Genomic DNA, 113,743 nt, shown 5'->3' with positions numbered 1-113,743 from the left:
TCGTGAAGCCGTGGATGCCGGCCTTCGCGGTCGAATAGTTGGTCTGGCCGAACTGGCCCTTCTGGCCGTTCACCGACGAGATGTTGATGATCCGGCCCCAGCCGCGCTCGACCATCCCGTCGATCACCTGTTTCGTCACGTTGAACAGGCTCGTCAGGTTGGTGTCGATGACGGCCGTCCAGTCCTCGTGCGTCATCTTGCGGAACACGACGTCGCGCGTGATGCCCGCGTTGTTGACCAGCACGTCGATCTCGCCGACCTCGGCCTTGACCTTGTCGAACGCTTCCTTGGTCGAGTCCCAGTCGCCGACGTTGCCTTCCGATGCGATGAAGTCGAACCCGAGCGCCTTCTGGTCCTCGAGCCACTTCACGCGGCGCGGCGAGTTCGGGCCGCAGCCCGCGACCACCGTGAAGCCGTCCTTCACCAGGCGCTGGCAAATGCTGGTGCCGATGCCGCCCATACCGCCCGTTACGTAAGCAATTCGCTGAGACATAAATCTCACTCCATTTTCTTGGTTTCGAGAGTTGCCGAGCGGCGCCCTCTGACTACACGCGGCGCCTGCGCGGCATACTGCCCGGCAGGCGCCGAGAGACGATTACGGACGCTCGACCGCGAGCGCGACGCCCATCCCGCCGCCGATGCACAGCGACGCCAGCCCGCGCTTCGCATCGCGCTTGACCATCTCGTGCAGCAGCGTCACCAGGATCCGGCAGCCCGACGCCCCGATCGGATGACCGATCGCGATCGCTCCGCCGTTCACGTTCACCTTCGACGTGTCCCAGCCCATCTGCTTGTGCACCGCCAGCGCCTGCGCCGCGAACGCCTCGTTGATCTCCATCAGGTCCAGGTCGCCCGGCGTCCAGCCCGCGCGCTCCAGGCACCGCCGCGACGCCGGCACCGGGCCCATCCCCATCACGCTCGGATCCACGCCCGCGTTCGCGTACGCCTTGATCCGCGCGAGCGGCTTCAGGCCCAGCGCTTCCGCCTTCTTCGCCGACATCACCAGCACCGCCGCCGCGCCGTCGTTGATCCCCGACGCGTTCGCCGCCGTCACCGTGCCGTCCTTCGCGAACGCCGGCTTCAGCCCCGCCAGCGACTCCGCCGTCACGCCGTGGCGCACGAACTCGTCCGTCGCGAACTGCAGCGGCTCGCCCTTGCGCTGCGGAATCGCCACCGGCACGATCTCGTCGTCGAAGCGCCCGGCCTTCTGCGCCGCTTCCGCCTTGTTCTGCGACAGCGCCGCGAACGCATCCTGCTCTTCGCGCGTGATCCCGTATTCCTTCGCGACGTTCTCCGCCGTGATGCCCATGTGGTACTGGTTGTATACGTCCCACAGGCCGTCGACGATCATCGTGTCGACCAGCTTCGCATCGCCCATCCGGAACCCGTCGCGCGAGCCCGGCAGCACGTGCGGCGCCGCGCTCATGTTCTCCTGGCCGCCCGCGATCACGATGTCCGCGTCGCCGGCAATGATCGCGTTCGCCGCCAGCATCACCGCCTTCAGGCCCGAGCCGCACACCTTGTTGATCGTCATCCCCGGCACCGCGCTCGGCAGCCCCGCCTTGATCAGCGACTGGCGCGCCGGGTTCTGGCCCGAGCCCGCCGCCAGCACCTGGCCCAGGATCACTTCGCTGATCTGCTCCGGCTTCACGCCGCCGCGCTCCAGCACCGCGCGGATCACCGTTGCGCCCAGCTCCGGCGCCGCGATCTTCGCGAGAGCGCCGCCGAATTTGCCGACCGCGGTCCGCGCGGCCGATACGATCACTACGTCCGTCATTTCCCTTTCCTCCGGGCCGGCGCGACACGGCGCATCGCTCCCCGCCCTGTTAAAAATACTGCGGCGCTCCAGACAGCGTGCGCCGCTGTCAGTCTTTCGTCAATCGCGCTGCAACACGTACCGGCCGGGCGCCGGCTCGATCACCGGGAATTGCGCGGAGCCGGCCTGCGCGGGCGGCGCCACCTTGCGGCCGCCGTACTGGTCGAGCCACTCGGTCCAGGTCGGCCACCAGCTGCCGGGCTGCTCGGTCGCACCGGCGAGCCAGTCGTCGGCGGCTCCGGGCAGGTCGTTGTCGTTGACCCAGAAGCTGCGCTTCTTCTTCGCCGGCGGATTGATCACGCCCGCGATGTGGCCCGACGCGCCGAGCACGAACTTCAGCGGGCCCGTCAGGATCGACGTCGACGCGTAGGCCGTCTGCCACGGCACGATGTGATCCTCGCGCGAGCCGTAGATGAAGGTCGGCACGTCGATCCGCGACAGGTCGACCGCCTCGCCGCACACGGTGAGCGCGCCCGGCTCGCGCAGCCGGTTCTCGAGATAGGTATTGCGCAGGTACCACGCGTACATCGGGCCCGGCAGGTTGGTCGAATCGCTGTTCCAGTACAGCAGGTCGAACGGCGCCGGCGTGCGGCCCTTCAGGTAGTTGTCGACAACGTAGTTCCAGACGAGATCGTTCGGACGCAGAAACGAGAACGTGTTCGCGAACTCGACGCCGCGCATCAGCCCCGGCGGCGTGCCGCTCTTTCCGCCGATCGTCTGCTCGCGCATCTGCACGTGCGCCTCGTCGACGAACACGTCGACGACGCCCGTGTCGGAGAAATCGAGCATCGCGGTGAGCAGCGTCATCGACGCGGCCGGGTGCTCGCCGCGCGCAGCCAGCACCGCGAGCGCCGTGGACAGCATCGTGCCGCCGACGCAGAAGCCCAGCGTGTTGATCTGCTCGCGGCCGCTCACCTGCTGCACCGCATCGATCGCGGCGAGCAGGCCTTCGTTCATGTAGTCGTCCCAGGTCTTGTGGGCGACCGATGCATCCGCGTTTCGCCACGACACGAGAAACACCTGGTGGCCGCACGACAGCGCATGCGCGACGAGCGAATTCTCGGGCTGCAGGTCGAGGATGTAGAACTTGTTGATGCACGGCGGCACGATCAGCAGCGGCCGTTCGAACACCGTCTCCGTCGTCGGCTTGTACTGGATCAGCTGGATCAGGTCGTTCTCGTAGACGACCGCGCCCTCGGTGCAGCCGAGGTTCTTGCCGATCACGAACTGCGATTCGTCGGTCTGCGAGATCTTGCCGCGCTGCAGGTCGCCCAGCAGGTTCATCATCCCCTGCCGCAGGCTTTCGCCCTGGGTCTCGAGGATCGACTTCTGCGCATCCGGGTTGAACGCGAGAAAGTTGCTCGGCGCGGCGGCGGCCGTCCATTGCTGCACCGCGAAACGGATCCGCTCGCGTGTCTTGGGATCGGTCTCGAGCGCGTCGGCGAGCTCCTGCAGGTAGCGCGCGTTGAGCAGGTACCACGCGGCCGTGAACGCGTGCGCGGGCGAAGCCTTCCACGCGTCGCCGCTGAAGCGGCGGTCCTTCAGCTCAGGCACCTCGAGCTTCGCGGCGCTCGCCTGCTGCATCAGCGTCACGCAATCGCGCGCATAGTCGGCCTGCAGCTTCTGCAAGCGCTCGGGCGGGATCGCGGCGGCCGGCAGCTTCAGGCCGGCGAACGGCGATGCCGCGCCGCCGAAATCGGTCATCGACGGCATCTGGAACGGAAACGACTTGGGGAACTGAAACGTCGCGAACGGATTCGTCGCGGCCGACGCGGTCGCGGCGCGCGCCGGATCCGCGAAGCCCCGCCACGCGCTCAACCACGCCTCGAACATCTGCTGCATCGGCTGCGCTGCTTGCTGGGCTGCCTGGGCGAATGCCTGCTGGCCCGCGAAAGTGTCCGCCTGTGCGGACGTCGACGAGTTTTTCGATGCTGTCATTACCTGCCTTACCGGTGATTCCTGAGCGTCAATCGTGGAAATCCTGCTCGCGGGCGCGGCGTGCCGGCCGTGCAAGCAGGGCCGTCATGCTCTGGAGAGGCGTCTCCAGATTCTGCCGCAGTGCGGTATTTTTATCATTATCGTTTTCCCCATGTGAAGCGTTGCGTCAAACCAGGATCACGACCATCCATCAAGACGGAGATAATCCGCGCGCGACAGGCGGGACAAGGCTCCCGGCGAACACATCGACATTTTGATTCGCTTGACTTCACATTTTTTCATTCGGTCGCGCATACATCGGCATTCTGCCGTGCGAATAGCGAGATAACCCGATACTGCACAGCAGCATGCGATGCACGCGCGACCTCAGTCGGCCAGCCAGATCGCCGCCGCCATGCGGCCGGTTACGCGGTCGCGCCGGTACGAATAGAAGCGCGACGGCTCGGTGACCGTGCATGCGCCGCCACCGCTCACGCGCGACACGCCCGCGCGCGCGAGACGCAGCCGTGCAAGCGCGTGGAGATCGGCCAGAAACTTGCCCGGCGCGCCTTCGATCGCGGCGAACGCGCGCCGTGTTTCATCATGCTCCGACTGCGGGGCCGTGTCGAGAAATGCGTCGCGCACGTCCGCGCCCACCTCGAACGCATCCGGACCGATCGCCGGCCCGAGGAACGCGTGCAGGCTGTCGGCCGCGCCGCCGGCGAGCGCCGCGACCTGCGCCGCGGTGTCCTCGACGATGCCGGCCGCGAGCCCGCGCCAGCCCGCATGCGCGGCGCCGACCGCGCGCCCCTGCGCATCGCACAGCAGCACCGGCAGGCAATCCGCGACCATCACGACGCACACCGCATTCGCGCGATCGGTCACGCTCGCGTCGGCCCGCACCGGCGCCGCGGCGTCCGGATCGGCCGCGATCACTTCGTCGGCGCGCACGATCCGCGCGCCGTGCACCTGCTCGAGCCACGCGGCGCGCGGCTGGCCCGCGAGCGCCAGCAGCCGCGCACGGTTCTCGGCGACGTGCGCCGGATCGTCTCCGGTGTGCAGCCCGAGGTTCATCCCGCCCGGCTGCGCGCCGCCGTCGTGCCAGCGCCCGTACGGGCCCTCGCTGACACCGCCGGCGCGCGTCGTGACCAGCGCGCGCACGCGCGGCGACACCTGCCAGTCGGGCTGCACGCAGTCCTGCCACGTCAACGGCGCCAGGTTCGTCATCGCCACTCACTCCTCCTCGTCCGGGTACGCCGCATCGTCTTCATACTCGCCGCCGAAATCATCGTCGTAATCGCCGTCCTCGTCGAATTCCGCATCGTCCTGCCCGAAGCCGAGCGCGCCGACGAGCGCGGTCATGTCGTCCGGCAGCGGGCAGCGCCACTGCATCGTCTTGCCGGTCACCGGATGCACGAGGCCGAGCCGCCACGCGTGCAGCGCCTGGCGCGCGAACCCGTCCGGCAGCGGCGTCACCGAGCGCTTGCCGCGCGCGCGCCCGTACACGGGATCGCCGAGCAGCGGATGGCCGACATGCGAGCAATGCACGCGGATCTGGTGGGTGCGGCCGGTTTCGAGATCGCATTGGATCGCTGATACCGGCTGACGTTGCCACACACATGTGTCAACCGTGCGGAAATGCGTGCGCGCCGGCTTGCCGGACGCACCGGTCACGACCGCCATGCGCGTGCGCTCGCGCGGATCGCGGCCGATCGGCGCGTCGATCGTGCCGTCCTCGGGCATGGTGCCCCAGACCAGCGCGAAATAGCGGCGCTTCACGGTGCGGGCCTGCAGCTGGCGGACCAGGTCGGTCTGCGCGGCGAGCGTGCGCGCGACCACCATCAGGCCCGAGGTTTCCTTGTCGAGCCGGTGGACGATCCCCGCGCGCGGCAGGCCCGCCGCCGCATCGCCGTAGCGGTGCAGCAGGCCATTGAGGATCGTGCCGCTCCAGTTGCCGGCGGCCGGATGCACGACGAGGCCCGCCGGCTTGTTGATGACGACGAGCGCGTCGTCCTCGTAGACGATGTCGAGCGGCACCGGCTCCGGCGTGAACGCGAGCTGCTCCGGCAGCAGGTCGGGCACGAGCTCGATCGTCGCGCCGAGCGGCACCGGCTGGCGGATCTTCGCGGGCGCGCCGTCGATGCGCACCCGCTGGGCGTCGATCCAGCTCTGCAGCCGGCTGCGCGAGAATTCGGGAAACAGCTGCGCGAGCGCCTTGTCGAGGCGCTCGCCGGCAAGCGATGCGGGAACTTCGACGACACGCGGCGCATCGTCGCCCGCACCGGACGGCGCGACGGGCGACTGCAGCGCGTCGCCGGTGAGGTCGTCGTCGAGCGAATCGCCGGAAGCAGCGTCGGCGGGCCGATCGCTTGGGCTATAATCTTCGCGATTTGCCTTGCCCTGCCGGGCATTCTGCGAATTTGAACGGGTCATTTAGACTGGGTCACCAAGACTTGAAGCTAGGACATGCGAGCATGATGAATTCGACCAAACGCGCGGCACGAACCGTCGCCGCCCGGGCAACGGCGGTTGCAGCCGCGGCCCTCATCGCGGGTTGCCACGGCTTGCCGCAGAAGCAGGACGAGACCGCGACCTGGTCGAACAACAAATTATACTCAGAGGCTCAGGACGCCCTGTCCGGCGGCGACTGGGGCAAATGCGCGAAATACTTCGAGGCGCTGCAGGGTCGCGACCCGTTCGGTCATTTCGCGCAGCAGGCACAGATCAACGTCGCGTACTGCAACTGGAAGGACAACGAAGCGGCTGCCGCCGATCAAGCCGTCGACCGCTTCATCCAGCTGCACCCCGATCATCCCGATATCGCGTACGCGTACTACCTGAAGGGCATGATCCACTTCAACGACGATCTCGGGCTGTTCGGCCGCTTCTCGGGCCAGGACATGAGCGAGCGCGATCCGCAGGCGCTGCGCGAATCGTACGACGCGTTCAAGGTCGTCGTCGACCGCTATCCGAAGAGCAAGTACGCGCCGGACGCAGCGGCCCGGATGCGCTACATCGTCAATGCGCTCGCGTCGCACGAAGTGCACGCGGCCGACTATTACTACCGTCGCGGCGCGTACGTTGCCGCGATCAACCGCGCGCAGCTCGCGATCAGGGATTACAAGGGTGCGCCGGCCATCGAGGACGCGCTGCACATCATGGTCCTGTCGTACGGCAAGCTGAACCAGCCGCAGCTCGCCGAGGACACGAAGCGCGTGCTCGCGGGCACGTTCCCGGACAGCCCGTACGTCACGGGCCACGCCCGCCCCGGTGCGAAGAAGTCGTGGTGGCAGTTCTGATTCGCTGCGCCGCGTAACGCGCGCGCAGCCACAAAAAAACCCGGCCTTGCAGCCGGGTTTTTTATTGCGTGGCGGATTCGCGCAAGCGGCAGCGCGAAACGGCTATATCCGCTTCGCGGCGCGATGCTCGGCGAAGAACTCCTCGACGACCTCGATCTCGCGCGTGCGCTTGAACGGCGGCAGGCTCTGCCAGATCCGTCGCCCGTAGGGTTTGTCGACGAGGCGCGTGTCGCAGATCATCAGCACGCCGCGATCGGTTTCCGCGCGGATCAGCCGGCCCGCGCCCTGCTTCAGCGTGATCACCGCCTGCGGCAGCTGGTGCACGGCGAACGGGCTCAAGCCCTTCTTCGTCAGCGCATCGAGGCGCGCGGCCAGCACCGGATCGTCGGGCGGCGCGAACGGCAGCTTGTCGATCACGACGAGCGACAGTGCGTCGCCGCGCACGTCGACGCCTTCCCAGAAGCTCTGGCTGCCGACCAGGATCGCATTGCCGTAGGCGCGGAAACGATCGAGCAATTCCGTGCGGCTCGCATCGCCCTGCACGAGCAGCGGCGTATTCCAGCCACGCGATTCGATCACGTCGCGCAGCTTCGACGCGATCCGGTCGACCGCGCGCAGCGTCGTGCACAGCATGAACACCCCGCCGCCCGCCGCCGCAATGGCCGGCAGCGCGGCATCGAACACCGCGTCGGTGAACGCGGGCGACGACGGCTGCGGCAGGTTGCGCGGCACGTACAGCAGCCCTTGCGTCTGGTAGTCAAACGGGCTCGCGAGCGTCATCGAGCGCCGCGAGCTGAGCCCCATCTGTGCTGCGTAATGCGTGAAATCTCCGCGCACCGACAGCGTCGCCGACGTGAAGACCCACGCGCGCGGCACGCCCGCGCGCTGCTTCGCGAAGATCGGCGCGACCGACAGCGGCGTTTCGTGCAGCTGGACGGTATGCGAGAACACTTCGACCCAGCGCACCTTCTCGTTCGGATCGCCGTCGCCGGCCGCGGCCTCGGCCGCATCGGCCTTCGCGGCCTCCTGCGCCGCGCCGGGCGCGACCCAGCCGGCGAGCAGGTCCTGCAGCTCGCGCGCGCGGCGCAGGCACGCGCCGAGCGACTCCGCCCGTTCGGCCTGGCCGGCCAGCGCCGACGCGAGCGCATCGAGCGCGGCTTCCAGCGCGTCGAGCGCGCCGTACAACGGATGGTCGTCGCCGAGCTGCGCGAGCGACATCCGCACGATCGTATCGTCCGCGAACGCGAGCCGCAGGTCCCGCGCCGCGCGCTCCAGCGCGCCGCCGAGCTTGACCCACTCGACCGCGTCGCGCGCGTGGCTCAAGCCTTCCGCGACCGTATCGCGCGCGAGCTCGAGAATCTGCGTCGTCGACAGCGTTTCGCCGAAGAACAGCGTCGCCGTCTCCGGCAGCTGGTGCGCTTCGTCGAAGATGATCGTGTTCGCGTTCGGCAGCAGCTCGGCCATGCCGGTGTCGCGCAGCATGATGTCCGCGAAGAACAGGTGATGATTGACCACGACGACGTCGGCCTGCTGGGCCTCGCGCCGCGCCTGCATCACGAAGCATTCCTTGTAGTGCGGACATTCCTGGCCAAGGCAGTTGTCGCGGGTCGACGTGACCATCGACCACACCGGCGCGGTTTCCGGCACGCTGGCCAGCTCGGCCTTGTCGCCGCTGCGCGTGACCTTCGCGAAGCGGACGATCTCCTGCAGGTACGCGGTGTCCTGCCGCGACGGCAGCCGCCCGTTGTCGGCGGTGCGCTGCAGGTAGTAGTGGCACAGATAGTTCGCGCGCCCCTTCAGCATCGCGACCGTCACCGGCACCGCGAGCGCGTCGCGCACGGTCGGGATGTCGCGCTGGAACAGCTGGTCCTGCAGGTGCTTGGTGCCGGTCGACACGATGACCTTGCCGCCCCACAGCATCGCGGGCACGAGATACGCGTAGGTCTTGCCCGTGCCGGTGCCGGCCTCGACGATCAGCGTGTTGTCGCCCGCATCGCTGTCGGCCTCCGCAGCCGCGGCGGCGTCCGTGCCCGGCTCGGCCGTCTTGTCGGCATCGTTCTGCAGGCGGCGCGCGGGGCGTTTGCGGGTCTCGAAGATCTCGGGCTCGGGCATCCGGCGCGCGGACGCCTCCATCGCGGCCGCGACGGCGCGCGCCATCTCGATCTGCGACGCACGCGGCCGGTAGCCGTCGAGCGCGCGCGCGAACAGCCCGCCGTCGCCGAAGATCGTGTCGAGCTCGTCGACACGCTTGCGGCTCAGCTCGAAGGCGGCTTCGGGCGCACGGGCGCGCCCGGCGGACGACACGTCTCGCCGGGCATCGGGGGTGGCTTCAAGCGGTGAATTCAAGGCAAGCGTTCCTGTGTCCAGCGCCCGGGACGGCGCCGGCGCTTGCCAGGCCGCGCTCAGGCGCGCTTATCGGGTTCCAGCTGCGATTGCAGCATGATGATTTTGTCTTTGGCCGCCAGCTTTTCCTTCTTCAGCTTGTGCAGCGTAATGTCGTCAATGTCGGACCGCCCTTCCTTCTGCTCGATCTCTCGAGCGAGCCGCGAGTGCAGCTCCTCCAATGAAGCCAAACGGTTGTGCAATTCCTGCTGCTGTTCCGCGTGACGGCTCTGCATGTTCGCCTCCTCATCGAAGCAGCGCGCCGGCCAGCCTGCCGGTGCGCTCGAGACTGCTTTCCGGATCAACCCAACACGTTACTGCCCCAGCTGTTGCTGCTTGGCCTTCTCGGCCGCGTCCTTCTGTCGCTGCTCCACGTCGGCCTTGTGCTGCGCCGCCTCGTTCTGCTTGCGCTCGTAGCGCTCGGCATTGCTTGCCCGCTCCTGCGCCTTCTGGGCCGCCTGCCGGTGCGCGTCGTCCAGCTTGCGCTGGAAATCGGCCTGCTTCTGGTCGTAGGCCTGCCGGTTGGCCGCGCGCTGCGGGCCTTCCGCACCGCGCTCCGCCCGCTTCAGCGCATTTTGCTGCTGCTTGTCGCGGAAGGCGGCCGCGTTGGCCGCCTCGTTCTCCGCGCGCTGCGGCGCCTGCGCCGCATTCTGCGCGTTCTTCAACGCGATTTGCTGGTCGCGCTGCTCCGCCCGCACCGCACGCTGCTCGTCATCGAGCGCGAGCTGCTCCTGCCGGATGCTCGCCCGCTCCTCGCGCATCTGGTCGCGCGCCTTGCCGAGGCAGTGATTGACGAAGAACGTGCTGTAGCAGTCGTGCTCGGCCACCGCATAACGATAATCGTTTTTGGCCGTGCGTTGATTGAGCACTTTTTGACGGGCGTCGAAATCCGGAGCGGCCTGGGCCGCGACGGGCTCGGAAGCGGCGACGGCCGACGCCTGCGCATGTGCGCCGGCTGCCCCGAGGGACAAAGCCGCGGCGAGCGCTGCGCCGAGCGCGACGAGAGGAAAACGGGAGGTTGGCAACGTCGTAGGAAAGCTGCGGGACATGTGTCAAATTCTATCACCGCATGGCTGGACGCTCCGCCATTTATGGCAAAATGCCCCGCTTCATTCACCCGCGGCGTCTGGTCCGGCGGGCTCGCCGCGAGCGGCCCGCCACGCGGGCCCCGCCGGCCCCGCGTCGCGATTTCAGCAGGCAGATCATCCACGACATGACGGAAACCGTAGCACTCAAGATCGTACAGCGCATCGCCACCGAACTGACCGTCCAGCCGCGCCAGGTCGCGGCGGCAGTGCAACTCCTCGACGAAGGCGCCACCGTTCCGTTCATTGCCCGGTACCGCAAGGAAGTGACCGGCAACCTGGACGATACGCAGCTGCGCCAGCTCGAAGAGCGCCTGCTGTACCTGCGCGAGCTCGAGGAGCGCCGCGCCGCGATCCTGTCGAGCATCGACGAGCAAGGCAAGCTGACCGACGAGCTGCGCGCCGCGATCGACGCGGCCGACAGCAAGCAGGTGCTCGAGGACCTTTATCTGCCGTACAAGCCGAAGCGCCGCACGCGCGCGCAGATCGCCCGCGAAGCCGGCCTCGAGCCGCTCGCGCAGGCGCTGCTCGGCAACCCGCTGCTCGACCCGCAGGCCGAAGCGGCCGCCTATGTCGACGCCGACAAGGGCGTCGCCGACGTGAAAGCCGCGCTCGACGGCGCCCGCGACATCTTGTCCGAACAGTTCGGCGAAACGGCCGAGCTGCTCGGCAAGCTGCGCGACTACCTGCACAACCAGGGCGTCGTGTCGTCGGCGGTCGTCGAAGGCAAGGAAAACGAGGAAGGCGAGAAATTCCGCGATTATTACGATTACGCGGAAACGATCAAGACCGTGCCGTCGCACCGCGCGCTCGCGCTGTTCCGCGGCCGCAACGCGGGCGTCCTGACCGTCAAGCTCGGCCTCGGCGAGGAACTCGACGCGCAGGTGCCGCACCCCGGCGAAGCGATGATCGCGCGCCATTTCGGCATCGCGAACCAGAACCGGCCGGCCGACAAGTGGCTGTCCGACGTGTGCCGCTGGTGCTGGCGCGTGAAGGTGCAACCGCACATCGAGAACGAATTGCTGACGCAGCTGCGCGAGACCGCCGAACATGAGGCGATCCGCGTGTTCGCGCGCAACCTGAAGGACCTGCTGCTCGCGGCGCCGGCCGGCCCGAAGGCCGTGATCGGTCTCGACCCCGGCCTGCGCACGGGCGTGAAGGTCGCGGTCGTCGACCGCACCGGCAAGCTGCTCGCAACCGACACGATCTACCCGCACGAGCCGCGCCGCGACTGGGACGGCTCGCTCGCGAAGCTCGCGCGCATCGCCGCGCAGACGCAGGCCGAGCTGGTCAGCATCGGCAACGGCACGGCATCGCGCGAAACCGACAAGCTCGCGAGCGAGCTGATCGCGAAACATCCGGAGCTGCGCCTGCAGAAGATCGTCGTGTCCGAAGCCGGCGCATCCGTCTACTCGGCGTCCGAACTCGCGGCCAAGGAATTCCCGGAGCTCGACGTGTCGCTGCGCGGCGCCGTGTCGATCGCGCGCCGCCTGCAGGATCCGCTCGCCGAGCTCGTGAAGATCGAGCCGAAGGCGATCGGCGTCGGCCAGTACCAGCACGACGTGAACCAGCGCGAACTCGCGCGCTCGCTCGACGCGGTCGTCGAGGATTGCGTGAACGCGGTCGGCGTCGACGCGAATACCGCCTCGGCTGCGCTGCTCGCGCGCGTGTCGGGCCTGAACGCGACGCTCGCGCGCAACATCGTCGACTATCGCGACGCGAACGGCCCGTTCCCGTCGCGCGAGCAACTGCGCAAGGTGCCGCGCCTCGGCGACAAGACCTTCGAGCAGGCCGCCGGCTTCCTGCGCATCAACGGCGGCGAGAACCCGCTCGACCGCTCGTCGGTGCACCCTGAAGCATATCCGGTCGTCGAGCGGATCCTCGCGAAGATCAGCAAGCGCATCGACGACGTGCTCGGCAACCGCGACGCGCTCTCCGGCCTGTCGCCCGCCGAGTTCGTCGACGAACGTTTCGGCCTGCCGACCGTGCGCGACATCCTGTCCGAACTGGAAAAGCCGGGCCGCGACCCGCGTCCGGAATTCAAGACCGCGACGTTCCGCGAAGGCGTCGAGAAGGTGTCGGATCTGGTCCCGGGCATGGTCCTCGAGGGCGTCGTGACCAACGTCGCCGCGTTCGGCGCGTTCGTCGACGTCGGCGTGCACCAGGATGGCCTCGTCCATGTGTCCGCGATGTCGACGAAGTTCATCAAGGATCCGCACGAAGTCGTGAAGGCCGGCCAGGTGGTCAAGGTCAAGGTGCTCGACGTCGACGTGAAGCGCCAGCGCATTTCGCTGACGATGCGCCTCGACGACGATGCGACCCCGGGCGCGCCGGCACGCGGCGGTCAGCAGGATCGCGGCAGTGCGGGCCGCGGCGGCCAGGCGCGGGCGCCCCGCTCGCGCGAGCCGGAACCGGCCGGCGCGATGGCCGCGGCGTTCGCGAAACTCAAGCGCTGAGCATCGCGCACGCCAAATGAAAAGCCCGCCTGACGGCGGGCTTTTTTTTCGTCCTGGCAGCGGGCGGCGCTCAGCCGCCCCGCCGGGCCGTCAGATCTCGATCTTCGTACCGAGCTCGACCACCCGGTTCGCCGGGATCGAGAAGAAGTCGGTCGGCTTCGCGGCGTTCTGGTGCATCCACGCGAACACGCGCTCGCGCCAGATCGACATGCCGGGCAACTGGGTCGGCACGACCGTCTCGCGCGCGAGGAAGAACGACGTATCCATCAGCTCGAACGTCATGTCGTGGGTCCGGCCGAACTCCTCGAGCACCGCCTTCACGTCCGGCGTTTCGTTGAAGCCGTATTCCGCCTTCACGATATACAGGCCGCCGCCCGCATCGCGCGCGCTCAGGCGCTTGTCGTCGCGCACGTACGGGATGTCACGCGTGACGAACGTGAGGAACAGCGTCCGCTCGTGCAGCACCTTGTTGTGCTTCAGGTTGTGCAGCAGGCTGACGGGCACGAGCTTGTCGTTGCCGGTCAGGTAGATCGCGGTGCCCGACACGCGGTGCGGCGGGTGCGCGAGCAGCCCTTGCAGGAACGGCTCGAGCGGGATGCCGTCGGCAGCCGTGCGCTCCTTGACGATGTGCCGGCCCTTGAACCACGTCATCAGCAGGAAGAACAGCAGCGCGCCGATGCCGAGCGGCAGCCAGCCGCCCTGCGCGACCTTCAGCAGGTTCGCGCCGAAGAAGCCGAGATCGATCGCCATGAACACGGCGATGATTGCACCGACCAGCAGCCTGTTCCAGTTCCACACCTTGACCATCACGACGCACGCGAGGATGGTCGTGATCACCATCGTTGCCGTCACCGCGATGCCGTACGCCGCGGCGAGGTTGTCCGAGCTCTTGAAGCCGACCACGATGCACAGGATCACGAACAGCAGCAGCCAGTTCACGACCGGCACGTAGATCTGGCCGATCGCCAGTTCGGACGTGTGCAGCACCTTCATGCGCGGCACGTAGCCGAGCTGGATCGCCTGCGCGGTCAGCGAATACGCGCCGGAAATCACCGCCTGCGACGCAATCACGGTCGCCACCGTCGACAGCACGACGAGCGGCAGCAGCCCCCAGTCCGGCGCCAGCAGGAAGAACGGGTTCTCGATCGCCTTCGGGTTCTGGATCAGCAGCGCGCCCTGCCCGAAATAGTTGAGCACGAGCGACGGCATCACGAGCCCATACGCGGCGAGGCGGATCGGACGCGCGCCGAAGTGCCCCATGTCGGCATAGAGCGCCTCCGCGCCGGTCAGCACCAGCACGACCGAGCCGAGCACCACGTAGGCCTGCAGCACGTGATCGGACATGAAGCTCACCGCGTAGTACGGATTGATCGCCGCGATGATGCCGGGCGCGCGCACGATGTGGTACACGCCGAGCGCCGCGATGACGACGAACCACACCACCATGATCGGGCCGAACAGCTTGCCGACCGTCGCGGTGCCGTGACGCTGGATCCAGAACAGCGCGATCAGGATCACGATCGTGATCGGCAGCACGAGATGGGACAGATGCGGGGTCGCGATCTCGAGGCCTTCGACCGCCGACATCACCGAGATCGCCGGTGTGATCACTGCGTCGCCGTAGAACATGCACGCGCCGAAGATCCCGAGCGCCATCAGCGCGCCCGTGACGCGGGTCTTCGGATCGAGCGGCCGCAGCGACAGCGCCATCAGCGCCAGCACGCCGCCCTCGCCGTTGTTGTCGGCGCGCATCACGAACAGCAGGTACTTGACGCCGACCACGAGCATGATTGCCCAGAACAGCAGCGAGATCACGCCGAGGATCGAGCCTTCGGTGAGCGGAATGCCGTGCGCGGGGCTGAACGCCTCCTTGAGCGAATACAGCGGACTCGTGCCGATGTCGCCGAACACCACGCCGATGGCGGCAATTGCAAGCGCCTGGAGCGAATGTTGCTGCGTCGGCGAGTGTGGCGCGTGGATCGCGTCGGTCGCGTGGGTCGTGTCGTTCATATGAAGCGTAATAATCGGGTCCAGAGTCGGACAAAACGAGCGCTATTCTACCCGCGCGTGCACCGGATGCCGCCTTGTCCTGTTGCCGCGAAGCCACGTCCTCCGCGCCGCCCGTGCAGCGCCGCGCGAGCTGTGGCAGGGCTGCCATCATAGCCGCGGCAGCCACGCCTGCCTACCCGGATCGCGCCGCACCAATCGGGATAGGGGCGGTCAGGCAGCAGCCTGACCGATCCCCTCCCACACCACCCGGCATGCGGGTCCGCACCGGGCGGTTCGAGCAGTTGAGGTTATGAGAGCCGGGGCACCCCGAGCCGGTCGAAGTAGGCCACGGGCATCGCTCGGTTCAGCATCTGATAGCTGTTGCGCCACCAGCAGCGGCTGTTCGCCGCCACCCTGCGCGCATCTTCGGCCGAGGCTCCCATGGCCAGCAACTCCCGATACATCGTCGTGCCACGGCGCCAGTGCTTGAGCTGCATCGCACGCAACCGGTGCCTGATCCACTCGTCGAGTTGACGGAACACCTTGGGCGTTTGTGCCAAGTGGAAGTACGCCTTCCAGCCCGGCACGTAAGCCCTCAATCGCTCCGCTACCTCTGGCAAGTTTCTCCCGCCCCAGCGGCGGGTCAGTTCCCGGATGCGTTGCTTGAAGGTCTTCAGGGTCTTTCGGGCCACCGCACATTTGATCCGGCCGCCCGTACCGCGCCACAGTTCGTAGCCCAGGAACTTGCGACCGGTCGCCTGTGCAACCGCCGTCTTCGCCTCGTTGACCCTCAGGTGAAGTCGGTCGTAGAGCTTGCGCAAACCATTCAGCACCCGTTCGCCCGCGCTGTGACTGCGCACGTACACATTGCAGTCGTCGGCGTAACGCACGAAGTGGTGGCCTCGCTTCTCCAGTTCCCGGTCCACCTCGTCCAGCAGCACATTGGCCAGCAGCGGCGACAGCGGCCCGCCTTGCGGCGTGCCTTCGTGTCGCTCCATGACCACTCCGCCATCCATGATCCCGGCCACGAGGTAGCGCCGAACCAGCCGCAGCACGGCCTTGTCCTCAATGCGCCTCGATAGTCGCTCCATCAGGATGTCGTGATTGACCCGATCGAAGAACTTCTCCAGGTCCACATCGACCACCACCCGGTAGCCGTCCTGTACGTGCCGTTGCGCCATCAGCACCGCGTCACGCGCTCGACGCCCCGGCCGGAAGCCGTAGCTGTGTTCGGAGAAGGTCGGATCAATGATGGGTTGCAAGACTTGCAGCAGGGCTTGCTGGATCAGCCGATCCGTCACCGTCGGAATCCCCAGTTCACGCATCCCGCCACCAGGCTTCGGAATCTGGACTCGCCGCACCGGCGCGGGCCGGTAGCTTCCCTCCAGTAACGCTTCCCGAATCCGGGGCCAGTGCGTCTTCAGGTGTGCCGCCGTCTCGGCAATCGACTTCCCATCCACCCCGGCACTGCCACGATTGGCTTTGACGCGTTTCCACGCCATCACCAGATTCGCTCTCGCGAGCGCCTGCGACAGCAGACTGTCCCGCCCCAAGCCTCCGGTTTCGTGTCGCGCCGTCCGTGCTTCATCACGCCTCGCTTCCGGCTCGGCTTCACCTCGCCATCCCGCGTTGCGCGCTACCTGCGTAGCCTTCTGATGCCCTGCACGTCCGAACGACACGGCCTTCGGCCCTCCTGCTCGTTCAGCCCTTCGCCCTCAACCAGCGGCTACTACGGCCTCTGCTGACTTCTCGCTCCGGCTCGACACCGTCGCCCTTTCAGGCATAAGGCGAGTTCTCCCCAGGTAAGAACGCACTCCTTCATCGCACAACCGCCGCATTTACGCCGCCTCGCCTTGATCACGAGAGCTTCGCGGCTTCATGCCCGCTCGCCCTGCTCAGCAACGCCTTCTATGCGGTTCTTGTCCATCGGCTCGCGATTTACGCTCCACGCTTCCTCCCCACACTCGGTCGCCCTCATGCAGTTGCGCTTCGCTTCATTTGCCGTGACCAGCTTATGGCGGGACTTCCACCCGCAGGAGTGCGCCCATGCTGGGCGCACATGAAAACGGCGCCGCAAGCGGCGCCGTTCGCGAGACCTGGCGAGACGGGCAAGCGCTTACGCGCCCGCGCCGTTACGCTGCGCGTCGCCGCGCTTGATCCACGCCTCGAGATTGTGCGGACGAACCGTGTCCCACTCCTCGAACGGCTGATGGATCCAGGGGTTCATCGGCAGGAACTGCACGTGGTAATCGGGCTTCACCTTCGAGCAGCCCTTGTACCAGAGCACGGCCGAGCGCACCGCCGTGACCGACGGATAGCGCTCCTTCAGGTGCTCCTGCACGCGCGCGAGCGTGACGCCCGAATCGACCAGGTCGTCGACCAGCAGCACGTTGCCCTCGAGATTGCCGCGCGTCATCGTGATGTACTGCGCGATGTCGAGATCGCCCTGCTCGCGGCCGGCCGCTTCCCGATACGAGCTGGTCGCGAGGATCGCGAGCGGCACGTCGTAGATGCGCGACAGTTGATCGCCGACACGCAGGCCGCCGCGCGCGAGGCACAGGATCTGGTCGAACTTCCAGCCGGATGCATGCACCTGCAGCGCGAGCAACTCGATCAGGCGGTGATACTCGTCCCAACCCACCCAGAGGTTCTTGTCGTCGTTGCGCGGATCGGACATCACGAGCGACGTCGTATTCAGCTTCGTCATCGAGTGTTACACCTTGAACGGATGGCGGAGCAGAATCGTCTCGTCGCGGTCCGGGCCGGTCGACACCATGTCGATCGGCACGCCGGCCACTTCCTGGACACGGGTCAGGTACGCACGGGCGTTCGCCGGCAGCGCATCCCACGAATTGATGCCGACGGTGCTTTCCTTCCAGCCGACGAACGTCTCGTACACGGGCTCGCAGCGCGCCACGTCGGCCGCGCCGCGCGGCAGGATGTCCGCATCCTTGCCGTCGATCTTGTAGCCGACGCACAGCTTGACCTCGTCGAGGCCGTCGAGCACGTCGAGCTTGGTCATGCACAGGCCCGACACGCCGTTGATCTGGATCGAGCGGCGCAGCGCGGCCGCGTCGAGCCAGCCGGTGCGGCGCGGACGGCCCGTGACCGAACCGAATTCCTTGCCGACGTTCGCGAGCTCGATGCCGACCTGCTCCTGGCGCTTCGGATTGTCGGCGTCGTACAGCTCGCTCGGGAACGGGCCCGAACCGACGCGCGTGCAATAGGCCTTCGTGATGCCGAGGATGTAGTTCAGCTTCTGCGGACCGACACCCGCGCCTGCCGCCGCCGCGCCGGCGACGCAGTTGCTCGACGTGACGAACGGGTAGGTGCCGTGATCGATGTCGAGCAGCGTGCCTTGCGCGCCTTCGAACAGCAGGTTCTGGCCGGCGTTGTTCGCGTCGTACAGGCGGCGCGACACGTCGGCCACCATCGGCTTCAGGCGATCCGCATAGCCGAGCATCGTGTCGAGCGTGGCCTGGAAGTCGACTGCCGCGCCGCCCAGGTACTGGGTCAGCACGAAGTTGTGGAAATCGAGATTCTCGCGCAGGCGATCGGCGAAGGTTTTCGCGTCGAACAGATCCTGCACGCGCAGCGCGCGGCGGCCAACCTTGTCTTCGTACGCCGGGCCGATGCCGCGGCCGGTCGTGCCGATCTTGCCCGCGCCCTTGCGCGCTTCGCGCGCCTGGTCGATCGCGATGTGATACGGCAGGATCAGCGTGGTCGCTTCGGAAATGAACAGTCGGTCGCGGACGTTCAGGCCAGCCTCTTCGAGCTCGCCGATTTCCTTGAACAGTGCCTCGGGGGACAGGACGACGCCGTTGCCGATGTAGCAGGCGACGCCTTCACGCATGATGCCCGACGGGATGAGGCGCAAGATGGTTTTCTTGCCGCCGATGATGAGGGTGTGGCCGGCGTTGTGGCCGCCCTGGAAACGCACGACGCCCTGAGCGTGGTCCGTCAGCCAGTCGACGATCTTGCCTTTGCCTTCATCACCCCATTGAGTCCCCACGACGACGACGTTGCGCCCGGGAGTCACATTCACTGCGCTGGCAGACATGTTGATTCGTTAGCTGGTTAAAAACGTATTCTACCTATGTTCGCGGGCGATTCCGAATTTTTCCGTTTCGCTTCAACGATATGGCACGCCAGAACGCGGCCCGCGAACGCCTTTTTAACGGGGTTCGACCACCCACGCGCCGTTGCGCTCGACGAGCGAACGGTCGCACGCGAATTCGTCGAGCACGTGGTCGTGCCCCGGCAACGCCTGGATCACGACCTCGCCCGCATCGCGCAGCGCCGCCACGGCCGCGCGCAGCGCGTCGTCCTGCGCCCACGGCGCGAGGATCGCGGCGCCGCGCGCCTCGACCGGCGAAATGCGCGCGATTTCGCGCAGGTCGAGCGAGAAGCCGGTCGCCGGACGCGCGCGGCCGTAGGCCTGGCCGACATGGTCGTACCGGCCGCCGCGGGCGACCGCGTTCGGCACGCCGTCGACGTACGCCGAGAACATCGCGCCGCTGTGATACGCATAGCCGCGCAGGTCGGCGAGGTCGATCGCCACCTCGGCATCCCGCACCTGCGCCGCGAGTTGCGCGAGATCGTCGAGCGCCCGCGTGATTTCCGGCAGCGCCGGCAGCTTTGCGCGCGCTTCGTCGAGCACGCTCGCGTCGCCGTACAAGTGCGGCAGCGCACGCAGCGCAGCGCGCGTATCGGCGCCCAGGTCGTCGGTCAGCTCGTTCAGCAGCGGCACGTCCTTGCCCGCCAGCGCGTCGTACAGCGCTTCGCCGCGCTCGGCCGCCTGCGCGTCGCGCGCGAACAGCGCCCCAAGCACGCCGGCGTGACACAGGTCGAGACGGATGCGCGACAGGCCCGTCAGGCGCAATGCGTCGAGCATCAGCTGCTGGACCTCGAGGTCGGCCTCGAGCCCCGCATGGCCGTAGATTTCGGCGCCGATCTGGATCTGCTCGCGCGTCGCGTGCAGGCCGCGCGGACGCGTATGCAGCACGTTGCCCGCATAGCACAGGCGGGTCACGCCCTGGCGGTTCAGCAGGTGCGCGTCGATGCGCGCGACCTGCGGCGTGATGTCCGCGCGCAGGCCGAGCGTGCGCCCCGACAGCTGGTCGACCAGCTTGAAGGTGCGCAGGCGCAGGTCGTTGCCGCCGCTCGTCAGCAGCGACTCGAGATATTCGAGCAGCGGCGGCATCACCATCTCGTAGCCGTACGAACGGAAGCGGTCGAGCAGCCTGCGGCGCAGCTCCTCGATCTTGCGCGCTTCCGACGGCAATACGTCGGCGATATTCTCGGGAAGTAACCAGGTCGACATCGGTACGGTCCTACGACAGGAAACTGGGCGCGCAACTCTGCGCACCGCGTTGTGAATCGAAATCGGATCGGGGACGGACGGGCCGGTGCGCCGTCCGGATCAGGTGGCGAGCAGCAGCAGCGTGAGCCCGAGCGCCATGACGATCAGCCCGCCGATCCGGATATGATGCGGCGGCCGCTCCGCTATTCTACGAAACGTGTCGCGCCATGCGGACGGAAACACGAAGGGGAACGCGCCCTCGATAATCAGCATCAGCGCAACTGCAAGCAACAACGAGCCAGCCAGGTCCATGCGATCGACGGCGCCGCGCGTCGCGGCGCCCCAAGGTCAGTGTTTGCGGGGGGCAGGCGCCGCCGGTGCGGCGGCACCGCCCGTCGGGCTGCGCATGAAGCGGAAGAACTCGCTGTCGGGGTCGACGACGATGATGTCGTTGCGCTTGAACGTGTTGCGATAGGCCTGCAGGCTCGCGTAGAACTGGTAGAACTGCGGATCGCGGCCGAACGCGTCGGCGGCGATCGTCGCGGCTTTCGCGTCGCCCTCGCCCTTGATCGTCTGCGCCGACTTGTACGCATTCGCGAGCACGGCCTGCTGCTCGCGCTCGGCGTCGGCCTTGATCTGCTCGACGTCCGCCGCGCCTTCGGCACGCACCCGGGCGGCCTGGTCGCGCAGCGCCGTGATCATCCGCTGGTAGGCCGCATCGGCCTGCGCAGCCGGCAGGTCGACCCGCGTGAGCTGGACGTCGACCACGTCGACGCCGAAGCCGGACGCAGCCGTCTGCAGCACACCGCGGACAGCATCTGCGATCGCGCGCTGCCCGCCGATCGCGTCGTCGAGCGCGCGCTTGCCGATTGCGTCGCCGAGCGCGCCCTTCAGCGCGGCGCCGAGGCGATCGGCAGCCGCGGCCGCCTCGCCGCCGGTCACGGCGAAATACTTCATCGGATCGGCGATGCGGTACTTCACCGCATAGCTGACGAGCAGGTCGTGCTTGTCCGCGGTGGCAAGCTGCAGCGGATCCGCCGACTCGAGCGACTGCAGGCGAGTGTCGATCAGCGTCGCCGTCTGCAGCGGCGGCGGCAGCTTGAAATGGACGCCGGGGCCGGCCAGCGTCGGCTCCGCGCCCGAGCGGCCCGACAACACGGCCGCATAGCGCGGGCCGACGGTCAGGACGGTGGACGATGCCGCAAAGGCGGCGATCACGATTGCGACGACGAGCGCAATGATTCGGTTCATGACTCGCGCTCCCCTTACTTCAGATCGTCTTCACGCGACCGGCTGCGGAACCCTTCGCGCGATCGCAGCGTGTCGCCGCCGGCTGCCGACGCGGCAGCGGCCGCACTGGCCGGTGGCATGGCGGCGGCGGCCGGCGCGGATGCGGACGTGCCATCGGCCGCCGAAGCGCCGGCCGGCGCCGCTGCACTCGCCGCACCGTGCCGGCCCTGCTCGACCAGCTTGTCGAGCGGCAGGTACAGCACATTGTTGCCGCCCTTGTTGCCGACGAAGATCTTCGTCGAGTTCGAATAGATTTCCTGCATGGTCTCCAGGTACATGCGTTCTCGGATCACGGCAGGCGCCTTCGAATATTGCGCATAGACCTGCTTGAAACGCTCGGCGTCGCCTTCGGCCTGCGTGACGACGCGCTCCGAATATGCCTTCGCCTCGTCGATCAGCTTCGCGGCATCGCCCTGCGCCTTCGGCAGCAGGTCGTTCGCATAGACTTGCGCGGTGCGCTTCGCCGCCTCGCGCTCGTCGCGTGCCTTCGCCACTTCGCCGTAGGCGGCTTGCGTCTGCTCGGGCGCCGCGACGCTCTGCATCGTCACGGACGTGACTTCGAGGCCGGTCTGATAGCGGTCGAGATCGCGCCGGATCGCTTCGGTCAATTGCTGGCGCAGCGCATCGCGGTCCTGACTGAGCACGTCCGCCGCACTGCGGGTGCCGACGATCGCCCGCACTGCGGCCTGCGCGGCCTGCGTCACGCTGCGATCGGGGTCGGCGCTGCGAAACAGGTAGTCGGTCGCCGAACGGACCCGGTATTGCACGCTGAAACGCACATCGACGATGTCCGCGTCGCGCGTCAGCATCGACGCTTCCTTCACGCTCGCGAGACGCACGACATTGCTGCGGCCGATCTCGATCGAGCGGCTCTGCGACGTATCGACGATCTCGTGCGACGCGAACGGATACGGCGCGCGCCAGTGCACGCCCTGGCCGACCGTGCCGGCCAGCCGGCCCATCTGCAGCACGACGCCCGTCTGGCCTTCCGGCACGACAAAGAGGCCGCTGCCGGCGTAGACCGCGACGAGCACGCCGATCACGATGCCGACGCCGACTCGCGCGGCGCGGCCGTTGTCCGGACGGAAACCGTTGCCGCCCTTGCCGCCGAACAGGCCGCCCAGGCGCCGGTTGAAGTTGCGCCACATCTCGTCGAGATCCGGCGGGCCTTCGCCGTCGCCGCCCGGCGGGCGCTTCGATTCGTTCGCGCGGGGCTTCGTCTCGCCATTGCCTTCGCTACGTCCCCAGCGAGGATCGTTGATCGACAGCAAGGCGCGCATCCGCCGCCAGGTACTCCGCTCGTTGTATTCGTTCACCAGAGTTTGTTCACCAGATTAGACGCCGGCAAACCGGCCGGGACCGGCTAGCGCCCGTGTTCGGAAAGCGTGTGGTCTTCGTGTGATTCTGCGGGCGCGCCGTCGAACGGCATCGCGCCGGCAAGATGTTCCGCGGAGGCGATTTCGGCGATGGCGGCGCGCAGCGCGTCCAGACCCTGACCGGTGCGCGCGCTCAAAAAGACGCGCGAAATATTACCATACTCGTCCCGCTCGACCGCGTCGCCCCGGGCCGCCAGTTCGGGCACGGCGTCGATCTTGTTGAACACCAGCACCTGCCGGATCGTGTCGGCGCCGATCTCGTGCAGCACGCCGTTGACCTGCTCGATCTGCTCGAGCCGCACCGCGCTCGATGCGTCGACCACATGCAGCAGCAAGTCAGCGTGGATCGTTTCCTCGAGCGTCGCGCGGAACGCCGCGACCAGCTGGTGCGGCAGTTCGCGAATGAAGCCGACGGTGTCCGACACCACGATCTGGCCCACGTCGTCGCCGAGATACACGCGCCTCGACGTCGTGTCGAGCGTCGCGAACAGCTGGTCGGCCGCGTATGCCTGCGCTTTCGTCAGCGCATTGAACAGCGTCGACTTGCCCGCGTTCGTATAGCCGACGAGCGACACCGACATCGTGCCGCTGCGGGCCCGCTGGCGGCGCTGCGTGCTGTGCTGCCGGCGCAGCCGATCGAGGCGGGACTTCAGCATCTTGATGCGCTCGCCGATCAGCCGGCGGTCGGTTTCGAGCTGGGTTTCGCCGGGGCCGCGCAGGCCGATACCGCCCTTTTGCCGCTCGAGGTGGGTCCACGCGCGGATCAGCCGGGTCGACAGGTATTGCAGTTGCGCGAGTTCGACCTGCAGCTTGCCTTCGTGACTGCGTGCGCGCTGCGCGAAGATGTCGAGGATGAGGCTGGTGCGGTCGACGACGCGCCTGTTAAGCGCACGTTCCAGATTACGTTGCTGGGCCGGTGCGAGCGCGTGATTGAAGATGACGATTTCGACGTCGTTGGCTTCGCAGGCCAGCCGCAATTCTTCGGCTTTTCCGCTGCCGACGAACATCGCGGCATCGGGGCTGGACCGGCGGCCGGTCAGCGTGACGGCGGGATGTGCACCCGCGCTGGATGCGAGAAGACTGAGTTCTTCGAGACTGGCTTCGAAATCGGTCTTGCCGAAATCGATGCCGACGAGCGCTGCGTTGATCAAATTGTCAGGTGTCAAGATTTGGCGGCTGGCATCGGTCGCACGCGGCGACCGGATGCCGGCCGCGGCGATAGGTTAGGACGAGGCTTCCGCGTCCGGGTGGAAATTCACCGGGCGCGCCGGCACGACCGTCGAGATGGCGTGCTTGTAGACCATCTGGGTCACCGTATTACGGAGCAACACGACGTACTGGTCGAACGATTCGATGTTCCCTTGGAGCTTGATGCCGTTCACGAGATAAATCGAAACCGGAACGTGCTCCTTGCGCAGTGCGTTCAAAAACGGGTCTTGTAACAATTGCCCTTTGTTGCTCATGGCGTACTCCATCTTTTTTTGCAGGTTGATCTGGATTGGCGACGAAGAAAAAGAGATCCGGCGCCAATCGCTACACTATAGCCGATTTTGCCTGCCCCGCCCGGGCCCGGGCCATACAGCCTATCCCTTGCGGGACGCGTGAAAACGGGCGTGCGGGGCGTGCATCAGCTCTTGTCCGCGTACGGATTGTTCGACGAACGGAACTCTATGCGCAATGGAGTCCCGGTCAGGGAGAAAGTTTCGCGGAAACGATTCTCGAGGTAGCGCTTGTAGGTTTCGGTCACCGCGTCGAGCGCGTTGCCGTGGATCACGATGATCGGCGGATTCTGGCCGCCCTGGTGCGCATAGCGCAGCTTCGGACGCACCGGGCCGCGACGGCGCGGCTGCTGGAACTCGACCGCGTCGATCAGCGCGCGTGTGAGCTTCGGCGTCGGCAGCTTCGCCATCGCCGCCGCGTATGCATCGTCGACCGAGCGCATCAGCGTGCCGATGCCGGTCTTCTTCGCTGCGGAAATGAAGTGGGATTTCGCGAAATCGAGGAATTTCAGCTTGCGGGTCAAATCCGCTTTCGCGCGATCGCGCGCGTGCTCGTCGAGGCCGTCCCACTTGTTGACGCCGATCACGAGCGCACGCCCCTGCTCGACGACGAAACCCGCGATGTGCGCGTCCTGGTCGGAAATGTCCTGCTGCGCATCCAGCAGAAGAATGACGACATTCGCGTCGGAAATCGACTGCAGCGTCTTCACGACCGAGAACTTCTCGATCGCCTCGAACACCTTGCCGCGGCGGCGCAGGCCGGCCGTGTCGATCAGCGTGTACTTCTTGCCGTTGCGCTCGAAGTCGACGTAGATCGAATCGCGCGTGGTGCCCGGCATGTCGAACGCGATCACGCGATCCTCGCCGATCAGCGCGTTGACGAGCGTCGACTTGCCGACGTTCGGCCGGCCGACGATCGCGATCTTGATGCCGCGCGACGGATCGTTCTCGTCCTCCTCTTCCGGGTGGTCCTTGTATGCGACCTCCAGCGCCTCGTTGATCATGTCGGTCACGCCGTCGCCGTGCGCGGCCGAGATCGCGCGCGGGTCGCCGAGCCCGAGCTCGTAGAAGTCGGTCGCGACCGCCGTGTACTTCATCCCCTCGGCCTTGTTGACGACGAGGAAGATCGGCCGGCCGGTCTTGCGCAGGTAGTCGGCGATCGACTTGTCCTGCGGCGCGAGCCCGTTGCGGCCGTCGACGATGAACACGACGACGTCGGCCTCTTCGACCGCCTGCCGCGTCTGGCGCGCCATTTCGTGCAGGATGCCGTCCTTCGCGACCGGCTCGAAGCCGCCCGTGTCGACGACGAGATACGGCCGCGCGCCGACCCGCCCCTCGCCGTAATGGCGATCGCGCGTCAGGCCCGGCAAGTCGGCGACGAGCGCATCGCGCGAGCGCGTGAGCCGGTTGAACAGCGTGGATTTCCCCACATTGGGGCGCCCAACGAGGGCAATGACCGGTTTCATCTGTGTTGTCTACGGTGATGCGCAGCAGCGGGAGGCCCGCTGCTGCGGGCGGCTGCGCTGAATGAAAATATCACGAATTCGCGCTGCGCCGGATGCGCGCGCCCGGCGCACGATGCGCGCCGTCGATCTTTCGTCTCGAACTGCCTTTCAAATACCGAGCGGCCGGGAGCGCCGGCCGCCTTTGTTTCATGCGCGGTGCGGCGAGCGGGACACCCCGCGCGCCGCGCCCGCGCGTCGCCGCGTCAGCGCGGACGGAAGCCGTACAGGCCGCCGTCCTGCGTCTGCACGACCAGCGTGCTGCCCGCGAGGACCGGCGCCGCCGTGATCGGGCTGCCGTCGGTCTTCATCCGCGCGATGAACGTGCCGTCCTCGCGCGACAGGAAATGCACGAAGCCCTTGTAGTCGCCCAGCACGACCGCATGGCCAAGCAGGTACGGCACGCCGACGTCGCGGCTCTTCAGCTTGTTGTTGCGCCACAGCTCGTTGCCCGTCGCCGCGTCGTAGGCGGTGACGACCGACCAGTCGTCGCCGCCGGCGACGACCGAGTCGTCCTGCGCGACGCCGCTGCGGCTCGAGAACGCCTTCTCCCACAGCGGGCGGCCCGAGTTCGCATCGAAGCAGCCGAGCTGCCCCTGGAACGTCGCTGCGCAGGTTTGCGCGCCGACGAGCGTCGGCGGACCGCTGACGTCGTTGATCCGCTCGACTTCCGTCACGCCCTTCGGGAACGACACCGGCGTCTGCCAGAACGGCTCGCCCGTCTGCAGGTTGATCGCGACGAGGCCGCCGCCCGGGAAGCCCGCCAGCACCGCGGCATCGCCCGCGAACGTCATGCCTGCCGACACGCGCAGGTTCAGCGGCACCGCGCGGTTGCGGTAGTTCCACTTCTGTTCGCCGGTTTGCGCGGAGAACGCGATCACCTGGCCGTCGATCGTGCGGACGATCACGAGCCCGTTGCCGACGAGCGGCGGCGAAAAGATCTCGCCCTGCACGCTCGTGTTCCACAGCAGCTTGCCGTCCGGGCCGAGCACGAACACGCCGCCCTTCAGCGCGCCGACCGCGGTCAGGTTGCCGTCGCTGCCGACGCCTGCCGACAGGTCCGAGTCGAGCTTGGTGCGCCAGATCCGCTGACCGGTCTTTGCATCGATCTTCTCGACCGAGCCGTTTTCGCCGGCCGCGAAGATCGCATCGCCCACCGCCACCGGCGAGAACAGGAAGCGGCCGCCCTTGCCGACGCTCGACGACCAGACCTGTTGCACGTCGAGGACGGGTTTGAACTCGGTCAGCGGCGTCGGCACCCGGCGCGCGTCCTTCGATGACGAGCAGGCCGCCAATGCCAGGACGGCCGCCGCGCAGGCAACGGGCACAGCGTAACGTTTCAGCAAATTCATCGGTTAGCGAAGCAAAGTTAAGAGGTTGATGGGGCCGCGGCTCAGCCGCCCAGCGCGTCGAGCTTGAACTGCACGAGCTGACGGGCCGACATGTCTTCCTTCGGCAGGCTGTCGAGCGCGAGCTTGTACGCGGCGCGCGCGTCGTCCGCCTTGCCCTGCGCCGCGAGCAGATCGCCGCGGCGATCGGCCACGAGGCCCTTGAACGCATCGGCCGGCGTGCCCGACAGCAGCGCGAGCCCCGCGTCGTACGCCTTCTCGTCGAGCAGCAGCGACGCGAGGCGCAGCTTCGCAATCTGCTTGTACTCGTCGTCCTTCGCGTGATCGACCGCCCATTGCAGTTGCGCCTTCGCAGCCGCGGTATCGCCGGCCGCGTACAGCACCTTCGCGGCCGAGAGCGCCGTCATCTGCGCATAGGCCGTGCTGCCGTACTTGTCTTCCATGTCGGCGGCGGCGCGGGCGATCGTCGCCTTGTCGTTCGACGCGGCGGCCTTCTGCACCTGCTCGTACAGCCCGGACGCCTGCGCGGCCTGACGGCGCTGCCAGTAATTCCAGCCGTTGAAGCCGGCCGCGACGACCAGCGCCGCAAGCACGATCCACGTGGTGAGATTGCCCCAGCGGGCCCACCACGCCTTGACACTTTCAATCGATTCTTGTTCGTCGTGGTAACTCATCGGCGAGCGATTCCTTCCTGTTCAGGCTGTTCTTGTCGAGCGAATGCCAGCGCGATCAGTCGTCGCCGTCTTCGGCGGATGCAACCATCGCATTGATTAGGAATTCGGTCAAGCTTTCGACCGGTACGGTCTGCTGAACGTTCTTTTCCCCTTCCGCACCCGTGCCGCGCAGCGCTTTCACGCCCACCGTGCCGTTCGCGATCTCCTCGTCGCCGAAGATCACCGCGAATGCGGCGCCGCTCGCATCGGCGCGCTTCATCTGCGACTTGAAGCTGGCCGTCGCGCCGTCGGCGCTGCAGTGGAAGATCACGTCGAGGCCCGTGTCGCGCAGGCGCTCGGCGGCGATGAACGCCTGCTCGCGCGCCGCATCGCCCTGGTGCACGACGTAGACGTCGACGCCGTCCTGCTCGGGCACGAGGTCCTCTTCCTTCAGCAGCTCGAGAATGCGCTCGATGCCCATCGCCCAGCCGCACGCGGCGGTCGGCTTGCCGCCGAGCTGCTCGATCAGCGGATCGTAGCGGCCGCCGGCCGCGACCGTACCCTGCGCGCCGAGCTTGTCGGTGACCCACTCGAACACGGTCAGGTTGTAGTAGTCGAGGCCGCGCACGAGACGCGGGTTGATCTTGAACGGGATGTTGTTCGCCTTCAGCAGGCGCTGCAGCCCTTCGAAGTGCGCGCGCGACTCGTCGCCGAGGAAATCGATCAGCTTCGGCGCGTTCTGCACGATGTCCTGCAGCGCCGGGTTCTTCGTGTCGAGCACGCGCAGCGGGTTCGTATACAGGCGACGCTGCGCGTCGGCGTCCAGCGCGTCGACGTGCTGCTCGAGATACTTGATCAGCTCGACGCGGTGCGCCGCGCGCTCTTCCGCGAGGCCCAGCGAGTTGATCTCGAGCTTGATGCCGGTCAGGCCGAGGTCGTCCCACAGGCGCTGGCACATCATGATGATTTCCGCGTCCGCATCCGGGCCCGCGAAGCCGAGGGCCTCGACGCCGACCTGGTGGAACTGGCGATAGCGGCCGCGCTGCGGACGCTCGTGACGGAACATCGGGCCGATGTACCACAGGCGCTTCGGGCCGTCGTACAGCATGTTGTGCTCGATCGACGCGCGCACGACGGCGGCCGTGTTCTCGGGCCGCATCGTCAGGTTTTCGCCGTTCAGCGCATCGGTGAAGCTGTACATCTCCTTCTCGACGATGTCCGTGACTTCACCGATGCCGCGCGTGAAGAGCTGCGTGTGCTCGACGATCGGCGTGCGGATGTTCTGGTAGCCGTACGCGCGCAACAGCGATTTCACGGTGGCTTCGAAGAATTCCCACAGCGCGGCATCCTGCGGGAGGATGTCGTTCATGCCCTTGACGCCGGTGAGCTTCTCGATCTTGCGTTTTTGTTCAGTCATCGTGTGTGTGACGGATTAGTTCGCGGCCGTCGCGCGGCCGTAGTTGCGTTCGACGTAGTCGCTGACGATCTGCTGGAATTCCTCGGCGATGCGTTCGCCGCGCAGCGTCTTGACCTTCTCGCCGTCGATGAAGACCGGTGCGGCCGGGTTCTCGCCGGAGCCCGGCAGGCTGATGCCGATGTTCGCGTGCTTCGATTCGCCCGGGCCGTTGACGATGCAGCCCATCACCGCGACGTTCATCGTTTCGACGCCCGGATATTCCTTGCGCCACACCGGCATCTGCTCGCGCAGGTAGGTCTGGATCTGCATCGCGAGCTCCTGGAACAGCGTGCTCGTCGTCCGGCCGCAGCCCGGGCACGCGATCACCATCGGTGCGAACGAGCGCAGGCCCATCGTCTGCAGGATTTCCTGGCCGACGACCACTTCGCCGGTGCGCGACGCGCCCGGCTCCGGCGTCAGCGAAATGCGGATCGTGTCGCCGATGCCTTCCTGCAGCAGCACGCCGAGCGCCGCCGTTGACGCGACGATGCCCTTCGAACCCATGCCGGCCTCGGTCAGCCCGAGGTGCAGCGCGAAGCCGCAGCGGCGCGCGAGCTCGCGGTACACCGCGATCAGGTCCTGCACGCCGCTGACCTTGCACGACAGCACGATGCGGTCACGGCCGAGGCCCAGCTCGACCGCGCGTTCGGCCGAGCCGATCGCCGACTGGATCAGCGCTTCGTACATCACGCTCTGCGCGTCCCACGGCTGCGCGCGCGCGCCGTTCTCGTCCATCATGCGCGCGAGCAGGTCCTGGTCGAGACTGCCCCAGTTCACGCCGATGCGCACCGGCTTGTCGTACTTGATCGCCGCTTCGATCATCTGCGCGAACTGCGTGTCGCGCTTCGCGCCCTGGCCGACGTTGCCGGGGTTGATCCGGTACTTCGACAGCGCCTCCGCGCAGCCCGGATGGTCGCGCAACAGCAGGTGGCCGTTGTAATGGAAGTCGCCGACGAGCGGCACCGTCACGCCCATCCGGTCGAGCTGCTCGCGGATCGCCGGCACGGCGGCCGCGGCCTCGGGCGTGTTGACGGTGATGCGCACCAGCTCGGAGCCCGCGTTCGCGAGTTCCTTGATCTGGATCGCCGTACCGATCGCGTCCGCGGTGTCGGTATTCGTCATCGACTGCACGCGCACCGGCGAATCGCCGCCGATCGTCACGAGCTGCCCGCCCCAGCGGACATTCACCGCATGCGATACACGACGCGCCGCATGCCCGCCGAACACCGGCTCGGTTGAACAAATCTGACTGCTGCGTGGGGATTGAGCTTCGGATTGCATCGATAGATCCATTTACGCCGAATGCGCCGCGACGCGGCGCATGAATTGAAAAAGCGCCGTGTCCTCGAGGCCTGTCGACACCCACGACAGACCTTCGCCACGGCGCTTACCGTCAGGGCAACGTGAACCGCGCCACGTTCCCCCGCGCTGCCGAATATTTTGCCGGATCGACGGGCTTGCCGTCGAACGCGATCGCGTCGAGGCCCGCCTTGTTGCCGATCGTGACCTTGAGCGGCCCGTCGCCCGCGACCTGCTTCGTCTCGCCGGCGCGCACCAGCGCGGAGAACAGCTCCTTGCCGTTCTTGTCGCGTACGCTGAACCAGCAGTCCTGCTTGACCTTCAGTTCGACCATCGACTGGCCTGCCGCGACCACCACACTCGCCGGCTGGGCCGCTGCCGCCACGGGCGCGCTCGCCGCCGGCACGACAGCCGCGGGCTGCGACGCCGGTGCGGCCTCGACCGGAGCTGCCGGGGCCGTCGACGCAGCCGGAGCAGCCGACGCCACCACTTGCGGTGCTGCCGCAACCGCAGCCGACGCAGGCGCCGACGCTTCAGTGACGGCGACCGCGGATGCACCGGCCGCGCTCGCCTCGCCGACAGCGGAAGCCGCGACAGGCGCCTGCACGGCGGATGCGCCTTGCGCGCCGCCGGCCTTGAAGCGCGCCAGCCAGTTCGACGATTCGCCGCCAGTGTGCCACATCGCCGCCGCGATCATCGCGACGACCGCCGCCGCCGCGCCCCACAACCACGGGCGATGGCGCGACGAGCCGCCGAGCGGAATCGACACGCGGCCGCGCGGCAGATCCGTCCCCGACGACGCCGGCATCGACAGGTCCACTTCCGGCACACCTCGCTCACGGCGCAATGCCTGTGCAAACGGTTCCGGATCGACGCCGAGCATCTTCGCATAGCTGCGCACGACGCCGAGCGCGAACGTCACGCCCGGCAGGTGGCTGATATCGCCCGCCTCGAGCGCCCGCAGCTTCTGCGGTGCGACCTTGAGCCGCGCCGACACGTCGTCGACCGACCAGCCTTTCGCTTCCCGAAGCTGCGCGAGCCGCCCCCCGACGGCCGTCAATGATTCCAGTCCAGCCGTTGCCGGCTTCGCGGCATTCGTCTCTGCGCCGTTTGACGGCTGCGGCTCACTCATCCTTGTCCTCGCGTCGATTCTTCTTCACTGGCGGGTGCTGCCGGCCCATGCCGGCGCGGCGCCCGCGCGTCGTCCATACCATGCGCGGCGCCCGAGGCGCCGCGTCCGATCGCTATTCGCGTGTTGTACTGCAAAAAAGGCCCGGGCGACCCCGTCTAGGCGACCCCGTTAAACCGCCCGAACCTCGATGATTTTTCCTGCTGCCCCCATACGCTCCGCGAGGCGCGTGCGATCCTTCACGGCACCGGCCAGCTGGCCGCATGCGGCGTCGATGTCGTCGCCGCGCGTCTTGCGCACGGTCGTGACGACGCCGGCGTCGATGAGCACCTGCGCAAAGCGCTTGATCTGCTCCGGCTTCGAACGAATGAGCCCCGACTCCGGAAACGGATTGAACGGGATCAGGTTGAACTTGCACGGGACGTCGCGCGTCACCGCGAGCAGCTCGCGCGCATGCGCCTCGGTGTCGTTGACGCCGTCGAGCATGCAGTATTCGAACGTGATGAAATCGCGCGGCGCGACCTTCAGGTAGCGCTGGCAAGCCGCCATCAGCTCGCGCAGCGGATGCTTCTTGTTGAGCGGCACGAGCTCGTCGCGCAGCGCATCGTTCGGCGCGTGCAGCGAAACGGCCAGCGCAACCGGCAGCTCGGCGCCGAGGCGGTCCATCATCGGCACCACGCCGGACGTCGACAGCGTGACCCGCCGGCGCGACAGCCCGTAGGCGTTGTCGTCGAGCATCAGCCGCATCGCCGGCACGACTGCGCTGTAGTTCAGCAGCGGCTCGCCCATGCCCATCATCACCACGTTGGTGATCACCCGTTCGGCCTTGCCGTTCGGACCGGGCGCGCGGCCCAGCGAGGCGCGCAACGCAAATTCGGCCATGCGCAGCTGGCCGATGATTTCGCCCGTTGACAGATTGCGGGAGAACCCCTGCTTGCCCGTCGAGCAGAAGCGGCAGTTCACCGCGCACCCGGCCTGCGACGACACGCACAGCGTGCCCCGCGTCTCTTCCGGGATGAACACGGTTTCGACCGCATTGCCGTTCCCGACGTCGATCAGCCACTTGCGCGTGCCGTCGGCGGAAACGTGATCGCTGGCGATGTCCGGCATCGTGATCGTCGCGCGGCCCTTGAGCTTTTCCCTCAGGGACTTCGCGAGATCGGTCATGCCGTCGAAATCGCCGGCGTTGTACTGGTGGATCCAGCGCTGCAGCTGCTTGGCGCGGAACGGCTTCTCGCCCAGGCTGCCGCAATATGCGACGAGCCCCTCGGCGTCGAAGTCGAGAAGATTGACGGAAGTTTCGATCGTCATGGTGTCCTGCCTTGCCGCGTGCGCTGAATCCTGCCTGCCTGAATGTCAGTCAGTGCTTAACGCGAGTAGACGTTCATTTCCGGGAAGAAGAACGCAACTTCGACGGCTGCCGTTTCCGGCGCGTCCGAGCCGTGCACTGCGTTCGCATCGATGCTGTCCGCGAAGTCTGCGCGGATCGTGCCCTTTTCCGCCTTCTTCGGATCCGTCGCGCCCATCAGGTCGCGGTTCTTCAGGATCGCGCCTTCACCTTCCAGAACCTGGATCATCACCGGGCCCGAAATCATGAAATCGACGAGGTCCTTGAAGAACGGGCGCGCTGCGTGAACAGCGTAGAACTTCTCTGCGTCCGCACGCGACAGGTGCGCCATGCGCGATGCGACGATCTTCAGGCCGGCGCCTTCGAAGCGGCTGTAGATCTGGCCGATCACGTTCTTTGCCACCGCATCCGGCTTGATGATCGACAGGGTGCGTTCGATTGCCATAAAAACTCCAAAAAATTAAGAAGTTACACTTCCAAATGAATCCGCTATTGTAGCACGAACCCGTGTATCATTGCGATTGAACCCTTACATGCATGAAAGGTTCCAAATCCATATGTTTTGCGCCGTCCTGCCATTGAAACCTCCCGGCGCGGAACGTATCTTAGCCATAGCTGCACCGGCATGCTGCGCCGCACACCGCGCGCGCCAGGCCGGCCCCGGGCGCCCACGCGTCCAATGTTAGGAGAAACCATGAACGACTATCCGTACAATTTCGGCCGCGGCGGTTCCGTCAGCACCGCCGAGGTGCGCAATCGCGTACTGCGGAACACCTACTGGCTGCTCGCGCTCTCGATGGTGCCGACAGTACTGGGCGCATGGGTCGGCGTTGCGACGGGCTTCTCGCTGTTCGCGGCCACCAGCCCGATGATGAGCCTCCTCGCGTTCTTCGCGATCGCGTTCGGCTTCATGTTCGCGATCGAGCGCACCAAGAACAGCGCCGCCGGCGTGTTCGTGCTGCTCGGCTTCACGTTCTTCATGGGCCTGATGCTGTCGCGCCTGCTCAGCTTCATCCTCGGTTTCTCGAACGGCCCGTCGCTGATCATGCTCGCGTTCGGCGGCACCGGCATCATCTTCGCGGCGATGGCGACGATCGCCACCGTCAGCAAGCGCGATTTCTCGGGCCTCGGCAAGTGGCTGTTCATGGGCGTGATCGTGATCCTGCTGGCATCGGTCGCGAACATCTTCCTGCAGCTGCCGGCGCTGATGCTGACCGTGTCGGTGCTCGCGATCGCGATCTTCTCGGCATACATGCTGTTCGACGTGCAGCGCGTCGTGAACGGCGGCGAGACGAACTACATCTCGGCCACGCTCGCGATCTACCTCGACCTGTACAACGTGTTCACGAACCTGCTGGCCCTGCTTGGCATCTTCGGCGGCAACCGCAACTGACGTTCCCGCCCGCAGCAAGCAAAAAAACCGGCCCTCGGGCCGGTTTTTTCATGCGCGCCGGCTTTGCGCGATCAGTCGCGCTCGAACAGCGCGATCGATTCGACGTGCGACGTATGCGGGAACATGTTGACGACGCCCGCGCCCTTCAGCCGGTAGCCGGCCTCGTGCACGAGCAGGCCCGCATCGCGCGCGAGCGTCGACGGGTTGCACGACACGTAGACGATCCGGCGCGGCAGCGGGCCCTCGCCGCTCTGCGCGATGTCCGCCAGCGCCTTCGAAACCGCGAGCGCGCCTTCGCGCGGCGGGTCGATCAGGAACTTGTCGAACGCGCCCAGCGCGCGGATGTCGTCGGCCGTCACCTCGAACAGGTTGCGGCACGCGAACGTCGTGTGGCCGTCGACGCCGTTCTCGCGCGCATTCGCGAGCGCGCGCGTAGTCAGCGTTTCGCTGCCCTCGATGCCCACCACCTCTCGCGCGATGCGCGCGAGCGGCAGCGTGAAGTTGCCGATCCCGCAGAACAGGTCGAGCACGCGGTCGTCGCGCGACGGCGCGAGCAGGCGCAGCGCGCGGCCGACCAGCACACGGTTGATCTGGTGGTTGACCTGCGTGAAGTCCGTCGGCTTGAACGGCATGCGAATGCCGAACTCGGGCAGCGTGTAGTCGAGCGGGACGTCGAGCGGATAGAACGGCGTCACCGTGTCCGGGCCCTTCGGCTGCAGCCAGAATTGCACCTTGTGCTCGTCGGCGAATGCGCGCAGCAGCGCTTCGTCGGCCGCGTTGATCGGCTCCAGCACGCGCAGCACCAGCGCCGTGACCTGCGAGCCGACCGCCAGCTCGATCTGCGGCATGCGATCGCGAATCGACAGCCCCTCGACCAATCGGCGCAGCGGCACGAGCATCGCCGACACGTGCGGCGGCAGCACCTCGCAGCTCGTCATGTCGGCGACGTAGCTGCTCTTCTTCTCGTGGAAGCCGACCAGCACGCCGCCCTTCTTCACGACGTTGCGCACGGTCAGGCGTGCGCGGTAGCGGTAGCCCCACGACGGGCCGTGGATCGGCGAGAACACCGTCTCCGCGCGCAGCTTCGCGAGATGCAACAGGTTGTCCTCGAGCACGCGCTGCTTGATCGCGACCTGCGCGCGCATGTCGAGATGCTGCATCGAGCAGCCGCCGCAGGTGCCGAAAAACGCGCATTTCGGCTGCGTACGCATCACGCTCGGGCGCAGAATATCGACAACCGTCGCCTGCTCGTAACTCGGCTTGCGCCGGTAGCTCGAATAGGTCACACGCTCGCCGGGCAGCGCGCCCTCGACGAAGATGACCTTGCCTGGCTCGCCGTCCTCGGTCGTCACGCGGCCGACACCGCGCGCTTCCATGTCGAGCGATTCGATCTCGAGAACCGGGGCGCTTGCGGGCGCGGCGGGCACGCTTTTCAATTTGCGCGCAGAAGTGGGGACGGCTTCAGACACCAGCTTTTCCTGACAAACGTTGAAAGGCGAGATTGTAGACGAAGGACCGCTTCCTCACGGAGATTCGAACATGCGACTGATCGACTGGAACATCCAATGGGGTCGGGACGCGGACGGCGTCGTCGACCTCCCCCGCACGATCGCCGCCGCACGCCGGCTCGGCGACTTCGACGTGCTGTGCCTGCAGGAAGTCACGCGCGGGTTCGGCGCGCTGGCCGGCGGGCCCGGCCCTGACCAGTTCGCGGAACTGGCCGCGCTGCTGCCCGGCTACACGATCGTCGAGGCGATCGGCGCCGACCTGCCGCGCACCGCGCCCGGCACATCCGGCGCGCCGCGCCGCCAGTTCGGCAACGCGATCGCCACCCGCCTGCCGGTCGGGCGCGTGATGCGCCTGCTGCTGCCATGGCCGGCGGACGACGCCGCGCCGTCGATGCCACGCGTCGCGCTCGAAGTCGAGCTGACGAGCGCGTCGGGCCCGCTGCGCGTGACCACCACCCACCTTGAATATTATTCCGAGCGACAACGGCGCGCGCAGGTCGATGCGCTGCGCGACCGGCATCGCGAAGCCTGCTCGCACGCCGACCGCCCCGCGCAGGCCGAGAATGCGGACGGCCCGTTCAGCTCGACCGCGCAGCCGCGCGACGCGATCATCTGCGGCGACTTCAACAGCCCGTACGACAGCGACGCTTATCGGCGCCTTCTCGAACCCGTCGACGGCGCGCCGCCGTTCGTCGACGCGTGGGCCGCGCGGCACCCGGGCGTCGCGCCGCCGCCGACGGCCGGCGTCTACGATACGGCGCAATGGTCCGACGGGCCGCTCACATGCGACTTCGTGTTCGTCACCGACACGCTGCTGCCGCGCGTCCGGCGCTGCGAGATCGACGGCGACGTACGCGCATCCGATCACCAGCCGATCGTGCTCGAACTGGATTAAGACGCATTACGCGTCGCCGAACGCGGCGAGATACTCGACCCAGTGCGGCCCCAGCTCCTGCGCCAGCGCATTCTTGACGATCAGGATCTCGTCCGCGTATTCGCTCGGCGTGAGGCCGCCGCGCATCAGCAGGAAGCGGCAATAAAGCAGATACGTGTTGACGACGTCGGTTTCGCAGTAGCTGCGGATCTCCTCGATCCGCCCTTCCCGGAACGCGGTCCAGACCTGGCTGCCGTCCATCCCGAGCTTGCCGGGAAAGCCGCACAGCTTCGCGAGCGCATCGAGCGGCGCGTTCGCGCGCGCCTGATACATGGCGAGCACGTCCATCAGGTCGGTATGCCGCGAGTGGTAGCGCGAGATGTAATTGTTCCACTTGAAGTCGCGGTCGTCCTCGCCGAGATCCCAGTAGCGGGTCGCGGTGATCCCGTGCACGAGCGCGCGGTAATGCAGCACCGGCAAGTCGAAGCCGCCGCCGTTCCATGACACGAGCTGCGGCGTGTACTTCTCGATCACGCGGTAGAACGACTGGATCAGCGTCGCTTCGTTGTCCTGCGGCGTGCCGAGCGAGCGCACGCGAAAGCCGGTGTTGTCGCGGAACACGCACGAGATCGCCGCGATGCGCTGCAGGTGGTGCGGCAGGAAATCGCTGCCGGTCTTCTCGCGGCGCGCGGCGAACGCATGTTCGGCCACCGCGGCATCGTCGAGCGTCGCGGGCAGATCGTCGAGACGGCGAATGCCGTCGACATCGGGGATCGTCTCGATGTCAAAAACCAGAATCGGAGTCATCAGTTTTACAGGACGGCGTCCTTGCGAACGCCGTTGGAGGCAAAGAACCGCTTGAGACGCACCAGCGCTTCCTGCTGGATCTGCCGCACCCGCTCACGCGTGAGTCCCATTTCGTCGGCGAGCTCCTCGAGCGTCGCCGGCTCGATGTGATTCAGGCCGAAGCGGCGCTCGATCACGTGCCGGTGCTTGTCGGACAGCCGCGACAGCCAGGCGCGCGTGAGCGTCTCGAGCTCGCGGTGCTGCACCTCGGCGTCCGGCGACTGGCTCTGGTCGTCCGGCAGCAGGTCGAGCAGGCTGCTCGCCGGATCGAGATCCAGCGGCGCGTCGAGCGACGCGGTGTGCTCGTTGAGCGCGAGGATGTCGGTCACTTCCTCGGCGGTCTTGCCGGTCAGGTAGGCGATGTCGTCGATGCTGGCTTCGCGGCGTTCGGCCGCCTCGCCCGTCGACATCGAGTTCTTTTCGAGGTGGCGCTTCGCGCGCAGCACCTGGTTGAGTTCGCGGATCACGTGCACCGGCAGGCGCACGGTGCGGGCCTGGTTCATGATCGCCCGCTCGATGCTCTGCCGGATCCACCACGTCGCATAGGTCGAGAAGCGGAAGCCGCGCGTCGGATCGAACTTCTCGATCGCGTGCATCAGGCCGAGGTTGCCTTCCTCGATCAGGTCGAGCAGCGGCACGCCGCGATTCAGATAACCCTTCGCGATACTGACGACGAGGCGCAGGTTGCGCTCGATCATCACCTGCCGCGCCTCGAATTCGCCGGCCTTCGCGAGGCGCGAATAGCGCTGCTCTTCCTCGACGGTCAGCAGCGGCTTGACGCTGATGCGATTCAGGTAATGCTGGATCGTGTCGGCGGTCAGCTCCGCCTGCAGCAGTGCGCGGAAATCGTCCAGATCGGGCGACGCCTCCGCCCGGCCTTCACGCTCGTCGCCGCCGTCCGCATCGGCGTCGGCATCGCGCGCCTCGAACTCGCGCTCGCTGTCCGCGGCGTCGTCCTCATCTTCCGTCGAAGCGCCAGTTCGCTCCACCGATCCCTGCGTGGCGCGACTGATCTTTTCAGACTCGGCTTGCGGCTCGTGGCGCTTCGATTTCGGCATGGTCGTCTCGGTTATTGAGGCGGCAAATACTTCAGCGGATCGACAGGTTTACCCTGACGGCGAACCTCGAAATGCAGCATCACGCGGTCGGCATCGCTATTACCCATCTCCGCGATCTTTTGCCCCTTCGTCACCGCGTCCCCCTCTTTTACCATCAAAGCGCGATTGTGTGCATATGCCGTGAGGTAAGTTGCATCGTGTTTGATGATAATGAGGTTGCCGTAGCCGCGCAGCCCATTTCCGGCGTAGACGACGCGGCCGTCCGCCGCCGCCTTCACGGTCTCGCCGGTGGTGCCGCCGATATTGACGCCCTTGTTCTTCGCGTCGTCGAAATTGTTCAGCACCGGGCCGCGTGCGGGCCACGAGAACGTCACGGGGCCGCTCGATGCAGCCGGCGTGTCGCTCGATGCCGCCGCGGCGGCTGGCGGTGCGGCGGTCGCCGCCGATGCACCGCGCGGCGGCGTGGCCGGGCCGCTGCTCAGCGGCGCGGTGGCGACAGCGCCGCCCGCGATCGGCGCGGCGCCCGGCGCAACGCCGGCAGCCGTTGCGCCGGCCTGCGGCGCGACGCGCAGCAACTGGTCGACCTCGATCTGATTCGGGTTTGCCAGGTTGTTCCACGCGGCGATGTCGCGGTAGTTCTGCCCGTTCTCCAGTGCGATCCGGTACAGCGTATCGCCCGGCTTCACACGGTAGTAGCCCGGAGGCGGCGGGCCGAGCGGCACCGCAGGCTGGGCGGCCGGCGTCGTGCCGAGCGAGCCGGAGCGGTCGACGACAGGCGCGTTGTCGAGCCGCGTCGCACAGGCGGCCAGGAGCGTAGTGAACGCAGCCACACAGATCGCGCGCTGGGCGAGCGTGAGCGGTTCGTTCGAACGGTTGTTTTGCATCGCGCGCAACATACTCATCGGTTTCAAATTACTCCGGATTTTAAAGGGACAAAGAAAACGCGATCAAGCCGCGACTCCCGCCACTGCGCGTGCGCAACGCGCTCGACGAGCGTGAGCACCTGCGGCTGCCCGCTCTGCGCGCCGACCGGCGCGACGAGCCGTCCGCCGATCGCGAGCTGCTCGAGCAGCGCCTGCGGCACATCGAGCCCGGCCGCTGCGATCACGATCGCATCGAACGGCGCCGCGGACGGCAGGCCCACCCGCCCGTCGCCGTAATGGAGACGGATATTCGGCACGCGCAGCGGCCTCAGGTTCAGCTTCGCGCGCTCATAGAGCGGCTTGATGCGTTCAATCGAATACACGTCGCGCGCCACGTGGCTCAGCACCGCGGCCTGATAGCCGCAGCCGGTGCCGATTTCCAGCACGCGCTCAAGGGTTCGGCCGGCCATCGCGAGTTCGATCATTCGCGCGACGACCGACGGCTTCGAAATCGTCTGCTGGTGGCCGATCGGCAGCGCGGAATCCTCGTAGGCCTGCGTCGCGAGCCCGGGATCCACGAACATGTGGCGCGGCACCGCGGCCATCGCCTCCAGCACGCGCGCGTCGGTCACCCCGTTCGCGCGCAAGCGTTCGACCATCCGTTCACGCACGCGTTCCGACGTCAGCGCCAGCGTTCCCGCGAGCGCAAGGTTCGACGCGGCCGGCTTGGGCGGCGCAAGATTGAGCGCCGTCGGTTTCGGCGTGGCGGGTTTGCCGGATACGAGCGCCTTCGGTGTAACAGGCGCCGGCGCGGCCGGCCTGGGCCCACCCGCCTTGTCCGCCGACTTCGCCAGCGCGTTCGCGCCGCCGCGCGACGGGCGACCGTCCTGCGCGCGCTCGCCCGCCCGGCCTTCGGCCTTGCGCGGCGCTCGCTTGAGATCTTCGAGCGCGAGCGGGAACCGCTTCGCGCGCTCGCCGCTCATGAAGCGCGCCCCCCGGCGCGCACCCAGTCGTGCGTCGCAGGCAGCATTTGCGTATGCGTGAGATCGAGCTGCAGCGGCGTGATCGACACGAAACCGTTTGCGACCGCGTGGAAATCGGTGCCTTCGCTCGCATCGAGCGCCGCACCCGCCGGCCCGATCCAGTAGATGGGCTCGCCGCGCGGGTTGGCCTGGCGGATCACCGGCTGCGACGGATGACGCTTGCCGAGGCGCGTGACCTTCCAGCCCTTCAGCTCACCATATGGCAGGTTCGGGATGTTGACGTTCAGCAACGGCTGGCCCGGCAGCGGATGCGCGAGATAGTGCTGCACGATCTCGGCGGCCACGCGTGCGGCGTCGGCGAGATGCGCCCAATCCTTGTCGACCAGCGAGAACGCGATCGCGGGCACGCCGAACATGATGCCTTCGGTCGCCGCTGCAACTGTCCCCGAATAGAGCGTGTCCTCGCCCATGTTCTGGCCGTTGTTGATGCCCGAGACAACGAGATCCGGCTTCGTGTCGAGCATGCCCGTCAGCGCAATGTGCACCGAGTCGGTCGGCGTGCCGTTCACGTAGAAGAAACCCGTACTCGCGGAACGCTGGATCGACAGCGGCCGCGACAGCGTCAGGGAATTCGATGCGCCGCTGCAGTTCTGCTCGGGCGCCGTCACCGTGAGGTCGGCCAGCGGCCGCAGCGCGTCGTGGAGCGCCGCGAGACCGGGGGCGAGATAGCCGTCGTCGTTGCTGAGTAGGATTCGCATGCGGCGATTGTAACCGAGGAAAGATGGCGCGAGAGCGACAGTCGGGCCGCCGCAAACGCACGCCCGCACGCGGTGCGCCGCCGCAAGCGGGCACGCGTTTGCGGCGGCCTTCCCGGCTCAGATCGCCCCGGCTTCGCGCAGCGCGGCGATCGCCTGCGCGTCGTAGCCGAGGCCGCGCAGCACCTCGTCGGTATGCTCGCCGAGCGCCGGCCCGAGCCAGCGCGTTTCGCCCGGCGTGCCGGACAGTTTCGGCGTGATGTTCGGCAGCGGAATGTCGGTGCCGTCGGCAAGCTTGAAGCGCTGGATCATTTGCCGCGCGACGAATTGCGGATCGGTGAACATGTCCGCGACGCTATAGATTCGCCCGGCCGGCACGTCCGCCGCATTGAGCACCTCGAGCGCGGCATCGATCGTGCGCGGCGCGAGCCATGCGGCGATCGCGTCATCGATTTCCCGGGTGCGCGGCACGCGTCCGTCGTTGTGCGCGAGCGCCGGATCGCTGGCGAGGTCGTCGCGCTCGATCGCCTTCATCAGCCGCTTGAAGATCGGGTCGCTGTTGCCGCCGATCACGATGCTGCCGTCGCGGCACGCGTAGGTGTTCGACGGCACGATGCCCGGCAGCGACGCGCCGGTGCGCTCGCGCACCATCCCGTACACGCCGTACTCCGGCACGACGCTCTCCATCATGTTGAACACGGCTTCGTACAGCGCGACGTCGACCACCTGCCCCGCGCCGCCGTTCACGTTGCGATGATGCAGCGCCATCATCGCGCCGATCACGCCGTGCAGCGCGGCGATCGAATCGCCGATCGAAATGCCGATGCGCGGCGGCGGCAGTTCCGGGTAACCGGTGATGTGACGCAGCCCGCCCATCGATTCGGCGATCGCGCCGAAGCCGGGCCGGTCGCGATACGGGCCGGTCTGCCCGTAGCCGGACAGGCGCACCATCACGAGGCCCGGATTGTCGGCCGACAGCACGTCGTAGCCGAGCCCGAGCTTCTCGAGCAGCCCCGGGCGGAAATTCTCGATCACGATGTCCGCCTCGCGCGCGAGCTGGCGCGCGATCGCCTTTCCGGCGTCCGACTTCAGATTGAGCGTGACCGATTTCTTGTTGCGCGCCTGCACCGACCACCACAGCGACGTGCCACCGGCCTCCGGATGGAGCTTGCGCCACTTGCGCAGCGGGTCGCCGCCTTTCGGATCCTCGATCTTGATGACTTCCGCACCGAATTCGGCGAACAGCCGCGACGCGAAGGGCCCCGCGATCAGCGTACCGAACTCGAGCACTTTGACGCCCGCGAGCGGGCCCTGGCTGGTGCTCATGTGTCTCCCTGGGATGAGGAACGGCGCCGCCAGAACGGCGGCCACCGAAGCGTTACATCGTGCGGCGATCGAGCATCGCGCGCGCGATCGTGCCCGCGTCGACGTATTCCAGCTCCCCGCCGACGGGCACGCCACGCGCCAGACGCGTCACCGCGAGCCCGCGCGCCTTCAGCGTCTGGCCGAGATAATGCGCGGTGGCCTCGCCTTCGTTGGTGAAGTTGGTCGCGAGCACGACTTCCTTGACGATGCCGTCGGACGCGCGCCGCACCAGCCGGTCGAAATGGATTTCCTTCGGGCCGATGCCGTCGAGCGGGCTCAGCCGCCCCATCAGCACGAAGTACAGCCCGCGATAGGTCATCGTCTGCTCGAGCATGATCTGGTCGGCCGGCGTCTCGACGACGCACAGGAGCGTCGGGTCGCGCTCCGTGTCGCTGCAGACTTCGCAAATCTGCGCTTCCGTGAACGTGTTGCACTTCTCGCAGTGCTGCAGATGCTCGGTCGCAAACAGCAGCGAGCGGCCGAGCCGCTCCGCCCCCTCCCGATCGTGCTGCATCAGGTGGTACGCCATGCGCTGCGCGGATTTCGGCCCGACTCCGGGCAGCGCGCGCAGCGCTTCGACGAGGGCGGACAAGGCAGACGGCTGTTTCATGCGTCGGCGGGCAAGGACACGGACGCGCCGCTCAGAACGGCAGCTTGAAGCCCGGCGGCAGCGGCAGGCCGGCCGTCATGCCGCTCATCTTTTCCTGCGAGGTCGCTTCGGCCTTGCGCACGGCGTCGTTGACCGCGGCCGCGACGAGATCCTCGAGCATGTCCTTGTCGTCCGCGAGCAGGCTCGGGTCGATCGACACGCGGCGCACTTCGTTGCGGCACGTCATCGTCACCTTGACGAGGCCCGCGCCCGACTGGCCCTCGACCTCGATCTGCGCAAGCTGCTCCTGCATCTTCTTCATGTTTTCCTGCATTTGCTGCGCTTGCTTCATCAGTCCGGCGATGTTGCCTTTCAACATGGGAATACTCCTTCTTGATCGTGTGAAAACCGGCACGCGGCGCGTGCCGGCCAATGTGTACGGGCGTGATTGTGCCTGCCGCCGCGCGGTTCGTTCAATGCAGCGTCGGCGGCACGCCGCCCGTCGGCACGGCGGCATCCGCGAGCGGCCGCACCGAGCCGTCGACGATGCGGGCGCCGAATTCGCACACGAGTTGCTGGACGAACGGATCCGCGTGAATCTCCTGCTCCGCCTCGCGCTGGCGCGCCGCACGTGCGGCCGCGTCGAGCGCTGCCGCGGTGCGCCGCGCCGGCCCGACCTCGACGGCGACGTCGACCGGCTTGCCGAGCGCATCCGCGAGCGCGGCCTTCAGTTTCGCGACCTGGGCCGCGTCCGCGTACTGCGGCACGGGCACGGAAAGCTTGAGCGTCGTCGCATCGACGGCCGTCAGCTCGCTGTTGAACGCGAGCTGGAACGCGACGCCCTTCAACGGGAGCTGTGCGGCCAACGCGGGCCACTCGCCGTCGAAGCCGATCGGGTCGAGCGCGATGGCGGGCGGCAGCGGACGCGTGTCGAGCGGCGCGGACGGCCGGGCTTCCGCCGGCTTCGGCGCGCCATTCGGCGCAATACGCACGTCGTCCGGCCCGCTGTCGAAGACCGGCACGAAACCGTCGTCGGGCGGGCCGCCGAACATCTCGTCCGCGCTGAGTGGCACGTACTCGTCCGGCGGAATGTCTTCCCACGGCGGCGGCGCCTGACGCGTGTCGGGCTGCGGCGCGCGGGCGGCGGCACGCGGCGTGGGCACCTGCACCGCGGGACGCGGCGCGGCCGGTTTCGCGGCGGCCGGCGCGGGAGCCGGCTGCGCCGCTGCGGCCGGGCGCGAGCGATCGGTCGATACGCGCATGCCGGCGTTGCGCAGCACGTCGAGCGCCGCGGCGGCGCCGCCGCTGCGCGATGCCGGACGCGCGGCGGGTTCCGCCGGCGCGGCGCGCGGCGCGGATTCGGCCGGTGCGGCGACTGCCGCTTCGGCGCGGGATTCGGGTTCGGCCGGCGATGCGTGCGGCTCACTCTTCGCAACGGCGGCGCCGGACGCAGCCACGGGCGCGTCGACTGCCGCGACCGGCTGAGCCGGCACAGTTGCCGCGGGAACGGCCGTTGCCACGGCAGCGGCAGGCGGCTCGCCAGCGGCACGATCGTCGGGCTGCGCAGGCGCGTCGGCAGCCGGTCGCGCGACCGGCGCGGCAACAGCAGCCGCAGCCGGCTGGCGCATCGCATCGGCAGGCGCTGCCGCCGCCGGCTTCGCGGCAGCCGCCGGCACGGCCGCACGCGGCCCCGGCACGGCGCGCGGCGCGGACGGCTGGCCGACCGGCGCACTGCCGGCGCTCGCGGCGGGCTCGAACGCGAGCATCCGCAGCAGCGTCATCGTGAATCCGGCGTACTCGTCGGGCGCGAGGCCCAGTTCGGCACGCCCGACCGTCGCGATCTGATAGAACAGCTGCACCTGCTCGGGGCTCAGCGTCTCGGCGAAGCGGCGCAGGTCGGCCGCCTCCGGCCATTCGTCTAGCACCGACCCCGGCGCGAACTGCGCCCAGGCGATCCGGTGCAGCAGGCTCGCGAGATCCTGCAGCGCGGTCGAGAACGACAGGCTGCGCAGCGACATCTCGTCGGCGATCGCCAGGATTTCCGGGCCGCCGCCGGCCGCGAGCGCGTCGAGCAGACGCACCATGTAGGTCTGGTCCAGCGCGCCGAGCATGCCCGACACGGCCGTCTCCGTCACTTCGTTGGCCGAATAAGCGATTGCCTGATCGGTCAGCGACAGCGCATCGCGCATGCTGCCCTGCGCCGCGCGCGCGAGCAGGCGCAGCGCCTGCGGCTCGAACACGATCTTCTCTTCGCCGAGAATGCGCTCGAGGTGCGACACGATGTGCCCGGCGGGCATCTGCTTCAGGTTGAACTGCAGGCAGCGCGACAGCACCGTGACCGGGATCTTCTGCGGGTCGGTCGTCGCGAGGATGAACTTGACGTGCGGCGGCGGCTCCTCGAGCGTCTTCAGCATCGCGTTGAACGCGTGGTTCGTCAGCATGTGCACTTCGTCGATCATGTAGACCTTGAAGCGCGCATCGACAGGCGCGTACACCGCGCGCTCGAGCAGCGCGGCCATTTCGTCGACGCCGCGGTTGCTCGCGGCATCCATCTCGACGTAATCGACGAAGCGGCCTTCGTCGATCTCGCGGCAGGCGCGGCATACGCCGCACGGCTGCGACGTCACGCCGGTTTCACAGTTGAGCGCCTTCGCGAAGATGCGCGACAGCGTCGTCTTGCCGACGCCGCGGGTGCCGGTAAACAGATAGGCGTGATGCAAACGCCCGCCGTCGAGCGCGTGCGTGAGCGCCCTGACGACGTGCTCCTGGCCGACGAGCGAAGCGAAATCCTTCGGACGCCACTTGCGTGCGAGAACTTGATAGGTCATCGGGAAATTGTATCAGCAACGCTGCGTCGCGCCGACACGCGAAACGGTACGGAACACGAGTGCAGAAACAGGAGAAGGGGAAATAAAAAACGCCCGGCGAACGGGGCGAGAAGGAAGGTGACGAGCCCGACCCTCGGCACTGGCGGAAAACGGCTGTGGCTGCTTCGTTCCCGACCTGACCAGGTTCACCGGCCCACCATGCGAGGAGGCCCGTCACGTCGCATTCTAACACCGCTTACGGCCGAATGCGAACGTTTATGCACACGAATGTGCAAACGAATGCACATGCGATTGCCGCCGCGGCCGCCCTCTTGTATTTTCCGTGCCGGCCTCCATCTGCATGGCGCACCGGTCGTCGGCGCCATCGTGCCCCTACTCGCGAAGCGGCTACTATCGCCGTCAACAGCGGATAGCAATTTAGGCTAATATGACGCCCGAATGACCCGCGAGCCGCGGTACGCAGCGCTTACGCCCTTCTTTTCCGGAGAGCGGAGCTACCTGCCGCAGCGGCCGGCAGCCCGCCGGGCGGCCGGCGCGCCGACAGGCGCCATGCAGGCAGTCCCCGAACCGAAAGAGGTATTGACCAAATGAGCGAACAGATCAAACACATCAGCGACGCTTCGTTCGAACAGGACGTCGTCAAATCCGACAAGCCGGTGCTCGTCGATTTCTGGGCCGAATGGTGCGGCCCGTGCAAGATGATCGCCCCGATCCTCGACGAAGTCGCGAAGGATTACGGCGACAAGCTGCAGATCGCGAAGATCAACGTCGACGACAACCAGGCGACGCCCGCGAAGTTCGGCGTGCGCGGCATCCCGACGCTGATCCTCTTCAAGAACGGCGCGGCTGCCGCGCAGAAAGTCGGCGCGCTGTCGAAGTCGCAGCTGACCGCGTTCCTCGACAGCCACCTGTAATTCTCGCGGGTTCGCGGACGTGTTGTCAGCCGGCAACACGTCCGCCGCAAAGCCGCCGATCGGCCGCTCAAGCGCGAATCGGCCTATGCTAGAATTAAAAAACGTCTACAAGACGCATTTAAGTCTCTGAGCGCTTCCGCTCGCCCTCCTCCCATTTTTCTTTCGTCGCTTCTCTTCCCTGGCGGGATCCCCGTATGCATTTATCCGAGCTCAAGTCTCTGCACGTGTCCGAATTGATCGAAATGGCCAATGGCCTCGAGATCGAAAACGCGAACCGCCTGCGCAAGCAGGAGCTGATGTTCGCCATTCTCAAAAAGCGCGCCAAGACGGGAGAGACGATCTTCGGCGACGGTACGCTCGAAGTGCTGCCGGACGGCTTCGGCTTCCTGCGCTCGCCGGAAATGTCGTACCTCGCGAGCACCGACGACATCTACATCAGCCCGTCGCAGATCCGCCGCTTCAACCTGCACACCGGCGACACGATCGAAGGCGAAGTTCGCACCCCGAAGGACGGCGAGCGCTACTTCGCGCTGGTGAAGGTCGACAAAGTCAACGGGCAGCCGCCCGAGGCCTCGAAACACAAGATCATGTTCGAGAACCTCACGCCGCTGCACCCGAACAAGCCGCTGTCGCTCGAACGCGAGATGCGCGGCGAAGAGAACGTCACGGGCCGCATCATCGACATGATCGCGCCGATCGGCAAGGGCCAGCGCGGCCTGCTCGTCGCGTCGCCGAAGTCGGGCAAAACCGTGATGCTCCAGCACATCGCACACGCGATCAAGCAGAACCACCCGGACGTGATCCTGTTCGTGCTGCTGATCGACGAGCGTCCTGAAGAAGTGACCGAAATGCAGCGCTCCGTCGCGGGCGAAGTGATCGCGTCGACGTTCGACGAACCGGCCACGCGTCACGTGCAGGTCGCCGAAATGGTGATCGAGAAGGCCAAGCGCCTCGTCGAAATGAAGCACGACGTCGTGATCCTGCTCGACTCGATCACGCGTCTCGCACGTGCGTACAACACCGTGATCCCGGCATCGGGCAAGGTGCTGACGGGCGGTGTCGACGCCAACGCGCTGCAGCGTCCGAAGCGCTTCTTCGGCGCGGCGCGCAACATCGAGGAAGGCGGCTCGCTGACGATCATCGGCACCGCGCTGATCGAAACCGGCAGCCGCATGGACGACGTGATCTACGAAGAGTTCAAGGGCACCGGCAACATGGAAGTGCACCTCGAGCGCCGTCTCGCGGAAAAGCGCGTCTACCCGTCGATCAACCTGAACAAGTCGGGCACGCGCCGCGAAGAAATGCTGATCAAGCCCGAGATCCTGCAGAAGATCTGGGTGCTGCGCAAATTCATCCACGACATGGACGAAGTCGAGGCGATGGAATTCCTGCTCGACAAGATCCGCCAGACGAAGAGCAATTCCGAGTTCTTCGACCTGATGCGCCGCGGCGGCTAATCGCCCCGGCAAAGGACCAAACGGCCGCCCGCGCGTTTCGCCCGGCGGCCGTTTTTTCGTGGCCTGTACGCGAACGGCCACGTTGACCTATCATCCGCCCCATCCGAGTCAAACGACCGGCCCTGGGCCTCCGCTCGCCGCCTCCATGCTTTCGAAACTGACCCGCTGGCTCGATCATCGCCGCCGCGAGCGCGCACTGCGCAGCCACCCGATCCCCGATGCGCTGTGGCAGGACACCGTCGAGCGCCTGCCGTTCCTCGACCACCTGTCGCCGGGCGACCTCGGCCGGCTGCGCGAACTGACGAGCCTGTTCCTCGCGCAGAAGTCGTTCTCGACCGCGCACGGCCTCGAGCTGACCGACGCGATGATCGTCGGGATCGCCGCGCAAGCCTGCCTGCCGGTGCTGAATCTGGACCTGTCGCTGTATGACGGCTGGGTCGGAATCGTCGTGTATCCGGGCGAGTTCGTGATCCGCAAGACGGTTCAGGACGAGGACGGCGTCGTCCACGAGGTCGAGCAGGACGCGAGCGGCGAAGCGTGGGAAGGCGGGCCGGTCATCCTGTCGTGGGAAGACGCGCAGATGACCGACGGCCGCGATGCGTACAACGTCGTGATCCACGAGTTCGCGCACAAGATCGACATGATCAACGGCGCGGCCGACGGCTATCCGCCGCTGTTTCGCCGCTGGCATGCGCCGCACCTCGACGCGCAGGCGTGGGCCGACGTGTTCGAGCACGCCTATGACCACTTCTGCGCGCGCGTCGACGCGGTGCCGGATCGCGCATGGGCGCGCTTCGAGCGGGATTCGCTGATCGATCCGTATGCGGCCGACCACCCGTCGGAATTCTTCGCCGTGTGCAGCGAGGCGCTGTTCGTGCAGCCGCGCGCGTTCGAGGCCGAATTCCCGGAGCTGTACCGGCTGCTCGCCCGCTACTACCGGCAGGATCCGGCCAAGACCGGCGCGCTCGACGCACCCTGAAAAATATTCGTCAACCGTCTGATTTTCTGGCATAATCGCCGTTTTTCGACCTTAGGCAAGTGGCTCGCGCCGGGCTTGGCGTCTGTCGATACGCGCGTCAACGCGCGGTTCGGAACGGCAAGCGGCGGGTTGGCTACCGCTCTCACCAAGGAAAATCATGAAACCTGGCATTCACCCCGATTACCGCGAAGTCGTCTTCCAAGACATGTCGAACGGCTTCAAGTTCGTGACGCGCTCGACCATCCAGACGCGCGAAACCATCGAACTCGACGGCAAGACCTACCCGCTCGCCAAGATCGAAGTGTCGTCGGAATCGCACTCGTTCTACACCGGCCAGCAAAAGATCATGGACACGGCCGGCCGCGTCGAGAAGTTCAAGAACAAGTTCGGCGCACGCGCCAGCGGCAAGGTCGCGAAGTAAGCTTCGCACCGCATCCGGTGGTAGTCATGCACCGGTACCGCACCAAAGGGCAGCCCAGGCTGCCCTTTTTCGTCTCTGCTCACCCGTGCGTCGCCGGCCCGCGCGCGGGCAACGCCGAAGACGCGCGACGGCCAGCGCGTCTACAATGCCGGATGCTCAAAACCGGCGCGCCGCGCGGCATCGCGCGGGCCGCGCCCAGAACAAATCGCTCATCTGCATGAAGCCAGTCGTTCGTCTCACCGCCTCCGCCACGCGCGCGCTGCCGCGCTGGCTGCTGCTCACGCTCTGCCTCGTCTACGCGGCATTCGGCCTGTTCGGCCGCGACCCGTGGAAAAACGAGGACGCGGCAGGCTTCGGCGTGATGTGGACGATGGCCAAGGGTGGCTGGCACGACTGGCTGCTGCCGAATCTCGTCGGCAAGTTCATTACGACCGACGGGCCGCTCGGCTACTGGTTCGGCGCGCTGTGGATCCGTGCGCTCGGCCCCTGGGTCGACGCGAGCAACGCGTCGCGCCTCTCCACCGGAATCCTGTTCTGCGTCGCCTGCGCGTTCGTCTGGTATGCCGCCTACCTGCTCGGCCGGCGCGCCGAAGTCCAGCCGTTCAAGTATGCGTTCGGCGGTGAGCCGGAGCCGCGCGACTACGGCCGCACGCTCGCCGACGGCGCGCTGCTGATCCTGCTCGCCTGCTTCGGCCTCGCGGAGCGCGGCCACGAAACGACGCCGCAGCTCGCGCAATTCGCGCTGATCGCCATGCTCGTCTACGGGATCGTGCGCGGCATCGACAAGCCTGCCCAGGGCGCGCTGTGGTGGGGCCTCGCGATCGGCCTCGTGGCGCTGTCCGGCAACCCGGTGCTGGTCGTCGCGCTGATCGTCGGCACGGCCGCGCTATGGCTCGTCGCGCCCGACATGCGCAACCTGCGCGTGGCGGCGATCGGCGTGCCGCTCGCTGCCGCGATCGTCGCGCTGTGGGTGTTCACCGCGCTCGCCGTGGCGCCCGACGACGCCGCGTGGTTCTTCGACCAGTGGGTGCACGGCAGCCTGATGCGCTTCTCTGGCCCGCCGACCGCCGTGCTCGCGTATGCGGCAAAGAACCTGCCGATCTTCACGTGGCCTGCGTGGCCGCTCGCGATCTGGGCCTGGTGGAGCTGGGCCGGCCTGCGCCGGCGCGCGCACATCGCGATTCCGCTGTCGGTCGTCGTGCCGCTCGTCGCGCTCGTGATCCTGCAGAGCCAGCAATCGAACCGCATGTACATGCTGCTGCTGCCGCCGCTCGCGGTGCTCGCGACGTTCGCGCTGCCGACGCTCAAGCGCGGCGCGATCAACGCGATCGACTGGTTCGCGGTGTTGAGCTTCACGATCCTCGGCAGCTTCGTGTGGCTCGTCTGGCTCGCGTCGCTCACCGGCTTCCCGCACCCGCTTGCGCGCAACCTCGGCCGGCTCCTGCCCGGTTACGAGCCGCATTTCAAGGTGCTGTCGTTCGTCTGCGCGGTCACGGTGACGGTCTGCTGGTTCCTGCTGGCGCGCTGGCGCGTGTCGCGCCAGCCGAAGGTGCTGTGGCGCAGCGTCGTGCTGTCGGGCGCGGGCACCACGCTGATGTGGGTGCTGCTGATGACGCTGTGGCTGCCGATCGTCAACTACGGCCGCACCTATCGCGACGTCGCGCAGCAGATCGCCACCCACCTGCCGTCCGATTACGAGTGCATTGCGCCGGTGCGGCTCGGCGATGCGCAGATCGCGACCTTCGCGTATTTCGGCAACATGCGCTTCGACTACTCCGGCGATTGCGATGTGATCCTGCGCCAGGACCGCGCCGATTTCGGCGAACCCAGCTCGATGTCGCAATACGTGTGGCGACTCGTCTGGGAAGGCCGGCGCGTCGCCGACCGCGACGAGCGGTTCCGCCTGTACGAGCGCATCGAGCGCCCGAAGACACCGGTCAAGCGCCGGCCGCCGCGCCGCCAGGCCGACGATTGACGATGCTGGCCGACCTCCGCCGGATCATCGGTCTCGCGTGGCCGGTGCTGGTCGGCCAGCTCGCGATCATCGGGTTCGGCGTGACCGACACCGCGATGGTCGGCCGTTTCTCCGCGATCGATCTCGCCGCGCTCGGGCTCGGCGCATCGATCTACGTGTCGGTCTTCATCGGCCTGACGGGCATCCTGTCCGCGCTGCAGCCGATCACCGGCCAGCTGTACGGCGCGCGGCGCTACGCCGAGATCGGCGAGGAAGTGCGCCAGGCACTGTGGCTCGCCGTGATGCTCGCGGTGCCCGGCTTCCTGCTGCTGCATTTTCCCGAACCGCTGCTGCGGCTTGCGCACGCGCCCGCCGCGCTGCACGAGCGCACCGTCGCGTATCTGCGCATCCTGTCGTTCGGGCTGCCCGCGAGCCTCGTGTTCCGCATCTACAACGCGCTCGCCAATGCCGCCGGCAAGCCGCGCCTCGCGATGATCCTGCAGATCGGCGCGCTCGCGCTCAAGTTTCCGCTGAATTTCTGGTTCATCTTCGGCGGCCTCGGGGTGCCGGCGCTCGGCGGCCCCGGCTGCGCGCTCGCCAGCACGCTGATCAACTGGACGCTCGCGCTGACCGGCTTCACGCTGCTCGCGAAACTCGACGTGTTCGCGCCACTCGCGATCTTCTCCCGCTTCTGCTGGCCCGCGTGGGCGCGCCTGAAGGCGATCCTCAAGCTCGGCGTGCCGATGGGCCTGTCGTACCTGATCGAGGTCACCTCCTTCACCTGCATGGCGCTCTTCATCGCGCAGTTCGGCACGACGACGCTCGCCGGGCACCAGATCGCCGGCAACATCGGCGGCGTGCTGTACATGACGCCGCTGTCGATCGGCGTCGCCACGTCGACGCTCGTCGCCCGCGCGCTCGGCGCCGGCCGGCCCGACGAGGCGCGGCTGCTCGGCCGGCACGGCGTGATGCTCGCCGGCGGCGTCGCCGTGCTCTATGGCGCGATCGTGTTCGCGCTGCGCCCGCTGATCGTCGGCGCGTACACGCCGAACCCGGCGGTCGCCGCGGCCGCGCTGCCGCTCGTCGCGATCGTCACCTGCTATCACTTCTTCGACGCGCTGCAGGTCACCTCCGCGTTCGTGCTGCGCGCGTACAAGGTCGCGATCGTGCCGACCGTCATCTACGCGGTCGCGCTGTGGGGCGTCGGGCTCAGCGGCGGCTACCTGCTCGGCTTCGACGCCGGCGGCTTCTCGCCCGCCTGGCTGACCGGCGCGCGCGGCTTCTGGTTCGCGAACACGATCAGCCTGATGCTCGCGGGCGCCGGGCTCGTGCTTTACCTGCGTCGCGTGAGCCGCGCCGCGCGGGCGCTCGCGCCCGAGGCGGCCTGACCCCTGAACGGCCGGACGCCGCCCGAGCACGCCCCGGCGGCACGCGGTCACGCCGCTCGCAGCACCTCCGCCGCGTGATACGACGAACGCACGAGCGGGCCGGCCACCACCTCCCTGAAACCGCACGACAGCGCCTCGTCGCGCCACGCGGCAAACGCGTCCGGGCTCACGTAGCGGCGCACCGGCAGGTGATGCGCGGACGGCGCGAGATACTGGCCGAGCGTCAGCACGTCGACGCCGTGCATGCGCAGGTCGCGCAGCGTATCGCGCACTTCGTCGTCGCGTTCCCCGAGCCCGAGCATCAAGCCCGACTTCGTCACGAGCGCCGGATGCGCGGCTTTCGCACGCGCCAGCAGCGCGAGCGAGCCGCGGTAGTCGGCGCCCGGCCGCGCCGCGCGGTACAGCGACGGCACCGTCTCGACGTTGTGGTTGAACACGTCCGGCCAGGCGGCCGACAGCGCATCGAGCGCGCGGTCGACACGGCCGCGGAAATCCGGCGTCAGCACCTCGACGCCAATGCCCGGCACCCGCGCGCGCGCCGCCGCGATGCAGGCGGCGAAATGCGCGGCGCCGCCGTCGCGCAAGTCGTCGCGGTCGACCGACGTGATCACGACGTAGCGCAGCCCGAGCGCGGCGACCGCGTCGGCGAGCCGCGCGGGCTCGTCGGGGTCGAGCGGCGCCGGACGGCCATGCGCGACGTCGCAGAACGGGCAGCGCCGCGTGCACAGCCCGCCCATGATCATGAAGGTCGCGGTGCGCTGCGCGAAGCACTCGCCGATGTTCGGACACATCGCCTCCTCGCAGACCGAATGCAGCCGATGCTCGCGCAGCACCGCCGCCATCGCGGCGACGCTGTCGCTCATCATCGGCCGCGCACGCAGCCACGCCGGCTTCGGCAACGCGGCGCCGGCCGCCGGCTCGACGCGCACCGGAATGCGCGCGAGCTTGTCGCGGCTGCGCGCGCCCGGCTGGCCGAGCGCCGTCAGGCTGGGACGTTCGAGCGCGGCCGTCATCGTCAGCCTCCGAGAAAGGCGACGATCAGGCGGTTCACGTCGGCGGCCGCCTCCATCTGCACCATGTGTCCGCGGCCCGCCAGCACCTCGGCGCGCACGCCGCCCGGCAGCCCCTGCGCGTGCCGCGCGGGGATCACCTGGTCGCGCTCGCCCCAGATCACCAGCGTGCGCGGTGCGAGCGCGGCGAGCCGGTCGCGGAACACGCGCCGCTGCGTCGCGCCGTCGAACGCGGACGACGCGATCTTCTCGAGCGCCGCCTGCACGCCTTCGAGCCGCTTGTACTTGACGAGATCCTCGACGAGCTGCCGCGTGACGAGCGCGCCGTCCGCGAACAGCTTGCCGAGATGCGGCTTCAGCGTATTGCGGCTGTTGCCGGCGACGAAGCCGTCGATATAGTCGCGATCGATGTCGGGGCCGAGGCCCGCGCTCGCGATCAGCGTGAGCGACGCGACGCGCGCCGGTGCGCGCTCGGCCGCCGTCATTGCGACCGCGCCGCCCATCGAGTGGCCGATCAGGTGCGCACGTTCGATGTGCTGCGCATCGAGCAGCGCCAGCACCGCGTCGGCCAGCTCGTCGAGGCTGCCCGAGTCGACCGCCTTGCCCGACTCGCCGTGGCCCGGCAGGTCGAGCGCCCAGACCGGCCGGTGCGCGGCAAGCTCCGCGTGATTGAACAGCCAGTTGTTCAGGTCGCCGCCGAAGCCGTGGATCAGCACCGCGGGCGTGCCCGCGCCGTCGCCGAGCTTCAGGAAGCGGACCGTGCGCCCGCCGATCTGCGCCTTCTCGGGCTGCGGGCCGGCCGCGTCGTCGGCGGCCGCGCTCGGCGTGAAATCGCGCTGGAACGCGGCGATCGCCGCGTCGATATCCGCGTCGCTCGCCTGCTCCGCCGCGACGACGCCGAGCAGCGCGCCGACCGGCAGCGTGTCGCCCTCCTGCGCGACCTGCCGGCGCAGCGTGCCGTCGAACGCGCATTCGACGCCCGACGAGATCTTGTCGGTCTCGACGTCGAGCACCTCGTCGCCCTTGCTCACCCGCTCGCCGACGGCCTTCAGCCAGCCGTTGACCTGCCCCTGCTCCATCGACAGCCCCCACTTGGGCATCGTGATCATGTGAATCGACATCGTGTCAGCTCCTCGTCTTCAGCACCGCCTGCGCGATCGCGTCGGCGGACGGGATGTACAGGTCTTCGAGCACGCCCGCGAACGGCGCCGGCGTGTGCGGCGCGGTCACGCGCTCGATCGGCGCCTTCAGCGACCGGAACGCGCGCTGCGCGACCAGCGCGGCGATGTCGGTGGCGATCGAGCAGCGCGGATTCGCCTCGTCGACCACCACCACGCGCCCGGTGCGCGCCGCGCTCTCGAGAATCGCCTCCTCGTCGAGCGGCGACGTGGTGCGCAGGTCGATCACGTCGACGTGGATGCCGTCCTTCGCGAGCTTCGCGGCCGCGTCCGTCGCGACGTGCACCATGCGTCCGTAGGTGACGATCGTCGCGTCGTCGCCTTCGCGCACGATGCTCGCCTCGCCGAACGGGATCGCATAGGACTCCTCGGGCACATCGCCTTCGCGCGTGTACAGCAGCTTGTGTTCGAGGAAGATCACCGGATCGTCGTCGCGGATCGCCTGGATCAGCAGGCCCTTCGCGTCGTACGGCGTCGCCGGGCACACGACCTTCAGGCCCGGGATGTGCGTAAAAAGCGACGTCAGCATCTGCGAATGCTGCGCGGCCGCGCGCAGGCCCGCGCCGTACATCGCGCGGATCACGACCGGCGTCACGGCCTTGCCGCCGAACATGTAGCGGAATTTCGCCGCCTGGTTGAAGATCTGGTCGAAGCACACGCCCATGAAATCGATGAACATCAGCTCCGCGACCGGCCGCATCCCGCACGCGGCCGCGCCCACCGCCGCGCCGATGTAGCCGCCCTCCGACAGCGGCGTGTCGAGCACGCGCCCCGGGAACTTGTGGAACAGCCCCTTCGTCACGCCGAGCACGCCGCCCCACGCGTCGTCCTCGCCGGGCGCGCCCGCGCCGCCCGCGTTGTCCTCGCCCATCACGATCACGCGGTCGTCGCGCGCCATCTCCTGGGCGAGCGCTTCGTTGATCGCCTGCGAATAAGTGATCTTCCTTGCCATGTCTGTCTCCTGGAATCCGGTCTGTCAGTCGTGGTGCGCGGCGCTCACGGGTACGACACGTACACGTCGGTCAGCAGGTCGGATGCGTCCGGCAGCGGCGCCGCCTTCGCCGCGGCGACCGCGTCGTCGATCAGCCGCTTCACCTGCGCGTCGACCGTGCGCAGTTCGTCGGCCGTGAGCACCTCGGCGCGCACGACGCGCGCTTCGAAATGCTTCAGGCAATCCTTCTCGTCGCGCAGCTTCTGCACCTCGCCGGGCGCGCGATAGGTTTGCGCGTCGCCCTCGAAGTGCCCGAAATAGCGCGAGAACTTCACCTCGACGAGCGTCGGGCCGCCGCCGCCGCGCGCGCGCTCGACCGCCTCGCCGAGCGCCTCGTGCACCGCGAAGAAATCGAAGCCGTCGACGATCACGCCGGGCATCCCGAAGCCGTTCGCGCGATCCGCGATGTTGTCGGTCGCAACCGACCAGCTCGACGACGTCGCTTCCGCATAGCCGTTGTTCTCGGCGACGAAGATCGCCGGCAGCCGCCACACCGATGCGAGGTTCATCGATTCGAAGATCACGCCCTGGTTCGACGCGCCGTCGCCGAAGAAGCACACGCCGACGCCGCCGGTGTTCCGGTGCTTCGCGGCGAGCGCCGCGCCGCACACGAGCGGCCCGCCCGCGCCGACGATCCCGTTCGCGCCGAGCATGCCCATCGACAGGTCGGCGATGTGCATCGAGCCGCCCTTGCCGTGGCACACGCCCGTCTTCTTGCCGTAGATCTCGGCCATCATCCCGTGCACGTCGACGCCCTTCGCGATGCAGTGGCCGTGGCCGCGGTGCGTCGTCGCGACGTAGTCGGCGACGCCGAGGTGCAGCATCGTGCCGACCGCGGACGCCTCCTCGCCCGCGTACAGGTGCACGAAGCCGGGAATCTCGCCGGTCGCGAACTCGACGTGCAGCCGCTCCTCGAATTCGCGGATCGTGCGCATCAGCCGGTACGCGTCCAGCAGCGTGTCCCTGCCGAGCTGAGTCGAAACGGTCATGTCTGTCTCCTTGATTCATCGTTGAAATGCCGCCGTGCGACGGAGCGCGGCGGCGCTGTGCTGCATGGGTTCAGCGCCGTTGCGGCGCGGCCGGCGGATCGCGGCCGGATGTCGTCATCGCCTTCATCGCCTTCATCGCGGCTCTCCTGCGCGGTCAGCGCGGCCACGCGCGCGAGCCCGCATCGCGCAGCAGCTGGCGCGACGCCGCGTAGCGCAGCGTGCGGCCGACGTCGACCGTCAGCGGCCCGCGCCAGTCGAGCGCAATCTCGTAGCGTTCGCCGCGCGCGACCTCGATCTCGCGTTCACCGTCGAACGCGAGCGTGCCGTGCTCGAACGGAATCGGCTGCCAGGCGCCGGGCTCGAGCCGTTCGCAGCTGCGCATCAGGACGCGGTCGACGCGGCCCGGTGCGATCGGCGCGACGAGCGGCGTGCCGTCGGCCCGGCCCGGCGCGGCAAAGCGCATCGCAAGGCCGTGCGGCGCGCTGCGCTCGAGCGGCGCCCATGCGCCGCCGAGCGCCGACAGGCCGATGCCGTCGGGTTCCGCGAACGTCAGGTAAAGGGTGTCGATGTCGGCGGGCCCGGAAATCGCCCGGGCGCCGATGAAACGCTGGCGCGCCGCGCAGACGTCGACGAGCGCGATGTCCTCACGGCCCGCCTGCGCGCCGGCCGCGCAGCGCACGACGAGCCGCTTGTTGCGCGCGAACGCGACGTCGGCCGGCACCGCGCCGGTCGCGGCAAGCCCCGCCGCGATGCCGGCGACGGTCGCCTCGCGATGTTCCGGAAACGCATTGTTGGTGCCGGTGGACAGCGCGACGAGCGGCGTCGCGCCGCAGTGCGCGGCCACCGCGCGATGAGTGCCGTCGCCGCCGAGCACGACGATCAGTGCGACCTCCATCCGGTGCATCCACGCCGCGCCCACATGCGTATCGGCGACGCTGTCCGTGATCGGCAGATCGGCGAATTCGACTTCGGGCCAGCGCTCATGCGGCGCGACGGCCCGATGCGTGTCGAGCGCGCGCAGCAGCAGCGTCGCGATGCCGGTGCGGTCGCGCAGCGTCAGCACGCGCTCGACGCCGGCCGCGCCGAGGCCAGCCAGCAGGCGCACGACCATGTTCGCCTTCTCCGCGGTCGGGAACACCGACGCGTGCGTCGTGAGGCGGCGGATGTCGCGTCCCGATGCGGGATTCGCGATCACGCCGACGGTAATGGGGGTCGTCACGGGCTTGTCTCCTGTCCCATGCAGGACGTCCGCCGCCATCGTGGGCTGCGGATCGTCGTCGCCGGCACGGATGCGCCGGTCCTGCCCGGGATATCTGCAAGCGCCGTGCCATCGCGCTTGCAACGTGCATCGATCGCGCGCAGACGTCGGCGTGGCGGGCCAGCGGGCGACCGGCACGCGGCGCACCGACGCGATCGCGCGATGCGCGATGGCCCGCGTGTCTCACGCATCGGCATGCGCCCCCGATTGCCATCGCACTTGCGCCGCCAGCCGCCACGCCCCCGCCGACCCGCATGCGATCAGGCGCGGCGCGGCCCGCGCCGCTCCGGCTCACGCACGCGGCGCATGCCGTCGCGCGTCTCATCCGCCCGAGATGCCGGTGAGACGAACGTCTCACGCGTGTTTCGTGCTGCGATGCAATGTGATCGGCCGGCACGGATGTGCTACAAAACCGTCGAATCCCCTGCCGTACGGAGCCGGAGCCGACCATGCCCTACGCCGTTCCCCAGACCCGGCACGCCGACCGGGTGCTCGGTGCGCTCGCCGGACGCCTGCCCGCGCCGGCCGATTCGTCGCGCCTCGTGTCGTCGTGGCAGCGCTCGCTCGAGCGCTACCGGCTCGATCCGGCGTCGTCGATCGGGCCGCGCGTGCTGACCGCCGCGGCGCTGCGCGAGGTGCGCGACAAGGAAGAGGCGTTCCTGCGCGCGTCGGGACAGTGCCTGACGCGCCTGCACGACATGATCCGCGTCGCCGACTACTGCGTGATGCTGACCGACGCGCACGGCGTGACGATCGACTACCGGATCGACCGCGAGCGCCGCGCCGACTTCCGTCATGCGGGGCTGCACATCGGCTCGTGCTGGTCGGAGAGCGAGGAAGGCACCTGCGGCGTCGCGAGCGTGCTGACGGATCTCGCGCCGATCACCGTGCACAAGACCGATCATTTCCGCGCGGCATTCACGACGCTCACCTGCAGCGCCGCACCGATCTTCGCGCCGACGGGCGAGCTGATCGGCGTGCTCGATGCGTCCGCGGTGCAGTCGCCGGACAGCCGCGACAGCCAGCGCCTCGTCTACCAGCTCGTGCGACAGCACGCGGCGCTGATCGAGGATGGCTACTTCCTGCACAGCCTGGCGCAGCACTGGATATTGTTCGGTCATCCGAACCGTCACTACGTCGAGGCGCAGCCCGAATGGCTGATCGCGTTCGACGCGTGCGGCAACATCGTCGCCGCGAACCGCCACGCGCGCGACGCACTGCCCGAGCTGCGCGAACCGCGCCACATCGACGAGATCTTCGATTCGGCCGACCTGCCGCTGCGGGACGCCGCGCAGCTCGACGCGATCGTCGCGCTGCGGCTGCGCGCGACGGGCGCGCCGCTCTATGCGCGCTTGCGCGCGCCGCTGCGGGGCAGCGCGCGCGACACGGCCGGCGCCGCGTCGCGCCGGCCTGGCACGGCCGCCGAGCGCCACGTCGGCGCGCTGACGCCGTTCCTGCACAGCAGCGACGCGCGCATCGCGCGGCACGCGGCGCTCGCGCTGCGTGTCGCGAGCAAGCGGCTGCCGATTCTGGTGCTCGGCGAAACGGGCGCGGGCAAGGAAGTGTTCGCGCGTGCGATCCACGACGCGGGGGCGCGGCGCACGCGGCCGTTCGTCGCAGTCAATTGCGGCGCGCTGCCGGAAGCGCTGATCGAAAGCGAGCTGTTCGGCTATGCGGCCGGCGCGTTCACCGGCGCGCGCAAGCACGGCGCGCGCGGCAAGCTCGCGCTCGCGGACGGCGGCACGCTGTTCCTCGACGAAATCGGTGACATGCCGCTGTCGTTGCAGACCCGCCTGCTGCGCGTGCTCGCCGACGGCGAGGTCGTGCCGCTCGGCAGCGATACGCCGGTGCGCGTCGACCTCGACGTGATCTGCGCAACGCATCGCGATCTCGCGCAGATGGTCGCGGCCGGCGCGTTCCGCGAGGATTTGTATTACCGGCTGAGCGGCGCGGTATTCGACCTGCCGCCGCTGCGCGAACGGGCCGACATCCGCGACGTGATCGCCGCGGTGTTCGCCGAGGAAGCGCACGCGACGGGGCACGTGCTGACGCTCGACGCCGCGCTCGCCGAGCAGCTCGCCTCGTACGCGTGGCCCGGCAACGTGCGGCAATTGCGCAACGCGCTGCGCTATGCGTGCGCGGTATGCGACGCGGCGCGCGTGACGCTGCGCGACCTGCCGGCCGACCTCGCCGCGCGGCTCGCGCCGGGCGCGGCCGGCGCGCTGCGCGACGACGAGCGCGGCCGCATCGTCGCCGCGCTGACCGCGCACCGCTGGCGGCCCGATGCGGCGGCCGAGGCGCTCGGCATCTCGCGCGCGACGCTGTACCGGCGCATCGCAAAGCACCGGATCGTCGCGCCGCATCGCGCGTGACGACCGGCTCCGTTCATGCGGCGTGCGCGTCCGGCTGCGCATCGCGCTGCCGGAACACCTCGTGCGCGGCGAACAACGCGTTCAGCGCGGCCGGAAAGCCTGCGTAGACGGCCATCTGCATGAACACCTCGACGATCTCGTCGCGCGTGCAGCCGACGTTCAGCGCCGCCTCGATGTGCACCTTCAATTGCGGCTGCGCGTTGCCGAGCGCCGCGAGCGCGGCGATCGTCGCGATCTCGCGCGCCTTCAGGTCGAGCTGCGGCCGGCTGTAGACGTCGCCGAACGCGAACTCGATCAGCAGCCGGCCAAAATCCGGCGCGATCGGCTCGAGCGCCGCGATCACGCGTTCGCCCGCCGCGCCGTCGATTTCCTTCAGTTTGTTCCAGCCGCGCGTATAGCGGTCTTCAGCGAGTCGTTCCATGGCGTGTGTCCTGTTCCGGTTGAGAGGATGTCGACTGTCGCCCCGCTTCGCGCTCCGCCGTCTCGTAATAGGCGATCTTCTCGCCGATCACATCGAGGCTCGCCTGCAGTTCCGCGATATGCGCGCGCACCGCGTCGCGGTGCGCGACGAGCAGTTCGCGCCGCGCGCCGAGCGTCGGCTCGCCTTGCGCGCGCAGTGCCGCGAACTGCTGCATCTGCGCGATCGGCATGCCGGTCGCCTTCAGGCGCATCACGAAGCGCAGCCAGTCGAGGTCCATCGGCGCGTAGAGCCGGTGTCCGGCCTGCGTGCGCACGATTGCACGCAGCAGGCCGGCCTGTTCGTAGTAGCGCAACGTGTGCGTCGACACGCCCATCAGTTCGGCGACCTGGCCGATCGTCAGTGCGCCGGCGGCGGAAGATTTCGATTCGGGTGACATGACATGCTCGAGGTTAGGACTTAGAGCTCACTCTAAGTCAACGGCTTTTTGCTGGCCAGCGCGAATCGGCGCGGAGATTCCGTCAAACATCGTCAAAACCGCTGCCTGACGCGGCCTGTACCCTTTACAGCGGCGCACGCGTTCAGCAAGATTGGGACAGCCTGTCTTAAAAAGGGCACGCATTTGTCCTATGCTTAACGGCGACACCCGGCCTCGCGCCATCCGTCGTCCGTTGCAACAGCCATTCATCCGTCAGAACCAGGGAGCCTTTGCCATGCTGAAGAAGCTGCTGATGCTGTTCGTCGCGCTATCGCTGTCGCTGACCGCGGCCTTCGCCGCGGCCGTCGAGGTCAACACGGCCGACCAGGCCGCGCTCGAAGCCGTCAAGGGCCTCGGGCCCGTGAAGTCGAAGGCGATCATCGACGAGCGCACGAAGAACGGCCCGTTCAAGGATGCCGACGATCTCGCGAACCGCGTGAAGGGGCTCGGCACGAAATCGGTCGCGCACCTCGAGGAAAACGGCCTGACGATCGGCGGCTCGTCGACCCCGCCGAAGGGCGTGAAGGCATCGAAGCCGGCCGCGACCACCGGCACGGCAGCCCCGGCGACGAAGCCGGCCACGACGGCCCCGGCGACGACCGGCGCCGCGACCACCCCGCCGGCCGCGACGACGGCACCGGCCGCCAGCGCACCGGAAGCGGCGTCGAAGCCGGCCAAGACCAAGCGTGCGTCGAAGAAGGGCAAGGCCGCTTCGGCGCCGGCCGCGGACACAAGCGCGAGCGCCAGCGCGCCGGCCGATGCGTCGGCCGCGAAGGCGACGAAGGGCTCGAAGAAGAAGAGCAAGAGGGACAAGGCTGCCTCCGCCGCCGCGGCGTCGGGCGCCTGAGGTGCGCCGCGCGCGCTGCGCGCGGCATCGTCAAACGGGCGCCGCCGACGCGGCGCCCTTTCAGTGAAGGTGAAGAATCATGGGTCTACTCGACATCGTCGGCGGTCTGATCGGCGGCCAGGCAGGCGGCAACTCGCAAAGCGCGCTGCTCATGGCGGCGCTCGAATTCGTCAATAACCAGCCGGGCGGCCTGAACGGCCTGATCGAGAAGTTCAAGGCCGGCGGCGCCGGCGACATCATCGGCTCGTGGGTCGGCACCGGCGAGAACCAGCCGATCTCGCCCGACACGCTGCAGAACGTGCTCGGCTCCGACGCGGTCGGCGCGCTGGCGAGCAAGGTCGGCATCGACCCCGGCCAGGTGTCGGGCATCCTCGCGCAAGTGCTGCCGCACGTGATCAACGGCGCGACGCCGAACGGCGAAGTGCCGGCAGGCGGCCAGCTCGACACGTCGAACGTGCTCGGCACGCTGACGCAGCTCGCCGGCATGTTCGGCGGCAACAAGCAGGGCTGAGCCCCGGCGCGCATCTGGCGCGCCAGATAAAAAAACACCCCGCCTCCCGGCGGGGTGTTTGCTTTTGGCGGCCCGGCATCCCGCGCCGGGCCCCTGCGCGCGCTCAGTGGACGACGCGGTCGAACACGAACTGGCCGTCCTGCACATCGACCGGAATCACGTCCTTCGGGCCGAAACGGCCCGCGAGGATCAGCTTCGCGACCGGGTTCTCGATCTCCTGCTGGATCGCGCGCTTCAGCGGCCGCGCACCGAACAGCGGATCGTAGCCGACCTTGCCGATCTGCTCGAGCGCGGCTTCCGACACGTCGAGCGCCATGTCGAGCTTCGCGAGCCGGTCGTGCAGGCGCGCGAGCTGGATCTTCGCGATCGACTGGATGTTGCTGCGGTCGAGCGCGTGGAACACGACGACGTCGTCGATCCGGTTCAGGAACTCGGGGCGGAAATGCTGCTTCACCTCGAGCCACACCGCGTCCTTGATCTCGTCCTGCGGTGCGCCCGTCATCGCCTGGATCACCTGCGAGCCGAGGTTCGACGTCATCACGATGACCGTGTTCTTGAAGTCGACCGTGCGGCCCTGCCCGTCCGTCATGCGGCCGTCGTCGAGCACCTGCAGCAGCACGTTGAACACGTCCGGATGCGCCTTCTCGATCTCGTCGAGCAGGATCACGCTGTACGGCTTGCGGCGCACGGCTTCCGTCAGGTAGCCGCCCTCCTCGTAGCCGACGTAGCCCGGCGGCGCGCCGATCAGCCGCGCGACGCTGTGCTTCTCCATGAACTCGCTCATGTCGATGCGGATCAGGTGCTCCTCGGAATCGAACAGGAACCCCGCGAGCGCCTTGCACAGCTCGGTCTTGCCGACACCCGTCGGGCCGAGGAACAGGAACGACCCGTACGGTCGGTTCGGATCGGCGAGGCCCGCGCGCGAACGGCGGATCGCGTCGGCGACCGCGTCGATCGCCTCGTTCTGGCCGACCACGCGCTCGTGCAGCTTCTCCTCGATGTGCAGCAGCTTTTCACGCTCGCCCTGCATCATCCGCGACACCGGGATGCCGGTCGCGCGCGACACGACTTCCGCGATTTCCTCGGCGCCCACCTGCGTGCGCAGCAGGCGCGGCCGCGTCGGGCTGTGCTGCTCCTTCTCCTCGGCCTGCGTGACCTGCTTGAGCTGCGCCTCGAGCTGCGGCAGCTTGCCGTACTGCAGCTCGGCGACTTTCTCGAGCTTGCCTTCGCGCTGCAGGCGCGCGATGTCGGCGCGCACCTTCTCGATCTCTTCCTTCAGCTGCGCGCTGCCCTGCACCGCGGCCTTCTCGACGGTCCAGATCTCCTCGAGGTCCGCATACTCGCGGCCGAGGCGCTCGATCTCTTCCTCGATCAGCTGCAGGCGCTTCTGCGACGCTTCGTCCTGCTCCTTCTTCACGGCCTCGCGCTCGATCTTCAGCTGGATCAGCCGGCGGTCGAGCTTGTCCATCTCTTCGGGCTTCGAATCGATTTCCATCTTGATCTTCGAGGCGGCCTCGTCGATCAGGTCGATCGCCTTGTCCGGCAGGAAGCGGTCCGTGATGTAGCGATGCGACAGCTCGGCCGCGGCGACGATCGCCGGGTCGGTGATGTCGACGCCGTGGTGCAGCTCGTACTTCTCCTGCAGCCCGCGCAGGATCGCGATGGTCGCCTCGACGCTCGGCTCGTCGACCAGCACCTTCTGGAAGCGGCGCTCGAGCGCGGCGTCCTTCTCGATGTACTTGCGGTATTCGTCGAGCGTGGTCGCGCCGATGCAGTGCAGTTCGCCGCGCGACAGCGCCGGCTTCAGCATGTTGCCCGCATCCATCGCGCCTTCGGCCTTGCCCGCGCCGACCATCGTGTGGATTTCATCGATGAAGACGATCGTCTGCCCTTCGTCCTTCGCGATGTCGTTGAGCACCGCCTTCAGGCGCTCCTCGAACTCGCCGCGATACTTCGCGCCCGCGAGCAGCGCCGCCATGTCGAGCGACAGCACGCGCTTGCCCTTCAGCGTCTCCGGCACCTCGCCGTTGACGATCCGCTGCGCGAGGCCTTCGACGATCGCGGTCTTGCCGACGCCCGGCTCGCCGATCAGCACCGGGTTGTTCTTGGTGCGGCGCTGCAGGATCTGGATCGAGCGGCGGATTTCGTCGTCGCGGCCGATCACCGGGTCGAGCTTGCCCGCGCGGGCGCGCTCGGTCAGGTCGACCGTGTACTTCTTCAGCGCTTCGCGCTGGCTTTCGGCATCCTGGCTATGCACCTGCGAGCCGCCGCGCACCGCGGCGATCGCGGCTTCGAGCGCCTTGCGCGTGAGGCCGTGCTGGCGCGCGAGCTTGCCCGCTTCGCCCTTGTCGTCGGCCACCACGAGCAGGAACATCTCGCTCGCGATGAACGTGTCGTTGAGCTTCTGCGCTTCCTTGTCCGCCTGGTTCAGCAGGCCGACCAGCTCGCGGCCGATCTGGATGTCGCCGCCCGTGCCCGTCACTTGCGGCAGGCGCGAGATCGCCTCGTTCAGCGCGCCCTGCAGCGCCTGCACGTGAACGCCCGCGCGCGACATCAGCGAGCGAGCGGAACCGTCGTGCTGCGCGATCAGCGCGGCCAGCACGTGGACGGGTTCGATGTATTGATTGTCGCGGCCTGCCGCGAGACTTTGCGCGTCCGAGAGCGCTTCCTGGAATTTGGTGGTGAGCTTGTCGATTCTCATGTAGAGACCTCCAATTTTCGAATAACACCAAATTGAGGATGGTTATGCGGCTTTCAAGCGATTTCGTGTCGATTCAGCGCAAAAATGTTGCGGGAGCGGCGCAGCGTGCGAGCCGGCGGCCTGGGCGGCGAGGTGGTCAGCCTTCGAGCGGCGACGGTTCGGCAGGCGACGTGGCCCGCACGACGGCGATCGGCTGGATGCCGAGCAGCGCCGCGAGCGGCGCCGCGGGCTGGGCGAGCTCGCCGAGCGTGTGCCGGTCCAGCTCCGTGAAGAATGCGTCGCGCGCCGCCGCCAGCACGCCCTTCAGGCGACACTGCGGCTCGATGACGCAGGCCCTCGGCGCTTCGCCGCCGGCAAAGCAGCCGACCAGCGCAAAATCGTTCTCGGTCTCGCGCACGACCTGGCCGACCGTCAGGCGCGTCGACTCCGGAAACAGCCGCAGCCCGCCATTGCGGCCGCGCACGGTGTCGACCCACCCGAGCTCGCCCAGGCGCTGCACGACCTTCATCAGATGGTTCTTCGAGATGCCGTAGGCATCCGAGATCTCCTGGATCGTCGCAAGACCTTCACCCCGCACGGCGAGGTAAAGCATGACTCTCAGCGAGTAGTCGGTGTAGTCGGTGAGTCTCATGGGCGAAAGAACAGTCGTTGATGATCCTGCACGGATGGGACGGGCGGCGGGCGCGCGCCCTGCGCGGAGCCCGCGGGCTGGCCGGCATGCGGCGCCGGTTGCCGGGACAGCCGCCGCGCAATAAGATGCAGGGCATTCGCACGTTTATCGAGGGGTTGGCCGACGCTATTGTGCGTCAAAATCATGCCGGCGTCCCGCCCTTTGCCCGGCCCCTATTTCCATCATGACCGCCACGCCTACCCTGCCCGACGCCGCGCCGAACCGGCCCCGCGACACGGAACCGACCGAAGACAACATCCGCGCACTCGTCTACGCGTTCTACGACCGCGTGCGCGCCGACCCGCTGCTCGGCCCCGTATTCGATGCCAGGCTGGCCGGCCGCTGGGACGACCACCTGCCGAAGATGGTGACGTTCTGGTCGAGCCTCGTGCTCGGCACCAAGGGCTACCGCGGCAACGTGCAGCAGGCGCACCAGCCGCTCGACGGCGTCGAGCCCGCGCATTTCAGCCGCTGGCTCGCGCTGTTCCTGAACACGGTCGATGCGCGCTACACGCCGCCCGCGGCGGTTCGCTTCATGGAGCCGGCGCTGCGGATCGCGCAAAGCCTGCAGCTGAGCCGCTTCGGCTGGGATTACCGGATTCCGCCCGAGCAGCAGGCGCTGCTCGACGCCGTCGCGCCGCGCCGCCGCGATCCGGGCGACGACGTCGCCCACCTGCCGTCGCGTGCGCGCGGCGAGCCGTTCCCGGCGAAGATCATCGGGCGCAATCCGGCCGACGAATAAGCCGCGCTCAGCGCGGCGCGTTGCCCGATTCGACGCCCCAGCGCGCGAGCGCGGCGTCGTCGGTGCTGCGGGCGTCGACCCAGCGCTCGCCGTCGGGCGTCGTTTCCTTCTTCCAGAACGGCGCCTGGGTCTTCAGGTAGTCCATCACGAACTCGCACGACGCGAACGCGTCGCCGCGATGCGCGGCGACCGTCGCGACCAGCACGATCTGGTCGAGCGGATACAGCTTGCCGACGCGGTGCACGATTGCGACGTCGATGCCCGGCCAGCGCCGGCATGCGTCGTCGGCAATCGCGTCGAGCGCCTTCTCGGTCATCCCCGGATAGTGCTCGAGCTCCAACGCGGCGACCTCGTCGCCGTCGTTCAGGTCACGCACCGTGCCGACGAAGCACGCGATCGCGCCGATCTTCGGATTGCGCGCGCGCAGCGCCGCCACCTCGGCGTTCAGATCGAAGTCTTCGGCCTGGACTCTCACCGTCGCCATCGCGCCCCCTTAGCCGCCCGTCACCGGCGGGAAAAACGCGACCTCGCAGCCGTCGGTGATCCGCGTGCCGGCATCGGTCATCTCGTGATTGCAGGCCATGCGCAGCGCGCGGCCTTCCGCGAGCGTGTCGGCCCACGCGCCGCCGCGCAGGCGCAGCCACGCGCGCACGTCGCCGACGGTCGTCACGCCGTCCGGCACGTCGGCCTGTTCATCGGCCACGCCCAGCGCCTCGCGCACGCTGGCAAAGAATTTCAGTTGAATCTTCATGTCGGGAAGCCGCCGGATTACGACAGCAGTTCGGAAAACGGAATGAAACGCACGGTCTCGCCCGCGCTGATCGCATGGTGCGGCGGATTGTCGATCAGGCCGTCGCCCCAGACCGTCGATGTGAGCACCGCCGAACTCTGGTTCGGGAACAGGTCGAGGCCGCCGGCCGCGTTCACGCGCGCGCGCAGGAATTCGTTGCGCCGGTCGCCCTTGCCCTGCGAGAAATCGGCGCGCAGCGACAGCGCGCGCGGTGCGACGTCGCGCACGCCGGACAGGCGCAGCAGGAACGGCCGGACGAACAGCAGGAACGTGACGAAGCTCGACACCGGATTGCCCGGCAGCCCGATGAAATGCGCGTCGGCACGGCCGTCGCCGCGGCGGATCGCGCCGAACGCGAGCGGCTTGCCCGGCTTCATCGCGATCTGCCACAGCGCGAGCCGCCCTTCGGCCTCGACCGCGGGCTTCACGTGGTCCTCGTCGCCCACCGACACGCCGCCGCTCGTCAGGATCACGTCGTGGTCGCGCGCGGCCTCGCGCAGCGTGTCGCGCGTCGCGGCGAGCGAATCCGGCACGATCCCGTAATCGGTCACGTGGCAGCCGAGCCGCTCGAGCAGCCCGCGCAGCGTGAAGCGGTTCGAGTTGTAGATCGCGCCCGGCTTGAGCGGCTCGCCGGGCATCGTCAGCTCGTCGCCGGTGAAGAACACCGCGACGCGGATCCGCCGCGCGACCGACAGCTGCGCGCAGCCGACCGACGCGGCCAGCCCGAGCGCCTGCGGCCCCAGCCGCGTGCCGGCCGGCAGGATCACCGAGCCGCGCCGGATGTCCGCGCCCTGCGCGGTGATCCATTCGCCGGCCTTCGGCGTATGGAGGATCTCGACCGCGTCGCCGTCGAGTTCGGCCTGCTCCTGCATCACGACGGCGTCGGCGCCGGGCGGCACCGTCGCGCCGGTGAAGATGCGCGCCGCCGTGCCGGCGGCGAGCGGCGCGGCCGGATGGCCGGCCGGAATGCGCTGCGACACCGGCAGGCGCCGGTCGCCGTGCATCAGGTCGGCCACGCGCACCGCGTAGCCGTCCATCGCGCTGGTATGCATCGGCGGCACGTCGAGCGGCGATTCGACGTCGGCGGCCAGCACGCGCCCGAGCGCGTCGAGGGTGGCGACGGCTTCGGCGCCGGGCAGCGGCGTCGCGGCGTCGAGCAGCGCGCCGAGCGCTTCGGCGGTCGACAGCATCGGCGCGCGCGGCGCCGCGGGGTTCGGATTCGACATCGATTGAATCGGGGATCGTTGGGTGCAATACACCATTGTAGCGACGCCGCCGCGCGGGCGCGCGATATGGCGGGCATGCGGGAACTGTGATCGGCGCGCATGCGCGGCACTGGCACTTGTTTCGCGCGCTGCCCGGCGGCAGGCCCGGGCGGCAGCCACCAAGCAAAACGGCCGGAACCCCGATCCGTTCGACGAATCGGCGTTCCGGCCGTCCGGCGTTGCCGGGCACGCGGCCCGGCAACGCGTCACGCGCCCGTATGCACGGCGATGAAGTCCTTGACCTGCTGCGCGTCGGCCTTCACGACCTCGAAGCGCTGCGGCAGCGCCTCGAGCCCGTCGAACGCGGCCGGCCGCTCCGGCTCGCGATCGAGCGCTTCGCGGATCGTCTCCCCGAACTTGATCGGCTGCGCCGTCTCGAGCACCACCATCGGCACGCCGGCCTCGAGATGCTCGCGCGCGACCTTCACGCCGTCGGCGGTGTGCGTATCGATCGTCGTCGCATAGCGCGCGAACACGTCGCGGATCGTCGCGATCCGGTCCGCATGGTTGCTGCTGCCCGACACGAACCCGAATTCCGCGACGCGCGCGAAATCGCCGCTCGCCGTCAGGTCGAAGCCGCCCTTTTCCTCGACGTCGCGGAACAGCTGCATCACGCGCGCCGGATCGCGGCCGAGCAGGTCGAACACGAAGCGCTCGAAGTTCGACGCCTTCGAGATGTCCATGCTCGGGCTGCTCGTATGGTAAGTGTGCTCGGCGCTGCGCACGCGGTACGCGCCGGTGCGGAAGAACTCGTCGAGCACGTCGTTCTCGTTGGTCGCGACGACGAGCTTCGCGATCGGCAGGCCCATCATCCGCGCGATGTGGCCCGCGCACACGTTGCCGAAGTTGCCCGACGGCACCGTGAACGACACGCGCTCGTCGTTGCTCTTCGTCGCGGCGAAATAGCCCTTGAAGTAGTAGACGACCTGCGCGACGACGCGCGCCCAGTTGATCGAGTTGACCGTGCCGATCTTGTGCTTCGCCTTGAACGCGTGATCGTTGGACACGGCCTTCACGATGTCCTGGCAGTCGTCGAACACGCCTTCGACCGCGAGGTTGAAGATGTTCGGATCCTGCAGGCTGAACATCTGGGCCGTCTGGAACGCGCTCATCTTCTTGTGCGGCGACAGCATGAACACGCGCACGCCGGCCTTGCCGCGCATCGCGTATTCGGCCGCGCTGCCGGTGTCGCCCGACGTCGCGCCGAGGATGTTCAACGCCTGGCCGTGCTTCGCGAGCGTGTACTCGAACAGGTTGCCGAGCAGCTGCATCGCCATGTCCTTGAACGCGAGCGTCGGGCCGTTCGACAGCTCGAGCAGCGAGATCGGCGCACCGTTCTCGGTGCCGAGCGTCTTCAGCGGCGTGATGTCGGCCGCGTTCTCGCCGTGGCGCGTATTGCGATAGACATCGGCCGTGTAGGTGCGGCGCGTGATCGCGCGCAGGTCGTCGGCCGGGATGTCGTCGCTGAACTTCGACAGGATCTCGAACGCGAGATCCGCATACGGCAGCGTGCGCCAGCGCGCGAGCTCGTCGGCGGACACCTTCGGATACTCGGCCGGCAGGTAGAGCCCGCCGTCCTTCGCGAGGCCGCCGAGCAGGATGTCGGAGAACGTGTGGCGCTCGCCGATGCCGGCGCCGCGCGTGGAGATGTAGTTCATGTGTTCCGCTCCAGTCCTCAGTTCAGTGCTTCCATGCGCAGCTTCGTCACCTTCGACACGACCGTCGCGAGATCCTCGATCCGCGCGATCGCGGCGTTCACGTTCTTCTCGATGGTCACGTGCGTGATCAGGATGATGTCGGTCTCGCCGTTCGCGTCGTCGACCTCCTCCGATTCCTTCTGCAGCAGCGCGTCGATCGAGATGCCCGAATCGGCGAGGATGCGCGTGATGTCGGCGAGCACGCCGGTCTGGTCGGCCACGCGCAGGCGCAGGTAGTAGCCGCTCGTCACTTCTTCGATCGGCAGGATCGGCGTGTTCGACAGGCTGTCCGGCTGGAACGCGAGATGCGGCACGCGGTGCTCGGGGTCGGCCGTGTGCAGGCGGGTGACGTCGACGAGATCCGCGACGACCGCCGACGCGGTCGGTTCCGCGCCCGCGCCCTTGCCGTAGTACAGCGTCGTACCGACCGCGTCGCCGTGCACGACGACCGCGTTCATCGCGCCCTCGACGTTCGCGAGCAGGCGCTTCTCGGGGATCAGCGTCGGGTGCACGCGCAGCTCGATGCCGCGCTCGGTGCGGCGCGTGATGCCGAGCAGCTTGATCCGGTAGCCGAGCTCTTCCGCATAGCGGATGTCGGTCGCATCGAGCTTGCTGATGCCTTCGACGTACGCGCGGTCGAACTGCACCGGCACGCCGAACGCGATCGCGCTCATGATCGTCGCCTTGTGCGCGGCGTCGACGCCTTCGATGTCGAAGGTCGGATCGGCTTCCGCGTAGCCGAGCGCCTGCGCGGCCTTCAGCGCGGTCGCGAAATCGAGGCCGCGGTCGCGCATCTCCGACAGGATGTAGTTGGTCGTGCCGTTGATGATGCCGGCGATGTACTGGATGCGGTTCGCCGTCAGGCCTTCGCGCAGCGCCTTGATGATCGGGATGCCGCCCGCGACGGCCGCCTCGAACGCGACCATCACGCCCTTCTCGCGCGCGGCCTCGAAGATCTCGGTGCCGTGCACCGCGAGCAGCGCCTTGTTGGCGGTCACGACGTGCTTGCCGTTCGCGATCGCGCGCAGCACGAGCTCGCGCGCGATGCCCGTGCCGCCGATCATCTCGGCGACGATCGAGATCGACGGATCGTCGACCACCGAATTGAAATCATCGGTGATCTGCGCGCTGCCGGCGTCGCCGGCGAGGGCGGCCTGCGCCTTGGCCGGGCTGCGCACCGCGATGCGCGACACCTCGATGCCGCGCCCTGCGCGCCGCTTGATTTCTTCCTGGTTGCGGCGCAGCACCGTGAAGGTGCCGCTGCCCACCGTGCCGAAGCCCAACAGGCCAACTTTGATCGGTTCCATGCTGCGTGTGATCGATGAGTAAAAAGTGAATAGGTGGCTGGAGCTCGCCCCGGCTCAGACCGAATGACGCTTGCGATAGCCGTCGAGGAAACGGGCGATCCGGTTGATCGAATCGGTCAGGTCGTCGAGGTTCGGCAGGAACACGACTCGGAAATGATCCGGCGTCGGCCAGTTGAAGCCCGTGCCCTGCACGAGCAGCACGCGCTCCTCGAGCAGCAGGTCGAGAATGAACTGCTGGTCGTTCTGGATCGGATAGAGCTTGGGGTCGAGCCGCGGGAACATGTAGAGCGCGGCCTGCGGCTTCACGCAGGTCACGCCCGGAATCGACGTGAGCATGTCGTACGCGAGATCGCGCTGCTTGAACAGGCGGCCCGACGGCACGAGCAGCTCGTTGATGCTCTGGTAGCCGCCGAGCGCCGTCTGGATCGCGAACTGCCCCGGCACGTTCGCGCACAGGCGCATCGACGACAGGATGCCGAGCCCCTCGAGGTAGTCCTTCGCGCGCCGGCGGTTGTCGCCGCCGAGGCCCGACACGGCCATCCAGCCCGCGCGGTAGCCGCACGAGCGATAGCTCTTCGACAGGCTGTTGAACGACACGGTGATCACGTCCTCCGACAGCGAGCCCATTGCCGTATGCTCGCGGCCGTCGTAGACGATCTTGTCGTAGACCTCGTCGGCGAACACGATCAGGCCGTGCTGGCGCGCGATCTCGAGCAGATCGCGCAGCAATTCGTCGGAATAAAGCGCGCCCGTCGGGTTGTTCGGGTTGATCACGACGATCGCCTTCGTGTTCGGCGTGATCTTGCGGCGGATGTCGTCGAGATCGGGCATCCACGCGTTCTGCTCGTCGCAGATGTAGTGCACCGGCGTGCCGCCGGACAGGCTGACCGCCGCCGTCCACAGCGGATAGTCGGGCGCCGGCAGCAGCACCTCGTCGCCGTCGTTCAGCAGCGCCTGGGTCGCCATCACGATCAGCTCGGACGCGCCGTTGCCGATGTAGATGTCGTCGAGTCCGACCCCGACCACGCCCTTCTGCTGCGTGTAGTGCATCACCGCCTTGCGCGCCGAGAACACGCCCTTCGAATCGGAATAGCCCGACGACGCCGGCAGGTTGCGGATCATGTCCTGGATGATCTCGTCCGGCGCATCGAAACCGAACGGCGCGAGGTTGCCGATGTTCAGTTTGATGATGCGATGGCCTTCTTCCTCGAGGCGCTTCGCGTGCTCGAGCACCGGGCCACGGATGTCGTAGCAGACGTTGAGCAGCTTGTTCGATTTCTGGATCGGTTTCACGACGACACGGTTCCTGGATAATGCCTGGCGGCCTTGGGGGGACGGGAATCGAAACTGGAGAGCGGCCGGTCTGCGCGCGCTGTCTAGGCTGGACGATTGCAGCGGCCGGGCGCAACTTGTGGCGACGCACGACGCAATTGGCGCCCGGGGGCAGCCAAAAAGTTATAATTTAGCGGATTTTGGCCGACTTTCGCAATGCACCATAGCCGCGCCGGGCCCGCGCCGTCAGGCGCCCCGCGCATCCGGCACGCGAAAATGGCCGCCCGGCCGGGCGGCCCCACCCGGGCGGCCCATCGAATTCCCCTTTCGGAACCGCGGACATACTGATTTGAAACTGCACCAGGACACGAGCGGCGCGCTCAACACCATCACCGGCTATGGCCCCGATTACGTCGACATCAATCTCGAGCGTCACGAACAGAGTGTCATCGTGCTGCCCGGCGCGCCGGTGCAGGCGTGGCCCGTGTCGTCGTTCGACGCGCTCGCGCCCGAGCATTTCGCGGCGCTGCTCGAGCCGGCGCCGGAAGTCGTGATCTTCGGCAGCGGCGCCCGCCTGCGCTTCCCGCACCCGCGCCTGCTCGCGGCGCTCGCCGCGCGCCGCATCGGCGTCGAGACGATGGACTTCCAGGCCGCCTGCCGCACCTACAACATCCTGATGGCCGAAGGCCGCAAAGTCGCCGCCGCGCTCTTAATTGAACGTTAATCGCCGATAAGGTAAAACCCTTGCCGGCGCACCGGGCCACGCCAGGCCGGGCCCGATCCCCGGTCCGGCACGTGCCCCGTCGCCAGCCGCCGGGGGCACACCACAACAACCAACAGGCTGAAATTCCATGAACGATACGCCGTCGAGGCTACCGCTCAACCGCACCGCGCTCGTCCTCCTGATCCTCGCGCTCGCGGTCATCTGGTTCGTGCCGCTCGGCATGCGCCACCTGATTCCCAGCGACGAAGGCCGCTACGCCGAGATGGCGCGCGAGATGTTCGTCACCGGCGACTGGATCACGCCGCGCTACAACGGCTACAAGTATTTCGAGAAGCCGCCGCTGCAGACCTGGCTCAACGCGCTCACGTTCGCGTGGTTCGGCGTCGGCGAGTGGCAGGCGCGGCTCTACACGGCGCTTGCGAGCTTCGCGGGCGTGCTGCTCGTCGGCTTCACCGGCGCGCGCCTGTTCAACCCGCTGTCCGGCTTCCTCGCCGCCGTCGTGCTCGCGAGCGCGCCGTACTGGAACCTGATGGGCCACTTCAACGCGCTCGACATGGGCCTCGCGTTCTGGATGACGGCCACGCTGTGCGCGCTGCTGCTCGCGCAGCGCCCCGGGCTGCGCCCCGCCGCCGCGCGCGGCTGGATGTGGGCCTGCTGGGCCGCGATGGCGTTCGCGGTGCTGTCGAAGGGGCTCGTCGGCGTGATCCTGCCCGGCGCCGTGCTGGTGCTCTATACGGCGATCGCGCGCGACTGGGCGCTGTGGAAGCGCCTGTACCTCGTCAGCGGGCTCGTGATCTTCTTCGCGATCGTCACGCCGTGGTTCGTGCTCGTGCAGCAGCGCAACCCGGAATTCTTCAACTTCTTCTTCATCGTCCAGCAGTTCCGCCGCTACCTGACGCCGGAGCAGAACCGCCCCGGCGCGTTCTATTACTTCGCGCCGGTGCTGCTGGTCGGCTTCCTGCCGTGGCTGTCGGTTGCGTGGCAGAGCGTGCGCCATGCGCTGCGCATGCCGCGCCAGCCGAACGGCTTCGCGCCGATGCTCGTGCTGCTGATCTGGAGCGCATTCATCTTCCTGTTCTTCAGCGCGTCGCACTCGAAGCTGATCTCGTACGTGCTGCCGGTCGCGCCGGCGCTCGCGCTGGTGATCGGCGCGTACCTGCCGCTCGTGTCGGCCGACCGGTTCCGCCGGCATCTGCTCGGCTATCTCGTGTTCCTCGTCGTCGCGGCGTTCGGCATCATCTTCCTCGCGCACCAGGGCGACGCCCGCACGCCGAACGCGCAGTACCGCGCGTTCCAGATGTGGCTGTACGGGGGCCTCGCGATCGCGGCCGCACTGACGCTCGCCGCGGCGTGGCTGAACCGCCATGCGCGCGCCGGCGTCACGGCGGCGATCACCGCGTTCGCCGCGGCGTGGCTCGCGTTCGGCACGATCGGCGGCACGGGCCACGACGAATTCGGGCGCTACAGCTCGGGCGCGCTGCTCGCGCCCGCCGTGCGCGCCGAGCTCTCGAAGCTGCCGGCCGACACGCCGTTCTACTCGATCGAGATGCTCGACCACACCTTCCCGTTCTACGTCGGCCACACGACGATCATGGTCGCGCGCCAGGACGAACTCGCGTTCGGCATCTCGGTCGAGCCGGACAAATGGATCCCGACCGTCGACCAGTGGATCGCCCGCTGGAAACAGGAGCGCTACGCGCTCGCGATCATGCCGACGGGCCAGTTCGACGCGCTCGTCAAGCAAGGCGTGCCGATGCGCGTGGTCGCGCGCGACAACCGCCGCGTGATCGTCGAAAAGCCGCAATCGTAAGGACGCCAACCCGTGAACCCCATCTCGTTCATCTGCATCATCACCGGCGTCATGCTCAACGCGTGCGCGCAACTGCTGCTCAAGGCCGGCGTCAACGCCGTTGGACACTTCGAATTCAGCCGTGCGAACATCGTCCCCGTCGGCCTGAAGATCGCCACCCAGCTGCCGATCATCGGCGGCCTCGGCTGCTACGTGCTGAGCGTCGTCGTCTGGATCGTCGGGCTGTCGCGCGTCGACGTGTCGATCGCGTACCCGATGCTGTCGCTCGGCTACGTCGTCAACGCGTTCGCCGCGTGGTACCTGTTCGGCGAGGTGCTGTCCGTCCAGCGGCTGGTCGGCATCGGCATCATCCTGGTCGGCGTGGCCGTGCTCGCGCGCAGCTGAGCGGCCCTGGCGGGCGGCCCGATTAAGCGGCCGCCTACAAAAAATCACGCTACGAATCCGCCAACCGGTGTCTAATGCCGGTTTCGGACGACCGACCGACCCTTTTATTACACGCCATTACGAGTGAAGCGTTCATGAACCAGACTGCCGTTCCGTTCCTGCCGTTCACCCGCCCGGAAATCGACGAGGAAACCATCCAGGGTGTCGTCGAGGTGCTGCGCTCGGGCTGGATCACCACCGGCCCGCAGAACCAGCGGTTCGAAGCCGCGCTGTCCGAATACTGCGGCGGCCGCCCGGTGCGGGCGTTCAATTCGGGGACCTGCACGCTCGAGATCGGCCTGCGCATCGCCGGCGTCGGCCCGGGCGACGACGTGATCACGTCGCCCGCGTCGTGGGTGTCGACCAGCAACGTGATCCTCGAGACCGGCGCGACGCCGGTGTTCGCCGACATCGACCCGGTCACCCGCAACATCGACCTCGACCTGCTCGAAAAGGCAATCACGCCGCGCACGAAGGCGATCATCCCGGTGTATCTGGCCGGCCTGCCGGTCGACATGGACCGCCTGTACGCGATCGCCCGCGCGCACAACCTGCGCGTGATCGAGGACGCCGCGCAGGCGCTCGGCTCGACGTGGAAAGGCAAGCGCATCGGCGCGATCGGCGACATCGTGTCGTTCAGCTTCCACGCGAACAAGAACCTGACGACGATCGAGGGCGGCGCGCTCGTGCTCAACAACGAGGACGAGGCGACGCTCGCGCAGAAGTACCGGCTGCAGGGCATCACGCGCACCGGCTTCGACGGGATGGACTGCGACGTGCTCGGCGGCAAGTACAACCTGACCGACGTCGCCGCGCGCGTCGGCCTCGGCCAGCTGCCGCACCTCGCGCGCTTCACCGCGCAGCGCCATGCGCTCGCCCGCGCGTACTTCGCCGCGTTCGAAGGCGGCGCGGCCGCGAAGCTCGGCCTCGGCCTGCCGCTCGCCGAATTCGAGCACGGCAACTGGCACATGTTCCTCGTCACGCTGCCGCTCGAGCGGCTGACGCTCACCCGCGCCGAATTCATGGCGCAGATGAAGGAACGCGGCATCGGCACCGGGATCCACTACCCGGCCATCCATCTTTTCACGCTGTACCGCGCGCGCGGCTTCAAGGAGGGCATGTTCCCCCACGCCGAACGGTACGGCGCGTCGACCGTCACGCTGCCGCTCTTCACGCAGATGACGGAAGACGACGTGCGTCGCGTCGTCGACGCCATCAACCAGATTTGCGAACAATACGGAAAGTAAGCCTACATGAGTCACCTTGAAGCACGCGCCGGGCATCCGGGCGCCGGACGTCCGGGCGCAGCCAACCCGGAGGTATCGGTCGTCATCCCCGTGTACAACGAGGAAGACGGCCTCGCCGCGCTCTTTGCGCGACTGTATCCGGCGCTCGACGCGCTCGGTACGTCGTACGAAGTGATCCTGATCAACGACGGCAGCCGCGATCGGTCGGCCGCCATGCTCGCGGACCAGTTCCACGTACGCCCCGACACGACGCGCGTCGTGCTGCTGAACGGCAACTACGGCCAGCACATGGCGATCCTCGCCGGCTTCGCGCAGTCGCGCGGCGAGATCGTCGTCACGCTCGACGCCGACCTGCAGAACCCGCCCGAGGAAATCGCCAAGCTGGTCGCGAAGATGCGCGAGGGCTACGACTACGTCGGCTCGATCCGCAAGCAGCGTCAGGACAGCCTGTGGCGGCGCAAGGCATCGGCCGCGATGAACCGGCTGCGCGAGCGCATCACGCGCATCAAGATGACCGACCAGGGCTGCATGCTGCGTGCGTACAGCCGCCGCATCATCGACACGATCAACGTGTGCGGCGAGGTCAACACGTTCATCCCCGCGCTCGCGTACACGTTCGCGCAGAAGCCGACCGAAGTCGAGGTCGCGCACGAGGAACGCTTCGCGGGCGAATCGAAGTATTCGCTGTACAGCCTGATCCGCCTGAACTTCGACCTCGTGACCGGCTTCTCGGTCGTGCCGCTGCAGTGGCTGTCGTTCATCGGCGTGATCCTGTCGCTCGGCTCCGCCGCGCTGTTCGTGCTGCTGCTCGTGCGGCGCTTCATCGTCGGCGCGGAAGTGCAAGGCGTGTTCACGCTGTTCGCGATCACGTTCTTCCTGCTCGGCGTGATCATCTTCGCGCTCGGCCTGCTCGGCGAGTACATCGGCCGCATCTACCAGCAGGTGCGCGCGCGCCCGCGCTACCTGATCCAGACCGTGCTCGAGCGGCACGGCAACGTGCAGGACGCGCCGTCGGGCGAAGGCCGGCAGGAGGTCGCGCGATGAAGCCGCGCGCCGTCGTCTTCGCGTATCACAACGTCGGCGTGCGCTGCCTGCAGGTGCTGCTCGCGCGCGGCGTCGACGTCGCGCTCGTCGTCACGCACGAGGACAACCCGAACGAGAACATCTGGTTCGGCAGCGTCGCGTCGGTCGCCGCCGCGCACGGGATCCCGGTCGTCACGCCGACCGATCCGGCCGACCCGGCGCTGCGCCGCGCGCTCGCCGACGCGCAGCCGGACTTCATCTTCTCGTTCTACTACCGGCACATGCTGCCGGTCGACCTGCTCGCGGTCGCGCCGCGCGGCGCGTACAACATGCACGGCTCGCTGCTGCCGAAATACCGGGGTCGGGTTCCGACCAACTGGGCGGTGCTCAACGGCGAGACCGAAACCGGCGCGACGCTGCATGAAATGGCCGCGAAGCCCGATGCCGGCGCGATCGTCGGCCAGACCGCAGTGCCGATCCTGCCCGACGACACCGCCGCGCAGGTGTTCGACAAGGTCACGGTGGCCGCCGAGCAGACGCTCTGGCGCGTGCTGCCCGCGCTGCTCGCGGGCGAGGCGCCGCACCTGCCGAACGATCTCGCGGCGGGCAGCTACTTCGGCGGGCGCAAGCCCGAGGACGGCCGGATCGACTGGTCGAAGCCCGCCGCCCAGGTCTACAACCTGGTCCGCGCGGTCGCGCCCCCGTATCCGGGCGCGTTCACCGATCTGCACGATGCGCGCTTCGTCGTCGCGCGCGCGCGCCTCGCGGCCCCCGGCAGCCCGGCCGCGGCCGCAGCGGCGGATTTGCCGCCCGGCCTGCACGTAAGCGATAATGCGCTGTTCGGCGTTTGCGGCGACAGCCGCGCCATATCCATTCTCGAGCTGTGGCGGCAGCGCGACGGCAGCGAAACCATCGTGTCGCCCGCGGAATTCGCGCAGTTCATTCATTCTTCCCGTCATTCATGAAAGCAAAAAAAGTCCTGATCCTGGGTGTGAACGGCTTCATCGGCCATCACCTGTCGAAGCGCATTCTTGAGACCACCGATTGGGAAGTGTTCGGCATGGACATGCAGACCGACCGGCTTGGCGATCTCGTCAACCACGAGCGGATGCATTTCTTCGAAGGCGACATCACGATCAACAAGGAGTGGGTCGAGTATCACGTGAAGAAGTGCGACGTGATCCTGCCGCTCGTCGCGATCGCGACGCCCGCGACTTACGTCCAGCAGCCGCTGCGCGTGTTCGAGCTCGACTTCGAGGCGAACCTGCCGATCGTCCGCTCGGCCGTGAAGTACGGCAAGCACCTCGTGTTCCCGTCGACCTCCGAGGTCTACGGCATGTGCTCGGACGAGCAGTTCGACCCGGACAACTCCGCCCTCACCTACGGCCCGATCAACAAGCCGCGCTGGATCTACGCATGCTCGAAGCAGTTGATGGACCGCGTGATCTGGGGCTACGGGATGGAAGGCCTGAACTTCACGCTGTTCCGCCCGTTCAACTGGATCGGCCCGGGCCTCGACTCGATCTACACGCCGAAGGAAGGCAGCTCGCGCGTGGTCACGCAGTTCCTCGGCCACATCGTGCGCGGCGAGAACATCAGCCTCGTCGACGGCGGCTCGCAGAAGCGCGCGTTCACCGACATCGACGACGGCATCAGCGCGCTGATGAAGATCATCGACAACCCGAACGGCGTCGCGTCGGGCAAGATCTACAACATCGGGAATCCGAAGAATAATTTCTCGGTTCGCGAACTCGCGCACAAGATGCTCGAGCTGGCCGCCGAATTCCCGGAGTACGCCGATTCGGCGAAGAACGTGCAGCTCGTCGAAACGACGTCCGGCGCGTACTACGGCAACGGCTACCAGGACGTGCAGAACCGCGTGCCGAAGATCGACAACACGATGCAGGAGCTCGGCTGGGCGCCGCAATCGACGTTCGACGACGCGCTGCGCAAGATCTTCGAGGCGTACCGCGGCCACGTCGCCGACGCGCGCGCGCTCGTCGAGCAGCAAGGCTGACGGGACGCTCGCTTGGCTCGCATCGTCCTCAAGATCGACGTCGACACGCTGCGCGGCACGCGCGAAGGCGTGCCGAACCTCGCGCGCATCTTCGACCGCTTCAGCGCGCGCGCGACCTTCCTCTTCAGCCTCGGGCCCGACCATACCGGCTGGGCGCTGCGGCGCGTGTTCCGCCCCGGGTTCCTGAAGAAGGTGTCGCGCACGTCGGTGGTCGAGCATTACGGCGTGAAGCAGCTGATGTACGGCGTGCTGCTGCCGGGCCCCGACATCGGCCGCCGCGCTGTCGCCGACATGCGCGCGATCCACGAGGCCGGGTTCGAATGCGGGATCCACACGTGGGATCACGTGTACTGGCAGGACAACGTGCGCGAGCGCGACCGCGACTGGACCGCGCGTGAAATGCAGAAGAGTCACGCGCGCTTCGCCGAGATCTTCGGCGCGCCGCCCGTCACGCACGGCGCGGCGGGCTGGCAGATGAACGACGCGGCGTTCGAGCAGATCGACGCATGGGGCATGCGCTATGCGTCCGACGGCCGCGGCCATTCGCCGTACCTGCCCGTCGTCGGCGGCCGGACGCTGTCGCACGTGCAGATGCCGACCACGCTGCCGACGCTCGACGAGGTGCTCGGCGTCGACGGCGTCGACACGCACAACGTCGCCGCCCACATTCTCAAGTTCACCGAAACCAATCCGCGCGACCAGGTCTTCACGCTGCACGCGGAGCTGGAAGGCCAGAAGCTCGCGCCGGTGTTCGAGCAGCTGCTCGCCGGCTGGCGTGCGCAGGGACATACGTTCGCGACGATGGGCGACTATCACGCAACGCTGGACCGCGACACGCTGCCATCGTACCCTGTCACGTGGGGCGAAATTCCGGGCCGCTCCGGCGAGCTGATCGTCCAGCCGGACTGATCCACACGCGGCGCGGCCACCGCCGCGCCGCCCGCCTCGCACGGCCGCACACCCGCGCCGTCGCACATGCGCCCTCTGATAACAACAGGAGAAACACGTGTCCGTCGAAGTTGACCGTCAAGTTCCCGATTTCACCGCACCAGCCACCGGCGGCGACCTGTCGCTGTCCGACCTGCGGGGCAAGAAGCTCGTGCTGTATTTCTATCCGAAGGACAACACGCCCGGCTGCACGACCGAGGGGCTGCAGTTCCGCGATCTGTATCCGAAGTTCAACAAGGCCGGCGCCGAAATCGTCGGCGTGTCGCGCGACAGCCTGCGCTCGCACGACAACTTCAAGGCAAAGCTCGAGCTGCCTTTCGCATTGATTTCCGATGGCGACGAAGCGCTGTGCGCGCTGTTCGATGTCATCAAGATGAAGAAAATGTATGGCAAGGAAGTGCGCGGAATCGAGCGCTCGACGTTCCTGATCGACGCCGACGGCGTGCTGCGTCAGGCATGGCGCGGGATCAAGGTGCCGGGCCATGTGGAGGACGTGCTAAAGGCTGTACAAGCGCTTTGAGGCGCGTTATATTGGGCCGCAATGAATGCCAGTTCGTCCCATATTTCTCGTAGCTGCGCCGGCGCTCGTAGCCATGCTTTCCGGCACCTGACGCGCAACACGACGGTATCAGCCGAGCCGCTTGCTCCGGTCGACGGGGCAGCGGCTTTTTTTATGGACTGCGCGCCGGCACTCGGTCCGGCCCTTCACCCCGTCAAGGAGCTGATCGACACTTAGGCGAACCGGCGAAACGAATTTCATGTGCGCCACCGCGCGCAAACTGCATGCGTCGCCGTCACGAAGCAGGATGCGATCAGCGGCGCATGCCATGCGACACGATTCCTCCCGAGGGACACCATGCCTTTGCCTACCCCCCCCAGCAAGCTCGGCAGCCTGCTGCCGCCCGACGAATACAAGGCGAAAGCGCGACCCGCGAAAGCCGCGAAGAAATCCGCCGAAGGGGACGTTTCCACAGCCGGTGAATATGGCCCGGCCAGCGTGGCCCAACCGATGACCGAAGCCGCGAACACCGCTGCGCCGCTGCGTGCGGTCGGCGCGAGCGCGTCCGCGCAGGAAGCCGCGAGCGCGCCCGCGCGCTCGCGCAAGAGCAAGCAGACGGCCGCGTTGCTGCAGCCGGTGCCGGCCCGCGCCGAACCGGCCGCGCCGGTCGCGCCGGTCGCACGCGGGGAGAAACCCACCGCCGCGAAACCGGCCGCCGCGCCCGCGCGCGAAGCCGGCGCCGCGGTGAAATCGCGCGGCCGCAAAGCCGCCGAAGCCGAGATGCAGAAGCTGTTCGTGCTCGACACGAACGTGCTGATGCACGACCCGAGCAGCCTCTTCCGCTTCGAGGAACACGACGTCTATCTGCCGATGATGACGCTCGAGGAACTCGACAACCACAAGAAGGGGATGTCCGAAGTCGCGCGCAACGCGCGCCAGGTGAGCCGCACGCTCGACGCGCTCGTCGCCGACGCGGGCCCGATCACGAACGGCATTCCGCTGTCGCGCCTCGGCAGCCGCGAGGCGCTCGGCCGCCTGTATTTCCAGACGACGCTCACCAACATTCCGCCCGTCGAAGGCCTGCCGGAAGGCAAGGCCGACAACCAGATCCTCGGCGTCGTGCGCGCGCTGCAGCGCGACCGGCCGGACCGCCAGGTCGTGCTGGTGTCGAAAGACATCAACATGCGGATCAAGGCGCATGCGCTCGGCCTGCCCGCCGAAGACTACTTCAACGACCAGGTGCTCGAGGACAAGGATCTCCTCTACACCGGCGTGCGCGAGCTGCCGCAGGATTTCTGGACCAAGCACGCGAAGGGCATGGAGAGCTGGCAGGACACGAAGACGGGCACCACGTATTACCGCGTGACGGGCCCGCTCGTCGGGTCGATGCTCGTCAACGAGTTCGTCTATCTCGAGCCGCAGAACGGCGAGCCGACGTTCCATGCGATCGTCCGCGAACTGAACGGCAAGACGGCGCTGCTGCAGACGCTGCGCGACTACAGCCACCACAAGAACAACGTGTGGGGCATCACCGCGCGCAACCGCGAGCAGAACTTCGCGCTGAACCTGCTGATGAACCCGGAGATCGACTTCGTCACGCTGCTCGGCCAGGCCGGCACCGGCAAGACGCTCGTCGCGCTCGCGGCGGGCCTCGCGCAGGTGCTCGACGACAAGCGCTACAACGAGATCATCGTCACGCGCGCAACCGTCCCGGTCGGCGAGGACATCGGTTTCCTGCCCGGCACCGAGGAAGAGAAGATGCAGCCGTGGATGGGCGCATTCGACGACAACCTCGAAGTGCTGCAGAAGACCGACGACGCAGCCGGCGAATGGGGCCGCGCGGCGACGCAGGAGCTGATCCGCTCGCGCCTGAAGGTCAAGAGCATGAACTTCATGCGCGGCCGCACCTTCGTCGACAAGTACCTGATCATCGACGAGGCGCAAAACCTCACGCCGAAGCAGATGAAGACGCTCGTCACGCGCGCGGGCCCCGGCACGAAGATCGTCTGCCTCGGCAACATCGCGCAGATCGATACGCCGTACCTGACGGAAGGCAGCTCGGGCCTCACCTACGTCGTCGACCGCTTCAAGGGCTGGGGCCATAGCGGCCACGTGACCCTCGCGCGCGGCGAACGTTCGCGGCTCGCCGACTACGCGTCGGACATCCTGTGATGTCGTAACCCGGCATGCCGGCCCGCCCGGGCCGGCCGCCGATGCCGAACGGCGCTCCCGCAACGGAGCGCCGTTTTTATTTGGGGTCGAAATCAATGGCGATTCGCGCGACATAACGGCCCATATTTACACGCGAAACTTCAAGTAAATTCTCAGGAACGGTTGCCTAAGCCCCGTCGGAACGACTACCATCGGGTCTGTCTGTTGTCATACGATAGGCGAGCGCATCGCGTTCGCCCGCCCCGCTCGTGATGCTTCGAATCTGGCTTCCCGTCGCCGTCGTCTCGCTGCTTTCGGCCTGCTCCAGCGTGCCGCCGCAGTCGTCTCGCCCGTCCGGCATGACGATCGCCACGCCCCGCGCGTTCCCGCCGCCCGCCAATTTCCCGAAATTCATCGACCACAGCGTCGGCCAGGAAGAAATCTCGATCCAGGCGATGAGCCTCGTCGGGGTGCCGTACCGCTGGGGCGGCAACACGCCGGACAGCGGCTTCGACTGCAGCGGGCTCGTGCGTTACGTGATCGGCCGCGCAGCCGACGTGAACCTGCCGCGCACGACCGCCGACATGAGCGGCCGCGGCATGTCGATCGACCCCGAGCAGGTCGCGCCGGGCGATCTGATCTTCTTCAACACGACCGGCCGGCCGCATTCGCATGTCGGCATCTATGTCGGCAAGCTGCGCTTCGTCAATGCGCCGTCGACCGGCGGCACCGTGCGGCTCGACTACCTGACGAATCCCTACTGGGCGAAGCGCTTCGACGGGATCCGCCGCGTCGCGCCGCCGAAGGGAACGCCGGCGCCCACGCCGTTCGATGCGCCGACTTATGAAGCGCGGCGCGACGTGCCGCGCGCACAGCCGGCCGCGCCGGCGCCTGTCGTGACGGCGGCAGCGCCGCGTCAGCCCGCTTATGCGGCTACGCAGCCGAGCGTGCCGCAATCGCCGGTGCAAGCGCCGATTGCGCCTGTCGCGACAACCGCGCCGGCCATGGCGACCGCAGCAGCAGCCCCAGCCATTTCCGCCGATCCGTACGAACCGCCGCCGCCGCGCATGGCAGCGGCCCAGCAGCAGGCGGTATCCGTGGGCGGCGTCGCCGCGGAAACGGCAAACGCAGCGCCGCCCGCTGGCGCACCTGAAACCGGCACGCTGATTCCGACGACGGCGCTGACGGCCGCCGAAGCCGCGGCATTCGACGCGGTGCCGCCGCCTGCCGCAGCGCCCCGTCAGGCGCGCGTCGCCGCCCAGCCAGACGCCGTGCAAGTAATGCGCGCGTCGACGCAATCCGCGCCGGTCAGTGCGCGCACCGGCACGACCGACGATCCGATTGCACGGTTCGCGAACGGAAGCTACTGATTCGCGCGGCGCGGGCGCGGCGCAATGGCGCCGTGCTTGCCGCCATCCGCATGCCGAACGGAATACGGTCGCCCTGGTTCGATCGTGAATGGCGGCCTCGCCACCTTCGCCCCCCGTCCCGCTCCATACACCCTGGCGCAAGACAGCCCATCCGCCCCGCCCGCGCGCCCCACACCACACTCGAGCCCGCCCAAACAAAAAGCGCCGCAGCCTGTCGGCATGCGGCGCTTTCAGCGTCGAAGCGTCGATCGGTCGCGATCAGAAGATCTGGTGGCCAACCCACCAGCCACCCGCCGCGAACAGCGCGGCCGCGGGCAGCGTCAGCACCCACGCCCACACGATGTTGCCGGCGACGCCCCAGCGCACGGCCGACAGCTTCTGCGTCGCGCCGACGCCGACGATCGCGCCGGTGATCGTGTGCGTGGTCGACACCGGAATGCCGAGCCACGACGCGATGAACAGCGTCATCGCGCCGCCCGTCTCCGCGCAGAAGCCGCCGACCGGCTTCAGCTTGGTGATCTTCTGGCCCATCGTGCGCACGATCCGCCAGCCGCCGAACAGCGTGCCGAGGCCCATCGACAGGTAACACGCGCCGATCACCCATGCCGGCGGCGCATCGGCCGTGGCCGATGCATAGCCGCTCGCGATCAGCAGCATCCAGATGATGCCGATCGTCTTCTGCGCGTCATTGCCGCCGTGGCCGAGGCTGTACAGCCCGGCCGACAGCAGCTGCAACCGGCGGAAACGCCGGTCGACCTTGCTTGGCGCGGTGCGGAAATACAGCCACGACACGCCGAGCATGAACAGCGAGCCGAGGATGAAGCCGAGCAGCGGCGAGATGAAGATGAACGCAATCGTCTTCATCAGCCCGTCGATGTTCAGCGAACCCCAGCCCGACTTCGCGAGCGCCGAGCCGACGAGGCCGCCGATCAGCGCATGCGACGAGCTCGACGGAATCCCGTAGTACCAGGTGATCACGTTCCAGCCGATCGCGCCGACGAGCGCGCCGAATATCACGTAGTGGTCGACGATCGCGGGATCGATCGTGCCTTTGCCGACGGTCTGCGCCACCTTCAGGTGGAAGATGAAATACGCGATGACGTTGAACGCGGCGGCGAACGCCACCGCCTGCTGCGGCTTCAGCACCCCGGTGGACACGACGGTGGCGATCGAGTTCGCTGCGTCGTGGAAGCCGTTCATGAAGTCGAATACGAGCGCGACGAGCACCAGTGCCGCGACCATCCAGAGGGCGAGTTGTATCGAATGCATCGTGTTCCGCTCAGGCGTTTTCCAGCACGATGCCTTCGATGATGTTCGCGACGTCCTCGCACTTGTCGGTGATCTCTTCGAGCAGCTCGTAGATCGCCTTCAGCTTGATGAGGTTCTTCACGTCGTTTTCTTCGCGGAACAGCTTCGACATCGCCGCACGCAGCACGCGATCCGCTTCCGACTCCCAGCGGTCGATCTCCTCGCACGCCTTGAGGATCTGCGCCGACTGCTTCATGTCGGACAGCAGCGCGACGGCCTGCTGCACGTGCTGCGCCGACTGCGTGACGATGTGCGCGAGCTGGCTCGCCTCCGACGTCACGGCCTGCACGTCGTACAGCGACACCGCGGTCGCGACGTCCTCCATCAGGTCGAGGATGTCGTCCATCGTCGTGATCAGCTTGTGGATCTCGTCACGATCGAGCGGCGTGATGAAGGTCTTGTGCAGCAGATCGATCGCTTCGTGCGTCAGCTTGTCGGCCGCTTTCTCGGCCGACTGCACGTTTTGCTTGTGAATCTCGGCGTCGGCGAGATTGTCGATCAGCAGTTCGAGCTCGCGGCCACCGGAAACGATGTACTTCGCGTGCGCATTGAAGATTTCGAAGAACTTGCCCTCGGTGGGCATGAATCGACCGAACATGGGATTCCTGAGAGATTGTCAGACTACTGTCACGAAAACGGGCGACATTGTACCGTTTTCGGTCGCGACGCGACGCGCGCATATGCGCGCGTCGGGATTGGATACAACGCTTGGTGATTTAGGGGTTTACATCCGGCGTTACTCGCCGTAGAAGGTTTGCGCCCCCGCAAAGTTGTCGAACTTCGTGTATTGCCCCAGGAACGTGAGTCGAACGGGGCCGATCGGGCCGTTACGCTGCTTGCCGATGATGATCTCGGCCGTGCCCTTGTCGGGGCTGTCCGGATTGTAGACTTCATCGCGGTAGATGAACAGGATCACGTCCGCATCCTGTTCGATTGCGCCCGATTCGCGCAGGTCCGACATCACCGGGCGCTTGTTCGGACGCTGTTCGAGGCCGCGGTTCAGCTGCGACAGCGCAATCACCGGCACGTCGAGTTCCTTCGCCAGGCTCTTCAGCGAACGGGAGATTTCCGAGATTTCGGTCGCGCGGTTCTCGCCCGCCGACGAACCCGACATCAGCTGCAGGTAGTCGACGATGATGAGGCCGAGCTTGCCGCACTGGCGGGCGAGCCGGCGCGCGCGCGAGCGCAGTTCCATCGGGTTCAGGCCGCCCGTCTCGTCGATGAACAGCTGCGCCTCGCTCATCTTCTGCACCGCGTGGGTCAGCTTGGGCCAATCCTCGTCGGTCAGGCGCCCGGTTCGCATCCGGTGCTGGTCGAGCCGGCCGACCGAACCGAGCATACGCATCACGAGCTGGGTGCCCGGCATTTCCATCGAGAACACCGCGACCGGCAGCCCGTACTCCACCGCGACGTATTCGCCGATGTTCATCGAGAACGCGGTCTTGCCCATCGACGGACGGCCCGCGACGATGATCAGCTCGCCGCCGTGCATGCCCGACGTCATCCGGTCGAGATCGACGAAGCCCGTCGGCGTGCCCGTCACGTCGCTCGGGTTTGCGGTGTGATACAGCGTGTCGATGCGCTCGACGACCTGCGTGAGCAGCGGGCCGATCTCGAGGAAGCCCTGGTTGCCGCGCGCGCCCTCTTCGGCGATCGAGAACACCTTCGATTCCGCCTCGTCGAGCAGCTGGCGGACTTCCTTGCCCTGCGGGTTGAACGCATCGGCGGAAATCTCGTCGGCCACCGACACGAGCCGGCGCAGCACCGCGCGGTCGCGCACGATCTCCGCGTAGCGGCGGATGTTCGCCGCGCTCGGCGTGTTCTGCGCGAGCGCGTTCAGATACGCGAGCCCGCCGACGTCGTCGGCCTTGCCCGACGTGGTCAGCGCTTCGTATACGGTCACCACGTCGGCCGGGCGCGTCGACGCGATCAGGCGGCCGATATGTTCGTAGATGATCCGGTGGTCGTAGCGATAGAAATCGCCCTGCGACAGAAAATCGGCAATCCGGTCCCACGCCGCGTTGTCGAGCAACAAGCCGCCCAGCACCGACTGCTCGGCTTCGACCGAGTGCGGCGGGACTTTCAGCGATTCGATTTGATGATCTTGCGGCGCGTTCATGGGTTGGGATTATCGCGAATTGAGCGCGGAGGCGCCAGCCGGTCCGGCGTCCGGGCAACAAAAAAGGCAGGCTCCGGTTACCCGGGCGCCTGCCCTTCATCCGGGCGGCGGGAGCCGCCCGGCAATGCTTCGTGTCGCTTACGCGTGGTCGCCGATCACGTTGATCGTGACGTCGACGACGACGTCCGTGTGCAGCGCGACCTGGACGCCGTGCTCGCCGATCATCTTCAGCGGGCCTTCCGGCAGGCGAACTTGCGCCTTCTCGACGTCGTAGCCTGCCTTCTTCAGCAGTTCAGCGATGTCGCCGTTCGTGACCGAGCCGAACAGACGGCCGTCCACGCCCGACTTCTGCGTGATTTCGAACGACTGGCCGTTCAGCTTCTCGCCGACTGCCTGCGAAGCTGCCAGCTTTTCAGCGGCGACCTTCTCGAGCTCTGCGCGGCGCACTTCGAATTCGGCGATCGCTTCCTTCGTCGCGCGGCGTGCCTTGCGGTTCGGGATCAGGAAGTTGCGAGCGTAACCGTCCTTGACCTTGACGATATCGCCCAGGTTGCCCAGATTGGCGACTTTTTCCAACAGAATGATTTGCATTCGAATTCTCCTTATTGCGTCGCCTGATTACGCCTTGTGCTGATCGGTGTACGGCAGCAGCGCGAGGAAACGCGCACGCTTGATTGCCGTGTCCAGCTGACGCTGATAGTGCGCCTTCGTACCCGTCAGGCGAGCCGGCGTGATCTTGCCGTTTTCGCCGATGAAGTCCTTCAGCGTTTCCGTGTCCTTGTAGTCGATCTGCTCGACGCCTGCTGCCGTGAAGCGGCAGAACTTCTTGCGCTTGAACAGCGGGTTTTGTTGCTGACGACGCTTGTCGAATTTCTTACCAGTGGGGCGGGCCATGTTCAGTCCTTTCCAATGTCCTGCAATGCTGTGATGTGAAACACCAAGGTTCTCGCGTTACGGCTTTTCTTCGCCAGGAAGCCCGTGAACAGCGTCTCGACGCCCATTTCACGGCTTTCCAGCCTGCCGCTCGCCTCACCGGCCGCCACCGCCTCGATCGTCATTTCGACCTGGCGGGGAATGCCTGCTTCGACGACTTCCGTGCGGTGATGCAACGTGGCGCTTGCGATCGGAACGCCGGCGGGGGTGTACCGCACCGGTGCGCGTTCGACGACGCTCGCCGTCAATTGCAACCTGTTCACGTGAGTGGCGCGCTCCTTGGTGGCTTAAATGACTACGAACTTAAGCCTGCGCTTCGGTCGGCTGAGCAGCAGCCGCCTTCTTGGCTTCTTCGCGCTGAACTTCCTTCATCATCGGCGACGGGCCGGTTTCGGCCTTCTTCATCTTGACGATGAGGTGGCGCAGCACGGCGTCGTTGAACTTGAACGCGTGTTCGAGTTCGTCGAGCGTCGTCTGGTCGCACTCGATGTTCATGCAGACGTAGTGAGCCTTCGCGAGTTTCTCGATCATGTAGGCCAGTTGGCGACGGCCCCAGTCCTCGACACGGTGGATCTGACCGCCGTGCGACGTGATCGTGGTCTTGTAACGCTCGATCATCGCGGGCACTTGCTCGCTCTGATCGGGGTGCACGATGAATACGATTTCGTAATGACGCATTACACACTCCTTGTGGATTGAAGCCACCCGGGCGTCTGAACCGGTGTGGCAAGTGAGAAGCCGAAGATTCTAACCCGGATATGGGTCGCGCGCAAGGTTCATCGATGATTCGCCGCGCGATTCGGCCGTGTTTTCAACGACTTGTGGCCGCGCTGCGTCGACGGCCGCGCGACATCCGGCGGGGTCGGATTCCATGCCCCGCCGTCATTCGGTGCGCGGCGCGACGAGACGCGCGTTCAGCGCCGTCCTGAACGCCGCGAGCGCCGACGGCTCGGCGTCGGTCACCGCCCACCACGTCATGCCGGCCGCGTCCCAGCGATCGACCGCATAGCCCTGCGACACGGTCGCGTACGGCGCCGCCTGCCCGCCTTCCGCGGACGGCCGCACATAGACGTCGATCACGTGCTGCCGGTAGCGGTAGACCAGCACCGCCACGCGCCGCTGCCCGACGTAGTCGAGCCGCCCGCCCGCGAGCGGGAAGCCGCTCGCGGCCAGATCCTCCACCGGCGGCGCATAGTCGAGCCGCCCGTTGAACCACGGCTTGACCGTGTGGCGGTCGGTCGAGATCACGTCGATGTCGCGCGCCGACAGGCCGGCGCGCACATGGCTCGCGACGAGTTCGTCGACCGTGCGGTCGGTTGCCGCGCGGTGCGCGGACAGCGTCAGCCCAGCGCCCGCGGCAAGCGCGATCGCCAATGCGACGCCCCAGCCGAGGCCCGGCAGCGCTACGGCGCGCGGCCCCGGCCGGCCGGCCTGCTGCGGGCCGCGCACCGCGCCCCGCAGGCCGAGCCGCTCGAACCAGCGCGGCCCGCCCGGCATCGCACGGGGCGCGTCCTGCGCCGCCGGCAGCCCGGCGACGATGCGTGCGCGCAGCGCGTCCGGCGCGCGATGGTAGTCGGCCTGCCGGACCGCCTGGCTCAGCGCGACGATCCGGTCGCGCTCGCGCCGGCAAGCATCGCACGCGTCGACGTGCCGCTGGATCCGCAGCGCATCGGGCGCCGGCAGTTCGCGGTCGACGTCCGCGCCGAGCAGTTCACGCGCTTCGTTACAGTCCATCGATGGCCTCCGATGCCGTTCCGGCCGCCGGCGCGCCGCCCGGCGCATTGCCGGCCGGCGGCGCTGCCGCGCGGGCCTCGTCCCGCTGCCCGCCGACGCGTTCGCCACGCTCGCCGCCAAGCAGCGCCGCGAGCCGGCGGCGGCCGCGCGCGAGCCGCGACATCACGGTGCCGACCGGCACGTCCGCGATCGCCGCGATCTCGCGATAGCTCAAATCCTCCATTTCACGCAGCACGAGCACTTCCCGATATTCGGCCGGCAGTTTCGCGAGCGCCGCGTTCACGAGCCGGACGTCCTCGCCGCGCAGCAGCTGCGCGAGCGGGTCCTCCGCCGCCGGATGCCAGTCGTCGGGCGAATCCGGGCTGTCGAGCGCGTCGGGCGCCGCGACCTCGTGCGCGTGAGTGCGCCGGCGCCACTCGGTGTACCAGGTGTGACGCACGATCGTCAGCAGCCACGGCCGCGCATTGTCGCCGCGGCACGCATCGACGAAGCGCAGCGCGCGCACGCAGGCCTCCTGGACGACGTCCTCCGCGTCGCTCGCGTTGCCGCACAGCCAGCGCGCGAGGTTGTACGCGGCATCCAGGTGCGGCAGCACCAGCACGCGAAAGCGCTCGCCGCGCGCCGCCGCGTCCGGCGCCGCCCGTTCGTCGACCGTCCGGCCGGATTGCCCCACGTCGCCTCCTGTAGATTCCTGCGGCCGCGGCCGCCTCCGCCCGGCGCGCAAGGCCCGGACGGGCCGGCGATACGCGCGCGTTCGTGAATCCTGACTGCCCGTGGATCGAGTTTATTCCCGCCGGATGCGCGCAAAGACGAAAAATAATCCGGGAATGGCGGCCGCGCGCCGCCGGTATCACCGGCATGCCCGTCACCGTCATCGAAAGGAGCCGCCGTGCCGTACCCTCTCCCGTTCCCGAAACACCCGGCGGCGCGCCCGGCCTGCCGCGCCCGCCGGCCTGCGGCGCTCATTCGATCGGCCTCGGCCGGTCACGGCAACGCCTCGACAGCCGCGCCTATGGCGTGCTGCTCCAGTAGCCGGGGCGCGCGTACGCGTCGCGCAGGTAGTCGATGAAATAGCGCACGCGCGCCGGCACGTAGCGCTGCTGCGGATAGACCGCGAGGATGTCGTAGTCGGGCAGCGCATATTCGTCGAGCACGGTCTCGAGCTCGCCCGTCTCGAGCTGCGCGGCGATCTCCCAGGTCGAGCGCCAGCCCAGCCCCAGCCCTTCCGACGCCCAGCGGTGCAGCAGCTCGCCGTCGTTGCAGTCGAGATTGCCGGTCACACGCATCGTCGCGATCTTGCCGTGGCGCTGGAAATACCAGCCGCGGTTCTGGCCGCCCTGCAGGTTGAATGCGAGGCAGTTGTGCTTCAGCAGATCGTCGAGCGTCTTCGGGCGGCCGTGCCGGCGGAAGTAGTCCGGCGTGCCGCACACGACGCGCCGGTTCGACGCGAGCTTCACCGCGACGAAATTCGGATCGACCGCGCCGCCGATGCGGATCGACAGGTCGTAGCCCTCGCGCACGAGGTCGACGACGCGGTCGGTCAGGTTGAACGACAGCTGCATGTCCGGCTTGTCGGCGAGAAAGCCCGGCGCGTGCGGCGCGACGTGCTTGCGGCCGAACGCGGCCGGCGCCGACACGATCAGGTGGCCGCTCACCGAGCGCCGCCCGGCGGCCAGCTCGTTCTCGGCCTGGTCCCATTCGGCGAGCAGCCCGCGGCAGCGCTCGAGGAACGCCGCCCCCTCCTCGCTGACGACCAGGCGCCGCGTCGAGCGGTACATCAGCTTCACGCCGAGGCGCTTCTCAAGCGCGTCGATGCGCCGCCCGAGCACCACCGGCGACACGCCCTCCTCCAGCGCGGCCGCCGCGAGGCTGCCGGCATCCGCGACCCGCACGAACGTCTCGATCTGCTTGAAGCGGTCCATCTCGCGTCTCCTGTCGACCGGCGTTGGCGCTTCAGCGCTTACTCCGGCCCCATGCAAAGCTCATGACGGCCGGGCGAAGCCCGGAACACCGCCATTCCATACTTTTAGTTTCGAAAAAAGCGACTGCGGCTGATCTTATCAAACCTTTGGTGCATCCCTAAAGTGTCCCCAACAGACCGATCCGCAACATTCAAGGAGACATTCATGGCCAAGATGAGAGCCGTTGACGCCGCCGTGCTCGTGCTCGAGAAGGAAGGCATCCAGACCGCGTTCGGCGTGCCGGGCGCCGCGATCAACCCGTTCTACTCGGCGATGCGCAAATCGGGCGGCATCAGCCACGTGCTGGCGCGCCACGTCGAGGGCGCATCGCACATGGCCGAAGGCTTCACGCGCGCCGCGCCGGGCAATATCGGCGTGTGCATCGGCACGTCGGGCCCCGCCGGCACCGACATGATCACCGGCCTCTACTCGGCATCGGCCGACTCGATCCCGATCCTCGCGATCACCGGCCAGGCGCCGCGCGCCCGCCTCTACAAGGAAGACTTCCAGGCCGTCGACATCGAGTCGATCGCCAAGCCCGTCACCAAGTGGGCCGTCACCGTGCGCGAGCCGGCGCTCGTGCCGCGCGTGTTCCAGCAGGCGTTCCACCTGATGCGCTCGGGCCGTCCGGGCCCGGTGCTGGTCGACCTGCCGATCGACGTGCAGCTCGCCGAGATCGAGTTCGACATCGACACCTACGAACCGCTGCCGGTCTACAAGCCCGCGGCCACCCGCGCGCAGATCGAGAAGGCGCTCGCGATGCTCGACGACGCGGACAAGCCGCTGATCGTGTCGGGCGGCGGCGTGCTCAACGCAGCGGCCGAGGACCTGCTCGTCGCGTTCGCGGAAACCGTCGGCGTGCCGGTGATCCCGACGCTGATGTCGTGGGGCGCGATTGCCGACGACCATCCGCTGATGGCCGGCATGGTCGGCCTGCAGACGTCGCACCGCTACGGCAACGCGACGATGCTCGCGTCCGACTTCGTGCTCGGCATCGGCAACCGCTGGGCGAACCGCCACACCGGCAGCATCGATGTGTACACGAAGGGCCGCAAGTTCGTGCACGTCGACATCGAACCGACCCAGATCGGCCGCGTGTTCGGCCCCGATCTCGGCATCGTGTCGGACGCGAAGGCCGCGCTCGAACTGTTCGTCGCCGTCGCGCAGGAATGGAAGGCCGCCGGCAAGCTGAAGGATCGCAGCGCATGGGTGGCCGAGTGCCAGCAGCGCAAGGGCGCGATGCAGCGCAAGACGCACTTCGACAACGTGCCGGTCAAGCCGCAGCGCGTGTACGAGGAAATGAACAAGGTGTTCGGCCGCGACACGTGCTACGTGAGCACGATCGGCCTGTCGCAGATCGCGGCCGCGCAGTTCCTGCACGTGTTCAAGGCGCGCAACTGGATCAACTGCGGCCAGGCCGGCCCGCTCGGCTGGACGATTCCCGCCGCGCTGGGCGTGCGTGCCGCCGACCCGAGCCGCCCGATCGTCGCGCTGTCGGGCGACTACGACTTCCAGTTCATGATCGAGGAGCTCGCCGCGGGCGCGCAGTTCAAGCTGCCGTACGTGCACGTCGTCGTGAACAACTCGTACCTCGGGCTGATCCGCCAGGCGCAGCGCGCGTTCGACATGGACTACTGCGTGCAGCTCGCGTTCGACAACGTCAATGCGCCGGAACTGAACGGCTATGGCGTCGACCACGTGGCGGTGGCCGAAGGCCTCGGCTGCAAGGCGCTGCGCGTGTTCAAGCCGGAAGAGATCGAGCCGGCGCTGAAGCAGGCGCAGGCGCTCGCGGAAGAGTTCAGCGTGCCGGTGGTCGTCGAAGTGATCCTCGAGCGCGTGACCAACATTTCGATGGGCGCCGAGATCGACGCGATCAACGAGTTCGAGGATCTCGCCGAGAAGGCCGAACACGCGCCGACCGCGATCTCGCTGCTCGACTGACCCGCCCCGTCCTTTTGACTGACCGACCGAAGAGGCCTCGCTCATGCCGAAGTTTGCTGCAAACCTGACCATGCTGTTCAACGAAGTGCCGTTCCTCGACCGCTTCAAGGCGGCCGCGGACGCGGGCTTCGACGCCGTCGAGTTCCTGTTCCCGTATCCGTTCGCGAAGGAGGAACTCGCCGAGCGGCTCGAGACGCACCGCCTGCGCCTGGTGCTGCACAACCTGCCGGCCGGCAACTGGGACCAGGGCGAGCGCGGCATCGCGTGCCTGCCCGATCGCGTCGGCGAATTCCAGGAAGGCGTCGGCCGCGCGATCGAGTACGCGAAGGCGCTGAAGGTGCCGCAATTGAACTGCCTGGTGGGAATTCCGTCGGCGAGCACGCCGCGCGACACGACCTTCGTGACGATCGTCGACAACCTGCGCTTCGCCGCCGCCGCGCTGAAGCGCGAAGGCATCCGCCTGCTCGTCGAGCCGTGCAACAGCTTCGACATCCCGGGCTTCGCGCTGAACCGCTCGTCCGACGGGCTCGACGTGATCCGCGCGGTCGGTTCGGACAACCTGTTCCTGCAGTACGACATCTATCACATGCAGCGCATGGAAGGCGAACTGGCCGCGACGATCGAGCGCCATCTCGCGTCGATCGGCCACGTCCAGCTCGCGGACAACCCGGGCCGCAACGAGCCGGGCACGGGCGAAATCCACTACGCGTTCCTGTTCGCGCTGCTCGACCGGCTCGGCTACGCGGGCCACATCGGCTGCGAATACAAGCCTCGCACCACCACGACGGAAGGCCTCGGCTGGCTGCAAAGCGTCGCCGGCTGCGCGCCGGGCTCGGCGCGCCGCGCCGCCTGAGCATCGCCCCATTCCGTCATCGCCCCTATAGGAGACTTACACATGGCAACCATCGGTTTCATCGGCCTCGGCATCATGGGCGCGCACATGGCGCGCAACCTGCTCAAGGGCGATCACCAGCTCGTCGTGAACGGCGCGTTCCCGATCCCGGACGACCTGCGCGCCGGCGCCAAGGTCGTCGCGAGTTCGACCGAGGTCGCACGGAACGCGGACATCATCATCTCGATGGTTCCCGACACGCCCGACGTGCGTAACGTGCTGTTCGCCGACGACGGCGTCGCGAAGGGCCTCACGGCCGGCAAGCTCGTGATCGACATGAGCTCGATCTCGCCGCTCGATACGCAGGAATTCGCGAAGCAGATCAACGCGCTCGGCTGCGACTACCTCGACGCGCCGGTGTCCGGCGGCGAAGTCGGCGCGCGCGAGGCGACGCTGACGATCATGGTCGGCGGCCCGGAGCAGGCGTTCGAGCGCGCGAAGCCGCTGTTCGAGAAGATGGGCAGGAACATCACGCTCGTCGGCGACAACGGCGCGGGCCAGACCTGCAAGGTCGCGAACCAGATCATCGTCGCGCTGAACATCGAAGCCGTCGGCGAGGCGCTGCTGTTCGCCGCCCGCTCGGGCGCGGATCCGGAACGCGTGCGCCAGGCGCTGATGGGCGGTTTCGCCGCCTCGCGCATCCTCGAAGTGCACGGCGCGCGGATGACGAAGCGCACGTTCGATCCGGGCTTTCGCATCGAGCTGCACCAGAAGGACCTGAACCTCGCGCTCGACGGCGCGCGCAAGCTCGGCCTCGCGCTGCCGCACACCGCGAGCGCGCAGCAGCTGTTCAGCGTGTGCGCATCGCACGGCGGCAAGGCATGGGATCACTCGGCGCTCGTCCGCGCGCTCGAAATCATGTCGAACTTCGAGATCGCGCAGAAGGCTGAATAACGCCGAATGCCGCCCGTTCCCGCGGGCGGCGCACATTACAGGCGCATGCCGTGTCACGGCTGCGCATCGATGCGTGCGGATTGTGCGCATCACGGTGGGGCGCCCCGCCGCGCATTGCAGTCGCATGCGCGGCGGGGCGAAAACGCCGCTCTGGGCTGAGAGCGGCGAGGTGGGGTCCGCAGCGGCACCCGGCGACGCCGGGGAAGCCTTGGTCGGTCAGACGTCGTCGTCGGGTGTCCGTCTGTCGGATTTCACGTCTTACACTTCTTTACGTTCGCGCGCGCGATATTTCATGCAATTGACGCCGCGACCGCCTACACTTTCGCCACGCCTTTCGAAAAAACCGCCGCGCTCGCGTTCACGCCCAGCGCGGTGTTTTTTTCGCCCCTTCACGGCGCGTTTTCTTTTCAACCACCTAAGGAGTGCAACGATGGGTCTTCTTTCGTTTATCAAAGAGGCGGGTGAAAAACTGCTGGGTCATGCCGACGCGCAAGCGGCCGAAGACCCGAATGCCGCAAACCAGACCGCGGCCGATGCAATCAAGCATTACATCGACACGCAGGGCCTCGACACGTCGAACCTGACCGTCGCGTTCGACGGCGCATCGCGCACCGTGACGCTGTCGGGCAGCGTCGCCGATCTCGACACGAAGGCGAAGGTCAAGGTCGCGGCCGGCAACGTCCAGGGCGTCGCGGGCGTCAACGACGACGATCTTCAGCCGGACGATCCGGAAGTGCAGTACCACGACGTCGTGTCCGGCGACAACCTGTGGAAGATCGCCGAGAAGTACTACGGCGACGGCACGAAGAACACCGCGATCTTCGAAGCGAACAAGCCGATGCTGTCGAGCCCCGACCGCATCTATCCGGGCCAGAAGCTGGTGATTCCGCCGCAGGCCTGAGCGCCCGCGCAGGATCGTCAAACGCAGAAGGCAGGCCGTCGGCCTGCCTTTTTTCATGGTCGCCCGGCGCGGCGCGCGCTCAGCAGGCGTCGAACAGGCGCTGCACGTCGCCGCGCGCGTGAATCCCGTTTGCCAGCGCGAGCATCAGCAGCACGCGCGCCTTGTACGGGTTCAGCGAACCCGCGCTCACGAAGCCGAGCGCGTCGTCGTTGGCCGCGCCATTCTTCATCACGTGCCCCGAGCCGACGCGCGACGCGCGCACGACGACCACGCCCTGCTTCACCGCATCGGCGAGCGCCGCCTGCAGCGTCGCGTGGATCGAGCCGTTGCCGGTGCCCGCGACGACGAGCCCGCGCACGCCGGCCGCCACGAGCGCATCGACCGCGGTGCGCGTGACACCTGCATAGCTGGCAACAACCTCGACCGCCGGCCATTCATTACGCATCGCCAGTTGCGAATCGCACGCGCGCGTCACGCGGCGCGCGAATTCGACGCGGCCGTCCTGCACCCAGCCGAGCGCGCCGAGTTCCGGCGATTGAAACGCATCGACCGCATAGGTGCTCGTCTTCAAGACATCGCGCGCGCCATGGATCCGGTTGTTGAACGCGACCAGCACGCCCTGCCCGCGCGCGGCCGGGTGCGCAGCGACCGTCACCGCGTTGAGCAGGTTCAGCGGGCCGTCGGACGACAGCGCGGTTGCCGGGCGCATCGCCGCGGTCAGCACGACCGGCTTGTCGCCCCGCACGGTCAGGTGCAGCGCGTAGGCCGTTTCCTCGAGCGTGTCGGTGCCGTGCGTAATCACGATGCCGTCGATCGCGTCGTCGGCCATCAGCGCGGCGATACGCGCGGCAAGCGTGTTCCACAGCGGCAGCGCGAGATCCTTGCTGTCGATGCTGGCGACCTGCTCGGCGTCGATGCGCGCGACCGACGCGAGCGCCGGCACCGCGTCGAGCAGAAAATTGACGCCCAGCGCGCCGGCCTGGTAGCCGGCCGTGCTGGCCGCGTCGGGCGCGGCGCCGGCAATGGTGCCGCCGGTGGCGAGTACGGCGATGCGCGGCAGTGCCTGCGATGAAGGAGAAGCGGGATTCAAGGTATTCATGGGCGCGATTGTAATGGCTCGCGCGCCGCGCGGCCCGGCCCGGCGCATGCGCATCATGGTTTGTCCCGATCGCGCGGCCGGGTTTGCCGTCAACGCGGCCCGCTCCCGCCACGTTATAGGAAGTGCCGTTTCGGTGTTTTTCACATTGATTTGCCAGAATCGAAACGCGCGGCAGGATGCGTTCCCGCTATGTGTCCCGCGTCGCGACGGCGTCAATCAAACGCAATTCACCCCATGGGAGTGTCAAATGAAAATCCAATCGCTCGTGGCCGCACTGCTCGTCGGCGGCATGCTGGCTTCCCCCGCATTCGCGCAGAACAGCCAGCAGGACAAGATGAAGGCCTGTAACACCCAGGCAGCCGGCAAGACGGGCGACGCACGCAAGGCATTCATGAAGGATTGCCTGTCGGCGAAACCGGCGAAGGCGATGTCGCAGCAGGACAAGATGAAGGCCTGCAACAAGGACGCCGCCGGCAAGAAGGGCGACGACCGCAAGGCATTCATGAAGAGCTGCCTGAGCGCCCAGCCGGCCGCCTGATTCCGCCCGCGCACGCAACGATGCCGCGCACCGTTTCGACGGGCGCGGCTTTTTTGTTGCCGCTTGCACCGCCCGCCGCTGATAACGGGCATACGGTGCGGCAATTCGCCGCGTTTTCTTCTATGATGGCTGCAACGCGGCCCATCCAAGCAAAAGAAGCGCCATCGGGCCGCCCTCGACAACGACGCGCGCGCCGCGTCAAACGGAGGCCTGGATGGCATGGAGACAACACCGCTGGTTCCGCCGCTGGCTGATCGTGATCGTGTTCTGGGCCGTGCCCGTCGCGATCGTCGCCGTACGCGAGATCCGCGAGGAAATGGCCTACAACAAGGCGGACCTGCAGCTCGCGCTGACCACCTGGCAGCTTACCGACGCGCAGCACGCAGCCGGCGCCGCCGCGCGCTGCCACGGCGAGCCTGACGAAGCGCGCGCGGCCGGCTGCCCCGCCGACGTGCTCGCGGCCAACGCCCCCCGCCAGCAGGCCGCGCGCGACTTCTACGTGGTGCGCCGCAACACGCTCGCGAGCTACCTGTGGCACGCCTTCGTCGGCTATTGGGTCGTGCCGGCCGCGTTCCTGTTCGCCTGCGGCGTCGTCATCGCACTGATCCGCCGCGCGCTGCGGCGGCCGCCGATCAAGCCACCGGTCGCGCATTGACGCGCGCGTGCGGCGCGTCATTTCGCCCGCCTCCCCTCCCCGCCGCATGCGGCTTGCGCTGCGTTGGCGCGTCGCGACGCGCGTTGACGATTTGACGCTTTTTCACTTCCGAACGGAAAGCACGCGTATCGCGCTGTGATATAACTTCCGACGTGATCCGCCCCCAAGCGGAAGTCACGCAACATCACCGATGGAGAAGAACGATGCAAAAACGGAATCTCGTGCTGAAAGCAGCCGCCGCGCTCATCGTCGGTAGCCTCGCGCTCACCGGATGCACCACCACCCCCGACAAGCCCGACAACGCCGCGACCAATGCGTCGAAGCGCCAGGCGATCGATTCGAGCGTCGATGCGACGCTGTCGCGCCTGTATTCGACGGTCAAGGGCTCGCGCGAGCTCGTCTCGAAATCGCGCGGCGTGCTGGTGTTCCCCGAGGTGATCCAGGCCGGCTTCATCGTCGGCGGCCAGACCGGCAACGGCGCGCTGCGCGTCGGCGGCGAGACGATCGGCTACTACAACACGTCGTCGCTGTCGGTCGGCCTGCAGGCCGGCGCGCAGTCGAAGGCGATCGTGTTCCTGTTCATGACGCAGGATGCGCTCGACGAATTCCGCAAGTCGGAAGGCTGGGCAGCCGGCGCAGGCGCGTCGGTCGCGCTCGTGAAGGTCGGCGCGAACGGCGCGATCGACACGACCACGGCCACCGCGCCGGTGCAGGTCGTCGTGCTGACGAACGCGGGCCTGATGGGCGACGTGTCGATCAACGGCACGAAGGTCACCAAGCTGAAGATCTGACGCCTGCCGCCCGCGCGCCGCGCGGGCCACGATGCGCAAACGGCGATGCCCTCGCGGGCATCGCCGTTTTTTTTGCGCGTGCGCGTGCGCGGGCCTGCCGGGCCGCTCAGGTGGTCGAATCGATCACCTTGAAGCGCGCGCGCTTCTGCGCGCGGATCACCGACTGGTAGACGTCGACGTACTGCTGCGCCATCCGCCGCGACGTAAAGCGTTCCTCGAAGCGTTGCCGCACCCGCGCGCGCGGCAGCAGGTGCAGCCGGTTGACGGCCGCGACCGCGCTGATCTCGTCCTCGACGATGAAGCCCGACACGCCTTCATCGAGCACTTCCCCCACCGACCCGCGGTTGAACGCGATCACCGGCGTGCCGCACGCCATCGCCTCGATCATCACCAGGCCGAACGGCTCCGGCCAGTCGATCGGGAACAGCAATGCATGCGCGCCGGACAGGAATTCCGCCTTCTGGTGATCCGCGATCTCGCCGACGTACTCGACGTGCGGCAACGCGAACAGCGGCTTGATCTCGCGCTCGAAATACTCCTGGTCCGCTGCGTCGATCTTCGCGGCGACCTTGATCGGCAGTCCGCACTGCTGCGCGATGCGGATCGCGGTGTCGACCCGCTTTTCGGGCGAGATGCGGCCGAGGAACGCGAGATAGCGCGGCTCGACCGGCTGCGGCGTATACAGTGATTCGGGCAGCCCGTGATAGACGGTCGTCAGCCATCTCGCCTGCGGCAGCGGCTGGCGCTGCGCGTTCGAGATCGAGATCACCGGCGCGGTGTCGAAGGTATCGAACACCGGCTGCTGCTCGGGCAGGTCGAGCCGGCCGTGCAGCGTCGTCACGTAGGGCGTTTCCTGCCGGTTGAAGACCGAGAACGAGTAGTAGTCCATGTGGAAATGGAGCACGTCGAAGTCGTTCGCGCGGCGCGCCACCGTTTCCATCAGCAGCATGTGGGGCGCGATCCGGTCGCGGATCGACAGATCGAGCCGCAGCGCACGCGGCCACACGGGCTCGAGCTTCGCGCGCGTCTGCGAATCGCCGCTCGCGAACAGCGTCACGTCGTGACCGAGGTCGACGAGCGCCTCGGTGATGTAGGACACGACGCGCTCGGTGCCGCCGTACAGTTTCGGCGGCACCGATTCGGTCAGCGGGGCGATCTGGGCAATTCTCATGATCCACGTCTCCAGTGGGCCGGCGCGTCATCGGCCAAATCAAATGTCTCATTATTGGCGATCCGGTGGCACCGCACCGGTCGTCTTGCATTTTATGGGTGTTGTTACAGACCGGATACATCCGTGCGCGCCGCCTGCCGCGGGTCAGCGCGACGGCCACTTCCACGGGGGCAGATCGCGCGTGTCGGCGTCCACCAGGCCGGTCGCGCCGAGCTGCTTGTCGAGCACCAGCGATTCGCAGCCGGCCTCGCGCTCCAGCGTCGCGATCAGCCGCGCCGCATGCGACACGACGATCACCTGCGAATGCCGCGCGGCCTGCGCGATCAGGCGGCCAAGCGCCGGCAGCAGGTCCGGGTGCAGGCTCGTTTCCGGTTCGTTCAGCACCATCAGCGCGGGCGGCCGCGGCGTCAGCAGCGCCGCCGACAGCAGCAGGTAGCGCAGCGTGCCGTCGGACAGCTCGGCGGCCGCCAGCGGCCGCAGCAGCCCCGGCTGGCGCATCAGCACCTCGAAGCGGCCGCGGCCGCCCGGGTTGTCGATCTCGACCGATGCGCCGGGAAACGCGTCGTCGATCGCCGCATCGAGCGCCGACGGGTCGCCGATCTCGCGGATCGTCTGCAGCGCGGCGGCCAGATCGGCGCCGTCGTCCGCGAGCACCGGCGTGTGGGTGCCGATGTGCGACTGCCGGGCCGGCGCCTGCGCGTCGGTGCGGAAATGGTCGTAGAAGCGCCACGAGCGGATCCGCTCGCGCACCGCGATCATCTCCGGCGCGCCGGTCGGATCGGCGAATTCGGTCATCATGCTGTCGAAGCTCGCGACCGGCTGCGGAACGGTCAGCCAGTCGCCGGACGCGCCGCGCGCGCGGATCTGCGCGCCCTGCCGGTCGACCAGCAGCGTCGACGGCCGCAGCGCCGGCCCGCTCCAGATGCATTCGCGCTTGACGACCGGATCGAGCCCGAAGGCCGACCCGCTGTTCGGAACCGGCAGCCCGAGATCGATCGCATAGCCGAAATCGTCGCTCGCGAAGCCGAGCTTCAGGCTCACCGGCCCCGAGCGCACCGTGCCCGTGACGGGCACCTCGCCCGCCAGCATCGCCCGCGAGAAGCGCTCGGGGCCGGCCCACAGCGTCGACGGCAGCCCGCCCTCGCGGGCCAGCGACGGAATCACGCGGCCCTGCGCGGTGTCGGCCAGCAACCGCAGCGCGCGGTACACGCTCGACTTGCCGCTGCCGTTCGGCCCCGTCACGACGTTCAGCGCCGCGAGCGGCACGATCAGCTCGCGCAGCGAGCGGTAGTTGGCGATGGCGAGCGTATGGAGTGCCGGCATGGATCGGTTCGGGTCAGCGTCCGTCGACGGCCTGCGGGTCGGCCGCGGTGTTCGCCGCCGTGCTGGCGGCAGGCGCCCGCTCGTGCGGACGTTCGGGGTTCGGTGCGTCGGGCGCCGATGCGTGCGGATACAGCTCGGTGCGGCTGCGCGGCAGGCACTGCGGATAATGCGCGTGGAGGTACGCGATCAGCCCTTCGCGCACGCGGCAGCGCAGGTCGAAGCACTGCGACGAATCGGCCGCGCTCACGAGCGCCCGCAACTGCATCGTGCGCTCGGTCGCGTCGGTCACCTGCAGCACCTGCACGCGGCCGTCCCACTCGGGCGCGGCGTGCACGAGGCGCGCGAGCTCGTCGCGCAGCGGCGCGAGCGGCGTGCGGTAATCGACGGACAGGAACACCGTGCCGATGATCTCCGAGCTGTTGCGCGTCCAGTTCGCGAACGGGTTCTCGATGAACCACTGCAGCGGCACGACGAGGCGCCGCTGGTCCCACAGGCGCACCGACACGTAGGTGCCGGTGATCTCCTCGATGCGCCCCCACTCGCCCTGGATCACGACCACGTCGTCGAGCCGGATCGGCTGCGTCAGCGCGATCTGCAGGCCCGCGATCAGGTTGCCGAGCACCGGGCGCGCGGCGATGCCGGCGACGAGGCCCGCGACCCCGGCCGACGCGAGCAGGCTCGCGCCGACCTGGCGTACGTTCGGGAAGGTCATCAGCGCGGCGCCGGTGCCGATGATCACGATCAGCACCATCACGGTGCGGGACAGCACGCGCGCCTGCGTGTGGATGCGGCGCGCCTGCAGGTTGTCGGCGGTATCGATCGGATGCGCGTCGATGATCGCCTCGCCGACCGCCGCCACGAGCCGCACCAGCAGCCAGGTCAGCGCGACGATCGTGCCGACGGCCGCCGCGGTGCGCATCCCGCGCACGAACGACATGCCTTCGTCGGCCTGCAACCACACGAATTCGAGCGCGAGCAGCGCGAGCGTGACGAGCGACGGCCGGTCGATGTAGCGCAGCACCACGCTCATCATCGGATATGGGCTCGCGATGCGCTTGACGATGCGCGCGCCGACGCGGTGCGCGGCCGTGCCGACCAGCACGACGACGGCCGACACGATCAGCGTGCCGAGCCACGAATGCAACGGCGCATCGGCGATGCGCTGCAGTTCCTCGAGTGAAATCATCGGCGCCTGAGCTTCTTCGGTTATGACGCGATCATGCGCGTCGTCCTGGATGCATCGGCGACGCCCGGGCGCGGCACCTGCCCGGGCACGGCTTCAGGTCAGCTGCCGCCCCTGCAGGGGAACGCCTTGCCGAGGCCGAGCGACACCGCGGTGCTCGCGTTGTAGTCGGCCAGCTTCGGATTTTCCGCGATGTACTTGCGCACCGCGTCGGTCATCTGCTGCGCCTTGATGTCGGGCGGCAGGCAGAAATACTGGCCGACGCGCGGCCCGGTCGTGCCGCCGATCGCGTCGATGGTGTTGTAGACGCCGTCGGCGGCGCCCTCGATATAGGCCGCGCACGACGCCCGCGACTTGACGTCCGTCTTCGCGCACAGCCGGTCGAGATCCGCGCCCGTGAACGCCGCCGCCGACAACGGCACGGCAAACGCCGCGGCACAAAACATAGCCCGCAACATGGTGTTCCTTATGTCAATGCGGCCCGCAGGCCGCCCGCTGCATGACCGGCGCGGCCTCCGCCGCGCCGAAAACCGTCATTTTGCACTCTTTTGGGCGTCGCCCGGCGCCGATGCGCCGACGCGCTCCGTGCGCTTGCTCAGGATGTCGATCGCATCCGGCGCCTTGTAGTGCTTCGCAAACTCCAGCGCGGTGATGCCGAGCTGGTTCTTCACCTGCGGATCGGCGCCCTGGTCGAGCAGCAGGTTGACCGTCGACCCGTGGTTGCCGCGCGCCGCCATCATCAGCGGCGTGGTGCCGTTCGGCGACGCGGTGTCGATGTACGCGTCGTGATCGAGCAGCACCTTGACGACCGCGTCCTGGCCGTTGGTGGCCGCGTAGTGCAGCGGCGCCCAGCCCTTCTTGCTGACTTCCGCGCCCTTGTCGATCAGCAGCTTCACGAGGCCGACGTCGCCGTTCAGCGACGCGAGCATCAGCGCGTTCTCGCCCGCCTTGTCTTCCTTCTCGAGGTCGATCTTCGGCGCCGCGGCCAGCGCCGCCGCGACCTTGTCGGATTTCTCGCGCGCGGCGATCACGAGCAGCGGATCGCCGTTCGGCGCGACCGTGTTCGGATCGAGGCCATTCTTCAGCTGCTTGCCGATGTCGGCGATGTCGTCGAACTTGACCGCCTTGACGAGCGCGTCGAGCGATTCCGCGTGCGCGCCGATGGCCGCGAACAGCCCGCCGGCGACGAGTGCGGCCGCGACGAGCGCGCGTTTCGGCAGATGGTTGGTCGGCTGGGTCATTGTTGTGGGCTCCTTCCCTGGGTTGTCGGCTGCGCCGCGCCGCCGTCAGCGGGCAATCTTGAACAGCCGGAAAAAGTTCTGCGTGGTCGCGTCGGCCAGCGCTTCGACGGCGATGCCGCGCTCGGACGCGATAAAGCGTCCGACATGGCTGACGTACGCAGGTTCATTCGGCTTGCCGCGATACGGCACCGGCGCGAGGTACGGCGAATCGGTCTCGATCAGCAGCCGGTCGAGCGGCACGCGGCGCGCGACGTCCTGCACGTCGGTCGCGTTCTTGAACGTGACGATCCCCGACAGCGAGATGTGGAAGTTCTGCGCAAGCGCCTGCTCGGCGACCGGCCAGGGCTCGGTGAAGCAGTGCATCACGCCGCCGGGCACCGCCGCACGCTCCTCGGCCATGATCCGCAGCGTGTCCTCCGACGACGAGCGCGTGTGGATGATCAGCGGCTTCATCGTCGCGTGCGCGGCGCGGATGTGCGTGCGGAACCGCTCGCGCTGCCATTCCATGTCGGCGATCGAGCGGCCTTCGAGCCGGTAGTAGTCGAGGCCCGTCTCGCCGATCGCGACGACCTTCGGGTGCGCGGCCAGCTCGACGAGCTCGGCGAGCGTCGGCTCCCGCGCGTCCTCGTGATCGGGATGGACGCCGACCGACGCGTACACGTTGTCGTGCGCGTCCGCGATCGCGAGCACGTCCGGCAGGGTCTCGAAATCGACCGACACGCACAGCGCGTGCGTGACGTCGTGCGCGCGCATGTTCTCGAGCACGGCCGGCAGGCGGTCGGCGAGCCCCTTGAAATTGATGTGGCAATGAGAATCGACGAACATCGTGTTTCCTGAATACGGTTGACAGGCGACGGTTAAGCGCCCGATGCGCGGCCGTCCAGCCGCTTCCCGACGATCACGAGATCGCGCTCGACGCCGTCGAGCACGGCCACGCGCGGCAGATGCCCCCAGCGCTCGAAGCCGAAGCGCGCGAACAGCTTCAGGCTCGCTTCGTTGTGCCCGAAGACGAAGCCGAGCGCCGTGTCGACGCCGAATTCGGGCGCGCGCGCGAGCGCCGTGTCGAGCAGCCGCGTGCCGAGCCCCTTGCCGCGCGCCGCCTCGTCGAGATAGATGCTGATCTCGGCGGTGTGACGGTACGCCGGCCGGCCGTAGAAATCCGAGTAGCTGAGCCACGCGATCACGCGCCCGGCCTCCTCGACCACCCACAGCGGCCGCGTGCGCGGGCCGTGCGCGGCGAACCACGCCCGCCGGCTGTCGACGCTGACGGGCTCGAGATCGGCCGTGACCTGGCGCGACGCGACCGTCGAGTTGTAGATCGCGACGATCGCCGGCAGATCGGCCTCGGTCGCATCACGATAGAAATCGGTCATCGCACGTCCACCCGGACTTCAAACCCCACGATCCATCCCGCGCTCACGCGAACATGTCCCGGTAGCCGAGAAACAGTTCCTCGAACACCAGCCGCGCGTTGAGCGGATGGTTTTCCACCATGCGCTGACGCGTCACGGCCTTCATGAAGCGCGCGAACGCGTTCGCGTCGAGCGCGCTTGCGCAGCGCGCGAGCGCCGGCGCATGCGTCGGGAAATAGCGCGGCTCGCCGGCCATCCGCTGGGCGAGCAGGTCGTACAGCCAGCGCTGCAGCCAGCCGAGCACGAGCGGCATCGGCAGCTTCTGCAGCGCCTCGCCGCACGCGAACGGGTCGCACCCCGCGCCCGCCGCGAGCTGGCCGAGCGTGAAATCGCGCAGCGGCCGGTTCTCGTCGCTCGCGAGCGCGAGCGCCGCGAGCGGCGCGCCGCCCGCCTCGGCGAGCAGCGCCGGCGCGTCGGCGACGCCCTGCGCGGCGAGCCACGCGGCAGCGGCCTCGGGCGCGGGCACCGTCATCGGCCATTGCCGGCACCGGCTGATGATGGTCGGCAGCAGGCGGTCGATGCGCGCCGATACGAGCAGGAACACGACGCCCGGCGGCGGCTCCTCGAGCGTCTTCAGCAGCGCGTTCGACGCGGCGACGTTCAGCGCCTCGGCCGGATACAGCACGACGACGCGCGCGCCGCCGCGGTGCGAGCCCACGCCGCAGAAATCCAGCAGCGCGCGCACCTGCTCGATCTTGATCTCCTTGCTCGGTGCGCGGGTCTTCTTGCCGCCGTCGTCCGCGTCCGCGGGCTTGCCGGCATCCTCCGCCGCGCCCGGCGCCTCGCCGGCGAGCGCTTCCGGCAGCACGATCCGGTAGTCCGGATGGTTGCCCTGCGCGAACCAGTTGCACGCCGCGCACGCGCCGCACGGCTCGCCGTCCGGCTGCGGCGTTTCGCACAGGAAGCCCTGCGCGAGATGCTGCGCGAAGCGCAGCTTGCCGATGCCGGCCTGGCCGTGCAGCAGCAGCGCATGCGGCCATTGCGCGCGCAGCTGCTGCAGGCGGTTCCAGTCGTCGGTTTGCCACGGATAGATCATGTGCGTCCTTGGTCGGGGCTTACAGCGCGGCGAGCACGCCTTCGAGCTGCTTGCGGATGTCGGGGATCGCCTGCGTCGCGTCGACGATCGCGAAGCGGTGCGGCGCCTCTTCCGCACGCCGCAGGTATTCGCCACGCGTGCGCGCGAAGAACGCGTCGGATTCGCTCTCGAACTTGTCGGGCATCCGCGCCGCGCCGCGCCGCTCGCTCGCGACCTGCGGCGCCACATCGAACAGCACCGTCAGGTCCGGCTGAAAGCCGCCCTGCACCCAGCGCTCGAGCGCCTCGAGCTTGTCGCGCGGCAGCCCGCGGCCGCCGCCCTGGTACGCGAAGGTCGCGTCGGTGAAGCGGTCGGATACGACCCAGTCGCCGCGCGCGAGCGCCGGCTCGATCACGAGCGCGAGGTGCTCGCGCCGCGCGGCGAACATCAGCAGCGCCTCGGTCTCGAGGTCCATCGGCTGGTTCAGCAGGATCTCGCGCAGCTTCTCGCCGAGCTGCGTGCCGCCCGGCTCCCGCGTGACGACGACCTGCCGGCCGGCGCCGGCCAGCTTGCCCTGCAGACGTTCGCAAAACCAGTTCAGGTGGGTGGTCTTCCCCGCCCCGTCGATGCCTTCGAACGTGATGAATTTCCCGCGCGCCATTATTGACCTCGTATGTATTTGTCCACGGCCTTGTTGTGATCGCCGAGCGTATCGGAGAACACGCTCGTGCCGTCGCCCTTCGCGACGAAGTAGAGCGCGCTCGTCGTCGCCGGATTGATCGCCGCCTGCAGCGCCGCGACGCCGGGCAGTGCGATCGGGGTCGGCGGCAGCCCGCGCCGGGTGTACGTATTGTAGGGAGTGTCGGCCTGCAGGTCGCGCTTGCGCAGGCGGCCGTCGTACGCGTCGCCGAGCCCGTAGATCACCGACGGATCGGTCTGCAGCGGCATGCCGATGCGCAGCCGGTTCGCGAACACGGCCGCGACGAACGAGCGGTCGGCCGCATGCCCGGTTTCCTTCTCGACGATCGACGCGATCGTCAGCGCTTCGTAAGGCGTCTTGTACGGCAGGCCCGGCGCACGCGCCGCCCAGGCCTCGTCGAGGCGCGTCTGCATCAGGCGATACGCGCGCCGGTAGATGTTCAGGTCGCTCGTGCCCTTGTCGAACAGGTAGGTGTCGGGAAAGAACAGCCCTTCGCCGCTGCCTCGCCGGACCGTGCCGTCCGGCGCGCCGATCGCGCGCAGCAGGTCGGCGTCGCTCATGCCGGCCGTCGTGTGCACGAGATCCGGATTGCCGTCGAGTTCCGCGCGCATCCGCTTGAAGGTCCAGCCTTCGATCACGGTCGCGACGAATTCGTTGACGTCGCCGCGCGCGATCTTCTGCAGCACCTCGTACGGCGTGACGCCGGTCTTGAACTCGTAGTTCCCGGACTTGAGCTGGCTCGACAGGCCGAGCACGCGCGTCATCGCGACGAAGACGAACGGCTGGACCGGCACGCCGCCGCGCTTCAATTGCTGCGCGACGCTCTTCACGCTGCTGCGCGGCTTGATCGTGACGTCGAGCGACGCGGCGCCGAGCAGCAGCGGCCGGGTCGCCCAATAATACACGCCGCCGACGCCGGCGCCGGCCGCAACGACGGCCGCCACCGCGACCGTCGCGACGCATTTCTTCAGTAGGGACAGCACAATGGGTGTTTGGCTTTAAAGCGGTAAATCGCTGATTTTCAACAGAAAGTCGCTCGACGGCGAGCCGTGGGGCCGGCCGCGTTCGTGGATTCCCGGGGGTGTTGAGCCCTGTATTGTATCGATGTCAGCATTTTCCGTGACCACTTCAGTCGTGCCCCCTCTCCGCTCCCCTGTCGGTCGCCTCTCGTCACCTACGCACCTCAAGTGCACCGCCAGTCAATCCATGAGGGAGCAGCGTCTGAGGCTGAAGTTTCGGAGCCTTCAACCTCTTGCGGAAGACTCATCGCCCCGGAGCCAAACGCTGAACCTGACAACGTTTGGTCAAACCGGCATTGCTACATAGTAGACGTCCGACAATCAAGCGTAGCACGCGAGGCAGCAACCGAAATGGGCCGCAGGCCAGTACTCGTTGCCATTCTCCGTTATTCAAGAAATCCGGGGATACTCTGAAAAATCATTTCCTCTAGACTCCAAACATCACAATCAAATGCAATCCTCGTCATGCGAGAATCTACGCTCCTTACCCTCTCAATCACCACACAGCGAGACGATATGACTACAATAAACAAGAAGCCATCCTTGGGCCGGATAGCTTCAGGGGCGAGACGCTAGCGGCGCTGAGGTTGTGATTCGGAAGTTATCGGATTTCAATAAGGCTACACTGAAGGTTCGCGTCTCGTATTCCATCGCAAGCCCACCTTCGTAAGGCACCAGCGAATCATTCCATGGACCACTCAATTCTTGCTCAGCAACGGATGCGATCTTCTGAAGACTCCAACGCACATGAGCACAAAAAAACCCAATCAATGAAGCCAATCGACGCACATCGCGTTCACGATACCCAATTTAGCAGTTTTCGCACCACCGATAAATTAAGCAGACAACGGAAAACCTCTTCAGCATCAAGCCACACCATCACAAATTTAATTTTATCGAAGAAGAATCACAAAAAATGAGCTATCAAAGTGAAATTCGCCACTCCACAATTGGCGCTCTACGCGAGAAAGTACAAAATCGCAACTACAGTAAATACCTACTGCGCGTCTTGATCGAGCGCGCCAGATCATTTTCCGGCCAGTCAGTAACCTTTGACTTTCCTGTGACCGCTTTAATCGGCCCAAATGGTGGAGGAAAGACCACTCTCCTTGGCGCTGCAGCATGCGCATACGGCGCCGTCAAGCCCTCTCGATTTTTCGCAAAAAGTGGACGCTTTGATGCAAGTATGCAAAACTGGAAATTTGACTATGAGTTTATCGATAAATCACTCAAGGTAAATGAAGTAGTTCGGCGGTCCGCAAAATTCACAAATCAAAAATGGTCGCGTGATGCTGCAGCACGAGAGGTTGCAATTTTTGGCGTTTCGCGAACAGTTCCCGCAAACGAACGCCCAGAGTTAATCAAATGCATATCCTCGACATTTGACGTCGCCCCAGACAAAATTGAAGAAATGTCGAAGGACACGGCTACAGCCGTAGCGAAGATTCTTGACAAAGACGTATCTCGCTTCAGCTTTATCGCTGTCAGAGCTCGCGGACTTATCACCCTACTAGCAGGCAGTACTTCGTCCGGCGACAAGTATTCCGAGTTTCATTTTGGCGCTGGCGAGTCGAGCATCATCAGAATGGTCTCGCGACTTGAAACAATTGAAGAAAACGCTCTCGTCTTAATCGAAGAAATAGAAAATGGCTTACACCCACTAGCAACAATTCGTCTAGTTGAATATTTGATTGACCTAGCAGATCGCAGAAAAATTCAAGTAATATTTACCACGCACTCAAATGATGCACTAAAACCATTGCCAGATAAGGCAATTTGGTCTGCCGTCAACGGCCGAACATATCAAGGAAAACTTGATATTGCATCCCTGCGCGCGATAAGCGGTCAAGTTGAATCTCAGTTAGTAATATTTGTCGAAGATAAATTCTCAAAATCCTGGGTAGCAGAGATATTGCGATCCATCCCCGACGTTGCGATGGACGCAATAGAAGTGCACCATATGGAAGGAGATAACAATGCCGCACGCATCCATCGAGATCACAATATGGATCCGTCGGCAAAACAGAAATCCATTTGCATAGTCGATGGCGACTCTCGGGTATCAGAAAACCCTAACGAACTTATATTCAAACTTCCAGGGGAAATGCCAGAATCTTTCATATTCAATAGAATATGCGAGAAATACGAAAGCGTTGCAGGCGAGATGCCGCTAGCACTACTGAGACCGTACGAGGAATTTGAGCGCGTAAGGAATGTAATTTTCAGCGTAAACAACACAAACCGCGACCCACACCTCCTTTATGCACAGGTCGGACGAATGTTGGGGTTTATAAATCCTGATCGAGTAAAAGAAGGTTTCTTGTCAGTTTGGTCTAGGCACTGTCTTGACGACGCCGCGACATTAATTTCGGCCATAAGTGACCTGATTCCCAAAAATGGTCGTAATAGTAACAAATCGCCTATTCTTGAGCAATGTCCAATCACAGCGATAACGAAACCCGAGATTGAGGAACCGAGCACACCTGAACAAGTAAAGCGAAAACGCAAATCGATCGATAATCCTACCCCCGATCTCTTCGGCGACCTACCATGTCAGGACAGCTAGAGGCATCAATTGGCCTCTTAGCCACCCCCTTCCAAACCTTTGCCCGCTCGCTTACGTGAGCGGGCCCCTTTGAGGTATTTCTAAAATTGGCCATGTTCGTTGCAACGCTACTGGCGCGATTTGCTCAGGAAAGCGCGGGGCATCTTCCCAAGGCACATCCTTGCACGATTGCGTTCATGTACAACGGACGGCTGGTGGGATCGCGACTGATATGGCTCAAATTTTGGTAGACGAACGTGCTGCGGCGAGGCGTGTGATTGGAGGAACAAAGCCGTACTGCGCGCAGGGGTAGCCCGTCACCCTGCGCGTGAATGGGC

105 protein-coding genes, 1 other RNA gene and 1 pseudogene (1 of these 107 cut by a window edge) are annotated in these 113,743 nt (G+C 67.3%); 33 read left to right on the top strand and 74 right to left on the bottom strand.

The window, feature by feature from the left end:
• The 5 genes from ABFO07_RS09815 to ABFO07_RS09795 form a co-directional block, all read right to left on the bottom strand.
• Positions 1-493: the 5' portion of a 3-ketoacyl-ACP reductase gene (locus ABFO07_RS09815; protein ID WP_059562026.1), read on the bottom strand. 248 nt of this gene lie to the left of the window's left edge; the window shows 493 of its 741 coding nt (coding positions 1-493); the start codon lies at positions 491-493; the stop codon falls past the left edge of the window.
• A gap of 102 nt (positions 494-595) precedes the next feature.
• On the bottom strand, positions 596-1,777 hold the full coding sequence (locus ABFO07_RS09810; protein WP_069236537.1) for an acetyl-CoA C-acetyltransferase: 1,182 nt from the start codon (positions 1,775-1,777) through the stop codon (positions 596-598).
• Positions 1,778-1,876: 99 nt separating this feature from the next.
• Positions 1,877-3,754, bottom strand: a complete 1,878-nt coding sequence (gene phaC, locus ABFO07_RS09805; protein ID WP_347467022.1) for a class I poly(R)-hydroxyalkanoic acid synthase — start codon at positions 3,752-3,754, stop codon at positions 1,877-1,879.
• Between the two features lie 366 nt (positions 3,755-4,120).
• Positions 4,121-4,960 carry a peptidoglycan editing factor PgeF gene (gene pgeF / locus ABFO07_RS09800; RefSeq protein WP_347467020.1) on the bottom strand — a complete coding sequence of 280 codons (840 nt, stop codon included), beginning with the start codon at positions 4,958-4,960 and terminating at the stop codon, positions 4,121-4,123.
• A 6-nt stretch (positions 4,961-4,966) separates the two neighbouring features.
• The gene (locus ABFO07_RS09795; protein WP_347467018.1) at positions 4,967-6,166 is read right to left on the bottom strand and encodes an RluA family pseudouridine synthase; all 1,200 of its coding nucleotides are present in this window, start codon (positions 6,164-6,166) and stop codon (positions 4,967-4,969) included.
• A gap of 41 nt (positions 6,167-6,207) precedes the next feature.
• On the opposite strand from ABFO07_RS09795, the gene ABFO07_RS09790 reads away from it, so the two are divergent.
• Positions 6,208-7,032, top strand: coding sequence for an outer membrane protein assembly factor BamD (locus ABFO07_RS09790; protein ID WP_059558247.1), 825 nt, complete (start codon positions 6,208-6,210; stop codon positions 7,030-7,032).
• A gap of 102 nt (positions 7,033-7,134) precedes the next feature.
• Here the strand turns inward: ABFO07_RS09790 and ABFO07_RS09785 are convergent, their stop codons facing one another.
• From ABFO07_RS09785 to ABFO07_RS09775, 3 genes are all read right to left on the bottom strand, one after another.
• A complete protein-coding gene (locus ABFO07_RS09785) occupies positions 7,135-9,378 on the bottom strand; it encodes an ATP-dependent DNA helicase (protein WP_059558243.1) in 2,244 nt (747 codons plus the stop codon).
• A gap of 56 nt (positions 9,379-9,434) precedes the next feature.
• Entirely contained in the window at positions 9,435-9,650 is a 216-nt protein-coding gene (locus ABFO07_RS09780; protein WP_017332212.1) for a DUF465 domain-containing protein, read from the bottom strand.
• A 78-nt stretch (positions 9,651-9,728) separates the two neighbouring features.
• Positions 9,729-10,463, bottom strand: a complete 735-nt coding sequence (locus ABFO07_RS09775; RefSeq protein WP_059993418.1) for a hypothetical protein — start codon at positions 10,461-10,463, stop codon at positions 9,729-9,731.
• A 164-nt stretch (positions 10,464-10,627) separates the two neighbouring features.
• Between ABFO07_RS09775 and ABFO07_RS09770 the strand changes: the two genes are divergently transcribed.
• Positions 10,628-12,955: a Tex family protein gene (locus tag ABFO07_RS09770; protein ID WP_059809358.1), complete on the top strand. Its 2,328-nt coding sequence runs from the start codon at positions 10,628-10,630 to the stop codon at positions 12,953-12,955.
• A gap of 90 nt (positions 12,956-13,045) precedes the next feature.
• On the opposite strand, the gene ABFO07_RS09765 is transcribed toward ABFO07_RS09770, so the two are convergent.
• The 18 genes from ABFO07_RS09765 to ndk all read right to left on the bottom strand — a co-directional run bounded on the left by ABFO07_RS09765 (position 13,046) and on the right by ndk (position 33,592).
• Positions 13,046-14,965 carry a potassium transporter Kup gene (locus tag ABFO07_RS09765; RefSeq protein WP_059809362.1) on the bottom strand — a complete coding sequence of 640 codons (1,920 nt, stop codon included), beginning with the start codon at positions 14,963-14,965 and terminating at the stop codon, positions 13,046-13,048.
• Positions 14,966-15,252: 287 nt separating this feature from the next.
• Complete coding sequence (ltrA, locus tag ABFO07_RS09760; RefSeq protein ID WP_060327413.1) at positions 15,253-16,623, bottom strand: group II intron reverse transcriptase/maturase; 1,371 nt, start codon at positions 16,621-16,623, stop codon at positions 15,253-15,255.
• 437 nt (positions 16,624-17,060) lie between these two features.
• Positions 17,061-17,651, bottom strand: coding sequence for a phosphoribosyltransferase (locus tag ABFO07_RS09755; RefSeq protein WP_059921394.1), 591 nt, complete (start codon positions 17,649-17,651; stop codon positions 17,061-17,063).
• A 6-nt stretch (positions 17,652-17,657) separates the two neighbouring features.
• A complete protein-coding gene (locus ABFO07_RS09750; protein ID WP_059809370.1) occupies positions 17,658-19,004 on the bottom strand; it encodes an adenylosuccinate synthase in 1,347 nt (448 codons plus the stop codon).
• 114 nt (positions 19,005-19,118) lie between these two features.
• Positions 19,119-20,267 carry an ATP phosphoribosyltransferase regulatory subunit gene (locus tag ABFO07_RS09745; protein ID WP_059567201.1) on the bottom strand — a complete coding sequence of 383 codons (1,149 nt, stop codon included), beginning with the start codon at positions 20,265-20,267 and terminating at the stop codon, positions 19,119-19,121.
• 99 nt (positions 20,268-20,366) lie between these two features.
• A complete protein-coding gene (locus ABFO07_RS09740; protein ID WP_059567203.1) occupies positions 20,367-20,558 on the bottom strand; it encodes a DUF2065 domain-containing protein in 192 nt (63 codons plus the stop codon).
• A 36-nt stretch (positions 20,559-20,594) separates the two neighbouring features.
• Entirely contained in the window at positions 20,595-21,497 is a 903-nt protein-coding gene (gene hflC / locus ABFO07_RS09735) for a protease modulator HflC (protein WP_059567207.1), read from the bottom strand.
• A gap of 14 nt (positions 21,498-21,511) precedes the next feature.
• Positions 21,512-22,852 carry an FtsH protease activity modulator HflK gene (hflK, locus tag ABFO07_RS09730; RefSeq protein ID WP_347467012.1) on the bottom strand — a complete coding sequence of 447 codons (1,341 nt, stop codon included), beginning with the start codon at positions 22,850-22,852 and terminating at the stop codon, positions 21,512-21,514.
• Between the two features lie 47 nt (positions 22,853-22,899).
• Positions 22,900-24,063, bottom strand: coding sequence for a GTPase HflX (gene hflX / locus ABFO07_RS09725; RefSeq protein ID WP_175038413.1), 1,164 nt, complete (start codon positions 24,061-24,063; stop codon positions 22,900-22,902).
• A 72-nt stretch (positions 24,064-24,135) separates the two neighbouring features.
• On the bottom strand, positions 24,136-24,375 hold the full coding sequence (gene hfq, locus ABFO07_RS09720) for an RNA chaperone Hfq (RefSeq protein WP_006399927.1): 240 nt from the start codon (positions 24,373-24,375) through the stop codon (positions 24,136-24,138).
• Between the two features lie 164 nt (positions 24,376-24,539).
• A complete protein-coding gene (der, locus tag ABFO07_RS09715) occupies positions 24,540-25,877 on the bottom strand; it encodes a ribosome biogenesis GTPase Der (RefSeq protein ID WP_059567213.1) in 1,338 nt (445 codons plus the stop codon).
• Positions 25,878-26,119: 242 nt separating this feature from the next.
• Positions 26,120-27,265, bottom strand: a complete 1,146-nt coding sequence (bamB, locus tag ABFO07_RS09710) for an outer membrane protein assembly factor BamB (RefSeq protein WP_059567215.1) — start codon at positions 27,263-27,265, stop codon at positions 26,120-26,122.
• Between the two features lie 41 nt (positions 27,266-27,306).
• Positions 27,307-27,936 carry a tetratricopeptide repeat protein gene (locus ABFO07_RS09705; protein ID WP_059567217.1) on the bottom strand — a complete coding sequence of 210 codons (630 nt, stop codon included), beginning with the start codon at positions 27,934-27,936 and terminating at the stop codon, positions 27,307-27,309.
• Positions 27,937-27,991: 55 nt separating this feature from the next.
• Positions 27,992-29,332, bottom strand: coding sequence for a histidine--tRNA ligase (hisS, locus tag ABFO07_RS09700; RefSeq protein ID WP_059567219.1), 1,341 nt, complete (start codon positions 29,330-29,332; stop codon positions 27,992-27,994).
• Positions 29,333-29,347: 15 nt separating this feature from the next.
• Positions 29,348-30,652, bottom strand: a complete 1,305-nt coding sequence (gene ispG, locus ABFO07_RS09695; protein ID WP_059567419.1) for a flavodoxin-dependent (E)-4-hydroxy-3-methylbut-2-enyl-diphosphate synthase — start codon at positions 30,650-30,652, stop codon at positions 29,348-29,350.
• A gap of 112 nt (positions 30,653-30,764) precedes the next feature.
• Positions 30,765-31,802, bottom strand: a complete 1,038-nt coding sequence (locus ABFO07_RS09690; RefSeq protein WP_059882706.1) for a helix-turn-helix domain-containing protein — start codon at positions 31,800-31,802, stop codon at positions 30,765-30,767.
• Positions 31,803-31,970: 168 nt separating this feature from the next.
• On the bottom strand, positions 31,971-33,110 hold the full coding sequence (gene rlmN / locus ABFO07_RS09685) for a 23S rRNA (adenine(2503)-C(2))-methyltransferase RlmN (protein WP_059567223.1): 1,140 nt from the start codon (positions 33,108-33,110) through the stop codon (positions 31,971-31,973).
• 56 nt (positions 33,111-33,166) lie between these two features.
• The gene (gene ndk / locus ABFO07_RS09680) at positions 33,167-33,592 is read right to left on the bottom strand and encodes a nucleoside-diphosphate kinase (protein ID WP_059567225.1); all 426 of its coding nucleotides are present in this window, start codon (positions 33,590-33,592) and stop codon (positions 33,167-33,169) included.
• A 249-nt stretch (positions 33,593-33,841) separates the two neighbouring features.
• On the opposite strand from ndk, the gene ABFO07_RS09675 reads away from it, so the two are divergent.
• The gene (locus ABFO07_RS09675) at positions 33,842-34,540 is read left to right on the top strand and encodes a Bax inhibitor-1/YccA family protein (protein ID WP_006761414.1); all 699 of its coding nucleotides are present in this window, start codon (positions 33,842-33,844) and stop codon (positions 34,538-34,540) included.
• A 71-nt stretch (positions 34,541-34,611) separates the two neighbouring features.
• Here ABFO07_RS09675 and rlmD read toward each other — a convergent pair whose 3' ends face one another.
• Entirely contained in the window at positions 34,612-36,009 is a 1,398-nt protein-coding gene (gene rlmD, locus ABFO07_RS09670; protein ID WP_175038411.1) for a 23S rRNA (uracil(1939)-C(5))-methyltransferase RlmD, read from the bottom strand.
• Between the two features lie 70 nt (positions 36,010-36,079).
• Between rlmD and ABFO07_RS09665 the strand changes: the two genes are divergently transcribed.
• Positions 36,080-36,943, top strand: coding sequence for an endonuclease/exonuclease/phosphatase family protein (locus ABFO07_RS09665; RefSeq protein ID WP_347467006.1), 864 nt, complete (start codon positions 36,080-36,082; stop codon positions 36,941-36,943).
• Between the two features lie 6 nt (positions 36,944-36,949).
• Here the strand turns inward: ABFO07_RS09665 and ABFO07_RS09660 are convergent, their stop codons facing one another.
• From ABFO07_RS09660 to ffs, 10 genes are all read right to left on the bottom strand, one after another.
• A complete protein-coding gene (locus tag ABFO07_RS09660; protein ID WP_059567232.1) occupies positions 36,950-37,729 on the bottom strand; it encodes a 3'-5' exonuclease in 780 nt (259 codons plus the stop codon).
• Between the two features lie 5 nt (positions 37,730-37,734).
• The gene (gene rpoS, locus ABFO07_RS09655; protein WP_059567234.1) at positions 37,735-38,826 is read right to left on the bottom strand and encodes an RNA polymerase sigma factor RpoS; all 1,092 of its coding nucleotides are present in this window, start codon (positions 38,824-38,826) and stop codon (positions 37,735-37,737) included.
• A gap of 11 nt (positions 38,827-38,837) precedes the next feature.
• Positions 38,838-39,728 carry a peptidoglycan DD-metalloendopeptidase family protein gene (locus tag ABFO07_RS09650; protein ID WP_059567235.1) on the bottom strand — a complete coding sequence of 297 codons (891 nt, stop codon included), beginning with the start codon at positions 39,726-39,728 and terminating at the stop codon, positions 38,838-38,840.
• 5 nt (positions 39,729-39,733) lie between these two features.
• Complete coding sequence (locus tag ABFO07_RS09645) at positions 39,734-40,672, bottom strand: protein-L-isoaspartate(D-aspartate) O-methyltransferase (RefSeq protein ID WP_059882712.1); 939 nt, start codon at positions 40,670-40,672, stop codon at positions 39,734-39,736.
• Positions 40,669-41,430 (bottom strand): 5'/3'-nucleotidase SurE, encoded by a 762-nt coding sequence (gene surE, locus ABFO07_RS09640; RefSeq protein ID WP_059567238.1) that lies wholly within the window; start codon positions 41,428-41,430, stop codon positions 40,669-40,671. The genes ABFO07_RS09645 and surE overlap by 4 nt, the downstream gene beginning before the upstream one ends.
• 117 nt (positions 41,431-41,547) lie before the next feature.
• On the bottom strand, positions 41,548-42,753 hold the full coding sequence (locus tag ABFO07_RS09635; protein WP_347467002.1) for a CaiB/BaiF CoA transferase family protein: 1,206 nt from the start codon (positions 42,751-42,753) through the stop codon (positions 41,548-41,550).
• Between the two features lie 52 nt (positions 42,754-42,805).
• Positions 42,806-43,402, bottom strand: a complete 597-nt coding sequence (gene recR, locus ABFO07_RS09630; protein ID WP_017332239.1) for a recombination mediator RecR — start codon at positions 43,400-43,402, stop codon at positions 42,806-42,808.
• Between the two features lie 31 nt (positions 43,403-43,433).
• The gene (locus tag ABFO07_RS09625; protein ID WP_017332240.1) at positions 43,434-43,760 is read right to left on the bottom strand and encodes a YbaB/EbfC family nucleoid-associated protein; all 327 of its coding nucleotides are present in this window, start codon (positions 43,758-43,760) and stop codon (positions 43,434-43,436) included.
• A gap of 94 nt (positions 43,761-43,854) precedes the next feature.
• Positions 43,855-46,209 (bottom strand): DNA polymerase III subunit gamma/tau, encoded by a 2,355-nt coding sequence (gene dnaX / locus ABFO07_RS09620; protein ID WP_347466999.1) that lies wholly within the window; start codon positions 46,207-46,209, stop codon positions 43,855-43,857.
• 116 nt (positions 46,210-46,325) lie between these two features.
• Positions 46,326-46,424, bottom strand: an RNA gene (gene ffs / locus ABFO07_RS09615) — signal recognition particle sRNA small type.
• Between the two features lie 372 nt (positions 46,425-46,796).
• Between ffs and trxA the strand changes: the two genes are divergently transcribed.
• From trxA to ABFO07_RS09585, 6 genes are all read left to right on the top strand, one after another.
• Positions 46,797-47,123, top strand: a complete 327-nt coding sequence (gene trxA, locus ABFO07_RS09610) for a thioredoxin TrxA (protein WP_006402348.1) — start codon at positions 46,797-46,799, stop codon at positions 47,121-47,123.
• Positions 47,124-47,317: 194 nt separating this feature from the next.
• Positions 47,318-48,580, top strand: coding sequence for a transcription termination factor Rho (gene rho, locus ABFO07_RS09605; protein ID WP_006478662.1), 1,263 nt, complete (start codon positions 47,318-47,320; stop codon positions 48,578-48,580).
• A gap of 145 nt (positions 48,581-48,725) precedes the next feature.
• On the top strand, positions 48,726-49,559 hold the full coding sequence (locus ABFO07_RS09600) for a zinc-dependent peptidase (protein WP_059567244.1): 834 nt from the start codon (positions 48,726-48,728) through the stop codon (positions 49,557-49,559).
• Between the two features lie 157 nt (positions 49,560-49,716).
• Entirely contained in the window at positions 49,717-49,980 is a 264-nt protein-coding gene (locus tag ABFO07_RS09595) for a type B 50S ribosomal protein L31 (RefSeq protein ID WP_059567246.1), read from the top strand.
• Positions 49,981-50,125: 145 nt separating this feature from the next.
• On the top strand, positions 50,126-51,955 hold the full coding sequence (locus tag ABFO07_RS09590; protein WP_124490592.1) for an ArnT family glycosyltransferase: 1,830 nt from the start codon (positions 50,126-50,128) through the stop codon (positions 51,953-51,955).
• A 2-nt stretch (positions 51,956-51,957) separates the two neighbouring features.
• Positions 51,958-53,322, top strand: a complete 1,365-nt coding sequence (locus tag ABFO07_RS09585; protein ID WP_059809404.1) for an MATE family efflux transporter — start codon at positions 51,958-51,960, stop codon at positions 53,320-53,322.
• Between the two features lie 47 nt (positions 53,323-53,369).
• Here the strand turns inward: ABFO07_RS09585 and lipA are convergent, their stop codons facing one another.
• The 5 genes from lipA to ABFO07_RS09560 form a co-directional block, all read right to left on the bottom strand.
• Positions 53,370-54,335, bottom strand: coding sequence for a lipoyl synthase (gene lipA, locus ABFO07_RS09580; RefSeq protein ID WP_059959064.1), 966 nt, complete (start codon positions 54,333-54,335; stop codon positions 53,370-53,372).
• A 2-nt stretch (positions 54,336-54,337) separates the two neighbouring features.
• Complete coding sequence (locus tag ABFO07_RS09575) at positions 54,338-55,453, bottom strand: acetoin dehydrogenase dihydrolipoyllysine-residue acetyltransferase subunit (protein ID WP_059567254.1); 1,116 nt, start codon at positions 55,451-55,453, stop codon at positions 54,338-54,340.
• A gap of 4 nt (positions 55,454-55,457) precedes the next feature.
• Positions 55,458-56,462, bottom strand: coding sequence for an alpha-ketoacid dehydrogenase subunit beta (locus ABFO07_RS09570; RefSeq protein WP_059987261.1), 1,005 nt, complete (start codon positions 56,460-56,462; stop codon positions 55,458-55,460).
• Between the two features lie 44 nt (positions 56,463-56,506).
• On the bottom strand, positions 56,507-57,490 hold the full coding sequence (locus tag ABFO07_RS09565) for a thiamine pyrophosphate-dependent dehydrogenase E1 component subunit alpha (RefSeq protein WP_059567259.1): 984 nt from the start codon (positions 57,488-57,490) through the stop codon (positions 56,507-56,509).
• A gap of 154 nt (positions 57,491-57,644) precedes the next feature.
• Entirely contained in the window at positions 57,645-58,709 is a 1,065-nt protein-coding gene (locus ABFO07_RS09560; RefSeq protein ID WP_060149897.1) for an ATP-NAD kinase family protein, read from the bottom strand.
• A gap of 488 nt (positions 58,710-59,197) precedes the next feature.
• Here ABFO07_RS09560 and ABFO07_RS09555 point away from each other — a divergent pair, with 488 nt between their 5' ends.
• The gene (locus ABFO07_RS09555; protein ID WP_059809415.1) at positions 59,198-61,120 is read left to right on the top strand and encodes a sigma-54-dependent Fis family transcriptional regulator; all 1,923 of its coding nucleotides are present in this window, start codon (positions 59,198-59,200) and stop codon (positions 61,118-61,120) included.
• A gap of 13 nt (positions 61,121-61,133) precedes the next feature.
• Here the strand turns inward: ABFO07_RS09555 and ABFO07_RS09550 are convergent, their stop codons facing one another.
• Positions 61,134-61,541: a carboxymuconolactone decarboxylase family protein gene (locus ABFO07_RS09550; RefSeq protein WP_059567262.1), complete on the bottom strand. Its 408-nt coding sequence runs from the start codon at positions 61,539-61,541 to the stop codon at positions 61,134-61,136.
• Positions 61,525-61,977: a MerR family transcriptional regulator gene (locus tag ABFO07_RS09545; RefSeq protein ID WP_059809418.1), complete on the bottom strand. Its 453-nt coding sequence runs from the start codon at positions 61,975-61,977 to the stop codon at positions 61,525-61,527. The genes ABFO07_RS09550 and ABFO07_RS09545 overlap by 17 nt, the downstream gene beginning before the upstream one ends.
• Before the next feature lie 274 nt (positions 61,978-62,251).
• Here ABFO07_RS09545 and ABFO07_RS09540 point away from each other — a divergent pair, with 274 nt between their 5' ends.
• A complete protein-coding gene (locus ABFO07_RS09540) occupies positions 62,252-62,863 on the top strand; it encodes a ComEA family DNA-binding protein (protein WP_060149896.1) in 612 nt (203 codons plus the stop codon).
• Between the two features lie 79 nt (positions 62,864-62,942).
• The gene (locus ABFO07_RS09535; RefSeq protein ID WP_059567268.1) at positions 62,943-63,374 is read left to right on the top strand and encodes a YidB family protein; all 432 of its coding nucleotides are present in this window, start codon (positions 62,943-62,945) and stop codon (positions 63,372-63,374) included.
• 103 nt (positions 63,375-63,477) lie between these two features.
• On the opposite strand, the gene clpB is transcribed toward ABFO07_RS09535, so the two are convergent.
• Positions 63,478-66,075, bottom strand: coding sequence for an ATP-dependent chaperone ClpB (gene clpB / locus ABFO07_RS09530; RefSeq protein WP_059987263.1), 2,598 nt, complete (start codon positions 66,073-66,075; stop codon positions 63,478-63,480).
• A 136-nt stretch (positions 66,076-66,211) separates the two neighbouring features.
• Complete coding sequence (locus ABFO07_RS09525; RefSeq protein WP_059882726.1) at positions 66,212-66,706, bottom strand: Rrf2 family transcriptional regulator; 495 nt, start codon at positions 66,704-66,706, stop codon at positions 66,212-66,214.
• Between the two features lie 223 nt (positions 66,707-66,929).
• On the opposite strand from ABFO07_RS09525, the gene ABFO07_RS09520 reads away from it, so the two are divergent.
• Positions 66,930-67,487: a group III truncated hemoglobin gene (locus ABFO07_RS09520; RefSeq protein ID WP_059987266.1), complete on the top strand. Its 558-nt coding sequence runs from the start codon at positions 66,930-66,932 to the stop codon at positions 67,485-67,487.
• Between the two features lie 7 nt (positions 67,488-67,494).
• Here ABFO07_RS09520 and moaE read toward each other — a convergent pair whose 3' ends face one another.
• The 6 genes from moaE to ABFO07_RS09490 form a co-directional block, all read right to left on the bottom strand.
• Entirely contained in the window at positions 67,495-67,971 is a 477-nt protein-coding gene (gene moaE / locus ABFO07_RS09515; protein ID WP_017332257.1) for a molybdopterin synthase catalytic subunit MoaE, read from the bottom strand.
• Positions 67,972-67,980: 9 nt separating this feature from the next.
• Positions 67,981-68,238, bottom strand: a complete 258-nt coding sequence (gene moaD, locus ABFO07_RS09510; RefSeq protein WP_059809433.1) for a molybdopterin converting factor subunit 1 — start codon at positions 68,236-68,238, stop codon at positions 67,981-67,983.
• 17 nt (positions 68,239-68,255) lie between these two features.
• Entirely contained in the window at positions 68,256-69,503 is a 1,248-nt protein-coding gene (locus ABFO07_RS09505; RefSeq protein WP_059567278.1) for a molybdopterin molybdotransferase MoeA, read from the bottom strand.
• A gap of 245 nt (positions 69,504-69,748) precedes the next feature.
• Positions 69,749-71,200, bottom strand: coding sequence for a threonine synthase (gene thrC / locus ABFO07_RS09500; protein ID WP_059567280.1), 1,452 nt, complete (start codon positions 71,198-71,200; stop codon positions 69,749-69,751).
• 17 nt (positions 71,201-71,217) lie between these two features.
• Entirely contained in the window at positions 71,218-72,546 is a 1,329-nt protein-coding gene (locus ABFO07_RS09495) for a homoserine dehydrogenase (RefSeq protein ID WP_059567282.1), read from the bottom strand.
• Between the two features lie 54 nt (positions 72,547-72,600).
• Positions 72,601-73,839, bottom strand: coding sequence for a pyridoxal phosphate-dependent aminotransferase (locus ABFO07_RS09490; protein ID WP_059882731.1), 1,239 nt, complete (start codon positions 73,837-73,839; stop codon positions 72,601-72,603).
• A 328-nt stretch (positions 73,840-74,167) separates the two neighbouring features.
• Here ABFO07_RS09490 and ABFO07_RS09485 point away from each other — a divergent pair, with 328 nt between their 5' ends.
• The 9 genes from ABFO07_RS09485 to ABFO07_RS09445 all read left to right on the top strand — a co-directional run bounded on the left by ABFO07_RS09485 (position 74,168) and on the right by ABFO07_RS09445 (position 82,530).
• Entirely contained in the window at positions 74,168-74,542 is a 375-nt protein-coding gene (locus ABFO07_RS09485; RefSeq protein ID WP_059567286.1) for an Mth938-like domain-containing protein, read from the top strand.
• A 127-nt stretch (positions 74,543-74,669) separates the two neighbouring features.
• Positions 74,670-76,352, top strand: a complete 1,683-nt coding sequence (locus tag ABFO07_RS09480) for a glycosyltransferase family 39 protein (protein WP_060149894.1) — start codon at positions 74,670-74,672, stop codon at positions 76,350-76,352.
• 12 nt (positions 76,353-76,364) lie between these two features.
• Positions 76,365-76,736 (top strand): EamA family transporter, encoded by a 372-nt coding sequence (locus ABFO07_RS09475; protein ID WP_017332265.1) that lies wholly within the window; start codon positions 76,365-76,367, stop codon positions 76,734-76,736.
• A gap of 134 nt (positions 76,737-76,870) precedes the next feature.
• Entirely contained in the window at positions 76,871-78,022 is a 1,152-nt protein-coding gene (locus tag ABFO07_RS09470) for a DegT/DnrJ/EryC1/StrS family aminotransferase (RefSeq protein ID WP_060149893.1), read from the top strand.
• Positions 78,023-78,028: 6 nt separating this feature from the next.
• Positions 78,029-79,066, top strand: coding sequence for a glycosyltransferase (locus tag ABFO07_RS09465; protein WP_059567293.1), 1,038 nt, complete (start codon positions 78,029-78,031; stop codon positions 79,064-79,066).
• On the top strand, positions 79,063-80,010 hold the full coding sequence (locus tag ABFO07_RS09460; protein WP_060017086.1) for a formyltransferase: 948 nt from the start codon (positions 79,063-79,065) through the stop codon (positions 80,008-80,010). The genes ABFO07_RS09465 and ABFO07_RS09460 overlap by 4 nt, the downstream gene beginning before the upstream one ends.
• Entirely contained in the window at positions 80,007-81,062 is a 1,056-nt protein-coding gene (locus tag ABFO07_RS09455; protein ID WP_026044706.1) for a bifunctional UDP-4-keto-pentose/UDP-xylose synthase, read from the top strand. Before ABFO07_RS09460 ends, ABFO07_RS09455 begins: the two co-directional genes overlap by 4 nt.
• Positions 81,063-81,074: 12 nt before the next feature.
• Entirely contained in the window at positions 81,075-81,971 is an 897-nt protein-coding gene (locus ABFO07_RS09450; RefSeq protein ID WP_059567297.1) for a polysaccharide deacetylase family protein, read from the top strand.
• A 97-nt stretch (positions 81,972-82,068) separates the two neighbouring features.
• Complete coding sequence (locus tag ABFO07_RS09445) at positions 82,069-82,530, top strand: peroxiredoxin (RefSeq protein WP_060149891.1); 462 nt, start codon at positions 82,069-82,071, stop codon at positions 82,528-82,530.
• Between the two features lie 193 nt (positions 82,531-82,723).
• Here ABFO07_RS09445 and ABFO07_RS09440 read toward each other — a convergent pair.
• Positions 82,724-82,971: pseudogene (locus tag ABFO07_RS09440) on the bottom strand (hypothetical protein); the annotation flags it as partial.
• Between ABFO07_RS09440 and ABFO07_RS09435 the strand changes: the two are divergent.
• Together ABFO07_RS09435 and ABFO07_RS09430 are read left to right on the top strand one after the other, a co-directional pair.
• A complete protein-coding gene (locus tag ABFO07_RS09435) occupies positions 82,867-84,681 on the top strand; it encodes a PhoH family protein (protein ID WP_060149890.1) in 1,815 nt (604 codons plus the stop codon). The pseudogene ABFO07_RS09440 and the gene ABFO07_RS09435 overlap by 105 nt on opposite strands.
• 251 nt (positions 84,682-84,932) lie before the next feature.
• Complete coding sequence (locus tag ABFO07_RS09430; protein ID WP_060149889.1) at positions 84,933-86,030, top strand: C40 family peptidase; 1,098 nt, start codon at positions 84,933-84,935, stop codon at positions 86,028-86,030.
• A 258-nt stretch (positions 86,031-86,288) separates the two neighbouring features.
• Here ABFO07_RS09430 and ABFO07_RS09425 read toward each other — a convergent pair whose 3' ends face one another.
• The 10 genes from ABFO07_RS09425 to ABFO07_RS09380 form a co-directional block, all read right to left on the bottom strand.
• Positions 86,289-87,299 carry an inorganic phosphate transporter gene (locus ABFO07_RS09425; protein ID WP_059567304.1) on the bottom strand — a complete coding sequence of 337 codons (1,011 nt, stop codon included), beginning with the start codon at positions 87,297-87,299 and terminating at the stop codon, positions 86,289-86,291.
• Positions 87,300-87,309: 10 nt separating this feature from the next.
• The gene (locus ABFO07_RS09420) at positions 87,310-87,936 is read right to left on the bottom strand and encodes a DUF47 domain-containing protein (protein ID WP_026044709.1); all 627 of its coding nucleotides are present in this window, start codon (positions 87,934-87,936) and stop codon (positions 87,310-87,312) included.
• A 138-nt stretch (positions 87,937-88,074) separates the two neighbouring features.
• Positions 88,075-89,457: a replicative DNA helicase gene (locus ABFO07_RS09415; RefSeq protein WP_059567306.1), complete on the bottom strand. Its 1,383-nt coding sequence runs from the start codon at positions 89,455-89,457 to the stop codon at positions 88,075-88,077.
• Between the two features lie 138 nt (positions 89,458-89,595).
• A complete protein-coding gene (gene rplI, locus ABFO07_RS09410; protein WP_026044710.1) occupies positions 89,596-90,048 on the bottom strand; it encodes a 50S ribosomal protein L9 in 453 nt (150 codons plus the stop codon).
• 27 nt (positions 90,049-90,075) lie between these two features.
• Complete coding sequence (rpsR, locus tag ABFO07_RS09405; RefSeq protein ID WP_004193360.1) at positions 90,076-90,351, bottom strand: 30S ribosomal protein S18; 276 nt, start codon at positions 90,349-90,351, stop codon at positions 90,076-90,078.
• A 2-nt stretch (positions 90,352-90,353) separates the two neighbouring features.
• A complete protein-coding gene (priB, locus tag ABFO07_RS09400) occupies positions 90,354-90,653 on the bottom strand; it encodes a primosomal replication protein N (protein ID WP_011657069.1) in 300 nt (99 codons plus the stop codon).
• A 40-nt stretch (positions 90,654-90,693) separates the two neighbouring features.
• Entirely contained in the window at positions 90,694-91,068 is a 375-nt protein-coding gene (gene rpsF / locus ABFO07_RS09395; protein ID WP_006402295.1) for a 30S ribosomal protein S6, read from the bottom strand.
• A gap of 204 nt (positions 91,069-91,272) precedes the next feature.
• Positions 91,273-92,124 (bottom strand): anti-sigma factor family protein, encoded by an 852-nt coding sequence (locus ABFO07_RS09390; protein ID WP_060017080.1) that lies wholly within the window; start codon positions 92,122-92,124, stop codon positions 91,273-91,275.
• Complete coding sequence (locus ABFO07_RS09385) at positions 92,114-92,797, bottom strand: RNA polymerase sigma factor (RefSeq protein WP_124490582.1); 684 nt, start codon at positions 92,795-92,797, stop codon at positions 92,114-92,116. The genes ABFO07_RS09390 and ABFO07_RS09385 overlap by 11 nt, the downstream gene beginning before the upstream one ends.
• Before the next feature lie 337 nt (positions 92,798-93,134).
• Positions 93,135-94,046 (bottom strand): LysR family transcriptional regulator, encoded by a 912-nt coding sequence (locus ABFO07_RS09380; RefSeq protein WP_059567313.1) that lies wholly within the window; start codon positions 94,044-94,046, stop codon positions 93,135-93,137.
• A gap of 204 nt (positions 94,047-94,250) precedes the next feature.
• On the opposite strand from ABFO07_RS09380, the gene gcl reads away from it, so the two are divergent.
• From gcl to lysM, 4 genes are all read left to right on the top strand, one after another.
• On the top strand, positions 94,251-96,026 hold the full coding sequence (gcl, locus tag ABFO07_RS09375) for a glyoxylate carboligase (protein ID WP_059882743.1): 1,776 nt from the start codon (positions 94,251-94,253) through the stop codon (positions 96,024-96,026).
• A 43-nt stretch (positions 96,027-96,069) separates the two neighbouring features.
• Complete coding sequence (gene hyi, locus ABFO07_RS09370) at positions 96,070-96,879, top strand: hydroxypyruvate isomerase (RefSeq protein WP_347466980.1); 810 nt, start codon at positions 96,070-96,072, stop codon at positions 96,877-96,879.
• Positions 96,880-96,921: 42 nt separating this feature from the next.
• On the top strand, positions 96,922-97,812 hold the full coding sequence (locus ABFO07_RS09365; RefSeq protein ID WP_059959087.1) for a 2-hydroxy-3-oxopropionate reductase: 891 nt from the start codon (positions 96,922-96,924) through the stop codon (positions 97,810-97,812).
• Positions 97,813-98,242: 430 nt separating this feature from the next.
• Positions 98,243-98,713, top strand: coding sequence for a peptidoglycan-binding protein LysM (gene lysM, locus ABFO07_RS09360; RefSeq protein WP_059567321.1), 471 nt, complete (start codon positions 98,243-98,245; stop codon positions 98,711-98,713).
• Positions 98,714-98,792: 79 nt separating this feature from the next.
• On the opposite strand, the gene ABFO07_RS09355 is transcribed toward lysM, so the two are convergent.
• Positions 98,793-99,812: an asparaginase gene (locus ABFO07_RS09355; RefSeq protein WP_059567324.1), complete on the bottom strand. Its 1,020-nt coding sequence runs from the start codon at positions 99,810-99,812 to the stop codon at positions 98,793-98,795.
• A gap of 247 nt (positions 99,813-100,059) precedes the next feature.
• Between ABFO07_RS09355 and ABFO07_RS09350 the strand changes: the two genes are divergently transcribed.
• From ABFO07_RS09350 to ABFO07_RS09340, 3 genes are all read left to right on the top strand, one after another.
• A complete protein-coding gene (locus ABFO07_RS09350; protein WP_059567326.1) occupies positions 100,060-100,350 on the top strand; it encodes a PsiF family protein in 291 nt (96 codons plus the stop codon).
• 214 nt (positions 100,351-100,564) lie between these two features.
• A complete protein-coding gene (locus tag ABFO07_RS09345) occupies positions 100,565-101,005 on the top strand; it encodes a hypothetical protein (RefSeq protein ID WP_059567327.1) in 441 nt (146 codons plus the stop codon).
• A 203-nt stretch (positions 101,006-101,208) separates the two neighbouring features.
• Complete coding sequence (locus ABFO07_RS09340) at positions 101,209-101,796, top strand: BPSL1445 family SYLF domain-containing lipoprotein (RefSeq protein WP_059567328.1); 588 nt, start codon at positions 101,209-101,211, stop codon at positions 101,794-101,796.
• A 106-nt stretch (positions 101,797-101,902) separates the two neighbouring features.
• On the opposite strand, the gene ABFO07_RS09335 is transcribed toward ABFO07_RS09340, so the two are convergent.
• The 10 genes from ABFO07_RS09335 to mltG all read right to left on the bottom strand — a co-directional run bounded on the left by ABFO07_RS09335 (position 101,903) and on the right by mltG (position 110,821).
• On the bottom strand, positions 101,903-102,967 hold the full coding sequence (locus tag ABFO07_RS09335; protein WP_059567330.1) for a glycosyltransferase family 4 protein: 1,065 nt from the start codon (positions 102,965-102,967) through the stop codon (positions 101,903-101,905).
• A gap of 144 nt (positions 102,968-103,111) precedes the next feature.
• Positions 103,112-104,290, bottom strand: a complete 1,179-nt coding sequence (locus ABFO07_RS09330) for an AAA family ATPase (protein ID WP_059567333.1) — start codon at positions 104,288-104,290, stop codon at positions 103,112-103,114.
• Between the two features lie 13 nt (positions 104,291-104,303).
• On the bottom strand, positions 104,304-105,476 hold the full coding sequence (locus tag ABFO07_RS09325; RefSeq protein WP_059809459.1) for a mechanosensitive ion channel family protein: 1,173 nt from the start codon (positions 105,474-105,476) through the stop codon (positions 104,304-104,306).
• 98 nt (positions 105,477-105,574) lie between these two features.
• Entirely contained in the window at positions 105,575-105,931 is a 357-nt protein-coding gene (locus ABFO07_RS09320; RefSeq protein WP_026044649.1) for a Rap1a/Tai family immunity protein, read from the bottom strand.
• 75 nt (positions 105,932-106,006) lie between these two features.
• Positions 106,007-106,714 carry an ankyrin repeat domain-containing protein gene (locus tag ABFO07_RS09315; protein ID WP_059567335.1) on the bottom strand — a complete coding sequence of 236 codons (708 nt, stop codon included), beginning with the start codon at positions 106,712-106,714 and terminating at the stop codon, positions 106,007-106,009.
• 45 nt (positions 106,715-106,759) lie between these two features.
• Entirely contained in the window at positions 106,760-107,539 is a 780-nt protein-coding gene (locus ABFO07_RS09310) for a TatD family hydrolase (protein ID WP_059567336.1), read from the bottom strand.
• A gap of 32 nt (positions 107,540-107,571) precedes the next feature.
• Complete coding sequence (locus ABFO07_RS09305; RefSeq protein WP_059567338.1) at positions 107,572-108,087, bottom strand: GNAT family N-acetyltransferase; 516 nt, start codon at positions 108,085-108,087, stop codon at positions 107,572-107,574.
• A gap of 43 nt (positions 108,088-108,130) precedes the next feature.
• Positions 108,131-109,162 (bottom strand): DNA polymerase III subunit delta', encoded by a 1,032-nt coding sequence (locus tag ABFO07_RS09300; RefSeq protein ID WP_059567340.1) that lies wholly within the window; start codon positions 109,160-109,162, stop codon positions 108,131-108,133.
• A gap of 19 nt (positions 109,163-109,181) precedes the next feature.
• Entirely contained in the window at positions 109,182-109,802 is a 621-nt protein-coding gene (gene tmk / locus ABFO07_RS09295) for a dTMP kinase (RefSeq protein WP_017331988.1), read from the bottom strand.
• Positions 109,802-110,821: an endolytic transglycosylase MltG gene (gene mltG / locus ABFO07_RS09290; protein WP_059809829.1), complete on the bottom strand. Its 1,020-nt coding sequence runs from the start codon at positions 110,819-110,821 to the stop codon at positions 109,802-109,804. The genes tmk and mltG overlap by 1 nt, the downstream gene beginning before the upstream one ends.
• 955 nt (positions 110,822-111,776) lie before the next feature.
• On the opposite strand from mltG, the gene ABFO07_RS09285 reads away from it, so the two are divergent.
• Positions 111,777-113,426, top strand: coding sequence for an ATP-dependent nuclease (locus tag ABFO07_RS09285; RefSeq protein WP_081086654.1), 1,650 nt, complete (start codon positions 111,777-111,779; stop codon positions 113,424-113,426).
• Positions 113,427-113,743 lie beyond the last annotated feature (317 nt).

The sequence above is a fragment of the Burkholderia stagnalis genome, assembly GCF_039848545.1.
In the GTDB taxonomy this organism is placed as follows: Bacteria; Pseudomonadota; Gammaproteobacteria; order Burkholderiales; family Burkholderiaceae; genus Burkholderia; species Burkholderia stagnalis.
The sequence above is the reverse complement of the archived record's forward strand: the minus strand, read 5'-3'. Positions and strand labels throughout refer to the sequence as shown.

What these genes read in the sequence shown, in the direction of transcription:
- ABFO07_RS09460 (WP_060017086.1), top strand. Translation starts at nt 79,063, where the DNA reads ATGAAGCCGCGCGCCGTCGTCTTCGCGTATCACAACGTCGGCGTGCGC.
- ABFO07_RS09335 (WP_059567330.1), bottom strand. Translation starts at nt 102,967, where the DNA reads ATGAGAATTGCCCAGATCGCCCCGCTGACCGAATCGGTGCCGCCGAAA.
- ABFO07_RS09765 (WP_059809362.1), bottom strand. Translation starts at nt 14,965, where the DNA reads ATGAACGACACGACCCACGCGACCGACGCGATCCACGCGCCACACTCG.
- ABFO07_RS09285 (WP_081086654.1), top strand. Translation starts at nt 111,777, where the DNA reads ATGAGCTATCAAAGTGAAATTCGCCACTCCACAATTGGCGCTCTACGC.
- ABFO07_RS09595 (WP_059567246.1), top strand. Translation starts at nt 49,717, where the DNA reads ATGAAACCTGGCATTCACCCCGATTACCGCGAAGTCGTCTTCCAAGAC.
- der (WP_059567213.1), bottom strand. Translation starts at nt 25,877, where the DNA reads ATGAAACCGGTCATTGCCCTCGTTGGGCGCCCCAATGTGGGGAAATCC.
- ABFO07_RS09365 (WP_059959087.1), top strand. Translation starts at nt 96,922, where the DNA reads ATGGCAACCATCGGTTTCATCGGCCTCGGCATCATGGGCGCGCACATG.
- ispG (WP_059567419.1), bottom strand. Translation starts at nt 30,652, where the DNA reads ATGCAATCCGAAGCTCAATCCCCACGCAGCAGTCAGATTTGTTCAACC.
- thrC (WP_059567280.1), bottom strand. Translation starts at nt 71,200, where the DNA reads ATGAACTACATCTCCACGCGCGGCGCCGGCATCGGCGAGCGCCACACG.
- ABFO07_RS09675 (WP_006761414.1), top strand. Translation starts at nt 33,842, where the DNA reads ATGAACGACTATCCGTACAATTTCGGCCGCGGCGGTTCCGTCAGCACC.
- surE (WP_059567238.1), bottom strand. Translation starts at nt 41,430, where the DNA reads ATGCGAATCCTACTCAGCAACGACGACGGCTATCTCGCCCCCGGTCTC.
- ABFO07_RS09575 (WP_059567254.1), bottom strand. Translation starts at nt 55,453, where the DNA reads ATGTCGATTCACATGATCACGATGCCCAAGTGGGGGCTGTCGATGGAG.
- ABFO07_RS09380 (WP_059567313.1), bottom strand. Translation starts at nt 94,046, where the DNA reads ATGGACCGCTTCAAGCAGATCGAGACGTTCGTGCGGGTCGCGGATGCC.
- recR (WP_017332239.1), bottom strand. Translation starts at nt 43,402, where the DNA reads ATGAAACAGCCGTCTGCCTTGTCCGCCCTCGTCGAAGCGCTGCGCGCG.
- ABFO07_RS09315 (WP_059567335.1), bottom strand. Translation starts at nt 106,714, where the DNA reads ATGACCCAGCCGACCAACCATCTGCCGAAACGCGCGCTCGTCGCGGCC.
- ABFO07_RS09780 (WP_017332212.1), bottom strand. Translation starts at nt 9,650, where the DNA reads ATGCAGAGCCGTCACGCGGAACAGCAGCAGGAATTGCACAACCGTTTG.
- ABFO07_RS09425 (WP_059567304.1), bottom strand. Translation starts at nt 87,299, where the DNA reads ATGCATTCGATACAACTCGCCCTCTGGATGGTCGCGGCACTGGTGCTC.
- ABFO07_RS09755 (WP_059921394.1), bottom strand. Translation starts at nt 17,651, where the DNA reads ATGACGAAGCTGAATACGACGTCGCTCGTGATGTCCGATCCGCGCAAC.
- ABFO07_RS09465 (WP_059567293.1), top strand. Translation starts at nt 78,029, where the DNA reads ATGAGTCACCTTGAAGCACGCGCCGGGCATCCGGGCGCCGGACGTCCG.
- ABFO07_RS09505 (WP_059567278.1), bottom strand. Translation starts at nt 69,503, where the DNA reads ATGTCGAATCCGAACCCCGCGGCGCCGCGCGCGCCGATGCTGTCGACC.
- clpB (WP_059987263.1), bottom strand. Translation starts at nt 66,075, where the DNA reads ATGAGAATCGACAAGCTCACCACCAAATTCCAGGAAGCGCTCTCGGAC.
- ABFO07_RS09495 (WP_059567282.1), bottom strand. Translation starts at nt 72,546, where the DNA reads ATGGAACCGATCAAAGTTGGCCTGTTGGGCTTCGGCACGGTGGGCAGC.
- ABFO07_RS09775 (WP_059993418.1), bottom strand. Translation starts at nt 10,463, where the DNA reads ATGTCCCGCAGCTTTCCTACGACGTTGCCAACCTCCCGTTTTCCTCTC.
- pgeF (WP_347467020.1), bottom strand. Translation starts at nt 4,960, where the DNA reads ATGACGAACCTGGCGCCGTTGACGTGGCAGGACTGCGTGCAGCCCGAC.
- lipA (WP_059959064.1), bottom strand. Translation starts at nt 54,335, where the DNA reads ATGACGGCCGCGCTCGAACGTCCCAGCCTGACGGCGCTCGGCCAGCCG.
- ABFO07_RS09350 (WP_059567326.1), top strand. Translation starts at nt 100,060, where the DNA reads ATGAAAATCCAATCGCTCGTGGCCGCACTGCTCGTCGGCGGCATGCTG.
- ABFO07_RS09455 (WP_026044706.1), top strand. Translation starts at nt 80,007, where the DNA reads ATGAAAGCAAAAAAAGTCCTGATCCTGGGTGTGAACGGCTTCATCGGC.
- ABFO07_RS09645 (WP_059882712.1), bottom strand. Translation starts at nt 40,672, where the DNA reads ATGAGCGGCGAGCGCGCGAAGCGGTTCCCGCTCGCGCTCGAAGATCTC.
- ABFO07_RS09355 (WP_059567324.1), bottom strand. Translation starts at nt 99,812, where the DNA reads ATGAATACCTTGAATCCCGCTTCTCCTTCATCGCAGGCACTGCCGCGC.
- ABFO07_RS09690 (WP_059882706.1), bottom strand. Translation starts at nt 31,802, where the DNA reads ATGAGTGAGCCGCAGCCGTCAAACGGCGCAGAGACGAATGCCGCGAAG.
- phaC (WP_347467022.1), bottom strand. Translation starts at nt 3,754, where the DNA reads ATGACAGCATCGAAAAACTCGTCGACGTCCGCACAGGCGGACACTTTC.
- ABFO07_RS09570 (WP_059987261.1), bottom strand. Translation starts at nt 56,462, where the DNA reads ATGGCAAGGAAGATCACTTATTCGCAGGCGATCAACGAAGCGCTCGCC.
- tmk (WP_017331988.1), bottom strand. Translation starts at nt 109,802, where the DNA reads ATGGCGCGCGGGAAATTCATCACGTTCGAAGGCATCGACGGGGCGGGG.
- ABFO07_RS09325 (WP_059809459.1), bottom strand. Translation starts at nt 105,476, where the DNA reads ATGATTTCACTCGAGGAACTGCAGCGCATCGCCGATGCGCCGTTGCAT.
- ABFO07_RS09770 (WP_059809358.1), top strand. Translation starts at nt 10,628, where the DNA reads ATGACGGAAACCGTAGCACTCAAGATCGTACAGCGCATCGCCACCGAA.
- ABFO07_RS09415 (WP_059567306.1), bottom strand. Translation starts at nt 89,457, where the DNA reads ATGAACGCGCCGCAAGATCATCAAATCGAATCGCTGAAAGTCCCGCCG.
- ABFO07_RS09480 (WP_060149894.1), top strand. Translation starts at nt 74,670, where the DNA reads ATGAACGATACGCCGTCGAGGCTACCGCTCAACCGCACCGCGCTCGTC.
- ABFO07_RS09550 (WP_059567262.1), bottom strand. Translation starts at nt 61,541, where the DNA reads ATGGAACGACTCGCTGAAGACCGCTATACGCGCGGCTGGAACAAACTG.
- ABFO07_RS09590 (WP_124490592.1), top strand. Translation starts at nt 50,126, where the DNA reads ATGCCGGATGCTCAAAACCGGCGCGCCGCGCGGCATCGCGCGGGCCGC.
- ABFO07_RS09625 (WP_017332240.1), bottom strand. Translation starts at nt 43,760, where the DNA reads ATGTTGAAAGGCAACATCGCCGGACTGATGAAGCAAGCGCAGCAAATG.
- trxA (WP_006402348.1), top strand. Translation starts at nt 46,797, where the DNA reads ATGAGCGAACAGATCAAACACATCAGCGACGCTTCGTTCGAACAGGAC.
- ABFO07_RS09345 (WP_059567327.1), top strand. Translation starts at nt 100,565, where the DNA reads ATGGCATGGAGACAACACCGCTGGTTCCGCCGCTGGCTGATCGTGATC.
- ABFO07_RS09420 (WP_026044709.1), bottom strand. Translation starts at nt 87,936, where the DNA reads ATGTTCGGTCGATTCATGCCCACCGAGGGCAAGTTCTTCGAAATCTTC.
- ABFO07_RS09305 (WP_059567338.1), bottom strand. Translation starts at nt 108,087, where the DNA reads ATGACCGATTTCTATCGTGATGCGACCGAGGCCGATCTGCCGGCGATC.
- ABFO07_RS09435 (WP_060149890.1), top strand. Translation starts at nt 82,867, where the DNA reads ATGCCTTTGCCTACCCCCCCCAGCAAGCTCGGCAGCCTGCTGCCGCCC.
- ABFO07_RS09545 (WP_059809418.1), bottom strand. Translation starts at nt 61,977, where the DNA reads ATGTCACCCGAATCGAAATCTTCCGCCGCCGGCGCACTGACGATCGGC.
- ABFO07_RS09320 (WP_026044649.1), bottom strand. Translation starts at nt 105,931, where the DNA reads ATGTTGCGGGCTATGTTTTGTGCCGCGGCGTTTGCCGTGCCGTTGTCG.
- ABFO07_RS09810 (WP_069236537.1), bottom strand. Translation starts at nt 1,777, where the DNA reads ATGACGGACGTAGTGATCGTATCGGCCGCGCGGACCGCGGTCGGCAAA.
- ABFO07_RS09310 (WP_059567336.1), bottom strand. Translation starts at nt 107,539, where the DNA reads ATGTTCGTCGATTCTCATTGCCACATCAATTTCAAGGGGCTCGCCGAC.
- ABFO07_RS09535 (WP_059567268.1), top strand. Translation starts at nt 62,943, where the DNA reads ATGGGTCTACTCGACATCGTCGGCGGTCTGATCGGCGGCCAGGCAGGC.
- rpsR (WP_004193360.1), bottom strand. Translation starts at nt 90,351, where the DNA reads ATGGCCCGCCCCACTGGTAAGAAATTCGACAAGCGTCGTCAGCAACAA.
- ABFO07_RS09585 (WP_059809404.1), top strand. Translation starts at nt 51,958, where the DNA reads ATGCTGGCCGACCTCCGCCGGATCATCGGTCTCGCGTGGCCGGTGCTG.
- rlmN (WP_059567223.1), bottom strand. Translation starts at nt 33,110, where the DNA reads ATGACGATCGAAACTTCCGTCAATCTTCTCGACTTCGACGCCGAGGGG.
- ABFO07_RS09635 (WP_347467002.1), bottom strand. Translation starts at nt 42,753, where the DNA reads ATGAGCACCAGCCAGGGCCCGCTCGCGGGCGTCAAAGTGCTCGAGTTC.
- ABFO07_RS09600 (WP_059567244.1), top strand. Translation starts at nt 48,726, where the DNA reads ATGCTTTCGAAACTGACCCGCTGGCTCGATCATCGCCGCCGCGAGCGC.
- ABFO07_RS09390 (WP_060017080.1), bottom strand. Translation starts at nt 92,124, where the DNA reads ATGGACTGTAACGAAGCGCGTGAACTGCTCGGCGCGGACGTCGACCGC.
- ABFO07_RS09540 (WP_060149896.1), top strand. Translation starts at nt 62,252, where the DNA reads ATGCTGAAGAAGCTGCTGATGCTGTTCGTCGCGCTATCGCTGTCGCTG.
- hisS (WP_059567219.1), bottom strand. Translation starts at nt 29,332, where the DNA reads ATGACTGAACAAAAACGCAAGATCGAGAAGCTCACCGGCGTCAAGGGC.
- ABFO07_RS09740 (WP_059567203.1), bottom strand. Translation starts at nt 20,558, where the DNA reads ATGGACCTGGCTGGCTCGTTGTTGCTTGCAGTTGCGCTGATGCTGATT.
- hyi (WP_347466980.1), top strand. Translation starts at nt 96,070, where the DNA reads ATGCCGAAGTTTGCTGCAAACCTGACCATGCTGTTCAACGAAGTGCCG.
- ABFO07_RS09650 (WP_059567235.1), bottom strand. Translation starts at nt 39,728, where the DNA reads ATGAGTATGTTGCGCGCGATGCAAAACAACCGTTCGAACGAACCGCTC.
- ABFO07_RS09750 (WP_059809370.1), bottom strand. Translation starts at nt 19,004, where the DNA reads ATGTCTGCCAGCGCAGTGAATGTGACTCCCGGGCGCAACGTCGTCGTC.
- ABFO07_RS09795 (WP_347467018.1), bottom strand. Translation starts at nt 6,166, where the DNA reads ATGACCCGTTCAAATTCGCAGAATGCCCGGCAGGGCAAGGCAAATCGC.
- bamB (WP_059567215.1), bottom strand. Translation starts at nt 27,265, where the DNA reads ATGAATTTGCTGAAACGTTACGCTGTGCCCGTTGCCTGCGCGGCGGCC.
- rho (WP_006478662.1), top strand. Translation starts at nt 47,318, where the DNA reads ATGCATTTATCCGAGCTCAAGTCTCTGCACGTGTCCGAATTGATCGAA.
- ABFO07_RS09470 (WP_060149893.1), top strand. Translation starts at nt 76,871, where the DNA reads ATGAACCAGACTGCCGTTCCGTTCCTGCCGTTCACCCGCCCGGAAATC.
- rpsF (WP_006402295.1), bottom strand. Translation starts at nt 91,068, where the DNA reads ATGCGTCATTACGAAATCGTATTCATCGTGCACCCCGATCAGAGCGAG.
- ABFO07_RS09665 (WP_347467006.1), top strand. Translation starts at nt 36,080, where the DNA reads ATGCGACTGATCGACTGGAACATCCAATGGGGTCGGGACGCGGACGGC.
- ABFO07_RS09330 (WP_059567333.1), bottom strand. Translation starts at nt 104,290, where the DNA reads ATGCCGGCACTCCATACGCTCGCCATCGCCAACTACCGCTCGCTGCGC.
- ABFO07_RS09340 (WP_059567328.1), top strand. Translation starts at nt 101,209, where the DNA reads ATGCAAAAACGGAATCTCGTGCTGAAAGCAGCCGCCGCGCTCATCGTC.
- ndk (WP_059567225.1), bottom strand. Translation starts at nt 33,592, where the DNA reads ATGGCAATCGAACGCACCCTGTCGATCATCAAGCCGGATGCGGTGGCA.
- ABFO07_RS09300 (WP_059567340.1), bottom strand. Translation starts at nt 109,162, where the DNA reads ATGATCTATCCGTGGCAAACCGACGACTGGAACCGCCTGCAGCAGCTG.
- ABFO07_RS09565 (WP_059567259.1), bottom strand. Translation starts at nt 57,490, where the DNA reads ATGACCGTTTCGACTCAGCTCGGCAGGGACACGCTGCTGGACGCGTAC.
- ABFO07_RS09660 (WP_059567232.1), bottom strand. Translation starts at nt 37,729, where the DNA reads ATGACTCCGATTCTGGTTTTTGACATCGAGACGATCCCCGATGTCGAC.
- rplI (WP_026044710.1), bottom strand. Translation starts at nt 90,048, where the DNA reads ATGCAAATCATTCTGTTGGAAAAAGTCGCCAATCTGGGCAACCTGGGC.
- moaE (WP_017332257.1), bottom strand. Translation starts at nt 67,971, where the DNA reads ATGGCGACGGTGAGAGTCCAGGCCGAAGACTTCGATCTGAACGCCGAG.
- gcl (WP_059882743.1), top strand. Translation starts at nt 94,251, where the DNA reads ATGGCCAAGATGAGAGCCGTTGACGCCGCCGTGCTCGTGCTCGAGAAG.
- dnaX (WP_347466999.1), bottom strand. Translation starts at nt 46,209, where the DNA reads ATGACCTATCAAGTTCTCGCACGCAAGTGGCGTCCGAAGGATTTCGCT.
- hfq (WP_006399927.1), bottom strand. Translation starts at nt 24,375, where the DNA reads ATGAGCAACAAAGGGCAATTGTTACAAGACCCGTTTTTGAACGCACTG.
- rpoS (WP_059567234.1), bottom strand. Translation starts at nt 38,826, where the DNA reads ATGCCGAAATCGAAGCGCCACGAGCCGCAAGCCGAGTCTGAAAAGATC.
- ABFO07_RS09555 (WP_059809415.1), top strand. Translation starts at nt 59,198, where the DNA reads ATGCCCTACGCCGTTCCCCAGACCCGGCACGCCGACCGGGTGCTCGGT.
- ABFO07_RS09525 (WP_059882726.1), bottom strand. Translation starts at nt 66,706, where the DNA reads ATGAGACTCACCGACTACACCGACTACTCGCTGAGAGTCATGCTTTAC.
- hflC (WP_059567207.1), bottom strand. Translation starts at nt 21,497, where the DNA reads ATGAACCGAATCATTGCGCTCGTCGTCGCAATCGTGATCGCCGCCTTT.
- ABFO07_RS09745 (WP_059567201.1), bottom strand. Translation starts at nt 20,267, where the DNA reads ATGTCGACCTGGTTACTTCCCGAGAATATCGCCGACGTATTGCCGTCG.
- moaD (WP_059809433.1), bottom strand. Translation starts at nt 68,238, where the DNA reads ATGAAGATTCAACTGAAATTCTTTGCCAGCGTGCGCGAGGCGCTGGGC.
- lysM (WP_059567321.1), top strand. Translation starts at nt 98,243, where the DNA reads ATGGGTCTTCTTTCGTTTATCAAAGAGGCGGGTGAAAAACTGCTGGGT.
- ABFO07_RS09705 (WP_059567217.1), bottom strand. Translation starts at nt 27,936, where the DNA reads ATGAGTTACCACGACGAACAAGAATCGATTGAAAGTGTCAAGGCGTGG.
- ABFO07_RS09790 (WP_059558247.1), top strand. Translation starts at nt 6,208, where the DNA reads ATGATGAATTCGACCAAACGCGCGGCACGAACCGTCGCCGCCCGGGCA.
- ABFO07_RS09520 (WP_059987266.1), top strand. Translation starts at nt 66,930, where the DNA reads ATGACCGCCACGCCTACCCTGCCCGACGCCGCGCCGAACCGGCCCCGC.
- ABFO07_RS09430 (WP_060149889.1), top strand. Translation starts at nt 84,933, where the DNA reads ATGCTTCGAATCTGGCTTCCCGTCGCCGTCGTCTCGCTGCTTTCGGCC.